This window comes from Shewanella mangrovisoli, from assembly GCF_019457635.1.
GTDB lineage: Bacteria > Pseudomonadota > Gammaproteobacteria > Enterobacterales > Shewanellaceae > Shewanella > Shewanella mangrovisoli.
In genome coordinates this window covers 2,363,566-2,478,908 of record NZ_CP080412.1, presented here as the reverse complement: position 1 = coordinate 2,478,908, position 115,343 = coordinate 2,363,566, and the positions used below count along the sequence as shown (strand labels likewise).

The following is a 115,343-nucleotide window of genomic DNA, read 5'->3' as shown; positions in this document are numbered from 1 at the left end:
CGAGGTAATCTGCATGGTGCGTTTTGATGATGTAATCAAAATTTTTCAACGTAAAAGCACAGTAGCGAGAACGCATTAATTGCTCAGGACTCATCGCCAGTTGTGCGCCAGAATCGAGACCTATATGCAGTGCTTGGCAACAATCTTGATAGATTTTTTGGCTGCCGCAAGGGCAGGTTTTTTCGTGAGTCATAATAATATTGCTTTAAAATATAAACAATTATTGCTTTTTCTTTTGGCTATCAGGTAACGGTGGGAACTGGCGGCCATAGTAAAGATTGGGTACAGGTTTGGCATTCAAATAGAAACTAGGTTCGGCACGGTTGTTCATATCCAGCGTAACGTTCCAGCGCTGCTGAGAGTCCTTTTGAGTGCCAATCACAAATTTGCCTGCAAACTCACTCACAGGTTCACCAGTCTCTTCAGCGGGGTAAAAACGCACTAGATAATAGCCAGTGTCAAACGCACTATTGCCCGATAACTTACGGTTAAGCACCCGAAAATCGATATCGATTCGGGCCTTTTTATTGCGAATTTTATCGAAAAATCGCTGGTAAATAGCAACAATGCTCTCGCGGCCATAATAGATTTCTTTACTTTGACTTTCAGAGAGATAGCTTGCGTCTTTCGAATATATTTCTGCGGTAACTTCGGGGTCAAGCTCGGTAAATGCTTTAGTGAACAGCGGATAATTGGCATTGATCAGCTGATCGGTAGTCGTGGTAGTTTTGGCTTTTGTGGGAGTAGCAAAGCTTGGAAGCGACAATAGGCATATCAGGGCTAGCAGCAAAAATCTCATTACATTATTCTAATCAAGCATTCATGGCGCCACTATAATGGAGGTACCCGCTGAACTAAAGGGTTGAATGTTTACAAAGTGTGTTTCTGTTCTAAAAGTGCACACTGAGCGTTAAGAGTGGAGGAGCTTGCCATGCTAGATGATGAATCGGCACTGTTTTTTGAAGAAATGGCGGGAGTTGTGCCACTTAAGGGCGATGTGAAGGCGGTTAATCTACAACCTAAGGCATTAACGGATGAGCAGCTTCAGCGTCGTGAAGCGCTGCAACGAGAAGCCTATTTGGCCTGTATGCCCTTGGATTTGAGTTTGATCCCGATTATTGCGCCCGATGATATTGCCAGTTTTAAGCGCGAAGGGGTGCAGGGGGCGGTATTTAAGCGTCTAAGGCTGGGGCAATACAGCATTAAGATGGAGTTAGATGTACATGCCTACCGTTCGAGTCAGGCCCGTGATGCCTTACTCAATTATTTGCTAGCGGCGCAGGCCCATGGCGAACGCTGCGTCATGATTATCCATGGCAAGGGGCATAACAGTAAACCCGTGGCCGGCCTGCTGAAATCTGCCGTCTGCCATTGGTTATCTCAGCTTGATATGGTGCTGGCCTATCATTCGGCGAAAACCGAGCAGGGCGGTACGGGCGCCCTGTATGTGATGCTGACTAAATCCGAACAGCTTAAGATTGAGAATAAAGAGGCAAACCGTAAGGGGATGAGTTGGCGTTAATAGGTTTGTGAACACATTGATTTTTCTGATAGTTACTCGCGTTCGTTATTAATGCCGAAACTTAAAAAGAAAATGCCCAACATCGTTGGGCATTTTTATCGGTTTAGTTTAAGGCGTGGATATGACTTGCACCTGAGGCTTAATTACCAACCACATTGACGATTCGCCGCCGTATTTTGCTCATCGAGCCAGGTTTTAAGCGGCGCAAAATAATCGAGTACGGCTTTGGCATCCATCCCCTCAGTACCTGTCACTTCTTTTAAAGCAACTGGCCAAGGCTGGCTTGCACCCAGCTCTAACATTTTGTTGAGTTTTTCCCCAGCGGCTTGATTGCCATAAATACTGCATCTGTGCACAGGTCCTTTATCACCGGCGGTATCACACAGCGCCTTATGGAACTGGAATTGCAAAATATGCGCGAGGAAGTAGCGGGTATAAGGCACGTTACCGGGCACATGGTACTTGGCACCTGGGTCAAAATCGGCTTCAGTGCGGTCTGTCGGCGCCTTAACACCTTGGTATTTCTCCCTTAATTCCCACCAGGCTTGGTTATATTGCGCTGGAGTAATTTCACCGCTAAAGACTTTCCAGCGCCACTGGTCAATCATCAAACCAAAGGGTAGGAAGGCGATTTTATCCAGAGCTTGCTTTAACAATAAGCCAATATCCTTGGAAGCATCGGGCACGTCTTCGAGCAAACCAATCTGTTTTAGATAGCTTGGGGTGATAGATAGCGCGATCGTGTCACCAATGGCTTCATGGAAACCATCATTGGCACTGTTTTTAAACAGGAAAGGCTGCTGTTTATAGGCTCGTTGATAGAAGTTGTGTCCAAGTTCGTGGTGAATAACGGTAAAGTCTTCAGCGGATTTTTGGATACACATCTTGATGCGAATATCGTCAAGGTTGTCTAAATCCCACGCCGAGGCATGACAAACGACATCACGATCCTTAGGTTGTAAGAATAAAGAGCGACTCCAAAAACTGTCTGGCAGCGGCGCAAACCCTAACGAGGTGAAAAAGCTTTCGGCTTGTTTGACCATCTTGCGCTCATCATAGACTTTCTGCTCGAGCAATTCTGTCACATCGTAGCCAGGATCGGCATCGTCTGGGGCGACGAGATCGTACACATTACCCCATTGCTGAGCCCACATATTTCCCAATAAGTGGGCGGGGATCGGGCCGGTTTTCGGCGCAATGGTGTCACCGTATTCGTTATTCAGCTCGCCGCGAACATAACAATGCAGGGATTCGTAGAGAGGCTTAACTTGTCCCCATAAACGGTCTAATTCCTGCGAAAATTCATCGGGTTTCATATCGTATTGGCTGCGCCATAACTCAGAGAGATTAGCGTAACCTAGATCTTTTGCCCCTTCGTTGGCGAGTTCGACTTCACGTTGAAATAATGGGCGCATCGGTTTTGCAATTTCACGCCAGCCTTTCCACGCCTCAAGCAGCTTGGCTGGGTCTCGCGACTCCGCCATCAGGCTCGACAGCTCTGGCTGGGTCATACACTTGCCATCGGCGAAACAGTATTTGCCTTTACCGTAGAGTCCATTGAGCTCAGAGCTTATTTGCGCGAGCTCAGCATTTTTTGCAGGATCAAGCGGCGCGGGTAACACGAGTGCACTGCGCAGAATATTCAGTTTGCGGGCATTGGCCGAATCGAGTTCCACATTGGCGTATTTGGCAGCTTCAGTAGCGAATTTGACCGAAGCGGCACTGACTTTTTCACCCACTGCGGCCGAGAGCGCAGCGGTATCTTCGGTGATGAAGTTACTGTAAATCCATTCGGCGCGGTTGGCTTCGATGGAAAGCTGTGCCATCTGGGCTTCAGCATCTTGAATAAAGGCGATGGCCTGAGCTTTATCGGGCGCGGCCTGAGTTGCAGCCGGCGCTGCTGCAGTAGTTTCGGCCTTGCTTTGGGCATCATTACAGGCGGTTAAACCTAAGGCTAGCGCGATGGTGAGTGCGAGCGTGGTGGGACGATTCAATAGAATAGCCATGTATTGCAGTCCTTTGTTGTTTTTGTGTTAAGCATTCTACCTAAGCACAGTGTTTTTTGCACAGGACTTGATGACTTTTCATGGTTTTTTGCAACGGATGTGAGTGGGCTGTTAATCCATGTCAGCAGGGCGCAGCTTATTTGGCCATTTTTCGTTTGACAACTCCCATACCAATGTTTAATTTAAACGAGTGTTTTAAATTAATTCAAGGTCACGGAATGGCAAGTCGATCCGATACAAAAACTAGAATACTTGATGCCGCAGAAAAGCTATTTGCCGAAAGGGGGTTTTCTGAGACGTCATTGCGACTTATCACGAGCAAGGCGGAGGTTAACTTAGCCTCGGTGAATTATCACTTTGGCTCTAAAAAAGAGTTAATCCGCGCCGTGTTAGCCCGCTATTTAGACGTGTTTATGCCCGCCGCATCGACGGCCATAAAACGTTTGCATACCGCGCCAACACAAGCTTCGTTAGAGGAGATTTTCTCTGCTTTAGTCGATCCATTATTGGATTTGAACGAGCTGCGCACCGAAGGGACGACAATTTTCCTACAATTGCTGGGTCGTGGTTACATTGAAAGCCAAGGCCACCTGCGTTGGTTTATCACCACCCATTATGGGCAGCATTTAGACACCTTTGTAAAAGCTGTTTCGGCCAGTGCACCGCATATTCCTCCTGCTGAAATGTTCTGGCGCTTACACTTTACCCTAGGCACGATTGTTTTCACTATGGCGTCAGCCGATGCACTCAATGATATTGCCGCGGCCGAATTTGGTGAGCATAACGACATCGAAGCCGTGATCCGTAAAGTGATCCCCTACATGGCCGCGGGCGTATCAGTCCCCGTGGCTTCTTAATAAAAGGTCTTGATTATGTTGACGATTATAATTATTGCCCTGATTGCGATTATTGCGCTGTTTGCAGTAAAAAGCCTTCGGATGCAATTTATCACCCAGCCTGTTTTTCACTTCTTTAAAAAAGTATTACCGCCATTATCCGATACCGAGCGCGAAGCGATGGAAGCGGGCGATGTGTGGTGGGAAGGCGAGTTATTCCGCGGTAATCCTAACTGGAATACCCTGCACAGCTACGGTAAACCTACTCTTACGGCTGAAGAGAAAGACTTTATCGATAATCAGGTGATGACCGCCCTGAAGATGATCGATGATTTCGACATTGTGCATAACCGTAAGGATTTGTCACCAGAGCTGTGGGACTACTTTAAGAAGGAAGGCTTCTTTGCGCTGATCATCCCGAAAAAGTTTGGTGGTCGAGCGTTTTCTGCCTACGCCAACTCAACGATTGTGAGTAAATTAGCCAGCCGCAGCGTGAGTGCTGCGGTTACTGTGATGGTGCCAAACTCATTAGGCCCTGGTGAGCTTTTGACTCACTATGGTACTAAAGAGCAAAAGGAGCGCTGGTTACCTGCATTAGCTAAGGGTGATGAGATCCCATGCTTTGCATTAACGGGCCCAGAAGCGGGCAGTGATGCGGGTGCTATCCCCGATGTGGGTATTGTTTGTCGTGGTGAGTTTAATGGCGAAGAAGTTTTAGGCCTTAAATTAACTTGGGACAAGCGTTATATCACCCTTGCACCTGTAGCAACCGTATTAGGTTTAGCCTTCCAGATGCGTGACCCTGATGGTCTGCTTGGCGATAAAAAGAATTTAGGCATTACCTGCGCCTTGATCCCTACCGATCACCCTGGTGTGGTGATTGGCCGTCGTCATAATCCACTCAACATGGCGTTTATGAACGGAACCACTAAGGGCGAAGAAGTCTTTATTCCGCTGGATTGGATCATCGGTGGTCCTGAGTTTGCGGGCAGAGGCTGGCGCATGCTGGTTGAATGTTTATCGGCGGGTCGTGGTATTTCTCTGCCTGCATTGGCTACGGCTTCTGGTCATATGGCGACCAAAACCACCACGGCTTACAGCTATGTGCGCCATCAATTTGGTATGGCGATTGGCAACTTTGAAGGTGTTCAGGAAGCGCTGGCGCGCATTATCGCAAATACCTATCAATTGGAAGCGGCGCGCCGTTTAACTACGACGGGTATCGATCTTAAAGTTAAACCTTCAGTAGTGACGGCGATTGCCAAATTCCACATGACTGAACTGGGCCGCGCGGTGATGAACGATGCGATGGATATTCAGTCGGGTAAGGGCATCCAATTAGGACCTAAAAACTACTTAGGTCACCCTTATATGTCGAATCCTATTTCGATCACTGTTGAAGGGGCGAACATTTTGACTCGTTCCTTGATGATCTTTGGTCAAGGTGCGACCCGTTGCCATCCTTATGTGTTGGCCGAAATGGAAGCCGCGGCGATGGAAAACGAGCACGATGCGCTCGAGCGTTTCGACTCGCTGTTAATGGGCCATATGGGTTACGCCACTCGTAACGCATTCAGTGCCATATTCAATGCTTTAACTGCCAGCCGTTTCGGTAGTGCGCCAGTGAGCGGCGAAACTAAGCAGTACTATAAAGATATGACACGTCTTTCATCGGCATTGGCCTTAATGACGGATATTTCGATGCTGATCATGGGCGGCGATTTGAAGCGTAAGGAAATGTTGTCGGCACGTATGGGTGATGTGTTAAGCCAACTGTACTTAGGGTCTGCCACCTTAAAACTGTTTGAAGACAATGGCCGGCAACAGGACGATTTACCCGCGGTGCGTTATGTGATGGCAAATCGCCTACATTTAGCGGCTAAAGCGCTCGAAGAAGTGATCCGTAACTTCCCGAACCGTCCATTTGCCTGGTTGCTACGTGCGCTGATTTTCCCAATCGGCAACCATTTCAACGCCCCGAGCGATAAAATGGCCACCGAATTGGTCTCTGGCATGCTAAAACCAAGTCCTGCCCGTGAACGCATTACTTTCCTATGCCCTGAGTTTGAAGGCGACGTGGGTGGTATTGCGGAGGTTGAACAGGCCTTTGTGGCGCAATATGCCTGTAAAGAGATTTACAAGAAGCTCAAGAAAGCACAACGCGCCGGTGAGTTACCAGCCAAAGTGCCTAACTTGGTGTTATTTGCTAAAGCGTTGGAGCAGGGCACTGTTACTGAAGATGAGCATCAAAAGCTGTTACATGCCGATAAGCTGCGCTTAGCGGCCATCAATGTGAATGATTTTGAAGCCTTATAATCTGCTTGGCTAGTACTACTGCGATCGTTTCTAGCCGTGACAAGAGATAAAAAAACCACCTCAATTGAGGTGGTTTTTGTTTTTAAGCTTGATGACTCTTAGCCTTTACGTCTAGCTAATGCCAATCAACAAAGATTAAGCAACGATCAATACTTTACAAGTGTTAGTGCCGCCGATAGTTTCCATCGCATCGCCCTTGGTCATTAATACCAAGTCGCCACTCTGTAGATAACCCGCAGTTGCTAATGATTCCAGCGCTTTTTGCGCTAACTCATCGGCAGGATAAATGGTTGAATCGAAGTAAATCGGTAACACACCACGGTACAGTGCCATCTTCGCCAGGGTTGTCTCATGACGTGATAAACCTAGGATTGGTAAAGATGAGCTGATTCGTGACATCAGTTTAGGTGTTGCGCCAGACTCGGTTAAGGCGATAATCGCTTTAACGCCTTCTAAGTGGTTAGCGGCATACATAGTGGAGAGTGCAATCGTTTCTTCAACTGAAGTGAAACGTGCATCTAATCTGTGCTTAGACACTTTCACGCTTGGGTGAGATTCGGCACCGATACACACATTCGCCATCGCCTTCACGGTTTCTTCTGGGAAGTCACCTGCTGCAGTTTCGGCAGACAGCATCACAGCGTCAGTACCATCGAGCACGGCGTTGGCCACGTCCATAACTTCTGCACGTGTTGGCATTGGGCTCGAAATCATTGACTCCATCATTTGAGTCGCAGTGATCACGATTTTATTCAGTTGACGAGAGCGAGCGATTAGCTTCTTCTGCACAGCAACCAGTGCTGCGTCACCAATCTCAACCCCTAAGTCACCACGGGCAACCATGACGACGTCAGAGGCTAAAATCACATCATCCATCGCTTCTTCGCTAGCAACAGCTTCGGCACGTTCTACTTTTGCTACGATCAAAGCATTGCTGCCAGCTTGTTGCGCTAAAGAACGGGCGTATTCCAGATCGGCGCCGCTACGTGGGAAAGACACGGCTAAGTAATCCACTTGGATCATCGCCGCAGTCAGAATGTCTGCCTTGTCTTTTTCAGTCAGAGCCGCTGCAGATAGACCACCACCTTGTTTGTTGATCCCTTTATTGTTTGATAGAGGGCCAGCAACGGTAACAGTCGTGTGCACTTTACGACCTTCAACGCGTTCAACTCGCAGTTGCACACGGCCGTCGTCGAGCATCAGGATATCGCCAACATTCACATCGTCTGGCAATTGCTTGTAGTCGATACCGACTTGATTCTCGTCGCCTTCGCCTTTACCTAACTCGGCATCCAGAATGTAGGCTTGGCCTAAGTTCAGTTGAACTTTCTTGTTGTCTTTAAAGGTTGATACACGGATCTTAGGACCTTGTAAGTCACCTAAAATAGCAACATGGACACCTAATTCTTTTGCAATTTCACGAGCTTGAGTCGCGCGTTTGAGATGATCTTCGGGGGAGCCGTGGGAGAAGTTTAGACGAACAACGTTTGCACCTGCCGCGATAATACGGCGTAAGTTATCGTCACGGTCAGTGGCGGGGCCCAGAGTGGTGACGATTTTGGTTCTGCGGAACATAAGATACTCCGTTAAAGTTAAAAAAATCTTGGGGCTATATTACCATGCAATTCCAAATTATGTAGTAAAGTTACAATCAAATTGATCTAAAGTTATGTTTCAAATTTGTGAGGTATCGCTGAAATTTGCTTTAAAAAAGGCTAGACGGACGATTTGCACTAGCCTTTTTTAAGATAGGAAGTGAATTACAGTATCGGATCTTTATTGATACGAGACTCTTTCAACACTTCTTTCACACGTTTTAAATTGTCACGGAAACGCGGGCCGCGGCGTAGGGTAAAACCAGTCGCCAATACATCTATAGTCACCAATTGCGCTAAACGCGAGGCCATTGGCAAATACATATCGGTATCTTCTGGCACTTCCATCGTCACGGGCAGTGTACATTCCATGGATAACGGTGAGTTACGAGCCGTAATACCAATTACAGCAGCGCCGTTTTCTCTCGCTAAACGCGCTATTTCAATCAATGACTTAGTGCGACCAGTATGGGAAATCAGCACCACAACATCGCCTTCATTGCTGTTAATACAGCTCATGCGTTGCATCAGAACATCGTCAAAACAGATGACAGGCACATTAAAACGGAAAAATTTATTCTGGGCATCATGGGCTACGGAGGCCGACGCGCCTAAACCAAAGAAGGAGATGGTTTTGGCTTGAGTCAGAATATCCACGGCTTTATTGATGGCAGTGACGTCTAAGCTTTGACGTGCTGTATCTAAGGAAGCCATTGAAGATTCGAAAATTTTTGTCGTGTAAGACTCAGGAGAGTCATCTTCTTCCACGTGGCGGCTCACATAAGGTGTACCGTTAGCGAGACTTTGCGCCAGATGTAACTTAAAATCAGGAAAGCCTTTAGTATCTAAGCGGCGACAGAAACGGTTCACAGTAGGTTCACTCACATCTGCCATCTTAGCTAGCGTGGCGATACTGGAATGAATTGCTGTTTGCGGAGAGGCTAAGATCACCTCTGCAACCTTGCGTTCTGACTTACTAAAATGGGTGAGGCTTTTTTGAACCTTTTCTAGGGTATTCATACGCGTACGTCCGCTAAATTGAGAATGTAATTTTATTTATTTTTGTTTAGTGCTGTTGATCTGTTTCAGGATCTCACTAATCGACACTGCTTAAGTAAGTTTTAAGTACATTTTTGAAATAAGAATTTACTATCATCAGTAATTTAAGCACAAAAAGCATATCAGATTTATGCCCTAGGTGCCTAGTTAGCTAGAATGTTAATATTGATAAAAATAGATGCATTTAACAAATTCTGTTGTTATATTACAACAAAAGTGTGGATTTCTTCATTGGCTTGAAGGGACACGACATACAAAGGAGAGCGTAACGCAATGGGCAAAACAACATCAGGCGCCAAAGCTTGTGACTTCGTACTCTTTGGTACTAAAGGCGACTTGGCACGACGCAAGTTGTTACCTTCTTTATACCAGCTAGATAAAGCTGAACTTCTGGATAAAAACACCAAAGTCATTGGGGTTGCCAAAGATGAGTTCAGTCAGGATGAATTTAGAGAACTCGTCATCCTTGCGTTAAAAACCTTCGTAAAAGAAGCCCTCTGTGAAGAGACTGTCCAACGCTTCTTGTCCCGCTGCCATTATGTCGGCACGAATTTCACCGAATCAGCAGGCTACAGCGCCTTCCATGAATTGCTCAAACCAGAAGAGCGCGTCATGGTCAGTTACTTTGCCACCCCTCCTGCGATTTTTGGCGATATCTGCCGCTGTTTACACGAACAAAATCTTATCCATAGCGATTCTCGCGTGGTACTCGAAAAGCCAATTGGCTCCGATCTCGCTTCTTCCCACGTGATTAACGACCAAGTTTCTGCCTACTTCAAAGAAAACCAAGTTTATCGTATCGACCATTACTTAGGTAAAGAGACAGTACAAAACCTGATTGCACTGCGTTTCGCTAACTCATTATTCGCATCTAAGTGGGACAACCGGACCATTGACCATGTCCAGATCACCGTTGCTGAAGAAGTGGGTATCGAAGGCCGTTGGGGTTACTTCGATAAAGCTGGTCAGATGCGCGACATGATCCAAAACCACTTACTGCAAGTGTTGACGCTGGTAGCCATGGATCCACCGGTTAACTTAGATGCCGACAGTATTCGCGATGAAAAAGTGAAAGTACTGAAGTCGCTGCGCCCAATCAATGCCGACAATGTGTATGAAAACACTGTCCGTGGTCAGTACAGTGCGGGCTTCCTCAAGGGCAGTCCAGTGCCAGGCTATTTAGAGGAAGAGGGCGCCAACCTTCAGTCCCACACCGAAACCTTTGTGGCACTGCGTGTCGATATCGACAACTGGCGCTGGGCGGGCGTGCCATTTTATCTGCGTAGCGGTAAACGCATGCCGTTCAAGAGCTCTGAAATTGTGGTGTATTTTAAGAACCCACCCCACAACTTGTATCGCTCAAGCTACCGTAACTTGCCACCTAACAAGTTAACCATCCGTCTGCAACCACACGAAGGGGTTGAGATCCAGATGATGAACAAGGTGCCGGGGCTAGAACAGAAGCAACGTTTACAAACCACCAAACTCGACTTGAGTTTCTCGGATACCTTTAAAAACGAGCGTATTGCCGATGCTTACGAGCGTCTGTTGCTCGAAGCCATGCTCGGTAACCAAGCGCTGTTCGTTCGCCGCGACGAAGTGGAACAAGCTTGGACTTGGGTGGATGGCATTATCCAATCATGGGAACAAAGTAACGAGAAACCGAAACCTTATCCTGCGGGCACCTGGGGACCTGTAGCGTCGGTCGCGCTGATCACCAAAGACGGCCGTTCGTGGGATGAATAGGGGGCTTCGATGATTAAAGAAACCGTATTTAAATCCTTTGATACACCCGCAGCACTTGAGCAACAGTTGGCGAATAAGATCGCCAGCCAGTTGCAAGAGGCCGTGGATGCCCGTGGTAAGGCAAGCTTAGTCGTCTCCGGCGGCTCAACACCACTGAAACTGTTTGAACTCCTCAGCATGAAATCCATCGATTGGAGTGATGTTTATGTCACGCTCGCCGATGAGCGCTGGGTAGATGTGGAAGACAGTGCATCGAACGAGCGTTTAGTGCGTGAACATTTACTGCAAAACCGTGCGGCCAATGCCAAGTTCCGCGGATTGAAGAATATGTTTTCCACCGCCGAAGCGGGCGCCGATATGACCGCCGAGTCGCTGTCTAATTTCCCGCGTCCCTTCGATGTGGTGGTGCTCGGTATGGGCAATGATGGCCACACTTGCTCATGGTTCCCTTGCAGCGCCGAACTAAATGATGCCTTGAGCACTCAAGCCCTGTGTGTGGCAACCAATCCCACCACGGCGCCCCACGGCCGGATCACATTATCTAAGAATGCGATCCTCAATAGCAGACAGATTTATCTGCATTTGGTCGGGGAACAGAAATTATCCGTATATCGTCAAGCCTTAGAAAATGATGATGTTAATGCTATGCCCATCAGAGCCGTGTTAGCGCAGCGTAAAACGCCCGTTGACGTGTTCTGGAGCGCTTAAGGAGTCACTCTCATGCACTCAGTCGTTCAATCTGTTACCGACAGAATTATTGCCCGTAGCAAAGCATCTCGTGAAGCGTATTTAGCCGCGTTAAATGATGCTCGTAACCATGGTGTACACCGTAGCTCGTTAAGCTGCGGTAACTTAGCCCACGGTTTTGCTGCTTGTAATCCAGATGACAAAAATTCATTGCGTCAACTGACTAAAGCCAACATCGGGATTATTACCGCATTCAACGACATGTTGTCTGCGCACCAACCCTATGAAACCTATCCTGATCTGCTGAAAAAAGCCTGTCAGGAAGTGGGTAGCGTTGCACAGGTCGCCGGTGGTGTACCTGCGATGTGTGACGGTGTTACTCAAGGTCAACCCGGGATGGAACTGAGCCTACTGAGTCGTGAAGTGATTGCCATGGCGACGGCGGTGGGCTTATCCCACAATATGTTTGATGGTGCCTTATTACTGGGTATTTGCGACAAAATCGTGCCGGGGCTATTAATTGGCGCCTTAAGTTTTGGCCATTTACCTATGCTGTTTGTGCCCGCCGGCCCAATGAAGTCGGGTATTCCCAACAAGGAAAAAGCCCGTATTCGCCAGCAATTTGCCCAAGGTAAAGTCGATAGAGCGCAGCTGCTTGAGGCCGAAGCGCAGTCTTACCACAGCGCTGGCACTTGTACTTTCTACGGTACGGCGAACTCGAACCAGCTGATGCTCGAAGTCATGGGGCTGCAATTACCGGGTTCATCCTTCGTGAATCCAGACGATCCACTGCGCGAAGCCCTGAATAAAATGGCGGCCAAGCAAGTATGTCGCTTAACCGAACTGGGCACTCAATACAGCCCAATCGGTGAAGTCGTTAACGAAAAATCCGTGGTGAACGGCATAGTGGCGCTGCTGGCAACAGGTGGCTCAACTAACTTGACCATGCACATTGTGGCGGCGGCGCGTGCGGCCGGCATTATTGTGAACTGGGATGATTTTTCTGAATTATCTGACGCGGTTCCTTTGTTGGCCCGTGTTTATCCAAACGGTCATGCCGACATTAACCACTTCCATGCCGCAGGTGGTATGGCTTTCCTTATCAAGGAATTACTCGATGCAGGCTTACTGCACGAGGATGTCAATACAGTTGCCGGTTTTGGTCTACGTCGCTACACCCAAGAGCCAAAATTACTAGATGGCGAGCTGCGTTGGGTCGAAGGTCCAACCGTCAGCTTAGATACCGAAGTGTTAACCTCTGTGGCTACGCCTTTCCAAAACAATGGTGGCTTAAAACTGCTTAAAGGTAACTTGGGCCGCGCTGTGATTAAAGTGTCAGCCGTGCAAGAAAAGCATCGTGTAGTTGAAGCGCCAGCCGTGGTGATTGACGATCAAAATAAACTCGACGCGCTGTTTAAATCCGGCGCGTTAGACCGAGATTGTGTGGTGGTAGTAAAAGGCCAAGGGCCGAAAGCCAACGGTATGCCAGAGCTACACAAGTTAACCCCGCTGTTAGGCTCTTTGCAGGATAAAGGCTTTAAAGTGGCACTGATGACCGACGGTCGTATGTCGGGCGCATCGGGCAAAGTGCCTGCAGCGATTCACTTAACGCCTGAGGCTATCGATGGCGGGCTAATTGCCAAAGTGCAAGATGGCGATCTTATTCGTGTCGACGCGCTAACGGGGGAGCTGAGCTTATTAGTCTCTGATGCCGAACTTGCCGTGAGAACCGCTGCTGAAATCGATTTACGCCACTCACGCTATGGAATGGGCCGTGAGTTGTTTGGGGCACTGCGTTCAAACTTAAGCAGTCCAGAAACCGGTGCGCGCAGTACCAGCGCCATTGACGAACTTTATTAATACAAAGGAAGAATACCGCAATGCTTGAGAATAACTGGTCATTACAACCACAAGATATTTTTAAACGCAGCCCTATTGTTCCTGTTATGGTCATTAACAAGATTGAACATGCGGTGCCGTTAGCAAAAGCCTTAGTCGCTGGCGGGATCAGCGTTTTGGAAGTGACATTACGTACTCCATGCGCCCTTGAAGCTATCACTAAGATCGCACAAGAAGTGCCTGAGGCGCTTGTTGGTGCGGGCACCATTTTAAATGAAGCCCAGCTCGATCAAGCGATTGCCGCCGGTGCGCAATTTATTATCACCCCAGGTGCGACGGTCGAACTGCTTAAAGCCGGTATGCAAGGCCCTGTGCCTTTGATCCCTGGCGTTGCCAGCATCTCCGAAGTGATGACAGGCATGGCGCTTGGTTACACTCACTTTAAATTCTTCCCAGCGGAAGCCTCGGGCGGTGTGGATGCGCTAAAAGCATTCTCAGGCCCATTAGCGGATATCCGTTTCTGCCCAACGGGTGGTATTACGCCAAGCAGCTATAAAGATTATTTAGCGCTGAAGAATGTGGATTGTATCGGCGGCAGCTGGATTGCCCCAACCGATGCGATGGAGCAGGGCGATTGGGCGCGCATCACTCAACTATGTAAAGATGCGATTGGCGGACTCTAAGCCGTTTAAACGCAGAAAACGCACTGATAATAAAAAACCACCTTGCGGTGGTTTTTTATTATCAGTTCAGTATTACATCTCTTTGCTGAGTTCCACGTTCGAGCCGGCCTTGGGGCTAAATAACTGCTGGTACAGTCGTCCGGCAAATTCGTCCGTCATACCAGAAATATAATCCGCCAATACTCTATGGCTGTTTTGGCCTTGCTGCTCGCTGGTGCGCCAACGTTCTTGGGTATTAAGTGGTAATAACCGCTCAGGATCCGAGGCGAACGCTTCGAAGAGTCCCATCACTATCTGTTGGCCCTTGTATTCCAGCATTTGGATCTCGGGTTTACGGATAACGTATTTAAACACTAACTGCTTTAGCACATTGAGCGCATTAGCAAATTCGGGTTCGAGGCTGGCATTAAACCGCAGCAACGGTTCCTCGAAAGCCGGATCGTCGTTGATGATAATGGCGGTGACAAAACCATTCACTAAGGTGCCGATGGCATCTTTTCGTAGATGATGTTCATGGGAGAAGAGTTTAGTGCCAATATCGGCAAGCTCTTGGCGGATCCAAGGATCGCCACTGTGCTTAAGTGTTGGCGCCACATCCTGTTGCCATTGTGAGGCGGTCACTATGCCCATGACAATCGCATCTTCAAGATCGTGCACCGCGTAGGCGATGTCATCTGCCAGCTCCATAATCGAGCAATCGAAGGATTTAAACTGAGTGCGTAGATGGGGATAGTTTGGCTGCTGGCTCGGTTGAACGGAGGTAAAGCGCGCTCTGTCGGCAACGGATAACGGTTCCAGTACCCAATCGAAAATGTCGTTATCATCGTCGAATATGCCTTTAACAGGCGGCCATTGTGACGGTTTAAGCTGTCTGTGATTGGTGATTTCAGGATGTGATCCCGGCACAAACAGCAGTGATTGCGGTGCGGGATATTTTAAAATGCCGAGCATAGTACGGCGGCACAGATTCATCCCAAAGGCCTCTGTATAGGGCTCGAGTTTCGAGAGGATGCGAAAGGTCTGGCCATTGCCTTCAAAGCCGCCGTGGTGGCGCATCATATAGTTGAGCGCGACTTCACCGCCGTGGCCAAAGGGCGGATGACCAATATCATGGGCAAGACAGAGTGATTCGAGTAGGCTCATCGAGCCTAATAAGGGCTTATGCTCGGGATACTTACGGCTCAGCTGTGCCGCGATGCCCGTGCCGATTTGAGACACTTCGAGTGAATGGGTTAAGCGCGTGCGATAGAAATCATTCATGCCCACCCCAAGCACTTGGGTTTTGGCCTGTAGGCGGCGAAAGGCGGCGGAGTGGAGGATCCTTGCCCTGTCCCTTTGGAAAGGGCTTCGATGATCATTACGTCGTTGTTTATCTTCGCCATGGCGGCGTTCTTGCCAAACACTTGAGCTCATATGCATTCCTAGCGAGAGTGATACATCACAACATCTTGTTAATTTCGTCTAAATTCAAGGTGAAACTTGGCACAAAGCAATCCATAAAATATTTCACCGCCGGATCGGGATTGGCCGCCAACATGGCTTCGAGGCGTTTGCGCGCGGTATTAAATTCGGTATTGCCGGCGCGATTTTCCTCTAGACACTTAAGGTAAGCGCACAGGGTATCGGCGGATTTGACTATGGCTTTGTAAATCGGATCGGCGTAATCGCTGATAAATAAGCTGCGATAATCCTCTTTAAACTCATCGGGCACCATATCGAGCATGCGCTGCTCGGCAATGGCCTCAATCTTCTTATACTCGGCTTCGATTTCTTTATTAAAGTACTTTACCGGGGTCGGCAAGTCGCCAGTCAAAATCTCACTGGCATCGTGGAAAATCGCTAAACTCGTCGCCTGATGGGCATCGAGCGAGGTGCCAAATTTCTTATTACTGATAATAACGAGGGCATGGGCCACCATGGCAACTTGCAGTGAATGCTCTTGAACATTTTCGGTGCGCACGTTGTACATTAAGGGCCAGCGCTGGATAAGTTTCATTCGGGCGAGGTGGGCAAATAAATGACTCATAATGCTCCTTTATATGAATGCCGGACCGCACAACAGTAACTCGAGATAAATCGGCGAAATTGCGGCTTAAAAATACGGCTTAAAAAGTACGGCGATGAAACTTTAGCCTAACACAGGCAAGGGGATAAGTGAGTGGCATGATTGAAGAGATTTTACGCACTGCAAAAAATAAAGCGACCCAGAGGATCGCTTTAGTCGATAGTTAACTTAATGCCCGATTCGGCGATGAGCACAATGCACTATTGCTTGTAGGTCTCGAGGAAATTACCAAATTCTGTCAATGCCTTAGTCAAATCTTCCTTATAGGGTAAAAACACCACTCTTAAGTGATCCGGCTCTGGCCAGTTAAAGGCGCTGCCGTGCACCAAGAGGATTTTTTTATCCCTGAGCAAATCGAGTACTAAGCGTTCATCATCCCTGAGATTGAACTTCTTCATGTCCAGTTTGGGGAAGGCATACAGCGCGCCCTTGGGCTTTTTCACGCTGACACCTGGGATTTGGTTCAATAACTCATAGCAGGTATCGCGCTGCACGGTTAAGCGGCCGCTAGGTAAAATCAGCTCATTAATGCTTTGGTAACCTCCGAGCGCCGTTTGAATCGCATGTTGATTCGGCACGTTGGCACACAGACGCATCGAGGAGAGCATCTCTAAACCTTCGATATAGCTCTTGGCGGCTTTTAGATTGCCAGACAACATCATCCAACCGACACGAAAGCCCGCCGCGCGGTACGCTTTTGAGAGACCATTAAAGGTCACGGTTAAGATATCATCTGAGAGGCTCGCGGCCGGAATATGTTTAGCTTCGTCGTATAAAATCTTATCGTAGATTTCGTCGGCAAACAGGATCAGGTTGTGCTCGCGGCAGAGCTCAATCACTTCTAGTAATAATGCTTTACTGTAAACGGCGCCCGTTGGGTTGTTTGGGTTAATCAATACAATACCACGGGTACGGGGCGAAATTTTGCTCTTAATATCATCAAGATCTGGGAACCAATCCGCCTCTTCATCGCAGCGATAATGTACCGCTTTACCGCCGGCTAAATTGGCTGCTGCGGTCCACAGTGGATAATCGGGTGAGGGGATCAGCACTTCATCATCGGTGTTTAATAAGCCCTGCATGGCCATCATAATCAGCTCTGACACGCCATTACCGATATAGATGTCTTCGATATCGACGCCATGAATGCCCTGCGCTTGATAATGCTGCACAATCGCCTTGCGGGCAGAGAATAATCCTTTTGACTCACAGTAGCCTTGGGCACTGGGGAGATTGAGGATCACATCGCGCACAATTTCTTCCGGCGCTTCAAAACCGAAGGGGGCGGGGTTACCAATGTTGAGTTTGAGGATACGGTGTCCCTCGTCCTCTAAACGTCTGGCTTCCTTGTGCACTGGGCCGCGGATGTCGTAGCAAACAGTATCCAACTTGTTGGACTTGATGATAGGGCGCATTTACACCTCGAAACATGCAGTTAATTTAGGCTTAAGTTTGTGCACCATAACGAAATTATCTGGCTTAAGGAAGGGGGCTTGAGCACAAATAACAAGTTTTTTTCATCAAACTCGCTAGTTAAATATGCTTTAACTAAGCTTTAAATAAATTAAAACAAGTTTTAAATGCTGAATATCTTCAAATTATCAAACTAATGGACTGTTGGTTTTGATGGGGTCAGCCTTTGCGACTATCAAGCGGCTTGCTTAAGCTTCTACTCGCTTTTTAGAAACTCGAAAATCGACTCACGGGTTAAATGTTAATAAAATTGTTAATCAGTTTTTGCTTAACCGCTGATCTACTGGCGGTGATTTGAGTTAATGCGGTTTTATCGGGCGTTCAGCGATTTTTTGATATTTAGGCAGATTAACTGAATGCTTATTAAGCATTTAAGGTCAAATAAAGATTTCGTTGTACGTGATTAAAATTTTTTAAAATCAAATATATATATCATGACTTATTTCAGTATTAAAAATTATTTATGGTTAGCATAAATTTATAGTTGACTCGCTATTCGATGCGCTTTATTTTCTGCGCGATGTTTTTGGCAAGGCACCTAAGATAACAAGCTTTTAGCAGGTAATATCGGCGGAGTTAGTCATCATGAAGCAGCAATATTGGCGTCCGTTATCGAGGTGATTTCAGGCGCTGTTCTAAAAACTTTTGCCTTTTAGGCGACTTATTTAGAGGACCTAAGTGCATGTCTGAACCGACAGCGTTAAGTCTTATTCCACCTTTGGTGGTATTGGTGTTGGCCATTTGGTTACGCCGCCCCATTCTTTCTCTGATCATTGGTGCGGTAACTGGGTTTCTGTTACTCGATCCGTCGCAAGTCTTAAATAATTTCGCCAGTACTTCATTAAAAGTCATGGCCGATGAAACCATAGGTTGGTTGATTTTAGTCTGTGGTTGTTTTGGTGCGTTAATTGCCCTGTTAGTGCGTACTGGTGGTGCACTGGCGTTTGGTCGAAATGCGCTGAAATTTGCTAAAGGGCCTAAATCCTCCCTGTTTATGACCTTTATTCTCGGGATTGTGATTTTTATCGATGACTATCTGAACGCGTTAACCGTGGGTGAAACCATGAAGCGTGTGACCGATAAGTTTAAAGTGTCCCGTGAAATGCTGGCCTATGTGGTTGACTCTACCGCAGCTCCAGTGTGCGTGCTCGTGCCATTATCCACCTGGGCGGTATTCTTTGGTGGCTTGCTGGTCGATAACGGTGTAGCGGCAGAAGGTCAGGGCATTAGCGTGTATATGCAGGCGATTCCCTACATGCTTTACGCTTGGTTAGCCGTAGCCATGGTGTTACTGGTGGTGTTAGGTGTTGTGCCTGCCATTGGTCCGATGAAAAAAGCCCAGCTGCGCGCAGCCCAAGGTGAACCAGCAGAAGCACAGGTCGATTTAGACCAAGTGCAAACCTCTGATGAATACGCGATTGCTGCGATTGAAGAAGAGTTTAAGCATGCTGACAATCAGGGCAAACTGCACAACTTCTTAGTGCCTATTCTGCTACTGGTTGCCTTTACCGTTTATTTTGATATCGACGTCTGGAAGGGTTTGTTAGCGACATTAGTTATCACGCTGCCTTACTATGCAGTGCAACGCTTAATGCCACTGTCAGAGATGATGGACCAGATGATCGATGGTTTTAAGAGCATGTTGCCCGCCATTGGTACCGTGATCGCCGCATTCGTGTTTAAAGATGTGTGTGATGCACTGCTGCTGCCACAATATGTGATTGAATCATTGAGCCCCTTTATGACGCCTAAGATGTTGCCAGCTGTGGTATTCCTCTCTATGGCGATCTTGGCCTTTGCGACAGGTTCAAGCTGGGGTATTTTTGCGGTGACAATCCCCATCGTGATGCCACTGGCGCAATCGGTTGGTGCGGATATTCCACTGGTGATTGGGGCGTTGTTATCGGCATCATCATTTGGTAGCCAAGCGTGTTTCTATTCAGATTCGACCGTATTGGCTGCACAAGGCTCTGGGTGTAACTTAGTGAGCCATGCGGTGACTCAGTTACCCTATGCGTTAATTGCCGCTGTGATTGCGTTCTTTGGCTTTATCTTGATTGCCTAAGCCGCGATATCGTAAATATAAAAAAACCAGCTAAGGCTGGTTTTTTTATGGCTCGCGTATATTGCTTACGTTAACTATTGGCACTTGTTGCTCGCGCTGATTGCCGTGCTGTTTGGCACGACGCTGAAACAAACGCTTCGCTGCTTAACCTCGATATCCAATTCCCATGATAACTATCCGCTGCACATCAAATTCGAGGCAATAAAAAAGCCAGTGCAGGCACTGGCTTTTTTATCTGGGACTGAGAAGGGCGATTATACGCGCTTCTTGAATTCACCAGTACGAGTGTCGATTTCAATCTTGTCGCCAACTTTAACGAAGTCAGCCACGCTGATTGTACCGCCGCCAGTGATAGTTGCTGGCTTCATCACTTTACCTGAAGTATCGCCACGAGCAGATGGCTCAGTGTAAGTCACTTCACGTACGATAGTGGTTGGCATTTCAACAGAAATAGCTTTGCCTTCGTAGAAAGTCACTTGGCAAGTTTCTTCCATACCGTCAACGATGTAAGCCGCAGCGTCACCTAAGTTTTCAGCTTCTACGTCGTATTGGTTGTATTCTGCATCCATGAACACGTACATAGGATCAGCAAAGTAAGAATAAGTACAATCCAGACGATCTAAGATGATATCGTCAATCTTATCTTCACCTTTGAAAGTGGTTTCAGTACCAGAGTTAAGCAGTAAGTTTTTCAGCTTTAACTTAACGATGGCAGCGTTACGGCCAGAACGAGTTGTTTCTGTTTTCTGTACAACCCATGGGCTGCCTTCAAACATGATCACGTTACCAGGACGGACTTCATGAGCAGTTTTCATTACACAATTTCCTATATGTCGATTTTCTATTTCAGCGCAGCATCTTAGCTTTTTTTGACGAATTGGACTAGCCGAGTCGCAAGATCTGCAGCATTTATTGCGTCAATTGGCCAATCTTTAGCATGTTGCAAGAGTGGCAAACTGACAGGATTTAGGTTTTGCCAGTGAGTTTTCACGGCAGATTGCTCGCCTTGGTTAAATGCAACATTCAATTTAGACCAAGTGTCGGCAATATCAGGGGGCAGATTATCGCAGTAAAGTTGGATAAAAGCTCCTAATTTTATTAGATGATAATCATCTTCTTGCGGATAAATATGCCAAATAAAGGGTTTAGCGGCCCATTGCGCCCTCAGGAAGCTGTCTTCACCGCGGACAATGTTAAAGTCGCTGCTCCACAACAGGCGATCAAACCCTTGCTGGTCTGTCATCGGCAAGATATGCAGGGTCAAATCACCGAGCTTGATTTGCTGTCCGGGGCTGAGCGCCTCAATCTTGCTGGGCAATAAGTGTTGTAAGCTGTTTAAGCTGCGTCCCTTGGGAATGAGTGCATGGATTTTGGCATCGCTTGTTGCACTGGCTTGCCAGAGCTCACATAACGCCGGTAGAGACTCGGTCTCATAGCTAAATACGCTGTAGACAGTATCTTGCGCCTGAATATCCTTAAGGCCAAGGCGCTCAAATAATTGCAATTTATTGGCGCTATCCCGTTGCCATGCATCACGTTCGGCAAATAGCTCGCGCTCACAGATAAGTCCACCTGTTTTGGACGTAAAGCCAGGGAAAAAGAAATACTTCTTAATGCCGCTTGCCTGCATCGACGGTAACCCATGGCAGCCATCGACCCAGTCTTCGGCACTTAAATATTCTAAATTCAGCCAGACGGGCACCGCTGGCGGTGTTGTGCTGTGCAGCGCGATGAGTTGTTGCTTGACCTCATCAGGCAGTTCACAGGCAAAGGCTTCAATTAACACCGCGCCGGGCACAAATGCCACGGGCAGTGGACTTGTCCAATGATTGATAGTTACACCATTAAACACTTGGCTACTAAGTTTGGGGTCAAGGCTCGGTAAGATATGCGAAAAGCTGTGTAAGTCATCGACCCAGAGTGTAATGGGGAGCTGATATTCATTGACCAGCTGTTTGGCTAAGCGCCAAGTAACGCCGATATCGCCGTAGTTATCGACAACACAGCAAAAGATATCCCAGTGGGCTGCGCGAATGTCTGTCATAAATGGAATGGCTCCGCGTTCACAATGTTAGGGACGAAAATCCCCCATAAAAAAAGCGGCGTTTAGGCCGCTTTTGATCCATCGTTAACGAATTAACGATAGCGCGAATTAGTCTTCAAACTCGGCTAAGCACATTTCTTCGTAGATTTGCTTCACCCAAGCATCGACACGCTCTTCAGTCAGTTCAGGTTGACGGTCTTCGTCAATCCCTAAACCGATGAAGTGGTCATCATCGACTAAGCCTTTTGAAGCTTCGAAGTTGTAAGTCGCTGTTGGCCAGTGACCGATGATGATACCGCCACGGGCTTGAACAATATCGCCCACCATGCCCATAGCATCGAGGAAGTATTCTGCGTAGTCTTCTTGGTCACCACAACCGAAGATAGCAACCAGTTTGTCGGTAAAATCAATCTGTTCTAATTCAGGGAAAAAGTCATCCCAGTCGCACTGTGCTTCACCGTAATACCAGGTTGGGATGCCGAACAGCAGCAGGTCGTATTCTGCGATCTGTTCTTTGGTGCTCTTGGCGATATCTTTCACCTCAACCATTTTCTTACCCAGTTTCTTCTGGATCATCTTGGCGACAGCTTCGGTGTTGCCTGTGTCGCTACCGAAAAAAAGACCTACAGTTGCCATTGTCTATCCTTTATGTCTAGTTCACTTATACGTTAATCTTGCTGCTATCGATTGCTCAGCATTCTATTTTTTGCTGAAGAATTAATTCGATTAACTGGCTTCGGCTGATGTTACTGGCCAATGCCTGCTCATTCAAGGCGTCATATAAATCTTGTGACACCTTTAACTCTATTCGCTTTAATCCTTTGGCTTTATCCCGCTGGATCTGGTTGCGCTTATTGACCTTAAGTTGCTGGCTACGGGACAAAGGATTGCTACGTGGGCGGCCCCGGCGCTTTTCATTGGCAAAAAGGTCAATGGTAGTTCTATCTGTTGCTTCTTTTGCCATGTTCTTATTGTTTAACCGATGCCTGAACCTTCCCAAGACATCTGGATAATACCTTTTGCAATAAACCCGGCGCAGCCGAGAAATAACACTAACCACACAATAAATCGACCAAATTTCGGCACATTACCTTGTTTAAGCACATCGTGGATGGCCATGCCGATAAAGAAAAATATCGCGGCAAAAAACAGGTTCAGGCCGATGGTTTCAATTTGTTCCATGTACTGAGATAACATACTTTCTTAGTCCTCTAGAGTCTTCTAAGGCTAAAAGAGGCGCGAATATATCACATCAGCAGGGTGTCGGCTATATGATTTAGGTCGAGAATCATTGTCATTTACACTGAGTGTTTGTCAATAAATTCAGACACAATACGATTGAACACCGCCGGTTTTTGGGCATGTAGCCAATGGCCACAACCTTCTAATGTTTTGGCCTGCGCCGCTGGAAATTGGCGCATGATCTCATCGCGATGCTCGGCGGTCACATAATTGGAGTCGCCACCCCGGATAAAAAGGCTCGGTCCGTTAAAGACTTGCTGTGTTTCGTACTTTTGATTAGGCCAACCAATGATGTTGGGATAGCAGCTTTTTAAGCCAGTGAGGTTCATCTTCCAACGAAAGCCTGTGTCGGTGCGCTGGAGGTTTTTAAGTAAAAACTGCGCGGTCGGCTCATCGATGCCACCCGCTAATAAATGCGCTAACGCGAAGCGGCGGTCGGTGTGGCCTTCGAGTGGCAAACTTTCGAGTGCGGCAAATACCGCATCATGGCGCGGTTTGTAAGCAACAGGGGCAATATCGGCGGCCACCAGGCTGATGATGCGTTCTGGGTAGGCAAGGGCGGTTGCCATGGCGATTTTACCGCCCATGGAGTGGCCAACAATATGCACGCGCTCAAGCGCCAGTTCATCTAACAATGCCGCCATTGCCTTGGCTAAACTTGGGTAATCCATCGTTTGCCAATGTTCACTCAAACCGTGATTAGGCACATCGACACGAATAACCTGATGATTTGCTTCGAGGACTTGTCCTAGCCCCTTAAGATTATCTAAATTGCCAAAGAGTCCGTGGATAAGGAGGACTGCTTCTCCTTGACCTGTGGATGCAAAATTCATGAAGTCGCCTGTGCTGTGGTACATAAAGTGCTGCGGATTGTGCCCCTAATGGGTTAAGTTTGACAAGTCTTGAGGCGATTTTGAGTCACAGTGCGCCGAACTTGCTGGCTTTTTCAGCGATTAGCGCGCTTGTGCTAATTTGATGTGCGATTTCACGCATTTTTAGATTAATGATGCTTTATCAGATTGATAGAGATAGATACACTGGGGCAACGATCGCACAGATCCTTTGCGAGGATCGCCTGTGGTGCACTTTTTCGGTTAAGCCTATCGAATAACAAAGGATAATAAGGTTATGAAATACATCGAAGTGGATGAAGAGCTCTATCGTCATATTGCCAGCAAAACGGAACGTATTGGTGAGAGCGCCTCTGACATTCTCCGTCGATTACTCGGCCTGTCCGTCGATGCGGTTGAACAAACGCAGCCACAGGCCATTAGCCAACCGAGTTTAGAGGCGGCGACGCCTGAGCCACAGGTCGCGCCTCAGGTCGAAACCTTAGTCTCAGCGACCGATTTCAATCAATTGGTGGATGAGCATAAGTTAGCACAGCAAAAAGGCGCAGTGGGTCGCTTCTTGTTTTTGCTCGAGAGTTTATATCAACAGAGCCAAGCGCAATTCTCGCAAATTTTACAGATCCAAGGTCGCGATCGACTCTATTTTGCGCGCTCACGGGAAGAGTTACTCAAGGCCAGTGCTACCGCAAACCCGAAGGAAATCGGTAACACTGGATTTTGGGTCACGACCAACAATAACACCGCCAAAAAACGGGCGATTTTAGTCGAAGCCTTAGTGCAATTTGGCTGCGATACCGAAATCGCCAACGGCATTGCCGAACGCGTATAACGCCTTTATCGACGCCGCAATGATGCGGCGTTTCCATTTAATTAACCGATTTTCCAGTAGGAGAGGATCAGGTGGCAATACATCAACGGGCAGGACAAACCGCGAGTCAGACGGATCTGGTGAATATTCCAAAGCTGATGAGCCATTATTACAGCATCAAACCTAATGTGGATGCTGCCGAGCAACGTGTGACGTTCGGGACCTCGGGTCACCGCGGAACTGCGTTTCAAGCAAGTTTTAACCAAGACCATATTTGGGCGATTACCCAGGCCGTGGTGGATTATCGCCAATCGGTGAATATCGACGGGCCGCTATTTTTAGGTATCGATACCCACGCCTTATCTTATGCGGCCTACGTGTCGGCGATTGAAGTGTTAGCGGCCAATAAGGTGACTGTTAATATTCAGCAAAATGATGGCTTTACTCCCACGCCTGTGGTGTCCCATGCCATTATTTGCGCCAATCGTGAAGCGGCGCTGAGTGGTGCCGCGTTAAGCGATGGTTTGATTATTACCCCATCCCATAATCCGCCGCAGGATGGTGGCATCAAGTACAATCCTCCCCATGGCGGCCCGGCCGAAGGCAATATCACCGCCTGGATTGAGTCCCGCGCCAATGATTACTTGCGCGCAGGGCTGAAGGGCGTTAATAAGCTGGCTTATGCCGACGCGTTAACCTCGGGCTATGTGCATGCCATCGATTTGATTACCCCCTATGTGGCGGATTTAGTCAATGTGGTTGATATGCACGCTATCGCCAAGGCTAAGCTGAAATTGGGCGTTGACCCATTAGGCGGCTCGGGTATTCATTATTGGGCGCCGATTGCCAAGCATTATGGTATCGATATCACCTTAGTGAACGATAAGGTCGACCCAAGTTTTAGTTTTATGTCGCTGGATAAAGACGGCAAGATCCGCATGGATTGCTCTTCGCCCTATGCGATGGCAGGCCTACTGGCCCACAAAGAATCCTTCGATTTATGTGTCGGTAACGATCCTGACTACGACAGACACGGTATCGTGTGTCCGGGCACGGGGCTGATGGATCCCAACCACTATTTAGCAGTTGCGATTGATTATCTGCTGACCCACAGACCTGAATGGAGCGAGCAGTTAGCCATCGGCAAGACGCTGGTATCGAGTGCGCTTATCGATAAAATCTGTGCCTTTCATGGCAAAAAATTACTCGAAGTCCCCGTTGGCTTTAAGTGGTTCGTCGATGGGTTAGCCGAGGCAACTATTGCCTTTGGTGGTGAGGAGAGTGCGGGCGCCGCGTTCCTGCGCCGTGATGGCACGACTTGGTGTACCGACAAGGACGGTTTTATTCTGGTGCTGCTTGCGGCCGAAATGCTTGCGGTTACTGGCAAGACGCCGGGGCAACGTCATCAAGAATTAGTGGCGCAGTTCGGTCAAAGTTTCTACAAGCGTATCGACAGCCCGATTAGCCTCGAGAACAAAGCCAAATTTGCCAAGCTCAATGCTGAGACCTTAAACGCCACTCTGCTGGCGGGTGAGAAGATTGATGCCGTATTAACCCACGCCCCAGGTAACAATGCCTCGATTGGTGGCATCAAAGTGACTACGGCCAATGGTTGGTTTGCGGCGCGGCCGTCGGGCACTGAGGCGTTATTTAAGATTTACGGTGAGAGCTTTATCAGTGAGCAACATCTTGCCGATATTATTAAGGATGCACAGGCCTTGATTGATAAGGCGCTTAGCGCCTGATCTAACGTTTAAGCATTCTTTACAGATAAAAAAACGCACTCATGGAAATCCTATGAGTGCGTTTTTATTTGCAGCGATGAGCGGCAGAAGCCACTCACTCGGATGCTAACAGGTTATGATCAGTACTCGAGATGGCAACTTGGTAAGTTGTTCTTATCGATATAGTTTTGATGATATTCCTCGGCCACATGGAATTGCTGCAAAGGCACGATTTCAGTCACGATGTGGCGTAATCCCCAACGTCCCGAGCGAGCAAAGGCCAGTTTAGAGGCTTCAGCCGTCGCTTTTTGCTCACGGTCGTGGAAGAAAATGGTACTGCGATACTGAGTGCCAATATCGCCACCTTGCATGTTGAGCGTGGTTGGGTTGTGGTTCTTCCAAAACACATCCAGTAACTCATCGTAGCTGACAATCGCTGGGTCAAATTCCACTTGTACGACTTCGGCATGGCCTGTCTTGCCTTTTTTGACTTCCTCATAGGTGGTCGCTTCGTTATTGCCACCCATATAGCCACAGGTCGCGTTGGTCACGCCGTTGACTTGTCTAAAGAAATACTCCACGCCCCAAAAACAGCCGGCACCGAAAGTTGCTAACGCCATGATAAATCCTGATAGAAGTCTAGATGGCTAAGGATTGTGATAAAACTCATGCCTAAAAGCAAGTGTGTCGACAAAATTAATCCTATGTCGGCCAAATGTGGCTAAGATGCTGTGGTTTTGCCGTGAAATGCGCTTGTTTGACCAGAATGACAGAGTAACGGCCCAAAAACTTGTGTTAGTATGGATGCGCTTTTTAAGGCGGGTAGCGATAAGTGCAATGAAACAGGCAGTTATTGCCATAAATCCAGCCTTTAACACGCTATTATAAGGAGAATTCTGTGTTACAAGCTCTGTTAGATTCGAAGGATTTTCTCGCGCTGACCCTCGCCAATCCGCAAACCCTCGGTGATGAGTTTAGTTTCACCTTAGGGGAACATACTCGAGTCGAAGTGTGGGACACGGGCGTCATCGTTTTTGAGCCAGCACAAGCCCAAGGTAAGGATGTCATTCTCTCCTGCGGTGTCCACGGTAATGAAACCGCCCCCATCGAACTCTGCAATACCTTAATCAAACAGCTTCTCCAACAAAAAATCATCGCCAAACAACGCACGCTGTTTATTATTGGCAACCCTTTAGCGATTAATAATGGCACTCGCATTATCGACGAAAACATGAATCGTCTGTTTAGTGGCGAGCATTCAAATCCACCGGGGTTAGTGAATCCTGAGCGGGTGCGGGCGAAAAAATTAGAAGCCTATGTCGACCGCTTCTTTAACGGCGCAGCCGCAGGGCGCCAGCGAATTCACTACGATTTACACACGGCGATGCGTGCGTCAAAACACGAAAAGTTTGCGATTTATCCTTATCGTCCCGGCCGTGCTTATAGCGCCGAGCAAATCATGTTTTTAGCGGCAAGTGGCGTGGATACTGTGTTATTTCACCATGAGCCGACGACGACCTTCAGTTATTTTTCCTCCGAGCAGTATGGCGCCGATGCCTTTACCATTGAATTAGGTAAGGTGTATCCCATGGGGCAAAACGATATGACGCGTTTTATTGCCGCCCAAGAGATGTTTATGCGCCTTATCACAGACAAACCCTTAGCGCTTGAGCCATTCTCGGCGGATAAGGTGAATCTGTACCAAGTGTGTCGGGTGATTAACAAACATTTTGATGATTTTGAATTTACCTTCGCGACTGATGTCGAAAACTTCCGAGCTTTCCCTAAAGGCTTTGTATTGGCCCGCGAGGGCGGGCAGGAAATTAAAGTCGAACAGGAATTTGAAGCGATTGTCTTCCCCAATGCTAAGGTGCCCATCGGTAATCGCACTGTGATTTGCCTGATCCCTTCAGTCGCGCCAGATGTTCGCTAGTTTTGTAAAGCATTATATACATGCCCACAGGGGATTAGTTGTCGTTTGAACTGTGCCAACGGTTGATAGGTAGTTTACGTTAACGTAATGTTCATCCGGCATATTCGTATAAATTAGGCGTTGTGGATTTTCCATGGCGTAACGAGATAACAAGAGCACAATATGAGCAAAGCAACACTCAACACTGATACAGTGCACCGTGTCGGCTTCTTGGATAAGGCATCGCTTCACATTCCTATCCTTCGAATTCTACAAGCAGACGGCACTACCTATGAAACCGCGGTTTTGCCTGTAATAGATGAAGCCTTAGCCACCAAAATTTACGATACTTGCGTATTCACGCGGGTACTCGACGAACGTATGTTAGGCGCGCAGCGTCAGGGACGGATCAGCTTCTATATGACCTGTACGGGTGAAGAAGCGGCGATCGTCGGCAGTGTCGCGGCGCTTGATTCTGAGGACGTGATCCTCGCGCAATATCGCGAACATGCGGCGCTGCGTTACCGTGGTTTTACCACTGAGCAGTTTATGAACCAAATGTTCAGCAATGAGAAGGACTTAGGTAAAGGTCGCCAAATGCCAATTCACTACGGCTGTGCGGCGTTAAACTACCAAACCATTTCATCACCATTGGCCACGCAAATCCCGCAAGCGACAGGTGTGGGTTATAGCTTGAAAATGCAGGGCAAACGTAATGTTGCCGTCTGTTATTTCGGTGAAGGCGCTGCGTCTGAAGGTGACTTCCACGCCGGCTTGAATATGGCGGCGGTGTTAAAATGCCCCGTGATTTTCTTCTGCCGTAACAATGGTTATGCGATTTCCACTCCAACCGAAGAGCAGTTTGCCGGTAACGGTATTGCTAGCCGCGGTGTGGGTTACGGTATGCACACCATTCGTGTCGATGGTAACGATATGCTGGCGGTGTTAGCGGCGACGCAGCAGGCGCGTGCCTATGCGATTGAGCATAATGCCCCCGTGTTGATTGAGGCCATGACTTATCGTTTGGGCGCCCACTCATCTTCTGACGATCCTTCTGGCTATCGCTCAAAAGAAGAAGAGGCGAAATGGCAACAACATGATCCGGTCAAACGCTTCAAGTTGTGGTTAATCAACAAAGGCTGGTTGGCCGAGGCCGATGATGCCCAGCGTTACGAGAAGTACCGTGAAGAAGTGTTAGCCGCCGTTAAAGTCGCTGAAAAATTACCTATCCCTATGCTGGATGAGATCATTGAAGACGTGTACGACAAGCCAACACCAGCGCTGAAAAAGCAGCTGAGTGAGCTTAAAGAGCACATCAAGAAATATCCGCAATCCTATCCCAAAAGTGCAGGGAGGCTATAAGCCGTGGCAGAAATGAATATGTTACAGGCCGTCAATGAGGCCTTGTCAATCGCCATGCAATCTGATGAGCGCATGGTGGTATTTGGTGAAGACGTTGGCCACTTTGGCGGTGTGTTTCGCGCAACCTCAGGTTTACAGGAAAAGTTTGGTCGCAGCCGCTGCTTTAACACGCCGCTGACTGAACAAGGTATCGCGGGTTTTGCCAACGGTTTAGCCTCTAATGGTATGACTGCCGTAGCGGAAATCCAGTTCGCCGATTACATCTTTCCGGCGTTCGATCAGATAGTGAACGAGTCGGCTAAATTCCGTTACCGCAGTGGCAATGAATTTAACGTGGGAAGCTTAGTGTTCCGTACACCCTATGGTGGCGGTATTGCGGGCGGCCATTACCATTCACAATCGCCAGAAGCTTATTTTACTCAAACGCCAGGCTTAAAAGTGGTTGTGCCACGTAATCCCGAACAGGCCAAGGGCTTATTATTAGCTTCTATTCGCGATAAAAACCCTGTGGTGTTCTTCGAGCCAAAGCGTTTATACCGTGCTTCTGTGGGTGAAGTTCCTGCGGGCGATTATGAAATCGAGCTGGGTAAAGCCGAAGTGGTGCGTGAAGGGAAAGATATCACCTTAGTGGCCTGGGGCGCACAGATGGAAATCATCGAAAAAGCGGCCGACATGGCGGCAAAAGAGGGGATTTCCTGCGAAATTATCGATTTACGTACACTCGCGCCATGGGATGTAGATACAGTTGCCGATTCTGTGAAGAAGACAGGCCGCTTACTCATCAACCACGAAGCGCCATTGACGGGTGGTTTTGCGGGTGAAATCGCCGCGACGATTCAGCAAGAGTGTTTCTTGTATTTAGAATCCCCCATCAGCCGTGTATGTGGTCTAGATACCCCATATCCACTGGTCCACGAAAAAGAATATATGCCCGATGCGCTCAAGACCTTTGAAGCCATTAAGGCATCAGTGAACTTCTAGGAGTCCGGTATGATTAAAGATTTTATTTTGCCGGACATTGGTGAAGGCGTTGTCGAGTGCGAACTCGTCGAGTGGTTGGTGCAAGAGGGCGATACCATTGCTGAAGATCAGCCCATCGCTGATGTGATGACAGACAAAGCCTTAGTGCAAATTCCGGCGCCTTTTGCAGGAGTTGTGACCAAGCTGTATTACGCCAAAGGCGATATCGCTAAGGTGCATGCACCGCTTTATGCCGTGCAGATTGAGGCTGACGAAGCCGCGCCTGTTGCTGCGTCTCAACCTGAAACACACGCAGCGATACAAACATCTGCAAGCCAAGCCAGCGCGTCTGCTACTAGCGTGGAAGAGTTCCTGCTGCCCGATATTGGTGAAGGGATTGTTGAGTGCGAACTGGTCGAATGGTTAGTACAAGAAGGCGATACTGTGGTTGAAGACCAACCCATCGCCGATGTGATGACAGATAAAGCCCTAGTGCAAATTCCCGCCATCAAAGCGGGTAAGATTGTCAAACTGCACTACCGTAAGGGCCAGTTAGCTAAAGTCCATGCGCCATTATTTGCGATTGAGGTTGAAGGTGGTGTTAGTGCACCAGTCAGTCATGTACAAGAAGCCAGCGCCGCCGCTGTGAATACCGCTGCACCAGCAGCTTGCGCGGCGGTGTCCTCGGAGCCTGCTCGCCAAGGTAAAGCCTTAGCCAGCCCAGCTGTGCGCCGTATGGCGCGAGCCTTAGATATCGATTTAAGTCGCGTACCTGGGAGTGGCAAACATGGCCGTGTGTATAAGGAGGACATTACTCGCTTCCAAGCGCAAGGCGGAGCTGTGCCTGCCGTTGCACCAGTGGCGGTAGCGCCAACTGTTGCTCAATCAGCTGTTTCTACCGCAGTGGCAAGCGCTGCTCGGGGTGATATTGTTGAGCCTATCCGTGGCGTGAAAGCCGTGATGGCGAAAATGATGGTGGAATCGGTATCAACCATTCCACACTTCACCTATTGCGAAGAGTTTGATTTAACAGATTTAGTCGCACTGCGTGAAAGCATGAAGGCCAAGTACTCTTCCGACGAAGTTAAGCTGACCATGATGCCATTCTTTATGAAGGCCATGTCGTTAGCCTTAACGCAGTTCCCAGTGCTTAACAGCCAAGTGAATGCTGATTGTACGGAAATCACCTACAAGGCGCGTCATAACATCGGTATGGCGGTCGACTCTAAGGTGGGATTACTGGTACCAAACGTCAAGGATGTGCAAGATAAGAGCATCCTTGAGGTCGCTGCCGAGATTACCCGCTTAACCAATGCTGCGCGTAGCGGCCGTGTGGCGCCGGCGGATCTTAAAGAAGGCACAATTTCGATTTCAAATATTGGCGCCTTAGGTGGCACAGTCGCAACGCCGATTATCAATAAACCGGAAGTCGCAATTGTCGCATTAGGTAAGTTACAAACCTTGCCTCGCTTTAATGCGAAAGGTGAAGTGGAAGCGCGTCAGATCATGCAAGTGAGTTGGTCTGGCGATCACCGTGTAATCGATGGTGGCACTATTGCCCGTTTCTGTAATCTATGGAAACAATATCTTGAGCAACCGCAGGATATGCTATTAGCCATGCGCTAATCGGCTGTCAGCCAATACTTACAGCCAATCCAGCAAAAAAGGACGCAATTTAGCGTCCTTTTTTATTCGTAGGCCACAAATGGGTTAATCTTTTGATCCCAATTACGTATAATTCGCGAACGTTGTTATCCTGATGGATTTGTTATGAGCCCCAGCCCATTTGCCCCAACAATCGAAACTATTGATTATCCGTTTCCGCCTAAGCCAATTCCTCTGTCCGATGCCGAAAAGGCGGACTACAAGGCACGTATCAAGCAGCTGCTGATTGAAAAAGATGCGGTATTGGTTGCCCATTATTATACCGACCCTGAAATTCAAGCGCTGGCCGAAGAGACTGGCGGTTGTGTTTCCGACTCACTCGAAATGGCGCGCTTTGGCCGCGATCATCCCGCCAAGACGTTAATCGTCGCCGGGGTGAAATTTATGGGCGAAACCGCCAAAATCTTAAGCCCAGAAAAAACCATTCTGATGCCGACTCTTGAGGCGACCTGTTCATTGGACTTAGGTTGCCCCATCGATAAATTCAGCGCCTTCTGTGATGCGCATCCTGATCATACCGTGGTCGTTTACGCCAACACCTCGGCGGCGGTAAAAGCCCGTGCCGATTGGGTGGTCACCTCGAGTATTGCCCTTGAAATCGTTGAACACTTAGACAGTGAAGGTAAAAAAATCATTTGGGGCCCAGACCGTCATTTAGGCAGTTATATTGCCAAACAAACCGGCGCCGAGATGTTGATGTGGCAGGGCGACTGTATCGTTCATGATGAATTTAAGGCCAATGCGCTGCGTGATTTAAAGCGGGTTTACCCCGATGCGGCGATTTTAGTGCACCCAGAGTCACCCGCGAGTGTGGTGGCGATGGCCGATGCTGTCGGCTCCACCAGCCAGTTGATTAAAGCTGCACAAACCATGGCTAACGAGCGTTTTATTGTGGCGACCGACCGCGGTATTTTCTACAAAATGCAACAAGCGGCGCCGGGTAAAACACTGATTGAAGCGCCTACCGGTGGTAACGGTGCCACCTGTAAGAGCTGTGCCCACTGTCCTTGGATGGCGATGAACGGCTTAAAGGCGATTGAAGCGTCATTAAGTGACAGCGACAAAACGACCCATGAGATCTTTGTCGATGAAGATTTACGCGTGAAAGCCTTAATCCCGCTGACCCGTATGCTCGATTTCGCTAAGACACTGAATATGAAAGTGAAAGGCAACGCTTAACCAAGCGTCCACAAAACTCACGAAAAATGAAATCCCTGCCACTGGCGGGGATTTTTGTATCAGCGCAAAATGATAAACACTAATGCTGCTAAGTATGTGCTTAGTAAGGTGTGCTAGCTTTAGAAGCCATTCTTCATAGATGCATATATGCTTCAATTTAAAGAAATACACGCTTTTTTACTTACCGGATCGGTGTTGTTGACCTAAATTTGATATAGCAAAGCGTAGGTGAGTTCACTCATTGCGCTGTGTTCATGCAATTTTGTATAAGATAACCATGGAGAAGGGTATGAAAAACATCGTGTTACTGCTTGCTTCAATGTCTGCTGCCAGCGCATTTGCAGACGTGAGTGTGCCAATGAATCTTGTTAACGAAAAGGGCGTGGGTGAAAGTGTCGGTCAAGTGACTGTTTCAGAATCGCAGTATGGAGTGGTATTTACGCCATCACTCAAAGGCTTAATGCCGGGATTACATGGTTTCCATCTACATGAGAACGGCAGCTGTGATCCAAAGGAAAAGGACGGAAAAATCGTCCCTGCTGGTGCGGCAGGTGGACACTATGATCCTGCCGCCACGAAAGCCCACGGTACGCCATGGGGAGAAGGGCATTTAGGCGATCTGCCACCATTGTTTGTCGATGCAGACGGTGCTGCTAGCCAGGCCGTGCTGGCACCGCGTTTAAAAATGAGTGATCTTAAAGGTCATGCGATCATGATCCATGCCGGTGGCGATAACCATTCTGATCACCCCGCGCCTTTAGGTGGCGGCGGTGCGCGTGTGGCCTGCGGTATTATCAATTAATGTATCGCCACAGTCAGTTGTTAGCGGCGAAATACTAGCATTGGTAACGACAGTGCGTTGATAAGCCGTTACATCGACATAAAAAAGCCCCGCAAGAGCGGGGCTTTTTGATAAAGAAGAATGATTACTTCGCGTTCATCAGCGCAACTGCGTTGTCCAACATACGGTTACTGAAGCCCCATTCGTTATCGTACCATGCCATCACTTTGACTAAACGGCCGTTTACGCGGGTTTGAGTCGCATCGAAGTTAGATGAAAACGCATTGTGGTTAAAGTCGATAGACACCAGTGGCTCTTTGTTAACCGCTAACACTTCGCTCAGTGGCGCAACAGCAGCGGCACGTTCGATAATGGCGTTAACTTCTTCAACAGTGGTATCACGTGCAGCAATGAAAGATAAATCCACTAAAGACACGTTAACAGTCGGTACACGTACTGCTAAACCATCGAATTTACCTTGTAATTCAGGCACAACTAAACCTACTGCCGCAGCAGCGCCCGTTTTAGTTGGGATCATAGACAGTGCAGCTGCGCGCGCACGGCGTAAATCTGTGTGGTATACGTCAGATAAACGTTGATCGTTGGTGTACGCGTGGATAGTAGTCATCAGACCCGATTCGATACCAATCTCATCGTTTAACGGCTTAGCGAAAGGCGCTAAACAGTTAGTGGTACATGATGCGTTAGAGATAACTGTCATATCCGCGGTCAGCACATTGTTGTTAACACCGTAAACGACGGTTGCATCAACGTTTTTGCCTGGTGCAGAGATAATGACTTTTTTCGCGCCCGCAGCTAAATGTGGCTGTACAGATTCTTTAGAAGTGAAGATACCTGTACATTCGAACACGACGTCAACTTGTAAGTCGCCCCAAGGTAATTTACCTGGATCGCGCTCTTGGAAGGTGAGGATCTTGTCGCCGTTGACATAAATTGCTTCCGCATCATGCTCAACTTTGGCATTGAAACGACCATGCACAGAATCGTATTTTGTCAGGTGAGCGTTGATTGAAGCGTCGCCTAAATCGTTGATGGCAACAATTTTGATTGGGTAAGCTTTTTCGCTTTCATACAGGGCGCGTAATACGTTTCTACCGATACGGCCATAACCATTTATTGCTACACGGATAGTCATCTCATATCCCTCTGGTGATTATAAAATTCAACTGGTAGTAAAATTACCAAACTGACAGCTATCGTCAAGTGAATTCGGCAATTTTGCCGGGATTCGGTTAACAAATTAGGTGTTTTTTTTACATCGGTCGCGAAAACACCATTTTTAGCTCGGCATTTGGATAAAAAATTACAAGATGGCAAACATTTTGCCGACATTCCTCAAAACGCAAGTTAAGGCGAATTAGGCTTCTCTGGCTCGACAGTTGCTGCCGCAGGCGGTGACGCCTCGGTGGGTTGAGGCGCGAGCCAAAGCGCAACAGGGCTCGTTGAATAGATACCATCTTCTAACGCATCGATTAAGTTTTGGGCGTATTCATCTAATTTGGCCGCCAGCGTTTTGTCGCCACCGATTAAGGCTAGCATCTTATCTTCAGAATACTTCTGCTGCGTAAGTAGTAAATTGGCCTTTGTCAGCATATAAGTTTTTTCAAGCGCTTGGGTTTGGCGATAGGCAGAGGCAAGCCCAAGCAACCAATTGGGGTCAAAGTCAGCGTATTGGATCTCTGCGAACACTTTAAGATAGAGTTGTTGCGCTTTGATGGCATTACGGTTGCTGTAGTAGGTGGCTATCTGCGCCAACAGAAATGGCTCAGTGACTTCGCCAGCATTTTCTTGTGCCAATAACCGGTTTAGCGCACTGGTATCGCCAAAACGTGTCCATTGATAATAAGACATAAAGGGATCTTGGCGCTCACGGGTTTCATCCTGTAGGCGACTGAGGTTTTGTGTGCTCAAGCGAAAGGCTCTTGCGCGGTCAGCCGTGCGATTCGTATGGATGATATGTTGCACCCCAGAGGCTAATTCAATACAACGGCTGTAATCCTCAAGGTAAGTTAACTGTTGGTAAAGTTGCTTACCCGTAGGATTTTTGTTGTCTAATAGGTCGAATCGGTTCTGGATCAGCTTCGTTTTCTCAGTTAAACACCAGCCATCCTTATGCAAATCGGCACAAATTTCAGGATTATTTTTACAAATCGTTTCGATATTTCGGCCATTATCACAACCGAAAAGGCTTATCGCGAGGGTAAATGATGTAATTATTACTAGATTTTGTCTCAAAATACGCTCCAAAATGCAATTTTCTCTAATAAAATTACAGATTTACAGAAAATATCTTACTGGCAAGCTGGGTCAGTTTTCATTACAATGGCGCCGACCAAAACACAGGGTTTCCCCTAAAACCTACATAAGATTATTGGTCTTTTCGTCATGTTACTCAAACCTTTCAATATATTTTATTGAAAAGTGAGATAAAGGATCTGTAAATGAGCGCTGATAAACACCTACAAAGTTGGCAAGAACGTTTTGAAATGGCAGAGGCAATGCAACCTTTGCTGGGCAAGTTGTACCGTAACCAAGGCGTCGAAGTTGTGGTTTATGGTAAGCCATTACTCAATGCTTCTACTATTGAGATTATTAAAGCGCACCGTTTAGTTCGTCGTCATGTCGGCGAGAAATTACGTTTACGCGAGAGTTTCCCATTTGTTCAAGCCTTAAGCAGACTCGCTGTTAAACAATGTAAAGTGGATATTGGTAAACTTGCCGTTAAATACTGGGCTGAACATACCGATACCAACGAAATCGAAAGCTATATGGCACGCGAATTAGCGGCGGCGATTGACCATGCTGATGATATCGCACCGCGTGATGTAGTGTTGTATGGTTTTGGTCGTATCGGTCGCTTATTAGCGCGCTTACTGATCGAACGTACTGGCCGCAGCAACAAGTTAAGACTGCGCGCTATCGTATTACGTGGTGGTAAGAAGGGCGATTTAGAAAAACGCGCTAGCTTATTGCGTCGCGACTCAGTTCATGGTCCATTCAACGGTTCAGTTGAAGTGGATGAAGAGAACAACGCCATCATCGCGAACGGCACCTATATCCAAGTGATTTACGCAAATTCGCCTGATGAAGTGGATTACACCAAATACGGTATTACAGATGCCTTAGTGGTAGACAACACGGGTATTTGGAAAGATGAAGCTGGCCTTGGTTTACATTTGAAGAGCCCAGGTGCAAGCAAAGTGTTACTGACAGCACCAGCAAAAGGCGCCATCAAGAACATCGTTTACGGCGTGAACGAAGGCGACATCACTGCGGAAGACATCATTGTGTCTGCGGCGAGCTGTACCACTAACGCCATCACACCTGTACTGAAAGCGGTAAACGACAAGTACGGTATCGAGAATGGTCACGTTGAGACGATTCACTCATACACGAACGATCAAAACCTGATCGACAACTACCACAGTGCTGACCGTCGTGGTCGCAGTGCACCATTAAACATGGTGATCACTGAAACGGGTGCAGCTAAAGCCGTTGCTAAAGCTCTGCCAGTATTAGCAGGTAAACTGACAGGTAACGCGATTCGCGTGCCAACACCAAACGTGTCTATGGCGATCATCAGCATGAACCTCAATGCTGAGACCAACAAAGACGAATTAAACGAATACCTGAAAGACACGGCGCTGCAATCACCATTGCAAAACCAAATCGATTACACAGACTCAACTGAAATCGTATCAAGCGATTTAGTGGGTTCTCGCTATGCCGGTGTAGTTGATTCGCAAGCGACCATCGCCGAAGGTAAACGTGCCATTCTGTACGTATGGTATGACAACGAGTTTGGTTACAGCTGCCAAGTAGTCGGTGTCATGCAGACCATGTTAGGTCTGACGACTCTGTCTCTGCCGGCATAATCGCTACGCACATAAAAACGTCCAATAAAAAGCGCCCAGTAGGGCGCTTTTTTTATGGAATGATGCGCTTTGTTACGGCGGGATAAAATCACTTCATCCTTTGTCGTTGCAAAGAAAATCATCAAATTGATTATTCCATCGGCAAGTTTTTATCTCTGTGGCTGAATATTGGGCAAACAGTGCTGCTAAGCGCAATATTTCAAATTTGTTGATTGACTCTGAAGGTTAAATCGGTAGAATGCCAATCCGCAGTCAGGGGAAAGCGTAGCAACGTAACTCCTAAGCTTAATGACTCATTAAGCTGTGACATCGATGCGACATTAGCTCAGTTGGTAGAGCGATACCTTGCCAAGGTATAGGTCATCGGTTCGAACCCGATATGTCGCTCCAACTCTTTACGAGTTTGGAAAAATGGCGCGATGGCAGAATGGCTATGCTGCGGATTGCAAATCCGTCGATCTCGGTTCGACTCCGGGTCGCGCCTCCATAGATTAAGGTATTAATGACACGATTCCCGTCGTTAATATAAAGAGTTTGCCCGAGTGGTGGAATCGGTAGACACAAGGGATTTAAAATCCCTCGCTGGTAACAGCGTGCCAGTTCAAGTCTGGCCTCGGGTACCATAACATAGAGAAGGCCTAACAGATGTTAGGCCTTTTTTATTGCCACAAATCCAGTTACAACCCCTACAAATTAATCCTGAAACGAATAGTGATCTGCCTCTTAAAAATCACAATTATCAAAAATTTCAGCTTCAAGACAATTGATCTCTCATTTAGTTGTTATTTATTTTAATCAATCCATAATACGCAAACTATTTCCTTAAGATGCGGCAATAGGCGCTATTCCCCCTCTTAAGACAGTGGTATAAATAAGCCGAATTTCCCCCTACACGTGAACATTTAGGATAAGTAGTCATGATTTTCTCTCAGGTAGTACTCGCACCCGCTGATCCCATCCTTGGTTTAACCGATACCTTCAAGGCCGATCCACGCCAAGATAAAGTGAACCTCGGTGTTGGCATTTATAAGGATGAAGCAGGGCAGACTCCAGTATTACAGTCAGTGAAGAAAGCAGAAGCCCTATTGCTTGAGCAAGAGAAGACCAAGAACTATTTAGGTATTGAAGGGGTACAAACCTATAACCGCGTAGTGCAAGAGCTATTATTTGGCGAGGGTAGTGAGCTTGTGACGTCAGGCCGTGCAGCGACCGCTCAGGCGCCAGGTGGTACTGGTGCACTACGTATTGCCGCCGAGTTTTTACTGCGTAACACGCCATCGCGCGCTGTGTGGGTAAGTAACCCAACTTGGGCGAACCATCAGAATATTTTCGAAACTGCGGGTTTAACGGTTAAAGAATACGGTTACTACAACGCCGCTGCCCACGATATCGATTTCGACGGCATGATGACAGATCTCGCCAATGCACAGGCAGGTGACATTGTTCTACTGCACGGCTGCTGCCATAACCCAACGGGTATTGATTTGACCTTAGCCCAATGGGAATTGGTTGCCAATCTGTGTGCAGAAAAGCAGTTAGTGCCATTGTTTGACTTTGCTTATCAAGGTTTTGGTGCTGGGATTGAAGAAGATGCCGCAGGCCTGCGTTTAGTGGCTGCAAAAGTACCTGAGTTGTTAGTGGCTAACTCTTTCTCTAAAAACTTTGGTCTCTACAACGAGCGTATCGGCGCTGTGACTGTAGTGGCACAAAATGCCGATGAAGCGGTGCGTGCCTTTAGCCAAGTGAAACGTACTATTCGCGCCAATTACTCAAACCCACCCGCACACGGCGCGTTGATCGTTAGCACCATTTTAAGCGATGCGGCATTAAAAGCACTTTGGGTACAAGAGTTGACCGAAATGCGTGAACGTATCGCCGAGATGCGTACTCTGTTCGTCCAAAGCTTAAAGGATGAAGGCGTGACTCAAGACTTTAGCTTTATTTCCCGCCAAAACGGTATGTTTAGCTTCTCTGGCTTAAATAAAGCGCAGGTTGCACGCTTGAAAGACGAGTTTGGTATTTATATCGTTGGTTCGGGCCGCATTAGTGTAGCGGGTATGACCAAAACCAATATGCCTGTGATCTGTAAAGCGATTGCTAAGGTTCTTTAATTTAGGACTCTAATTTAGCCCTCTAAATTAGCTTCTAATATAAGAAGAGGGCTTATTAAAAAGGACAGCTTAGGCTGTCCTTTTTACATTGTGGATGTTGAGAGACGCTTATGTTTGCCATTAATCCGTCGTTATGATGCCAAGGTCTCTAGCGGTAAATCCGACTTAATTCTCAATACTGCACTGAGCGCATCACGCAGCCCAGCCTGATCGTGTAATTGCGGATTGTGGCGATTCCTTAACGGAAAGTAATTCATTAAAGTCCCAAGGCGTACTTGTTCAGAGTGGCGCAGCACCTTAGTGATCACAGGCTTACCAATCACTTGATGGCACCAAGCAATTCGCTGCTCAATACTAAACTGACCTGCTGGCGAAGTTTCTTCATTCAGATTATCGATAAAAACCACAGGCGCAGTGCTCATCGCTAAGGCTTTGGCAAAGCAGGGCAATAATAGCGGTGGCATAATACTGGTCAGGAAGCTCCCAGGGCCTAGGATGATTAGATCCGCGCGGCTGATGGCTTCACAGGCTTCGGCGGTCGCATCGACCTGTGGCTCGAGGCATAGGGCAATGGGCGCCTCATTCATCTTATCGACATTAACCTCACCAAATACCTTACAACCAGAGGCTTGCAATGCCACTAGATGCGTTGGTTGCTCTGACATAGGGATGATATTGGTTTCAATCTTAAGCATATGCCGAATAAGATTGACGGCTTCGAGGGGTCTAACACAAAGCTTATCGAGGGCGAGCAACATCAAATTGCCCAGATTATGGCCGCTAAGTTCGGTTTCGCCCTGAAAGCGATACTCAAATAATTGCGAGCTCACCGATGGGCGATGGGCAAGTTGAGACAGACAATTACGCAGATCGCCCCACGCAATACAGTCCTGCTCGGCCCGTAATCTGCCCGTAGAACCACCATTATCTGTAGTTGCAACAATGCCTGTGAGACGACTTCCCAAAAAATCTAGCGATGAAAGCACGCGGCCTAATCCGTGACCACCGCCAATGGCGACCACGTGTCTGTATTGATTTAAGATTTGATGCTGCATGAGGGTTCCTTCCTGAATACCCATAAAATCCTGTCCTGTTGTTAAGCGGTGCTGCGAAGCCGCGTTTGGGCTCGTTTGCCAACACCTGCGTTAACGGAACCTTAGTATAAAAGCTCAGTCAAAAGCATGCACTAAATATTCACGCTGCAAATGTACCAAAGTGTATGAGTTCAGCGCGGGATCGCATTTTGGCGTAACAAACTCATACCAGCGTTGGGCATGGGCGGTTTTGCCGCCACATTTCGTGAATTTCAAGATATGACATATAATCTGGCGCTTATTTTGCCACTCGTGACTCAATATCAAAGGTGACTTATTGAAAACAGGTAGAATTGGTTCGTTTACACTCGCGTTAGCCCTAGTGATCTTAGCGATTTTTTCGCTGAGAGTCTGGCTCATTCCTACTATCGATGAGCCTGAATCTATCGTTAACCAACTGGAAAACTCCGTTGATCCCGTTACTCAAGTGCCTGACTTTTCTGCCATCAATGATGTAGCGGAAAAAAAGCGTGCCTTTTTTGATTTTCTCAGGCCGATTATTCAACAGCAAAACGCCATTATTGCCACCGAGCGTGACTTTATCACCGACATGTTGGCCTTAGTGGAGAACGACAGCACTCTGTCGGATACGCAGCTAGCGCAGCTCAATCAGTTATTTGATAAATATCAATATGCTGCCCGTAATGTGGATGCAAAATCACTCAACAGTTTACTTAAACGGGTCGATATCATTCCCGAATCTATGGTGCTGATTCAGGCGGCCAATGAATCGGGTTGGGGCAGTTCACGTTTTGCCCGTGAAGGCTTTAATTTTTTCGGCGAATGGTGTTTTAGTAATGGCTGCGGCATAGTGCCTTCCTCTCGAGGTTCAGGCAAAACCCATCAAGTGAAAGTGTTTCCCTCGGTGGACGCTTCAGTGTCTTCCTACATGCGCAATTTGAACTCGAATACGGCATATACACTGTTTCGCTCAATTCGGGCCGATTTACGCGCTCAGGAAGCCGAGTTAAGTGCCGATCAACTGATCTATGGACTAGTGAATTATTCTGAAAGGCAAGAAGCTTATATCGACGAATTACTCGATATGTTACGTCATAATGAAAAATATTTGGTGAAGGCGGATGTATAAAAAATGGTGGTTAGTGGGGCTTTGTCTATGTGCAACCAGCTTGCAGGCAGAAACGATTTCCCTCGAATATAAAGGCTTCTATGACAGATTAAAGCAAGTCAATAAGGGCAATTATCAGTTAGTCGAAATCGCCTTTAGTGTGCCAATGCTGCCTAATTGCCAGATCCAGAGTGGCAGTATTTCAAGTGAATTAAATTCAACGCCACTGATTTATACTGCGGCGCAGCGATTGTTTATTCCCTTTGATGATGCGCTGAAAGACCAACGCGCGTTAGTGAATCTGCAGTTTGAGGGCAAGGCTGAGGGTTGTGGTATTGCTATGCAAGTCAGAGCTAAGCAGACGTTAGCAACATACGACAAGGCGCGACTAGCGCAAATCGCCAGCGAAATGGATGCTTTACTCGGAGCCATGCAAGGCTTCCCAATGCGCTATTTTAAGGAACCCATCGCGGGCTTAAACTTTGAATTTGCTCAAGACCAAGCTGTTAGTGTGACGCTCGATGGGCGTGAGCAACAGGTGGATAGCAGCTTTAAGCTGAGTGTTGAGCAGCTTAATAGTTTGACATCATTGCAATTTAGCCAAGCGCCGACCGTACTGAGCCCTTGGGTTAAGTAACGATAGGATTGAAGCTATAAAAAAGCCCACGAGAGTGGGCTTTTTTATGCGCGCCGCGTTTACACTTCGTAAACGTTGACGATATTGATGCGTTTTGCCGCATCTAAATCGATATGGCCGCTGTTGGCGATATCCAAAAAGTCAAATGCGGGTAAATCGGCTTCGGCCACATCACCCTTCATCGGCGCGTTGGGATCGCGTTTCAAGGACACAAAGTCAAACTGTTCACGGTCAACACCCTGTGAAGGGGCGGTGTTTTGCATGGCGGTGAAAATGGTTTCAATACGGCCAGGGTAGAGTCTATCCCACTGATTGAGCATGTCTTTCACAGCTTGACGCTTGAGGTTTTCCTGCGAGCCACAAAGGTTGCATGGAATGATGGGGAATTTTTTCAATTCCGCATATTCTTCTAAATCCTTTTCACGGCAATAGGCGAGTGGGCGAATAACCACGTTTGCGCCATCGTCTGAAAGCAACTTAGGTGGCATGGCCTTCATCTTGCCGCCGTAGAACATATTGAGGAACATGGTCTCAATAATATCGTCTCTGTGGTGGCCTAGCGCGATTTTGGTCGCACCGATGCGCTGTGCAAAGCCATAGAGGGTACCGCGACGCAGGCGAGAGCACAGCGAGCAAGTGGTTTTGCCTTCAGGAATTTTCTCTTTCACAATCGAGTAAGTGTCTTTCTCGAGGATGTGATAGGGAATATTCAGGCTGTCTAAATAGGCGGGCAGCACGTGCTCAGGGAAACCAGGCTGCTTTTGATCTAAGTTAACGGCAATAATTTCGAACTGTACGGGCGCTCGCTGCTGTAGATTAAGCAAAATATCCAGCATGGCGTAACTGTCTTTACCGCCACTTAAACAGCACATGACTCGGTCGCCATCTTCAATCATATTGTAATCGGCGATGGCACTACCCACTTCACGGCGCAGACGCTTCTGTAACTTATTCAGACGGGTAATTTGTTTTTTTGATAATTCTTCAGGCATTTGACTCGCCGTAACTTCAGACATAGCTTCCAACATAAAAAAAAGCGCCCAGTAACTCAGTTTCAGGGCGCGTATTATTCCAGCTATCGACGGCGGGGTAAAGAGCGGCGTGCGTTACGCCTCTTCAAGCGGTGATTTATAACCATCGGGTTTGATGGCTAATAAGTCACAGTTAATGCTATCAATTACATGCTCTGCGGTATTGCCGATAAGTGCCGCCGAGAATCCAGTTCGACCGACAGTGCCTAAAATGACCAGCTCGGCATCGAGTTGCTCGGCAAGCTCAGGGATCACATCCTCAGGCAAGCCTTCTTTCACATGGCAGTGCAGGGTATCGATACCATAGGCATTGGCAAGGTATTGCACTCGTTGTTCGTGTTGCATGCGAATGGTGTCGTTATAGGTTTGAGCATCGAAATCAGGCAGTTCAATGGCAAGATTCACCGGCGTGCCGGGATAGCCATTGACTAAGTGCACTTCGGCGGCAAATTTTGCGGCTAAATCCTTGGCATGTTCGATAATCTTGCCGTTTAGCATTTGATGATCTGTGTCTTCGGTTGCCACGTTGACCGCGCAAAGGATTTTACCCGCTTCGGGCCAATCATGATCTTTGACCATCAACACAGGCACAGGCGCTTTACGCATCAAATGCCAATCGGTTGGAGTAAAGATCACCGCCTTTAACTTGTCGTGGGCATGGGTGCCTTTGACGATCAAATCATATTGTCCGGCAATCGCATGGTTGATGATGCTTTCAAATGGGCGATTGTGCCAAATCACTTGAGTATCAATATCGAGTTGCAGATGGTTGTAAGCAGTCAGTAGATCTTGGATCCACGCCAGACGCTGATCAATCACGCCTTGGCGCATGGCTTCGCGCTCTTGGCTCGATAGAATCGATGTCATTTCATAGGAGAAGTCAAAAATAGACAGAAACACAGTCACATGGGCGTTACTTTTACTGGCCAAGGTCACCGCTCGGGCGAGTGCAACCTGATGCTCTGTCGTGGGATCGACTACTACCAGTATTTTTTGATAATCCTTCATAACATGTTCCTTTAGTCATAGGCTCATGTTCATCATGAGCCTTTGGCAATTATCTGTATTGTTCTAGATCAAAACTCTTTTCAAAACCAGTGCCTAGCGCATTAATTACAATTATTAAAGCATAAGGGAGGGTGTGACTTATCTGGCGATCCTGGCATTACCCGCCAAGAGATTCAGTTCATTGTGGTCAAGGATGGTGATGTATTTGCCTTTTACTTCAATCAAACCCGACTTTTGGAAACGGCCTAACAATCGGCTGATGGTTTCGACGGTTAAACCTAGGTAGTTACCAATGTCACCACGGGTCATGGTTAAACGGAACTCTTTAGGGGAGAATCCACGGCTGCCAAAACGATTAGCGAGATTACTGATAAACGCGGCGAGGCGTTCTTCGGCGTTTTTCTTGCTGAGCAGTAAAATCATCTCTTGGTCGCTCATGATTTCATTACTCATTAAGCGCATAATTTGCTGACGTAACTTGGGCATGCTGCCTGAAAGCTCATCGAGAATGTTGAAGGGGATTTCACACACCATAGAGGTTTCTAAGGCTTGAGCAAAACTCTGATGGGACTGAGCATGAATACCATCAAAACCAATCACATCGCCAGCTAAATGGAAACCGGTGATCTGCTCATCGCCCTGCTCGGTAATAGTGTAGCTTTTGACTGTACCAGAGCGGATGGCGAACAGAGATTTTAACGGATCGCCTGATTTAAAAATCTGCTCACCTTTTTGAATTGGCTTTTTACGCTCAATGATGTCGTCGAGCTGATCGAGCTCATTGGCATTGAGGGTAAACGGAATACAAAGGGTTCCCATACTGCAATCGTGACAATGAATTGTGCACCCACTCGCGGCGGGACGACGGTTTTTATTCTGCTCTATTGTCATGTCGGTTCTCAAGTTAATCCACTGCAGCCATGTTAAACCAATTCACTCGCTTGGGCTAGTTTAGCTGCGACAGGGCGATATATAAAGTTTGTGCGCCAAAGGCAATTAAAAGTAAGCCACTCAATAATCTAACGGTTTTTTGCTGTACCCAATTGGCTAAGCGTTTGGCCGCCACACCGGCACTTAAGAGCGCAGGGAGTGTTCCTAAGCCAAAGGCGATCATAATCAAGGCGCCTTGGCTAGCAGAGCCAGCCGCCACCGACCAGGTTAAGGTGCTATACACTAGCCCGCAGGGCAGCCAGCCCCAAATCAATCCTGCGGTGATGGCCTGCATTGGTGAGGTGATTGGCACGAGACGTTGAGCTAAGGGTTTAAGGTATCGCCACAACACTTGGCCGAGGCGCTCAATCTGCACTATCCCCACCCAGATTTTGGCTATGTAAAGCCCGGTTGAGATCATCATCACGCCGGCAATTATTCTCAGGATTAACAGGTAACTGTCGAGTTCGAATAAGTGCCCAAGCATGGCCGATGAACCACCCACTAAGGCGCCTGCGAGGGTGTAGCTTAAAATCCGGCCGAGATTATAGCTTAATAAGTAGGTGAGTTGATGGGCTAAGTGATTGCCCTGTTTCGGATTTGGAAGCTGGGAGGAAAAGGCGCCAACCAGGCCGCCACACATGCCAAAACAGTGGGCTGCGCCCATTAAACCAACAAGGAATGCGCCTGTGACGTTATACTCAATCACAGAGCCAATCACAGAGGCATGCCTTTGTCTTGGCTTGTGATTTTCTCTTGATTCGGGTTCGCTGCTTGACTCGGTTTATCGGCATCTTCATCGAAAAGAATCGACACACTTTGACGGTCTAAGTCATCGAATTGTTCGGATTTTACCGCCCAAAAGAACACGGCTACGGCGATCAACACAAAGATCATCGCGATAGGGATTAGTACATAAATGATGCTCATAACCTAAGCCTATTTCATTGTTATAATTTAATTCGTAATAATCTCAAACTGTTACCCACAACAATCAAAGAGCTTGCCGACATACCAAGGGCGGCAATATAAGGCGCAACATGCCCAGTTACCGCCAGCGGTAAAATCAGCGCGTTATAGCCTAAGGCCCAAGCGAGGTTTTGACGAATAATTTGTGTGGTCAGTTTAGCAACCTTGACCGCTTGGGTGAAGCGAGAGAGGTGATCGCCAAGCAGGATGAGATCGGCGCTGTTTTTAGCAATCGCGCTGCCGCTACCCATCGCCACAGATAAATCGGCGCCCGCCAGTACTGGAGCATCATTGATGCCATCGCCGAACATCGCAACAGGTGTCGATTGCTGTAATTTGGTCACCAGTGCCAGTTTATCGGCTGGAGTGAGTCCACTGTGGACATCGCTAATCCCAAGTTCTTTCGCCAATTGATGCACATGCCCTGAGCTATCGCCACTGGCGATACTGACCTGGCAACCTTGTTGCTTCAAAATATCGACGGTTTCTTTGCTATCGACACGGATATTATCTTGGATCTCAATAGTGGCGATGACTTCAAGCTGGCCATTCTGACTGTGGGCGAGCCAAATCAGCTGGTTTGCAAGTTTGGGCTCGGCGGCGGCCCCCGTGAAGCTTGAATTACCAATGCGGTACTCAGTGCCATTAATCAAGCCTTTCACCCCAAAACCCACTTCATGGTGAACTTGCTTTGCAACAACATCGACTTGGGCAAAGCTGGCAAAGGCCGCGGCGATGGGGTGGCGTGAGCCTGATTCTAGCGCCGCTGCAAACGCCAGTACCTGTTCTTTCTCGATATCGCTATGGCATTCAACTTTTGCAATCGATAGGGTGCCGCAGGTGAGGGTGCCTGTTTTATCAAATACCACATGTTTGATTTGTGGCAGTTTTTCAAAGACGCCAGCTTTGCGGGTAATAATCCCAAGGCGGGTAAAAATCGCGGTCGCGCAGGTGACGGCAGTGGGGGTGGCCAGCGCAAGGGCGCAAGGACAGGTGGCCACTAATACCGACAAGGTGACCCAAAAGGCATCTTCGGGGGAGATTTGCAGCCACACCAGATAGGTGATCGTCGCAATCGATAAGATAGTGCCCGAGAAATAACGCGACAGTTTATCGGCTAACATAGCGACGGCAGGTTTAGTGTTTGAGGCTAATTCCTGCAGACGAATAATTTCGGCAACCAATTGATCTTGCCCAAGGGCGGTGACTTTTACCTTGATAGGCTGGTCTAGGTTTATGGTGCCAGCGAACACTTGGCTATCGACAGGCTTTTCAATCGGCATTTGCTCACCAGTGAGCATGGCTTCATTGATGCTAGTATGGCCGTCAACTACGATGCCATCGGCGGCGACCATCTCGCCGGGTTTAATGAGTATAATGTCCCCGAGGCGTAATTTTTTAGCGGGGATCTCTTCTTGCCCCTGGGCCGTGACCAGATGCGCCGTTAACGGCACTAATTTGTGAAGATTGCTGGAGCTAACAGAGGCCTTTTGTCTTGCCTTTTGTTCGAAATAACGCCCAAGCAGCAGGAAGAAGGTAAACATGGAAACCGATTCAAAATAGACTTCTCCCGTGCCATTAACGGTGGCAAAGCAACTGGCAATATAGGCGCCGCCAATGGCGATAGAGACCGACACATCCATATTGAGTTTGCCACTGAGCAGGGTGCGAATGGCGCTGAAATAGAAGGGCTGCGCCGAATACAGCACCACGGGCGTGGCGAAAATCATGCTCACCCAGCGGAAATAATCCCGATATTGCACATCCAAATCGGTAAAGTAACCGGTATAGAGGGCGAGGGCGAACATCATCACTTGCATAGTCGCAAAACCCGCCAAGCCTAAGCGCAGTAAGAATTTGCGGCTATTTTGCTTGGCGGTCAGTTCTTGCTCATCTACTTGATAGGGCGCGGCTTGATAGCCGATACGGCTAATTTGCCCCAGAATATCACTGAGTTTAACTTGCTGTTTATCCCAGCTGATCATCGCCCTTTGGGTGGTGGAGTTGACCATCACTTGGCTTACGCCAGGCAGTTGTTTCACTTTATGTTCGATTAACCAGGCGCAGGCGGCGCAGGTAATGCCGTCGATGGACAGCGACACTGAGTCACTATTTTCCTCTGAGTGGACAAAGTCCTGCTGTACTTCGGGCAAGTCGTAGGCACTAAACTGATTTAATTCATCAGGTACCAGTGCCGTCTGTTTACTGCCAGGTTCGGTTCGAAACTTGTAATAGCTTAATAAGCCTGCATCCACAATGGCTTGTGATACCGCTTGGCAGCCTGGGCAACACATGAGTTCATCGCGATCATTAATGCGGGTGACAAACTGAGTGCCCGTGAGCACGGGCTCATTACAGTGAAAACAACTTGGATGTGTCATAGCAATATTCATTCAACCACAATTAGTTCAACCACAATTGGACGTTGTCTTTGAGTTCGACACGTTGATGAATACGCCATTTGCCATCAAAACCTTCCAGACGGACTTCCCAAGCACCGGTTAATACATCGGGCAGGGTAATGCGATACACATGGTTGGCATCGGCGGTAACTGTGGTCTTAATGTCTTTTTCGGCAATTGTTGGGTGATAAAATTCAACTTTTAATGCGGCTTGGTAAGCTGGACCGCCGTGTTGAGTGAAGAGGAGTTCATGATGATTTTGTTCGAGTTGCCATTGCATGCCAAGCTGCTTGGCATATTTGACCTTACTCAAGTCCATATTGATGGCTTTGCCTTCTTTGTAATAATCCTCGGCGACCAGAGAGTCAGAGTTTGAGAGGGCAATTTTTAGCGTGGTAAAACTTGCGACGACGGCACACAAAGGAAGAATAATTAAAAACCAAGGCCAAAACTGCTTATACCAGGGTTGTTGTTCGCTCATGTTAAATACCCATAATAAAAATTTGCGCCATTTTACCGTTAAAAGGTGGCTTTAGCACTTTAAAAAAAAGGCCTCGACGTTATCGAGGCCTTAGCGTTACTCACATCTAATTACTTGTTTGACAAGCTATAAACATAAGCTGCGATCACGTGGACTTTCTCTTCACCGAGAACGTCTTTCCATGCTGGCATCACGCCTGCACGGCCGTGCTTGATCGTTTCTTCGATCATGCCGCGGCTACCGCCATATAACCAAACATCGTCAGTTAAGTTAGGTGCGCCCATGAGTTTGTTGCCTTTTGCGTCCATACCGTGACACGCAAAACAACCTTTCATGAATGAACCTTGACCTTGAGCTGCGAGTTTCTCGTCGTGCTCACGGCCAGATAACTTAACCACGTACTCGGCCAGACCTGCAATTTCGCTATCGTCGATTGGCAAACCACCTTTTGGCGGCATCATGCCATGACGACCGTTCATGATAGTGGTCTTGATAGTGGCTAAATCGCCACCGTATAACCAATCACTGTCGGTCAGGTTAGGGAAGCCTTTGCTACCACGTGCGTCAGAGCCATGGCACTGTGCGCAGTTTTGTAGGAACAAACGACCACCCACTTTCAACGCTTCTTGGTTTTTCACTAACTCTTCGAGTGGTGTTGCCAAGTAAGCCGCGAAGATTGGGCCATATTTTTCGTTAGCGTGTTTAACTTCTTGGTCGTACTGAACGTACATGCCTTCTTTTGCTGCCAGCTCAATCGCGGCTGCAGAATCGGCTTTAATCCCTTTCTCTGTACCAATGCTTTGGTTAGAGCTAGTCCAGTTCAGTAAACCTTTGTAGTTACCTAAACCTGGGAACAGGGCTAAGTACACTAGGCCAAACACGATAGTGATATAGAACATATAACTCCACCATTTTGGCAGTGGGTTATTGAGTTCTTCGATACCATCGAAACTGTGACCCATGGATTCGCCTTCTTTGACATCCGTGGTGTTCTTTGAACACACACGCAGCAACAGAAAACATCCTGCGATCACAATTAACGAGAGTACGCTAATCCAAATACTCCAGAAGCTACTCATCACTTATTCTCTCCTGAGTCCTTCGATTCCTTGCTGATTTCCTCATCGGAAAACACAAGATTCGCTGCTTCATCAAAGGATTTTTGACGACGCGAGCTATATGCCCAAGCAAATATACCGACGAAGGTCAGCATCACAATGATGGTTAAAATACCTTGTAATGTGCCGTAATCCATATATTGCCTCCTTATTTGAGTGCGTGACCCAAAGACTGAAGATATGCAATCAAGGCTTCCAGCTCTGTCTTACCTTCAACAGCTTTCTGCGCGCCTGCGATTTCTTCATCGGTGTAAAGATCATTACCTTTGTAACCGCCTTTATGCATGTTACGCAGAATAGTCATCTTGTCGCCGGTTAACTTGCCGTCTAACTTGTTTTCGGCAAGCCATGGGAAGCCTGGCATATTCGATTGAGGGACCACAGCACGAGGATCGATTAAGTGAACTTCATGCCATTTATCGCTGTAGCGACCGCCAACACGGGCCAAGTCTGGACCAGTACGCTTAGAACCCCATTGGAATGGGTGATCCCAAACAGACTCACCGGCAACAGAGTAGTGACCGTAACGTTCAGTCTCTGCACGTAAAGGACGGATCATCTGGCTGTGACAGTTGTAGCAACCTTCACGCACATAGATGTCACGGCCTTCAAGTTGCAGGGCTGTGTAAGGTTTCAAACCTTCAACAGGCTCAGTGGTATCTTTTTGGAAAATCAGCGGCGTGATTTCTACCAAGCTACCGAAGCTGATAGCGATAACTGTGAAGATCGCTAACAAACCGATGTTTTTTTCAACTATCTCATGATTAAATTTCATCGAGTTTGCTCCTTAAGCCGCTTTTGCTTCAGCCAGTGCTGGCAATGAATCTTTAGAGGCTTTCACAGTACGGATCACGTTGTATGCCATGATCAGCATACCGGTTAAGAAGAAACAACCGCCGAGGAAACGTACGAAGTAGAAAGGATAAGAAGCTTCCAGACTTTCAACAAAGCTATAAGTCAAAGTACCGTCAGCGTTAACTGCACGCCACATCAGACCCTGCATTACACCCGAAATCCACATAGACACGATGTAAAGAACAGTACCGATAGTCGCTAACCAGAAATGCACGTTAACTAACTTGATGCTGTACATACGGCCATGGCCGAACAGTACTGGGATCAAGTGATACAGAGAACCGATAGACACCATTGCCACCCAGCCTAGCGCGCCTGAGTGAACGTGACCTACAGTCCAGTCTGTGTAGTGAGATAAAGCGTTAACTGTCTTAATGGCCATCATCGGACCTTCGAAGGTCGACATACCGTAGAAAGACAGCGAAACCACTAAGAAACGCAGTACTGGGTCAGTACGCAGTTTGTGCCATGCACCAGATAAGGTCATGATACCGTTGATCATACCACCCCAAGATGGTGCGAACAGGATCAGTGACATCACCATACCTAAAGACTGAGTCCAGTCTGGCAGGGCAGTGTAGTGTAAGTGGTGAGGACCTGCCCAAATGTACAGTGCGATCAGTGCCCAGAAGTGCACGATAGACAGACGATATGAGTAAACAGGACGACCCGCTTGCTTAGGTACGAAGTAGTACATCATACCTAAGAAGCCTGCGGTTAACAGGAAACCTACCGCGTTGTGACCATACCACCATTGCACCATGGCATCGACCGCGCCACTGTACATAGAGTATGACTTGAACAAGCTAACAGGAACGGCCATAGAGTTCACGATGTGAAGCACGGCAACCGTAATGATAAATGCACCAAAGAACCAGTTCGCTACGTAAATATGCGATGTTGTTCGTTTGATAATAGTGCCGAAGAACACTATTGCATAGGAGACCCAAACGATGGTGATAGCGATATCGATTGGCCATTCTAATTCAGCATATTCTTTACCACTGGTGTAACCCATTGGCAGAGTGATTGCTGCTGACAGAATGATGGCTTGCCATCCCCAAAACGTAAATGCAGCTAATTTAGGTGCAAATAGTCGGGTTTGACAGGTGCGTTGTACGACATAATAGGATGTTGCAAAGAGGGCTGATGTTCCGAACGCGAAGATAACCGCATTGGTATGTAATGGTCGCAAGCGACTATACGTAAACCAAGGAGTATCAAAGTTCAGATGTGGCCAGATTAACTGAGCCGCAATTAATACACCGACTGACATACCAACAATACCCCACAAAACTGTGGTTAAGGCAAATTGGCGGACAATGGTGTAATTGTAATCAGCGCCTGTTGGCTGGGAATGGTTCATCATAATGCTTCCACTGCTTATTACTTTTACTTTTAGTAAAGACAAGCTTTACCTGTTATATATGACACAAAGCCCACTTCCCTATTAGGGTTGTGAAGCCATGTCAATGCGTTACCCTACACATTTGTGCTCAAATATGAGGTTTCGCAATGATACTTGAGCCATGTCAAAAAAGATACCAAAGATGGGGTCTGGAAAGTTGATCTAGATCAACCTACGCCATAGAATGTTAACATCTTGCATCACAAGGTTAATTTTTGTGCTTACTCGCAAACTGCTTCCGCTCTCCATCATGCTAGTTATGATGAATCTCACAGCTTGTAATGAAAAAGCAACCCAACAGGTCGAAATAAAGGCTGTAGACCCAACACTTTGTGCTTTTACGCAGGGTGATTGCATTAAAAACGTCGCGGGTGTTGAACTGCGAATTAGCCTGTCACCAGCCCATGCGCCGAGCGAAAAGCCATTAACATTGAAGCTATTAACCTCAGAGCCGATTGACAATCTTCAGATACGTTTAGAGGGTCGAGATATGTTTATGGGGGTTATTCCTGTCAATCTAAATGAACTGAATAAAACTCACTATGAAGGACAGATGATTTACGGTTCTTGCAGCAGCGGATACATGGTGTGGCGAGGATTTATCCGTTTTAACCGAAACGGAGAGGAGCACGCCGTTATTTTTGACTTTCTTGCCGATAATCCTCACTAAGCTGGGAAATTAACGCCCATTAAACCCCTGTTGGTCAATTTAAACGAATAAACGCGTTGATATGACGAATAATGATGAATTCTCTACTGATTTTTAAGTTTATTTTCATTATTCGTCATGATCCTTCCAACTCTCTTTGACCCGCACGAAAATATCGATGTTATTGATAAAGAGTTCGAGCAAATCGGGGTCAAAATGCTTACCCGCACCTTTGCGCATTTCATCTATCACTTCGTCTAATGGCCATGCCGCTTTATAGCAACGGGCGTGAGACAGGGCATCGAACACATCGGCGATGGCAACGATGCGGGCAAAAATGTGAATTTGATCTTGTTGTAAATTGCCTGGATAGCCAGAGCCGTCATATTTTTCATGGTGCTGCAAGGCGATAATCGCCGCCGCTTTAAGGATCGGCCGCTCGGAATTCGCGAGAATTTGATAGCCAATAGTTGGATGTTGGCGCATCACTGACCATTCTTGATCATCTAACTTACCGGGTTTGAGTAACACCGCATCGGGGATCGCGATTTTACCTATATCATGCATAGGTGAAGCGCGGCGCAGCAAGTCGGCTTCGGTTTCGGTTAACCCCGCCAATAACGCAAGCTGGGCGCAATATTCCGCCATGCGTTTCACATGATTGGCGGCCTCTTTAGAACGACTCTCGACCACATCGCCTAAGCGCAGGATCAGCTCTGATTGAGTATCTTCGACTTCCTGATTTAGGAGTAGATTCTCAAAGGCAACCCCGACGTTTATGGCAAAGATATCGACCAGTTTTTTGTCCAAATCATCAATTTTATCAATGCCATCCATATAGAGTAGGTTGATAAGCCCGCTCTTTGTCGGGAAGTAACCCACAAAACAATTTTCTTCGTATAGACAGCGTTTTTGCATTAAGGCGCTACGTAGTAATTTGCTTATATGCTCAGGTAACTCCTTATGTGGAGGGCTATTGGCAAACTGGCCTGTTCCCGCCAGGATTTCGATTTCGGCCGAATCCACATGGCCGCTGATCGCATCCATCGCATTGCAGGTGAGTAATAAGGTTTCAGTATCGAGGTTGAGTAGGGTGGCGACTTGTGTCAGGAGTCCATCGGCAAACTTATGTAGCGTTCGCAGTTCAAACAAGCCCGAGGTAGCCTCAAGCACGCGCTCTAAACCCATTCTGTGATTCATTTGCGCCCGTCTTGCTTGTTCGATTTCCATAATATCGCGGTACGATCGCAACGAAGAGTAGACGCTGGTCATCAGCTTGCGGGAATCGAGCTCAGATTTTGCTTTGTAATCATTAATATCGTAATTGACTATCACATCTTCTTCGGGGGCTTGTCCGGGCTGTCCTGTACGTAGAATGAGTCGAATATTTTTGTTCACTTGCACTTCGCGGATCCATTTGACCAGCTCGAGCCCAGCATGGTCGCTCTCCATCACCACATCGATAAAGGCAACGGCAATGTCTTGCTCCTGTGCGAGTAGTTCTTTGGCCTGTTCACCACTGTAGGCATTAATAAAGGTGAGGGCACGGCCATCGAGTCGAAAACGTGAAAGAGCAAGTTTGGTGACTGTGTGGACATCGGGTTCATCATCAACAACAAGGATCTTCCACGGAGCGGCAGCGGGGGATATTTCTGTGGCTTTCTTCGCGGAGAACAACGGCTTTTTGTTTGTAAGATCAATCACCATCCGATACCTCATCACATAAAGGAGCGTCACACAGTTAGAGTGTAGTAGAAGCCAATCAGATAATTTGAAAAAATTAATAAAGTGGGGGAGTTAGCATTATTGAATCAAGATTATTGATAACTATTCTCATCTTGATATTATCGAGACAGGATTATTAGCAGGGGATTTATATGGCCGAGCGGATCAATTTATCGATTTCTGAGGAGAAACTCGCGCAGCTTATCCGTGAAGGTAAGTTATGTGCGGCGGATTTCTCGTGTCTCGATAGTCAATCTAAACGTAAAGTCTGGCAGCTTTGTCTGATTTGCTGTCAAAAACGCATTAGTTGCCAGCAATGTACGCAAACAAGCTGCTCGCAAATTGAGTTTTTGGTTAATGCCGATAAATAACGTTATCGGCATTTGCGTTTAAGTATTATCATGCAGTAAATATTTAAATTTTAAAGTTAATATGCAGCTTCCTCCAGTTTTACCTCTGTTTGATTCAATTGAATTCATACAATATGGCAACAGTGTGGTGAATCAATACATCACTCAAGTCAGCTTATCTGATGTGCCCGACGCGGGTTTAGTGATGGAACACGCAACTGATTGGTTATTTGAGCAAAAACACAGTGAAAACAACTATAAAGCCTATCGAAGTGAACTGACCACGTTCCTGCATTGGTGCTTTGATGTTGCGAAAATGTCGCCCACACAGGTATTACGTAAGGATATGAGTCGTTATGTGGATTACTGCTTGGCGCCGCCGCTGGAACTGATCGGCTATTTTAATGTGCCGCAATTTAAATTGGACAAATTGCGCGATGAACGGGTACCAAACAGCCTTTGGCGGCCATTTGTGGGCAAGAAACAGTTAGGGCAAATTCAACCCTATGTGTTGAGCGATAATGCGCTAAAAACCAAGATTGCCATTTTATCTTCGTTTTACAGTTACTTAATGAGCGAGGAGTTTTGCGAGCGTAATCCCGCGCAAATTTGGTTGAATCACAGCCGCTTTGCGCAGAACAAGCTGTATCAAAGGCAAACTGATGAAGAAGAAAACAGCTTGGCTTTCACAGAGTTACAGTGGTCCTATGTTATGAGTACAGTCACTCAGTTGGCTACTGAGTTCCCAGAATTGCATCAACGTAGTTTATTCTTGATTTCATTGATTTATTCCTGTTATCTGCGCATTTCGGATGTTTCGGCGCGGGTTGGCTATTCACCGGTTATGGGGCAATTTAGGCAAAATCCACAGACAGGCATTTGGAGTTTTCACATTCCACTCAGTAAAGGCGGCAAAAAACGAAGCGTGGCGATTTCTAAGGCGTTACTCGATGGTTTAGTCAAATATCGGCAATTTTTAGGGCTGTCCGATTTTCCAAGCCAAGGCGAGCATCATCCTTTGTTCGTACGCCATCGCGCTGCCGGTCGTGGCCGTGATGCGGGTCTTGTGAATGCCAATCTTGGGATCCGGCAAATCCGCGAAGATATTCAGACCATTATCAATCTCGCAGCGGATAACGCGCAAATCGATGGCTTTAATCACGATGCCGAGCAAATGCGAAAACTCACCGCGCATAATATCCGGCACACAGGGATCACCCATGACATCAATATCAATCGTCGGCCGTTATCACATGTACAAGCCGATGCAGGCCATGAGAGTATCGACACCACATCGAAATATTTGCATACCACACAAATCGAAAGACACGAAAGCGCCTTCAATAAGCCATTAGACCATCTACAAGGTATTGACTAATTTCGAGTCGGCATCCCAAATCCCTCCCACACAAAACTGCGCACAATGTATATTATGTTAAATTAAGTATTGGTGAATATGGAAAGCTATCATTCCCTATGCGTTTAATTGTCCGCCCAATAAAGGGTTAAGATTGTCATCGTTTAGCGCATACCGTTGATTTTTGTTTAATCAAGGGATAGATACATTTGATGGGTTACTTCTACGCTATTTTCAAGGCGTTCCTACGTGAATATTTGGCAAGATTGCCCCTGCAAGTTTTGCAGATTTCACGTAGCGCACGAATAAGATTTGAATCAGTTAGTTTGATATCACAGTCGATGACCATTCGGTCACACCCTAAGTGTGACCGAATGGAACAGACATTATCAAAAAACCATCCATGGCCCTGTTTATTCATCCTTTTTATTGTTTAGGCCTCATGTGCAAGTAACAGTGGATTTACCGTGGTGGCACCATAGCCCTTTGCATTGAGCTCGGCATCCAATCCCATCGATGCGATATCGTCCGCTGCCGCATCTAACAATGGCAAACGGTTGGTAAACAACATCTTAGTGTATCCCTTGCACGCCTCGCAGCTCTCAATCCGCACGGCTGCCTTATGGTCATCAAAGGACCAAATCGACATCTCCCGGGATTGCTCGCAGCAGGTACAATGCGCGCGCACATAGTGCCACTCGCTTTCACACAGACTGCAATGCAGATAGCGCAGCCCTTCCCGTGGTTCATCGACAATCATGCTGGCGACAGGATGACTACCGCACACCGGGCAAAGGCTAGACTGTTTAACCTTATTCACATCCATTCGTGCAATCACCATGGGAGCCCAGTGTGACCAATACAAGGACAATCCCGCCCAAATAAATAGGCTGTACTGCGCAGGCACGGCACTAAACTCCCCTTGCCTTAGTTGAGTGCCCCACTCTAGCAATTGAGTTGGCGACTGCTGTTGTAACTCCTGTAGAACAGGCACTAAATGCGTGGGCACTTGAGATACCAATTCTGTTAGCAATGCTTGCAATGCTTTTAACCAATCCTGAGCCGTTTGAGTTTGGCTTAGGGACAACGGATATGGCACCTCAGCGTCAATCATTGGTGCTGGGCCCATATCCGTTGCCGCAAGTTTTTGCTGCGTCGACACTAGGATTTGGCAGAGCTTGAGATAATCCGCCAGCGGAGAATCCTGCGCTAATTGGGCTAAACGACGTGCTCTATGTTGGTAAATTTTCTCAGGATTTGCCGCTTTTAGCGGTTTTAATGCTAAGGGGGATTTATCAACAAAACTTAACGGGATATCGCTGGCCATCTTCATCGCTATTTTTCCTCGTGTTCTTCTAACATGGCTGGGTGGTGCTTACGAGCCCAAGCCTTAGAGACTTTGCCGTAGAGCATCCCTGTGATCGAGCCTTCAATCCAGCAGGCCATCCATACGTGTACCACTAGGGATAACAGCATTAATATGCCGCAGGCCGAGTGGACTAAGGTGGCCCAATTGACGGCTTCTGCCGAGAACATGGGGGCAAAATAAGGTTGCCACATCATGATGCCGCTGATCAGAAACGCCAGTACAAAAACCACAAAGGCGCGGAATAACATTTTCTGACCTGGGTTGTAATGGCCCACGGGCGGAATGTTCTCTTCTTTTTGCAGTAACACCCACACCACGGCTTTCATCCAGGGCAAATCGTACTTATTCCACTTATTGTGCTGGTAATAGCGGATCAGCATCACCGCTAGCAGCAGACACATGGCGATCCCGAAGAATGGATGCATCACTTTTGCCAGTTGTGGTGTGCCAACAATGCCACTCAGCCACTGGAACGAAGGGTAAAAAAACGAGAATCCCGTTAAAAAGGTCACTAAACCCACAAAGACTATGGTCCAGTGACACAGACGATCAACGAGCTTATGGCGCACTATCATCTCTTTATGACTCATTGCTTTTCCTCCTCTGTGGCGCTGGCATCAATGTAACCGGGCTGATCTTCCTCGACGATGTTGCGCCCTACCGCAATGCGGTGTATCAGAGCGAATGCCGCCGTTGCGAGCAAGCCTGCGGTGCCCAAAGGTTTGAGCCAATCTTGACGCCATTCGGTGGCGGCGGGGATTTGCGGATCCTTTGGCATGCCATAGGTTTCGGGTTGTGTGATGTCGTGGAGGATCATCATCATATGCGTTCCGCCAACGCCCTCGGGGTTATATAGTCCCGCCTTGCTGAAACCACGTTCCTTTAACTGCTCGATGCGTTTTTCGGCATAGAACAACATGTCTTCGCGGGTACCAAAACGCAGTGCGCCCACGGTGCAGGTTTTAACGCAGGAAGGCTCAAGGCCAACGGCGAGCCTATCCGAGCACAGGGTGCACTTATAGGCTTTGTTATCTTTGGCACTGATCTTCGGCACGTTGAAAGGACAGGCACTGGCGCAATAACCGCAGCCAATACACTTGTTCGAGTCAAAATCCACTGTGCCATTGGCATGTTGCACAATCGCGCCGCTGGTTGAACAAGCTTTTAAGCAGGCTGGATCGGCGCAGTGCATACAGGCAGTGTGAGTAAATTGCCAACGCAACTTATTGTTATCCATCACTTCGTGATACTGCATTATGTTCCAGCTTTCGGGCGACAGTATCATCGGGTTCTGGTAACTGCCTTGGAAAGTACCGACATCTTCACGAAGGTCATTCCATTCGGAGCAGGCAACCTGACAGGCCTTACAGCCGGTACATTTAGTCGCATCAAACAGCTTAGTCACCTGCTGGACCGCACCAATGCGTGCTTGTGACGCAGGGGTGATGTCCGTGGTGCCTGAGATGCGGATAATATCTTGAGAAGCCATAATTAGAAGCCCTCCGCTTTGGCAATATTTACAAGGAATGCTTTATATTCAGGGGTTTGGGTGTTGGCATCACCCACAGATGAAGTCAGCTCGTTGACGATATAACTCTTCTGCGTCAAGGCCTCGTAACTGCCATGGCGTGGAATACCAATGGTGTGGACTTTTTTGCCCTGAACCATCATGGGTTGGAGTCGTTTAGTGACATAGGCCTTAGTGACAATATGCGAGCGCTTGGAGCTCACTTTGACCCAATCACCGTTATTGATGCCCTTTTCCGCCGCCAAGGTTTCATCGATTTCGATAAAGTGTTGTGGCTGGGTAATAGCAGCCAGCTGGCAATGTGTGGTCCAGTTGTTGAAGTGCTCCGTCATCGAGTAAGTAGTGCCGACATAGGGGAATTCTTCATTGGTACCAAAGCTTTCACGCAAGCCTTTGAACATCCGCGCCACCGGATTATTGGTGACTTTAGGATGCAGTGGGTTACTCGCCAGTGGCGATTCGAACGGCTCATAATGCTCTGGGAATGGACCATCTTTTAAGTCACGCAGGGCAAATAAATGGCCAACACCATCGGCTTGCATGATGAAAGGATGTGCCGAATCTTCGGCATTCAACTTGGCATTAAAATCAGGCACATCAATGCCCTGCCACTTGTTGTCCTTGTATTCGAGCAGCACACGGCTCGGATCGCGCGGCTTACCTTGTACGTCGCAGGAGGCGCGGTTGTACAAGATGCGGCGGTTAGCTGGCCAAGCAAATGACCAATTCGGAGTAATGCCTTTACCAGACGGATCGCTATTATCGCGACGCGCCATGAGGTTGCCCGCTTCGGTCCACATGCCTGAGTAAACCCAAATACCACATGAGGTTGAGCCATCGGCTTTTAACTCGGAGAAGCCATTGAGTAGCCTACCGGTCGTGAGATCATAACCATTCATCTCCTGCGCGATTTCCTCGGAGCTGGGTTCATGCTCCATCGCATAATCCCACTTGATAGCTTCGATAGGCTCAGGTAAACGGCCACCCTCTTCACGGTATAAACGCTTTAATTCCAGCATGATGCCAGAAAGAATTGCCGGATCAGATAAGGCTTCGCCAGGTGGATTGGCGCCCTTAAAGTGCCATTGTAACCAACGGCTCGAGTTAGCAATTGAACCACTTTCCTCAGCAAAACAGGTAGTTGGTAAGCGGAATACTTCAGTTTGAATACTGGCGGTATCCACATCATTAAACTGACCCGCATTGCGCCAGAAGCTGGAGGTTTCATTTGCCAGCGCATCAAGCACTACTAAGAACTTCAGATTCGATAAGCCCTTAGACACTTTTTGCTTATCAGGCTGGGAGTTAAGTGCGTTGATACCTTGGATAAAGTAGCCATTAACTTCACCGTGAACCATCATGTCGATTTGCTTATTGATATCGTATTGCTGATCCCACTTTGGCAGCCAGTCATAACCATAATCGTTTTCTGCGGTGGCATGATCACCGAAGAAGGCTTTTAACAACGACACGGTAAAGGCTGGGTAATTGTGCCAATAGTTGGTTTGGTTTGGTCTTAAGGCTTTAGGGGTGTAATGGGCTAAATAGTTTTGTAAATCAACATCTTTATCTTGTGGCAGTTTAAGGTAGCCAGGTAATCCTTGGCACAATAAACCTAAGTCCGTCGCGCCTTGAACGTTTGAGTGACCACGCAGTGCATTCACGCCGCCACCCATGATCCCCATATTGCCTAGCAGCAATTGGATCATCGCCATGGTACGGATGTTTTGTGCGCCGACGCTGTGCTGTGTCCAACCGAGGGCATACAGGAAGGTTGCAGCTTTATGGTCAACATGGGTCGCCCCAATTTGCTGACACACTTCAAGATAGGCGTCTTTCGGCGTACCCGTGATGCTGGATACTGTGTCAGGATCGTAGCGCTCAACGTGTTTTTTCAACAGGTTAATCACGCAGCGAGGATGACTTAAGCTAGGGTCAACCTTAGCGTAGCCCTCTTCATCTAACTCATAGAACCAAGTGGATTGGTCGTATTTATGGTTAGCTTCATCGTAGCCACTGAATAAACCGTCGTTAAATTCATAGTCTTCCCGCACGATAAACGAGGCGTTGGTATAGGCTTTGACATAGTTAAGGTTAATTTGTTGCGTCTCGAGCAGATAGCGGATCATGCCGAGCAGGAAGGCAATATCAGTGCCCGAACGAATAGGCGCATATAAATCGGCGACGGCGGCACTGCGGTTAAAGCGCGGATCGACCACAATCAACTTGGCGTTGTTATGCTCCATCGCTTCTGTCACCCAACCAAAGCCGACGGGGTGCGCTTCAGCAGCATTACCACCCATCACAATGGCCAGATCGGTATTTTTCATATCCGCCCAGTGGTTAGTCATAGCACCGCGGCCAAAGGTGGGCGCCATTGCGGCCGGTGTTGGGGCGTGGCAAACGCGGGCGATGTTATCTATCCCTAGCATACCAATGGCACGGCCAAATTTATGGGTGATGTAGCAGCCTTCGTTTGCTTGGGCCGATGAGGTCATCATGCCTAGGCTGACTAAGCGGTTAACGGTTTGACCTTGGGCATTTTTCTCAACCAGATTGGCATCGCGCTCGTCTTTGATGAGTCTTGCGATACGCTTAAAGGCCTCATGCCAGCTAATGCGCTGCCATTTATCCGAACCGGGTAAACGCACTTCAGGATATTTCAAACGGTGCGGGCTGTTTACATAGTCAACCAAGCCCGCGCCCTTAGGACACAGAGCACCGCGGTTAATCGGATTATCGGCATCACCCTCAATATGAAAAATGCTCTGCTCTGCATTCTTCCCGTTGCTGCTCTGGCTGTACATCAACAAACCACAACCCACAGAGCAGTAGCAACAATTGTTACGCGTCTCTTTTGCGCGCAGCAATTTAAAACCTCTGACGGATGCAAATGCCTTTTCGGACATCAACCCTAGTGCAGAAATAGCAGAAGTCGCGGCTCCCACAGCACAGAGTTTAAAAAACTGTCGTCTATTCATTGTCATTTCACACACTCTCTTTTATGTGCTCACTAAGTTGCAGCGCGTACGCTGCAGGCTTGAGTAGAGAACTTAACCCTACTCATGGTGCGAGTATAAAAAAGTGACTAATAATGACAATTTCTAACAGGTGATCAAAATCACATTAAGCCTTCAAAAGAACATTTGGCCAAAATAAGTTGCTTATATGATGTTTTCCGGAATTAGAATCTATGAAATATACAGTTTGCGATATTAAAGTGGTTTTATTGATGTGGACATTTTGATTGGCCATTTTGTCCACTTTGTACCAAGTTCCATTGGGGGTAAATCTTATTGTTGACGCGCATCACAAAAGTGACGGCGATTGGTCGAAATATGAATGAAAATACCGATTAAGCACTTTTAGAGCAAGATCACAATTTAAGAGAAATGATCGGCAGAAAACAACCGTTTTTCCAATGGATGTTGCTAACAGTGGCCTCTATCAGTGTGGCTAGCAGTGAGTTAAGCGGTATAAACAGCAGCGAATAGTTGCCACTTGAGTGATGAAAACACCATAGAAAATCACTTATCCCCCCTCAGATTTGAGCGTTTTTTAATCAGCAAATCGATTCAATAATGCTATTAACCAAAGTTATAAAGATTGATTTAAAGAATGGTTTTAACGATTGATTCAATAACCGCTGTTAGCGAGTTTTATCACAAACTAACTGTTAAAGCGCGGACTGTCTAAGCCACAAATCCCATTTAATCGGTAGATAAACAGATCGCCGGCTTGCGGCTCTTGCTCTAATTGCGATGGTTCAAGGGAGTGTTTGGCACTGGTGACGATCAACAGATCGCGTCTTTCCCCGCCAAAGGCGATGCTGGTTGGATGGGTAACGGGCAATTTAAGGATAAGGTCGACTTCACCATTGGGACGATAGCGCACCACTTGGCCACCGCCCCACTGGGCATTCCAGAGGTAACCTTCTGCATCGACATCTGAGCCATCAGGGAAAATATGATGGCTGGTGGTCGCAAAAAGGCGCTTACGACTCAATAACCCCGTTTGAATATCAACATCATATTGATGGATTTGATGTGTTGGCGAATCGGCATGGTAGAGCGTTCGTCCATCTGGACTCCAGCATAGACCGTTGGAGATTTCGAGATGCGTTAGGCGTTGGTGGCAATTCCCATTCTCGTCAATGCAATACAGGGCGGCGTGTTGTGCTTCACTATGACGTTGTTCCACCATAGTGCCCACCCAAAAGCGCCCTTGCCTATCGATGCGACCATCGTTAAAGCGATTCCCCTCAATCTGAGCCTCTGGCTGCGCCAGCCATGTCAGGCTTTGATCTTCAATATCATAGAATGCAATACCAATATCGAATGCGACGATAAGTGTTGTAGGCTTTGCCGTGAGGCCAAAAGAGCCGACGCGGTGCGGCATGGTGAAAATATCTAAGGTGCGGGAGGCAAGATGAAAACGATAAATCACAGCGGATAAAATGTCGGTCCACCAAATTGATTGGTGTAACTCATCCCATAACACACCTTCACCAAGGCGGTTGCCAACAGGGATTGTCATCAACAGCTCGCCAACCGTGACCGTTTGCATGATTTACTCAAGACATCCTTTTACCCAGAATGGCCTTATTCTTAAACAAGGCGTTGGATGACGCAAGGGCAAAAGGAAAAGATAAATGTTTCTTTCTATTTAGCTTTTATTTTGTGGTGCAGATTTGCTAAGGACAACCAGTGCAATGCCACCGAGGATGGCACAGGAGGCAACCAATAATCGAAGGCTCAGGGGTTCACCCAGCAATAGCACTCCCCCAACAGCGGCAATTAACGGCACACTCAATTGTACTGTTGCGGCGTAGGTGGATGACAATAAAGGTAATATAGAATACCAAATTGCATAACCTACGCCAGAAGCGATGGCGCCTGACGCCAAGGCATAGATAATTCCCATCTGACTTACCGCTAAGGGATCTCGAACTAATAGCAGTAATAACAGTGCCATCGGCACTGTGCGGATAAAGTTGCCCGCACTAATTGGAATGGGATGCTGGGCCCCCTTGCCCTTAATCGAATAGATCCCCCAAGCGACTCCAGCGCTTATCATCAGTAATGAGCTCAAAAGCGGCGGCGCCGACAGCCCGGGCAACAACAGAAAAATCAAGCCCGCGGCTGCGCAGGCTAACCCAAGCCATTGTTTGGTATTAAAGGGTTCTTTTCGGTACAGTCCATAGCCAATCATGGTGGCTTGAACGGCGCCAAAGAGTAATAAAGCCCCCATTGAGGCTGTCATATTGATATAGGCGTAGGAAAACCCCGCAGCGTAGATGAACAATGCCAAGGCTGAGCTCCAATGGCCCTTGGCCTCCGGTGCAGGTTTTTTTAGGCTTAATAGCCAGAGCATGATGGCCCCAGACAACAAGCGGATCAGGGTAAAGCTGCCTGCATCGATACTGCCATCCTTGAGCGCAAGCCGGCAAAGTATCGAGTTACAGGCAAAGGCCAACATGGTAAGTGTCGTTAGCATAAATAGACGAAAAACAGTCATCAAATTCCTTAGTCACGGATAACCACAATTCTGTTGCCATGTAGCAGACAATAAAAAAGCACCCGAATGGGTGCTTTTAGTATAGACAGCTAATCTCGATTATTGATTAGATTCACCAAATAAATCAGCTACATCTTGTTCAGTAATCGCTTCGTCATAGAACTTGATTTCATCGATTGCCCCTTTGAAAGGCGTATCCCAGAAGTTGACCCCAACCGCAAACTTAGTGGTCGGTACTGAGAAGATGTTCGGGAAGTTCGCGCCGGTAAACTTCAATTCACCATTGATATAGACCTTCACATCGCCGCCATTCACAGTGTACGCCAGGTGCGTCCATTGGGATTTTGGCATCACAAAACCGGTTCTACCGTCGTACCATGCTGTGCCTGACCATAACACCATGCGCTCATAATCATTTTGACCGCCTGGTAAGACGCTGGTCCAGCTAGAATCAGTCGCATAACCAAACAAGGCTGTAGTGTACTTATTCAGCTGCTCAGGGTTGAGCCACATTGACACTGAATAGGTGTAGTCTTTGATAAGGTTATTCGGCAATACAATACCAGAGGCACCATCAAAGACCGCCGCCTTGCCTACCGCGCCATCCACATAGCTGATTTTACCGCCTTCAACGCCAATCAGGTTACCCACCACAGTGCCCGCGCCGAAGTTGGCGGTACTGTCGTTAAGATTGTCTTCGAAGCTGTAGACAGCGACCGGTGTTGGCGGCGCCTTAGACTTAACTGTGGCGGTGAAGACTTTCGTCTGTGTCGCTTGACCGAGTTTTAAGGTCGCCGTTAGGGTCACCACCTTATCGGTATCCTCACGCCCTGGCTGATTGACCGTGCCGCGGGTATCGATAATGGTTGGATCGGAAGAGACCCAAGTAATTGCCGAAGCATAAGGACCGGTGACTGGCAGTTCGATGTTTTCACGCACCGCCGATAAGTCGCCTAGCTCCAGAATGGCCGTTGCTGAGGACAAGAGTTCACTGTCGGCTAACTTGTCAATATCGAGGGCTTTGACTTCTTCAGCCGTTAATGCCGCTTCATATACTTTTAGCTCATCGATAAGGCCGTTGTATGGCAGATCCCAGTAGTTAACACCAAGACCGAAAATACCCTGTGCACCCGTATAGTAGTTGGCAAGGTTACCGCTACTGAAGCGCTCAACCCCGTTGATAAAGACTTTAACTAGCCCTTTATTGACGGAGAACGCCAGATGCGACCAAGTGTTTTCAGCGATGCGCTCACCTGTTACCCCATCAAACCAGGTCTCCAGCACTGAGCTGCCGCTGGTATCGATATTATGGCTCCAGAACATGGTATTACCGTCCCAGCCCTGTGGCAGCAAGCTGACCCAAGTGTTTGAGAACTTACTACCATCTTCAGCGGTTTGCTCGTTAACTGCGCCGAAGAATGCCGTGGTAAATCCTGTGATAACCGCAGGACTTGCCCAGAAAGACACAGTGTACTCGTAGCTGGAGATAATGCCCGATGGCAGTAACACCCCGTGGGCACCATCTAATGATAGGGCTTGTCCTTCAAAGCCTGTAGCGTAGCCAATGGCATCACCTGCTTTGAAGATCCTATCGCCAGTGGGTTGACCATCACCAAATAAGCCTAAGGAATCCTTGAGGTTATTCTCGAAGCTGTACTGAGCAATACGGTTATAGGTTTTACGGGCAAACACGGTGATTTGGAAGGTTTTAGTCACCTTCTTACCATTGACCATAATCGTGGCGGTTAAGGTGACGACCTTATCGCCCTCGCCCACGTTGGGTCGGATAATGGTGCCATCGGCACGGATCACTGACTCATCGCTCGATTGCCACTCGATAGTTGCTCCACGGGTACCTTGTGTCGGTAAGGCGATCTTACCTTCGGTGGCTTCGGTCGGCAGGCTAATGCCGTTTACCGATGCCGTTAAAATTTCCTCAGTGGTTTTATCGGTGAGCTTCACGCCCCAAATACTCACCCCATCATTAGAAATGGCGCTAAATGTCGGCATGAGTTTGTTTTGCTCAGGATCCCATTGCCAGGCGAGTACGCCTTCAAACGTGCCTAAATTGTCTAGCATTAAGGTGATTTGGTTGTCATCGCCCTGTTGGTATGTACCAGTCACATCGCCAGACACACTGCCTTTATTAGTCCAAGTACGGGATAACTTCACATGGACTGATTTGTGTGCCGCGGTATTAATATCTTTTGCGTGATTAATAAATTGATAATCACCGGTGACATCGATTTCATCGACAATGTTAGCGCCGTTGATCGGTGCATAACGCTGTGGTGAGGCAACTAACCAACCATCGCTGTTGAGAAATAGCTCATGTACGCGCACGCTGTGACCTTCGCCGGTATCGGGGAAGCGCGTATGGAATACTAAGAAGTATTTGCCCGTTTGTGCATCATAAAAAGCGGAGTTGTGGCCGGGTGACAGGTAACCGTGATCATGACCCACATCGCCCGGGTGGGCCACAAATTGGAAGCCGCCCATCAGTTTGACACCATAGTCGGCGATATTGCCTGCGGCCGTTGCGCCAATCATGTCGAGACCCGCGGCATCCACATAGGGACCGTTAGGATTTTTAGCGCGAGAGATACGAATGTTGTAACCGTCTTTTTGGGCGAAGCCGCCAAAGGAGGTAAACATATAATAGTATTCGGATTCTGGGCTGTAGATGACGTATGAACCTTCGATGGCACTGTAATTGCCGCCCATGATCTTAGTGCCATAGCCCTGATCCGCTAACGGTTTACCCGTTGCAGGGTCTAACTGCATCACCCAGATCCCGCCGGAATAGGAACCATAGGTCATCCATAGACCGCCATCTTTATCGTAAAACACGGCGGGATCGATAGCGTTAGGGTCGACAAAACCGTTGTAGTTTTGACCATTCACGCCAGGATTTTCGGCCCCAACCTGACCACTCTTTAAGATCAAGCCTTGGTTTACATAGGGACCAAGAATATTGTCCGAGGTGGCCATCCCCAAATAGGAGCGCGATACGCAATCAATCTTATCGGGACCACCACAGAAGTCATAATAGAAATGGTACTTACCGTCGGCAAGCTTTATTACATCCGGTGCCCATGAGCCGACAAAGCCGCCCGTCCATGCGGTGCCTTCCGCGATTTCTGACTCATAGGTATTAAACAGGCTGCTCTCGGCTGCACCATCAGAGGCAATTTGTGTCCAGTTCATTAAGTCGGTAGAACTAGCCACCGCCAAGTGTGAGCCGAAAACATAATAGGTGCCATCGGTATCTTTAATGATGGAAGGATCATGAACCACTGCATTTTTGTAGCTCACCTCACCTGCAATTGTTGGATCTGCCGATGTCACAGGGGCTGGAGGGGTAAAGGTATTTGTGTCGTTCGCACTGTAGCTGCTGTCGTCCCCACCACAGGAGGCTAGTGCCATGATCAAGCTTGCTGACACGAATGAGCGTTTAAGCACCATGAGCGTCGTTCCTTTTATTGTTGTGTTTGATAATTAGGTTAGCGTGTATCAATGTATCAAATGTAAAAGTAATACAATACTACTGTAACACTAAAGTTACATTAGCATTATGGGGATAGAAGTAAATATCTTGTGACAGAGATTTGTGAGATTTTGCAAAACATTTGACGTTAAGGTCAGCTTGCGTGACCTGTTATAGCTATTCAATCATGACGGTGCTTTAGCTACTAAACCCTTATTTATTTCAATTAAATTATTTTATTTCAAATAGATAGATTGGAACCGCCTTATGCGACGCATTTTAGCGAAATGTGATCTTGCTTTCCTATTGCGTCAAACAGTGAGTTGACATGTAAATAGTCATACAATATGATTTTAACAGTTATGATAAATTCTTAACCTCGCCCGTTGAAGCGTAATTGGTTTAACGCGGCGCACTATTCGCTACAAGATAGGCTACAAAATTCTAAATTTTCAGGGACACTGTGGGGATGTCCGTGACTCTGAAGTGGAATAAAAAAGACCGGGACGTCAGATGGTGTCTTAGGCTACCGGGTCAAATAATAAAACTACCGGAGATTAACTAGATGTTTAAACAGACTTATTTGGCAAGTGCTATTCTGCTTGCTCTTGCTAGTCAAGCGACCTATGCGGCAGAAGCTGAAGCGACACAATCGCCTCAGGCGGAAGAAACGGCACAGCCCTCTTCTGGCGGCAAAGCGCAAAATAATAATGAAGAGATGGAGATCATACAGGTTCAGGGGATCCGCGGTAGTTTAAATAAAGCGGTAGAACTTAAACGTCAAAACATTCAAGTTGTCGATGCCATCGTTGCCGAAGATATTGGCAAATTCCCAGATAATAACGTGGTTGAAGCCTTACAACGGGTAACCGGTGTTCAAGTGACCGACCGCGCGTCTGGTGAAGCGAATGTGGTGAGTATTCGTGGTTTAACGGATGTGACGACCACAGTGAACGGGCGCCAAATCTTCACCGCAACGGGCCGCTCAGTTGCTATCGCCGATATTCCCGCAGCGCTGCTCGGCAGTGTTGAAGTCTTTAAAACCCGTTCTTCTTCTCAAGTGGCCAGCGGTATCGCGGGTCAAATTGATATCCGCACCCATAAGCCTTTCGATTTTGAAGACAGTAAAGTTTCAGTTGCTGCTAAAGGTATCTATTCAGACCAACCCGATACTATCGATCCTAACTTCAGTGCATTAGCAAGCAATCGCTGGGATACCAGTATTGGTGAAGTGGGCGCCTTAGTTAACGTGTCTTATATCCGCACTAACTATAAAGATGAAAGTGTGTCACCTGGTGCATCCTTCCCCTACTTTGTTGAAGATGGTACTCGTATTACCAGTGGTTGGAACGTGGGTTCTGCCCATGGTATCGATACCAGCGCTGGCGCCACCATCGATGGCAAAGAATATCTACTGGCTCGCGATGCGATGTTTGGCAACATTCTCGAGGGCGAGCGTGAACGTCCTGCGTTTAATATCTCATTGCAATGGGCGCCAAATGATAGCTCTGAATACACCTTCGAAGCCTTCTACAATGGTTATCGCAATGAAAGCTTTAACTCTATGCTGTTCAGTACCGTCGATTCTGCTGCGAATTGGCAACAAGTGATCCAGGATGGGATTGAAGTGTACGATGGCACCAATGTGGTGAAATCGCGCACCGCATACAATGCTTACAACTTCAGCAGTGGCGATCACTCCAAAGCCAGTACCGATAGTTATGTCTTCGCATTAGGGGGAAAATGGGACATTACCGATGAGTTCCAATTAAAGTCAGAAGTGGTTTACCAACAGAGTACCTTTGAGACTGAATTTGCCGCAATGCGCGGGCAAACAACAGTTTATGGTGTCGCGATTGATGCAAATGCCGACGATGGTATCCCTAGCTGGAACTATTTAGATAATCCCGATACCGTACTTGATGAGTCAGACATGACTAATCCTGCCCTGTGGGAAACGGCCGATTTCTATGACAACGGTAGTAAAGATGAGGGTGATTCCTTGTCTTGGACAATGGATGGCAGTTTGTATGTGGATTATGCCATTTTCACTAAAGTGCAATTTGGCGCACGTTATGAAAAACGTACCGCAACTAACTCGAATCGCACGGCAAGTGGCGCGAAAAATATCGCCTACACAGATCTTGATCCCTCAATGTATATGGTGACTTCGGGCTTCTTTGAAGGCCGCGCTAATGTGCCTGATTCATGGGCGGTGATTAACGGTTACAACCTGTATAAAAATCGCAGTCAATTTGAATCTCTCTGGGGCTTTGAACAAAGCAGCCTAGTCCTGCAAAAAACCTTCGATATCTCAGAACAAGCTTGGGCTGGCTACCTGATGGCTGACTTTGATACTGAAGTCTTTGGTAAGCGTTTAGATGGTCAAGTGGGCGTTCGTTACGAAGGCACTAAAGCGGATATGGACTTCTTTGACAATAAAGCCAAAGATGAAAACGACAATGTCTATACCGCCGTGAGCAGCGATACCACAGATACTTCTAAAGTGTTGCCTAGTTTTGTGATGCGTTATTGGTTAATGGATGATTTTGTTGCGCGTTTCGCCTATACCGAAACCATTCGCCAACCCGCCTTTGCGGATCTGAACTCTTTCACTTACTACACACCGGATTTGACCCAAGTAGGTTTCGGTTCGGCCAGTGGTGGTAACCCTGATTTAGAGCCTGTCACCTCTAAAAACTATGACTTTACCCTCGAATACTATTTTGGTAATGGCAATTCGATTTACGGTACTTACTTCAGCCGTGATATTGAAGGTTTAGTCTACAGTTCATTAACCAGAACCCTGTATGACTACGATGGTGATGGTATCGAGGAAGCCTATATTCTTAACCGTCCTGGTAACACCTCAAACGGTAAGTTAACGGGCTTTGAATTAGGTGCTGTGTACTTCCCTGAAGGTTTACCAAGCTGGTTAGACGGTGTCGGTACTCAGCTTAGTGCGACACTGCTGGATTCCTCGCAGGATATTCCAGAGTTCGATAGCGCTACAGGTGAGCAAATTGGCTTTACGACCCGCGATATGTTTGGGGTATCCGATGAGTCTTACAGTGCTGTGTTGATTTACGATAAGGATTTCTTCAGCGCGCGTATGTCTTATACCTGGCGTAGTGAGTTCTTAAACTCCTATGATGCGGCGTTCTTTGCCATGCCTCGCGGTATCTATCGTAAGCCTGAGCAGTCATTAGACTTCCAGTTAAGCTACAACATCAGCGATGACTTAGTCGTGAGCTTCGATGCGACTAACCTGCTGGACGATGTGTATCAGGAATACTATGAGGATTCGACCCTATTCAACCGTACGAACAATATCTTCACTCGTACCTTTGCTCTGGGCGTTCGTTACTCCTTCTAATTGACCACTGTTGTGTAAACCGAAAAAGCTAATCCTGTGGATTAGCTTTTTTTTACGCATTTAATTTAAATGCATAGCAAAAGCCTTAGACGTGCTTACGTACTTGCTGGCCATCAAACTGCTTTTGTCTCTGGGCAAGCTTTGTTAGTTTAAGGATCCCACTCTCCCTCGAATATTGACTATGCATACCGCTTGGTTCGACTTTACGCTGATCCCTATCGATATCTTTGCCCTGCTGACTATTACTGCGGCGTTTACTTCGTTTTTTACCGCATGCTTCGGGATTGGTGGTGGCGTAATGTTATTAGGCGTGATGGCGCAAGTTCTTCCGCCCCAAGTGATTATTCCCCTCCACGGCGTGGTGCAATTGGGCTCGAATTTGGGTCGCGCACTATTAGGTTGGCAGCATGTGCAGTGGTGGCTTATCAGTCGTTTCTTACCCGGCGCGCTCGTTGGCGCCGCCTTGGGGAGCTTAGTGTTAGTCGCATTGCCGCCGAAAGTCATGTACCTCACCATCGCCCTGTTTATTTTGTACTCCTGCTGGGGACCGAAAATCCCCCGTGTGGTGCAGGGAACCGTCGGAACGATAATAGCTGGTGCTGTCACAACCTTTATTTCGTTATTTGTCGGCGCGACAGGCCCCTTAGTGGCGGCCTTTATCAAACAACTAGAGGTTGACCGTTTTCGCACAGTCGCGACCTTTGCGATGGCGATGTCCCTGCAACATGGCGTCAAAATTATCGTTTTTGAGGGGCTGGATATTCCTATCCTGCCGTGGTGGCCGCTGCTACTTTGCATGATTTTAAGCGGCGCCTTGGGAACCTGGCTTGGCTTTAAGATGTTAGCGCGGGTGACGGATAAGCATTTTGGCGTCGCCTTTAATTGGGTGCTGACACTGCTGGCGATACGTTTATTGTGGCAGGCCTTAGTAGGATAAAAACCATGGGATAAAAGAGCCTGAATAAAAAAGAGCAGCAGTTGCAAGCACAACTACTGCTCTGGTGCCGAGCAAACAAGGCTCAACCAAGATGCCGTTAAGCGACCTCAACTTAAACGACATTACAAGCACGCGTTTAGCCACCGCCGTGGTGATGCTCAGTTATTTAGAGGGAGGAATTATTTCACCTCTCTAAAATAGAACTGTTGTGAAATGGTGTTTTTCCACACGTCTTCCACTATGTTATCGCCATTGGCATAGGAGCCATTGGCCACTTTCATCGACGAACCGCCCTTACGGGACACTAGCCTTAATGAGCCATTAGGCATCAACTCGCTACGGAACTCGCTGTCGATTGCAGTACAAACCCCTAGCTCCAGATTACCTTCGTTGGTCACAAGGCATTGTTGCGCCTTGTTGTTTGAACGTTGGATGGATTGTAGACGGTAAAATCCATCGGTTGTCGGCATGGCTTGCCACTGCTGACAGGCATCGCCGGTGTATTCAAACTGAGCCACATTGGCATTAGGTTTAAGCTGACATTGTTCGGCGCTGACCACTCGGCCGCTATGGGCGTTGACTATGGCAAATGTTGAGACTGGCTCAATCCGCCAATCGGTGCATTCACTGACACGGTTTTCCCCGGCAATCACCTCGGCGCCAGCCTTTTTACTGCAGTTTTTCACCTGCAGATTGCCGGTGGAGCGATCGTTTGCGAAACGGAACCAGCCTTCACGGGTCGAATCCACCGACCAACGCTGACAACGGGAGGCGACCCAAGGCGCAGTATTCAGTGCCGTTGAAGACTCATCTTGGCACTGAGCCTGGGTTAAAAAGGTTCCCTGACCCACATTAGCAAAGCGGTATAGACCATCGTTACTCGGGTCAATTACCCATTGGCTGCTGTCATCTTCGCACTTACCGACACTGACCTGCCCCTTGGCATTGGTCACTAGGCATTGACCCACCTCACGGCTCACGATGCGGTATTTCACGCCTTCCACTTGGGTGGTTATCGGACCAAACTCGCCACTTGGGACAGGCAGTTGTTTTTTATCCGCCATCGGTTCGCCAAATTTAGGCAAGCCTTTGTTATCCCATGTAAAGGGTTGAGCACGTGCCGCACGGGTGCCGCTACAGCCGTCGGAGGCTGAGGAGTTGCCATGGTAAATGAGCCAATCTTCTTTCCCATCGGGAGACTTGAAGAAACCATGGTGGCCAGGGCCATAGACGCCATTGGCTTTGCTAAAGAAAGGTTTGTCGTACTTAGTCCATGCAGCGGGATCCATAGGATCGTCACCGGTGAGTTCAACCACGGCTAAGGAATAATCCTCAGTATTACAAAAGCTTGCCGAGTGAACTAAGAAGGTTCTGCCCTCATGCTGGATGATTTCAGGGCCTTCGTTGACGTTTAAGCCTGATTTTTCCCAGTCGTGAAGGGGCGCTGTGATCACCTTATGTTCGCCCTCGACGGTCCAAGGGTTGCTCATCTTGGCAATCAAGTTAACTTGATCTTGGCCATGCCATTCGGACCAGAGGAAATATAACTGGCCTTTATACTCCAAATAGCTGCCGTCGATATTCCAGTGGTCGGGCATTGGCGTGCCCTTAAACTTGTATGGCCCCATAGGGTCACTGCCTTCACTCTCGAGGATATGGTTACGCTGGCCATCGAAGTTTTCTGCCACGCCCGAGGTGTAAATCACATACCAACGTAATCCCTGCGCAGTTTGCAGAGGGTGGAATTCGAACGCCCAAAAGTTACAGCAGTTGGATTTATCTGTGCCACTCCAAATATTGTGGGCTGGCGCATCGGCAAGCCCTGCAATGGTGGGCGATTTACGCATCACCAGCTCAGAGGTCCACGTGGTGGTGGTGAGATAATAGTTACCATTGTGGTATTCGAGCCAAGGATCGGCTCCATTTCGAAATAACGGATTGGCAAAGGTCGCTGCGGTAATGCGGTTTTCATCCGCGCCCTTCGCACTCTCTGCGGCATGTAGGTTACCTGCCCCCAAGCAGGTCGCACTAAGTCCCATGGCCAGCGCAAGCGTAGCCATTCGTTTGTTGATTGTGTGAGTCATTATTGTTTTGTTCCTTCGGGTGTAACTAATACGCTCTGGTATTGATTGAGCGCCTTAGGATCGACCTCTGGCCAACCTTGGCGCCAGCTGAGTTCCGCCATCTTGAGTTTTTGTAAGCCATTATCGGCGGATTCGTAGGCATGAAAGACTAAGTAATCTTTGCCATCGAAGGCATAAACACTGTTATGGCCCAATCCCGGCCAAGCCTTTGTGCCATGCAGTAAAACCGAACCGCCGCCTTGCGCCATGTCTTTGCCCGCTTTATCGAGGTAAGGCCCGGTCACCGTTTTGGCGCGGCCCACGGCTAAGTGGTAAGTGCTGTCGTCCCCACGACAGCAAAGGCCATAGGAGACAAAAAGATAGTAATAGTCATCTTTTTTATAGATAAAAGGCGCTTCGATTTCAGCAGGACCTGGCTCTGTTTCACCAAGCAGTGCGGGGCGTTCTAACTTGGCTAGCGTGTGCCACTCCTCTGGTTTGGCGATGGAGATAAAGTCTGGATTGAGCTTGACCAGTTTTAATCCTTGCCAGAAGGAACCAAAACTCATCCAAGGCGTACCCTGTTCATCGACAATAATATTGGGATCAATCGCGTTCCATGCATCGCGATTTGGCACAGATTGAATAACGATCCCCTTATCTGTCCACTGATAGTCCTTTGAGTTTTTGTCGAGGGTTTTATTGACTGTCACGCCAATGGCCGAGGTGTTTTTACCAAAGGCCGATACTGAGTAATACAGATAAAACAAGCCGTTATGCTCAATGATATCCGGCGCCCACAAATGGCCGTTAAACTCTGGTGCAACCGCCTTCGCCCAGCTAGGCTCGGTTTCAAATACCCGCCCAGCCAATGCCCAATGGATTTTATCCTTTGAGGAATAATAGGTAATACCGGGACCTGTGCTGAAGAGGTAATACTGTCCGGCCTCTTTTGCCATCACAGGATCGTGAATACTCACCTGTTTGGCACTCACTTGGCCTAGGGTGCCCAATACGCCTAGCAGCGCACAATTAAGCATTTTAAGGTGACGTTTTAGGGCTGTTTTCGGTGTGACTCTCATAGCTGGCATCAATTCTCCTTATGAACCCCATCCCATATAACAAAATAGTTATTATGCTATTGTATGATGAATTAAGTTATCATACTATCAGGACAAGGAAGTAACAATCAAATGCAAAAAAATTAACAGGAGAAAAATGTGTTAACATTGCGGAGGCGTTAAATCGCAAAGTAACACAATAACTCACTGTTTATAATAAATATAATAAGGATTTCTGATGAGTTCTCATAAATTGTCAGTCATTGAAAAGATCGGTTACGGCTCCGGGGACATGGCCGTTAACGTGGTGATTTCGTCAATGATGTTAATTATTACCTTCTTTTATACCGATATTTTTGGGTTAAAACCCGCCGATGTCGGGATATTGTTCCTGCTGGTTCGTCTTATCGATGCCATTACCGATCCTTTAATGGGCATTATTAACGATAAAGTGACGACCCGCTGGGGAAGATATCGCCCCTACTTCCTGTTTATGGCGATTCCCTTTGGTATTTCGGTGTTCTTAACCTTCTCAACCCCGGATTGGGATTACAATGCCAAACTTATCTGGGCCTACTCGACCTATATTCTGGTCACTATCATCTTCACCACTGTGACTATTCCGTATATTTCGATTATCAGCGTGATCACCGACGATCCAAAAGAGCGGTTATCCGCCAACGGTTATCGTTTGTTCTTCGCAAAGATTGCCGCCTTTTTAGTGACCATTATCGTGCCTATGTTGGCGTCTGCCTGGGGCGGAGAGAACATTGCCGCGGGCTATCAAAAAGCCATGGGCGTGATGGCGCTGATGGCTACCTTACTGTTTTTATTCTGTTTTTTCACTACCACAGAGCGCGTGGCCTACAAGGTGGAAACTAAGCCTGTTGGCATGCAACTGCGATTATTGTTCAAAAACGATCAATGGTTAGTGTTAGTCGCGATTTGTGTGATTGGCACCATTGGCTATGTGATCCGCGGCTCGGTAGCAGCCTACTACGCCACCTATTACTTGGGCGGCGATGCCAAAATGCTCTCGGCATTCCTGTCGACCGGCGTGGGCGCTGCCATTCTGGCGATGGTCGCTTCAACTTGGATCACTAAGCGTTACTGCAAACTAAAACTCTTCCGCTACAGCCAAATCGTGGTTGGGATCTTAAGCGCCATCATGTTCTTTGCCGTGCAGCCGGGCGACATAGTGCTGGCCTTCGTACTCTACTTTGCGATTTCATTCGTGGTGGATTTACATGCGCCGGTCTTCTGGTCGGTGATTTCCGAGTCGGTGGATTATGGCACAGTCAAAACGGGCCACAGGGTCTCTGGCCTTGCCTTTGGCGGGATCTCATTCGCCCAAAAAGCGGGTATGGGCGCGGCAGGATTTGTGGTGGGTATGCTGCTGACATACTTCAACTATCAACCCGGTGAAACCCAAAGCGAGTTTGCGTTGACCGGTATTTCGTTAATGCTGACGGTGATCCCTGGCGCATTCCACGCGCTGATGGGCTTACTGATGTTCAAATACAAGATTTCTGATCGCGTTTATGAAGAAATCAAGCAGGCCTTACCCGAACAGGCGCATGTTAGCCAAACAGATGCCAACCTGACGTCTAAGGCTCTTGCCTCTAGCACTGCAACCGCAGAGACAGTAACGCCTAAGACTGCTGCGCCTCAAGTGTCGGCGTAATCTTTCTGCGATAACACCATAAGCCCCTACCCAGGGGCTTTTTTATCACGCTTTAACTGAGTTAATCCAAACGTAAAACTCCAATCCGCATAATAAAGGGAGCCAAGATGAACACTGCCCGATTGTTTGGCCTTTGCCTGTTATTGCCATTAACTTGCCCATTCGTATCCCAGCCAAGCTTTGCTAGCCTTACCCCCATTCCGCTAAACGATGTGCGCCTAACCGCCGGGCCGTTTCTGCATGCCCAGCAGACCGATTTGGCTTACATTATGTCGATGGATCCCGAGCGACTACTGGCCCCTTACCGTAAGGCAGCGGGAATTGCGACTACGGCCGACAACTACCCCAATTGGGAAAATACGGGCCTCGATGGCCATATCGGTGGCCATTATCTATCGGCATTGGCCCTAATGTATGCCGCCACGGGCGATCAGGCGGTGCTTGAGCGACTCAACTACGTGGTGGCCGAGTTGGAAAAGTGCCAACAGGCCCATGGCAATGGTTATGTGGGTGGTGTCCCCCATGGAGACAAACTATGGCAGCAGGTCGCCGCTGGCCATATCGAAGCGGATCTGTTTACGCTCAACCAATCATGGGTGCCTTGGTATAACGTGCATAAGGTATTCGCGGGCCTGCGGGATGCCTATCTTTACACTCAAAATCCCACGGCGAAGAAAATGCTCGTCGGTTTTGCCGATTGGATGCTGGATTTAAGTCGCAATCTAAGTGATGAGCAGCTGCAGCTCATGCTGCGCACCGAATACGGTGGCTTAAATGAAACCTTAGCGGATGTGTACAGCATTACAGGTCAAAACAAATACTTAAATCTTGCGAATCGCTATACGGATCAGAGCCTGTTACAACCGCTGTTGCAGCATCAAGATAAACTGACGGGCCTACATGCCAATACACAAATTCCTAAAATTGTCGGTGTGGCACGTATTGCCGAGCTGAGTCATAACAAGGAATGGTTAGAAAGCGCCGATTATTTTTGGCAGCAAGTGGTTCACCAGCGCACCGTATCCATCGGTGGCAACAGTGTGCGTGAGCATTTTCATCCCAGTGAAGACTTCAGCAGTATGCTCGATTCGGTAGAAGGGCCTGAGACTTGCAATACCTACAACATGTTGAAGCTGTCAAAATTACTGTATGAAAACAAACGTGATTTACGCTATATCGATTACTACGAGCGTGCACTCTACAACCATATCCTCTCGTCCCAGCATCCGCAAACTGGCGGCCTAGTGTATTTTACGCCAATGCGCCCAGACCATTACCGCGTCTATTCCTCGGCGCAGGAAAGTATGTGGTGTTGTGTCGGCTCAGGCATCGAAAACCATGCTAAATACGGCGAGCTCATCTATGCCGAGGAGGACGACAATCTGTTTGTGAACCTGTTTGTTGATTCTGAGGTCCACTGGAAAGCCAAAGGCATCAGCCTTAGCCAAAAAACTCAGTTCCCCGATGACAATACTTCGCAGATGATTATCCATCAGGAGGCGGACTTTACCCTCAATCTGCGCTATCCCACATGGGCTAAGGGTGACGTGACCGTGAGTATTAATGGCGAGCCGCAAAGGTTTAAACCGACTCAAGGGCAATATATTCCCTTAACGCGGCACTGGCGCAAGGGCGATAGCGTGACCATCACCTTACCTATGGACATTAGCCTTGAGCAGCTGCCAGATAAAACCGCCTATTACTCAGTGCTTTATGGGCCAATTGTGTTAGCGACAAAAACGGCGCCTATTGCTAACGAAGCCTTAAACTTTATCGGCGATGCCAGTCGCATGGGGCATATTGCCAGCGGCCCTATGTGCGAACCCAGTCAGGCGCCGATTTTTATCAGCGACGGCACCCGCTTTTTAACCGATATTCGCCGTGAGCCCATGAGTCAGTTGCAATTTACCACGGGGAAAGCCCGTACAAATCAAGCGAGCCCCATCACGCTGATCCCCTTCTTCCGCCTGCATGACAGCCGTTATACCTTGTATTTTGGCCAGAGTGCGCCCGATGAATGGCAACAGAAACAGCAAAAGCTAGCTCAAAAAGCCCAAATGGAAGCCAAGCTGATGGCGCAAACCTTAGATAGTGTGCAGCCAGGTGAGCAGCAACCTGAGTCGGATCATTTCTTTAAGGCATCAAAGAGTGAAGCGGGCCTTAATGGTAATCGCCATTGGCGCCATGCCCAGGATTGGTTTAGCTATCAACTCGATGCTAAAGGTGAACCGCGACCCATATTGCGCTTAACTTACTTTGGCTTGGATGCTGGGCGACGTTTCGACATTTTGATTAACGATAAACGCCTTGCCGAGGTCACTCTGCCTGCCGATAAGGGGCCGATATTTTACAGCGTCGATTACCCTATTCCCGCCGACATGCTGTTGGATAGCACAGTGCCCTTCAGGGTGAAATTTGTGGCAAAACCGGGCTCGATTGCCGGCGGTTTATATGAGGTGCGGCTGCTAAAAAGTGAGCCAACCTCGACTCAGTAAGCGAGCATCCCGAGCGCATGTAGTTACTCGGGCTTAAAACACTGATTCAGATAAGGGAAAGTGAAACGCTTTCCCTTGTTTTTATCCACTTACCCATAGATTCTGCGCTTGGCACTACCTAATGTTTGCTGGTGGCCCTATGCGATTCGCCGTAAATTACAGTCACTAGCCGTCAATATATCAGTCACCATTTCAGTCAATATTGAGTGGGATGTTGTTGGTAATAGACGAAATAAGTCAATTGAGTTGAAAATTTTTGTAGGCAATATCTATCGCCATTGCTGATAAAACTGTGCGACCTTATCTTCATCGTTGCAACTTCGAACAAAATATTCGATATCTTCATCGCTTTGATCGCCAAACCAGACGGTGAACAATATTGCCTGCGGGTTTAGCCCGCGCATGGCTTTAACCTCATTGAGCGCCCTGACTAATATGGCGTACAAGGCTTTAAGGTAAGCATCGAATGCCGCTTCGGATTCGAGCGCCTCAGCGTCTTCGTGCAGCAATTGCAGTTTGTCGTTAATCGCCTCAAAAATATCTTCATTTTCATCGTGATGTGGAGAGTCGCAGGCTGACCAGCGCAGCGTTTGCTTAAGTTGTGTGAGGGATTTATGCCGAAAACTTTTATCGTTTTGATATTTCTGTGCGACGGCCGTCAGGCCTTCCTCGGTGAAAAGGGTGACACCTAAATATTCCACTAAGGGCGAGCTGTATAGGCAAAAACCGTAAACAGTTTCCGCTGGATATTCTGACAGCCACCAATCGTAATATTCCGCAAGCGCCAGAGTGAGTTCCTGAGCAAGCTCTTCCATTCTTGCTTCAATATTCGCACTCAGCCTCTCCTTGTTTATCGCCATATTCCTACTCCTCGATCTTGGCAAAATCATCATCACTGACATTCACTTTCACACGCTGGCAGTACTTCTGCTCTCCATGTGAATGCTCGGGCGGCAATATAGCATCATTAGGCTCAAAGGTTGAATCAGTTAAGTGATTGAAATAGCTACCGGAATAGCTTGTTGTGCGTGCGAGCCTAAACAATAGCGCTTTACCTAAGCAATAACGCTTCAATCGGGCATAAAAAAGCGGGGCTGCTAAAGAATGCCCCGCGATGATCGATATTTCACTGCGACGGCCGTTAGGCCTTCCTCTGTAGAATCATTTGTGGCGGTAAATGAATTAGTAGAGGTTAAACAAGGGTCGCCCGCTCTCATCAAATGACACCGCTAACGTTCGCGCATGGCGATTGGGATCATAGAGTGGATCTTTAATAATTTGCGCTAATGGACGGGTATCTGTCTTTGGCACCACGCTAGGATCGCCCACCGCATGTTCATAATCACGGGCATGGTAAACACAGATGGGCGTTACGCCATCTTCTGCCACGGTGAAACTGTTATGGCCTGGGCCGAAGATTTGCTTGTCGACATCAGTGCACAGCACTGGCTGGCGGGTTTTCTTCCAAGAGTTACGATCGAGCAGATCAGCATGCTCATCGGCCTCCATATAACCCATGCAATAACAAGCACCTGTCGCACTGGCCGAGAAAGTAATGAAGATTTTACCCTGGTGTTTTAGCACTGCAGGCCCTTCGTTAACCCAAAAATCGACGCGCTCCCAATCGTAATCTGGGGTGGTGAGCATAAATTGCGCCGTCTTTAACTTGATGGGCGATGCCATTTCCGCAAGATACAGGTTGGATGCCGCAAATTGTCCACCGGTTTTCTCCGCCCAGCAGAAGTAACGCTTACCGTTGTTTTCGAAAATGGTCGCATCTAAGGAAAAGTCGATAAATGACTTATTATCACCATCGGCCGCCTGCATCATACCAAGTTCAATCCATTCATCATTCAAGGGATCTTGCCCTTGGCACTCAAGCACATAGGGGCGCAGGGCCCAAATATTTTCCTCTTCGCTGGCCGCAAAGTAGATGTACCATTTGCCGTCGAGATAATGGATCTCGGGCGCCCATACGTGGCGGCTCATCGGGCCGCTTGGGTGTTTAAACCAGATGTCGAAGGTTTGGGCGTCTTTCAAGCCATCTAAGGTCTTGGATTTACGCAGTTCGATCCGATCGTAGGTCGGAACAGAGCCCGTAAAGTAGTAATAACCGTCGCTATGTCGGTACACAAAGGGATCGGCGCGTTGCTCGACTAGGGGGCTGTTTGTTGCTCTTATCATGGAAAACCTGTCTATTTCGATTACTTAAGTGTGCTATTTTTCGTGTCTATTAAACGCATTTCGCTTGTTAGCGGGCTTGCGTGTCTTGCCGATGCAGGGTTTGGCTATCGCTCTGCTGATTATCAAATACGGGAAAACCGTCCGCCGACCAGCGAATGGCACGGTAGTAAGTGTGTCTATTACCGTCGGTCAATGGTGTCCCCTGCAGCTCAAGGTAATTACGTGCATGGTAAAACATCAGCTCGGTTTTACCATCCTCTGCCAGCACAAAACTATTATGGCCAGGACCAAAACGATTCAAGCTCGGCTCAGTGGTAAAGACTGGGCTTGCCGATTTATGCCAACTCTTGGGATCGAGTAAATCGGCATTTTCATCGGCCCATAACAGCCCCATGGCATAACGGTCATCCGTGGCGCTGGCAGAATAGGTTACAAAGACTTTACCGTTTTTAACCAACACAGCGGCGCCTTCGTTGACTTTAAAGCCTAAACGTTCCCAATCCAATAAGGGCTCGCTGATAATGGTTTCGTTATCAGAGAGTTGAGTTGGCGATAGCATTTTGGCAATCACTAAGCCGGTGTTGTAACGCTTGGCTTTGTCCTGCTGCGCCCAAATAAAATAACGCTCGCCCTTGAGGCTAAAGCTGGTCGCATCGAGGGAGAAAGCATCCTGCGCCGATTGTAACTTGCCAAGTTCTTGCCATTGGCCCGTCATCGGCGAGTCGCCCTCGAGTCCTAAGACAAACATGCGGTTATGAAAACGCACATCCTTATTGCTGGCCGCAAAATAGATATACCAGCGACCATCGATTTTGTGCAGCTCAGGTGCCCAAATATCGATACTCATGGGGCCGGTTTCATGCTTGTGCCATAGGGTTTTGGGCGTTGCTTGGCGTAAACCGTCGATAGTTTTCGCGTGGCGAAGTTCGATGCGGTCAAACTCTGGCACTGAGGCAATAAAGTAGTAACTGCCGTCATCGTCACGAATAATCCAAGGATCCGCCCTTCTCTCAATAAAGGGCGAATTCGCATCGAGGGTGTGCGCTGGGGCGCTGTGGGGTTGTGCGCGGCTAATTTCGAGCACAGGCACGGCTTGCGCTAATGGCAGCGCCAATGCGGCGAGTAAGCCAGAGACCAAAGGAAAGCGCCTAAAGACAGATACGTTAGATTGACGATTATCCATGTTGTGCTTTGCGTCCATTTAAGAGTTTCTGTAACAGGATGAAGAAGAACAGTAACAGGCCAATGACTATCTTGGTCCACCAACTGCTTAAGCTACCATCGAAGGTGATATAGGTTTGGATCACCCCCATCAAAATCACCCCAAGCACAGTGCCGAGCACAAAACCACTGCCGCCAGTTAACAAGGTGCCGCCAATGACCACGGCCGCAATGGCATCCAGTTCGACGCCAATGGCGCCAAGTGCATAGCCAGAGAAGGTGTAAAAGGTAAAGACAATGCCCGCCAGTGTCGCCAGAAAGCTGCTGATGGCGTAAATACTGATGGTGGTTTTCGCGATGGAAATCCCCATTAGTTCGGCGGAATGTTGATTGCCACCAATGGCATACACATTCGTACCAAAACGGGTGTAATGCATAACCACGGCGATAATCACAAAAAACAGGATAAAGATCAGCGAGCTTAAATCGAGCGCGCCATTGCCTGGTAGTGCAATGCTCATTTCGGCCACCGCATCGTAAAATGGATGGTCAATGGCAATCGACTCTTCGCTGAGCGTCGTCGCTAAGCCCCGCGCTAGGAACATGCCCGCAAGCGTCACGATAAAAGGCTGCAATTTATACACATGGATAATAGTGCCCATGAGTGCGCCAAACAGAGTGCCTAGGGGTAAGATAACCGCAAAGGCCAACAATGGATGCCACTGGTACTCGGTGATCAATAAACTGGTGACGACCCCGCTTAAGGCGATGACGGCGCCAACCGAAAGATCTATCCCCCCAGAGATAATCACTAAGGTCATGCCTAATGCGGTGATCAATAGGAATGCATTGTCACGCAACAGGTTGGTGACTACTCGGCCACTGGCAAAACCGTCAAACTGAAAGGTGCCAACCAGAAACATGGTCAGCAGCAATGAGGCGGTGATCCACAGCGGGATAAAACGTCTTGCTATCATAGTTTTTCTCCTGTTGCTGTACTGGCTTTTGCACTTGTGCCCTTTTCTGCTGGTTTGGCATCCGTTTGGCGCTTGGATGTGAACAGCGCCGACAATTGGCGCCTAAATTTAGCCGATTGCAACAGCAGCACGGTCAGGATAACGATGGCCTTGATCAGCAAGTTAAACTTAGCGGGTAAACCACTGACAATAATCGTGGTCGCTAAGGTCTGGATGATCAGCGCGCCGACGACCGACAGAATTAACGAGAAACGCCCGCCCGTGAGCGCAGCGCCGCCAATGACTACTGCGAGCACGGCATCCAGCTCAAGCCAAAGCCCAGCGTTATTCGCATCTGAACCTTGGATATCGGCGGTGCTGATCATGCCAGCCAACGCCGCGCACAAACCCGCAATGCCATAGGCGAACAGTTTGATGGATTTATCGTTGATCCCAAGGTAACGACTCGCCTTGGCATTACAGCCAACCGCTTCGATAAAAAGCCCTAAAGCGGTTTTACGCAGCAGTAATTGGCTGAAGGTTAGCATCCCAATCACAATCCACACTGGCATCGGCAGGCCTAAAAACTGACCCACCCCAATGGCGGCAAAGCCTGGGTGCTGAAAGGTGATAATTTGTCCTTGGTTGATAAGCTGAGCGACACCGCGCCCTGCCACCATGAGCAGCAAGGTCGCGACAATTGGTTGAATACCTAAGAAGCTCACCAGACCGCCATTAATACAGCCGGCTAAGAGCCCGACGATAAGGCCTGCTGCGATAACGGTGACTAAGCTGATATCCGGCACTAACAGTAGATTCGCGCAAACCGCGCCCGCAATCGCCATCACAGCACCAACCGACAGGTCAATTCCGCCAGTGGCAATCACGAGACTCATACCAATGGAGAGCAGCGCCACGGGTGCACTGCGATTTAGGATATCAATCAAGGAGCCATAGAGCCTGTCGTCTTGATAGCTGATATTGAAGAAATTGCTGTCAATAAACAGATTGGCCAGTAACAGAATACTTAAGGCCAATAGTGGCCAGAGGTATCGACCTATGGAGGTCGACTTACCCGCTTGGTAACGGGCGTTTTTTTCTTGAACCATGGTCTTGTGGCTTTCCTGCATCCGCGGTTGCCGCTCAGATGAGTGCGCCTCAGATTCGTTCATCTGGGGGGATATCAACTCGGCGGACATGCGTGTGGATGATAGGGTTTCGGCTGAGCTTTTCATTTATCCCTCCGCAATCGCTTGCATTACGTGTTGCGAGGTTAATTCCGCTCCTGAAAGTTCACGTACTGCATATCTGTCGCGTAATACCACGACTTTATTTGAAAAGGCCACGAGCTCATCGAGCTCAGACGATGCAACCAGTAGCGACATGCCTTCATCACACAGGGTTCTGATAAGCTTGACGATTTCGGCGTGGGCACCAATATCGATGCCGCGGGTTGGCTCATCCAGCACGAGCAGGATGGGTTCGATGGCTAACCAACGCGCGAGAATTACCTTCTGCTGATTACCGCCACTCAATTGCTCTATGGGTTTATCCGCATCTGGGGTCGCAATCTGTAATTTATCGATAAAGAACTGGGCAATTTCCTGCTGCCGCGTGTTGGATAAATACCGCCACCACCCGATACGCGCCTGCAACGCGAGTATGATGTTTTCACGAATCGATAGAGGGCCGATGATGCCGTCAATCTTGCGATCTTCGGGGCACAGGGCGATCCCGGCGCTGATCGCATCCACGGGTTGTGACAGATTCAGTTTCTGCCCAGCCAAATGGATACTGCCGCTATCGACTAAGTCCAGCCCAAACACGGCGTTGCAGACTTCGCTGCGCCCCGAACCTAGCAGTCCCGCAAGCCCAACCGCCTGCCCCTTTGGCACGGTGAGATTCATCGATTGGATTGAACCTTTCACCGACACATCTTCGAGGGACAAGAGCACGGCCTCAGCGCGGGTGATGGTGCGCTCCTTTTCCTGTTTATCGACCAATTGCTCCTGCAGATACCGGCCGAGCATGGCTTCAATCAACTTAGGTTGTGGCAGTTCTGCCGTCAGATATTCGCCGATAAACTGCCCGTTACGTAACACGGTAATGCGATCGCTTATCTGATAAACCTGATCGAGGAAGTGAGTGATAAACACGATAGCCACGCCCTTGGCTTTGAGCTGGTTTAAGATCCCAAACAGCACTTGCACTTCTTTGGCATCTAAGCTCGCGGTAGGCTCATCGAGCACTAATACCTTGGCCGACATGGCAACACCGCGGGCGATGGCGATCAGTTGCTGCACCGCGATGGAATAATCCGACAGCGGCGCGCTAACATCGATATCCAACTTGAACTGGGTTAACACGGCCCGCGCGTCGGCATACATTTTTTTAAAATGGATCAGCCCAAGGCGGCGCGGTTCGTAACCGAGGAACAGGTTTTGGGCCACGGTCAGGTTAGGTACTAAGTTCACCTCCTGATAAACCGTGCTGATCCCCGCCTTTTGCGCATCCATCGGCGTGTTGAAGTGTTGCGGCTCGCCTAGAAAGAGGATGTCGCCCATGTCTTTCGACTGGGCGCCTGTCATCACTTTCACCAGCGTCGATTTACCCGCACCGTTTTCGCCCAATAGGGCGTGAACTTCCCCTGCAAATAACCGTAAGCTCACATCCTCAAGGGCTTTGACGCCCGGATAATGCTTACTGATCTGCTTGAGTTCTAAAATAAGGCTCATAGCGCTATTCCCCAAGAAAGCGTCAATGGGATTATTGCTGGCGGCGCTTTTCGTACTCTGCGGCAGCGGTTTCTTGGGTAAATACATCACCCGTGGTGCTGATAAGCTTGGCTTGATCCTTATTGCCCTTCAGGTACGCATCGATAGCATCAAACGCTGGGCCGCCTAAGTATGGGCTCAGCTCAACCGTGGCATTGACATCGCCATCGGCCATCGCCTTAAAGTAATCGGGAACGCCGTCCACGGAGACAATCAGAATATCTGTGCCCGGTTTTAAACCCGCTTCTTTAATGGCTTGTACAGCGCCAAGGGCCATTTCATCGTTATGCGACCACACGGCGCACAGTGGCTGACCGTTTTGTGCCTTGAGGAAACCTTCCATCACTTCTTTACCCTTAGCACGGGTAAATTCGCCTGTTTGGCTACGAACAATCTTGGCATTGGGATAATTGGCTATCACTTGGTTAAAACCGGCGGCGCGATCAATCGCTGCGGTTGCACCTACCGTGCCCTGTAACTCGGCGATATCGCAGTTGCCTTGGGTTTTATCCATTAGCCATTGGCCAATCTTGCGGCCTTCTTCGCTAAAGTCGGAGGCGATACGGGTAAGGAATAAGGAGTCATCATCGACCTTGATATTACGGTCGACAATCACGACTGGGATTTTGGCGCGCTTGGCTTCTTTCAGTACGGGTTTCCAGCCTGTTTCTACCACGGGCGCGATAATAATGGCATCCACGCCTTGGGCGATAAAGCTACGCACGGCTTTGATTTGGTTCTCTTGTTTTTGCTGAGCGTCGGCAAATTTTAAATCGATGCCACGCTGTTTAGCTTCGGCCTTGACCGCTTCGCTAAAGCTGGTGCGCCAACCACTCTCGGAGCCAACCTGTGAAAAGCCCACCGTGGTGGCGTAGGCACAAGTTGCACTGACAGCCCATAATCCCAATGCGGTAATGATTTTATTATGTTTCATTATTATTCCCTTTATAATTTTAGGTAACAGAGATCCCCTAGCCTGCTGTTAACAGCAGGCTAACTCGTACAAATAAATGTTATTTCGCCTTGATTGAATTAAATATTCTTAAACTTATGTACCGTAATTTGTTGATATTGAGTATTTGCCTCAAGCATGACACTCGGGAAATGGTCAATGTTTACCGAGTTCGGATAACCGTGGGTTTCTAAACACAGGCCATGGAATTGATTAATGCTATAACCTTCATCATCAATATGGATGCCATCGAGAAAGTTGCCGCTGTAAAATTGCACGCCGACTTCTGTGGTACTAATTTCGAGTTCTCGGCCTGAAAGCGGATCTTTTAACACCGCAATAGTCTGCAAACTGTTTTTATTGTCTGGGTTTCTATCCATCACAAAATAATGATCATAACCATTGGTTAATTGCTTAATATCCGTGGCAATTAGCTTCGGTTGTTTGAAATCGTATGCGCCATCGTCGACTAAGATTAATTCGCCCGTTGGGATCTGTTCATTATCGAGCGCCAGGAAATGACTGGCTTGAATGGAGAGTTCGTGCCCTAAAATGCCTTGCTGTTTGTTGGAGGCAAGATTCCAGTAAGCATGATTGGTTAAACAGACAGGGGTGGTTTGATCGCAAACGGCGTGATAACTCAGGGTTAATTCATTGTTTTCATTGAGGCGGTATTCTAGCTTAATGGCAAGATTACCCGGAAATCCTTGATCGCCATCGGGGCTGATAATGCTGAAAACAGCTGCCACACTGTCACTGTCCTGCAGCGTCTCAACCTGCCAAGTGCAATGGCTTAATCCTTTAGGTCCGCCGTGAAGTTGATTATTGCCTTCATTGGCGACTAATTGAATTGTTTTACCTGCTAAGGAGAATTGTGCTTTACCAATGCGATTGGCGACACGGCCGGCGGTAATACCAAAATAATACGGATTAGTTGCCCAATCTTTAATATCTTGATAGCCAAGACTTAATGAAATAGGTTCTTGCGCTCGGCCATAAAGTTTGACTGACCAAATACTGGCGCCGTAATTTGACAGAACTACTTCAAGCCCGTGGCTATTGGTGAGCGTGACTAATTGTAATTCATCCGCAAATGCGGCGTGTTGTAGGCTTTTTTGAGTAACAGAGAGTTGCATGGTGAGTGCTTTACCTTTTATTTAAAATAAACTCAGCACTCACCTCATTATTCAATGAACTGAAATTTTATTGTGATATTTAAATCCAACCACCATCGACAATAAAATTTTGTGCGGTGCAGAGTTTGCTATCATCTGCTGCTAAAAATAACGCCATAGCAGCAATATCTTCGGGCATCACATATTCTTTAATACATTGGTTATTTTCGATATGTTTTGCCGTATCTTTATCTACCCAGTGTGTAAGTTGACGTTTTGTCATCACCCAACCCGGCGTTAAGGTATTAATCCGAATTTTATCTTTGCCTAAATCGGCAGCTAATCCACGGGTTAAGCCCATGGCGCCGGCCTTAGATGCGGTGTACCCTGCCATGCCTGCCTGCCGATTGTGCCAACTCATTGAACCTAAGTTGATCACTGAGCCTCCACCGAGGCGCTGCATTTGCGGCCTGACCGCTTGTACGGCGAAAAAGTAATGCCGCAAATTGGTGTTTAAGCATTGGTCCCAATATTCTGGGGTCACTTCGTCGATACTATGGCGTTGATCGCACGCGGCATTGTTAATCAATACCGAGATTGGACCTAAATCGTCCTCAACCTGAGCAATCACACGCTTGAGGGCGGCGATATCGACAAGATCGCAGTGATAAAATTTTACGCTGGCCTCTGGTTGAGTCTGCTTAAGATCTGCGACGAGTTGAGTCGACTCCTCAACTAAAATATCGACAAATGCCACCTTAGCGCCCTGCTCTAAAAAAGCGTTAACCAAGCAAGCTCCAATACCCGTTGCGCCACCACTGATAAAAATGGTTTTCCCTTGTAAACTCGGGTATTGATTAGTCAACTTCATAACTCAACCTTTTATTAAAATAATTATCTGGTTTTATTATAAAAGAAAACGAGTTCATATTTAATGGGAATGTGCTGGTATCTCTGCACCTCGGCATCCCACGAGAAAATCAAAATCACAGCCCTCATCCGCCTGGAGTACATGCTCCTTAAAGAGCGAGAGATAGCCACCATTCACAGGAATGGATTTCACCGTCGCCAGTTTGGCAAGACGAGCTTGTAACTCTTGGTCACTGATCTCCAGCTGTAACGTCCCGGCATAGGTATCTAGCGCTATCATGTCACCATTTTGGACGGCGGCTAGAGGCCCAAGGGCTTGTGCTTCTGGGGCAACGTGCAGCACAACTGTGCCAAAGGCGGTGCCACTCATGCGTGCATCAGAAATCCTCACCATGTCCTTAATTCCTTTTTTTAACAACTTCGGTGGCAGTCCCATATTGCCGACCTCAGCCATGCCCGGATATCCCTTCGGGCCACAGTTTTTAAGCACCATAATACTGTTTTCATCGATATCCAATTCAGGATCGCCGATGCGAGCGTTGTAATCGTCGAAGCTTTCAAACACCACGGCTTTACCGCGGTGCTGCATCAGGTGCGCGCTGGCGGCTGAAGTTTTGATCACTGCACCTCGGGGCGCGAGATTGCCGCGCAGTACGCGAATGCCGCCATTTTCGACCAAAGGTTTTTCAAGTGACATGATCACCTCTTGGTTATAACAAGGCGCCTCTTTGACATTGTCCCAGAGGCTAGCGGCATTGACTGTAAGCGTATTTTTGCTCAGTAAATCATGCTCAAACAGTTGCCTTAATACTGCTGGCAGGCCACCTGCGTAGTAAAAGTCTTCCATTAAGTACTGACCCGAAGGCTTGAGATTCACTATGGTCGGTACTGTGTAACCATGGCGCCAGTCATCGAGTGACAGCTCGACCCCTATCCTGCCAGCAATGGCCTTTAGATGGATAACGGCGTTGGTAGAACCCCCAATGGCGGCATTCACTTTGATGGCATTGATAAAAGCATCACGACTTAAAATTTTACTTAAGGTCAAATCCTCTTTGACCATGTCCACAATTCGCATTCCCGACATATGCGCCAATACTTGGCGGCGGGAATCCACCGCAGGAATGGCGGCATTGTGTGGCAAACTCACCCCAAGGGTTTCCACCATACAGGCCATGGTCGATGCCGTGCCCATAGTGTTACAGGTGCCCGTCGAGCGTGACATATCCGCTTCGGCATTCATAAATGCGGAGAGACTGATGTTGCCCGCTTTATATTCTTGATGCAGTTCCCATACGAGTGTGCCCGAACCAACATCCTTGCCCTTATGCTTACCATTGAGCATGGGACCACCGGTAACAACGATTGTCGGTAAATCACAACTAGCCGCGCCCATTAATAAAGCCGGAGTCGTTTTATCGCAGCCCACTAACAGCACAACACCGTCGATGGGGTTGCCTCGAATGGCTTCTTCCGTGTCCATGGCCGCAAGGTTACGGGTGAGCATGGCACTCGGACGCAAGTTGGACTCGCCATTCGAAAACACTGGAAACTCCACTGGAATGCCACCCGCTTCCCGAATGCCATTCTTTACCCTTTGCGCCAATTCCCGTAGATGACCATTACAGGGCGTCAATTCTGACCAGGTATTGCAAATACCAATCACAGGCTTATTTTGAAAGTGATGCTCAGGTATGCCTTGGTTTTTCATCCAACTACGATACATAAAGCCATTTTTGTCATCACTACCAAACCAACTAGCCGAACGAAGTGTTTTCGGTTTTTTATTATTCATATGACACCTTCGTCTTCCAAGGCACATGCCCTGCCCGAACTATTGAGTAACACTCAACATAAAACAAACGGACGAACCTAATGCCCTGAGTTAACAATTTGTACTTTAATATTGCTAGCACGTAAAAGTATTGGTATTACTATAATACCAAAATATCAAAAAACAATAGAGGAAGTATGAAAAAGGCATTTTTGAGTGTGTGTTTGGCATTGAGTACGAGTGTCAGCACTGCAGCGATTGCTGCTAACCCTCTGTTTACGGATGTATTTACCGCCGATCCAGCCGCCATAGTGCACCAAGATACTGTCTATCTTTATACTGGCCATGACGTTGCAAAGGACAATCGCACCTTCTTCGAAATGCATGATTGGCTCGTTTTTAGCTCTAAGGATATGCACAATTGGACGGCCCATGGCAGCAAGTTATCGGTGAAAGATTTCAGCTGGGCTAAAGGAGATGCATGGGCTAGCCATGTGATCGAAAAAGAAGGTAAGTTTTACTGGTATGTAACGGCAAGACACAACAAAATCAATGGCTTTGCCATTGGTGTCGCGGTTGCTGACAGTCCACTTGGCCCCTTCAAGGATGCCCGCGGCAGCGCCCTTATCACCAATGACATGACCACAGATACAGAGATTGATTGGGATGATATCGATCCTGCGGTCTTTATCGATGATGACAAGCAAGCTTATATTTTCTGGGGTAACACTAAACCGCGATATGCAAAACTTAAAGACAATATGATTGAACTTGATGGCCCAATTCATGCCATTGATGTGCCTAACTTTACCGAAGCGCTTTGGGTACATAAAAAAGATAAAACCTATTATCTTTCATATGCTTCAGGCTTCCCTGAAAAAATTGCCTATGCCACCAGTGATAGCATTCTTGGCCCGTGGAAGTACCAAGGCATCTTAAATGAAGTGGCCGGCAACTCACCGACAAACCATCAAGCGATTATTGAATTTAAAGGTAAATCCTACTTTATCTACCATACCGGCGCATCGCAGGATGGCGGCGGTGAGTTTAGACGTTCAGTTGCCATTGACCCGCTGCATTACAATGCCGATGGCACCCTACAACGCATTCATATGACGAGCGAAGGTATCAGCGAGCCGCAGTAACCCTATCCATTTGCTTGCTCCAAAATAAAAGAATAAAAAAGGTGAACCTAAGTTCACCTTTTTTATGGATAGAGTGGCGTCAAAGATATGTAACTCGTTAATTATGCTCTATATTTTGTTATTTACGCTCGATATTTTTATGTACAGTATCTTGAGATGTCGAGAGTAATTTATTCATCTCGGCTTTCGCGCCTTCACTGTCCCCTGCTGCAATCGCAGTATAAATGGCCTTGTGGCCTGGGAGTGATTGGATAAAGTCATCCTGAATTGTGCTACTGAGTCTGAAGATTTCGAGCAGCGCAGATTGAATTGACACGCCGAGGGATACCATAAACTCGTTATTGGTCGCATCTAAAATCGCCATGTGGAAATCGATATCCGAGGTATAGACTTCATCCGTACCTAATTCGGCCGCTTCCATCTTTGCATAGGCTGCCGCAATCACCTCAAGCTGCTCAGGGGTGCGTTTTTTCGCGGCCAGTTCCGCCGATGCGGGTTCAAACACTTCACGGATTTCATAGAGAGAAGTGTAAAACTCGGGTGAAGGCTTAGATTGGGAAAACCAGTCTAAGATCACCGGATCAAACATATTCCAGTGGCGACGCTCACGAATACGGGTGCCCAGCTTAGGGCGAGATTCAATAAGCCCCTTTGCCGTGAGTACCTTAAAGGCTTCCCTTAAGGAGGTGCGTGACACTTCCAGCTCTTCACAGATAGCATTTTCATTAGGGATATATTCACCTGGCGTATAAAAGCCGCCCACAATGCGAGAACCTAATTCGCTTGCCACCCAGTTATGGATATTCTGCGGACGGTTATTTGCCTGATTTGCCATAGTGCCCTCTTTAACTCTCTATCTCTGTGCTCAATCCAATCGGCTGGATAAGGTGCCTAACGCTAATAAACAAATGTTATGATACTACCTTTCCTAATAAAGGTAATAAAAATTTTGTTAACGCTAAGAATTTATGGGAATTTCCTCAAACATACTGTCCCTACCTTACCCCAAACTTTTACATTGTAAAGCCTAATTTTGCGTTTTGACCAGTGATTGGACAATCTCGCAAGGGCTACTGAGTGCTTAGGAAATAGTCATTTTCAATCTGTAATTCGGCATGCACATCGACCACAAACATCCCCGCAGCTTCGGCGGCTTGGATGCCCGTCTTTGCATCTTCAAATACGATACAGCGCTCAGGCGCGATGCCCATCAGTTCGGCGCAGCGTAAAAAGGTATCTGGCGCGGGTTTGGGTGACGCGACCTGATCGGCACCCACCACATAATCGACTAATTCCAACAATCCACACAGAGTTAAGATTTGAATTGCTTCCTCTGTGTAGGCGCCTGTGCCGACCACCATTGGGCGTTTGCCCTGATTCTGCTTGGCAAATTCGGCTAATGCCGTCGGTTTCACATATAAATGCATAGTGTCGCGCACTAGGGCTTCTTTATACTCGTTCATGGCCTCACAACTGGCCGTTGGCGTGACGCCAAAATGGGCGATCAGGATCTCTAAGGTGCCAATGGTGGGCACGCCCGCTAACGAGCGCATCAGTGCAGGCTCTACGGGGATCCCAAAGTGATTCAAGGTTTGTCGCCATGCCTGCTCATGCAACTGACCGCTGTCGACTAAGGTGCCATCCATATCGAAGATAATGCCGTCAAATTCTGTATACATCTGTGTTAACCCTATGAAATGAATGGTGCCAGAAAAATGAAAGCCGCCCGAAGGCGGCTTTATTGCTGCGCGAGGATTATAAACCTCTTGCTAAACCGTAATAAACGGAATTTTGGCGAAGCTCATTCTTAAACTCGCGGATCTTAGTGTCGGCATCGATGATAACCAGTTCAGCACCGGCCATTTCAGCAAAGTCGACAATCTGATCCGTCGTGATGGCTTGGCTGTAAGCCGAGTGGTGAGCACCACCGGCGTGGATCCAAGCTGCGGCGGCAACCGCTAAATTCGGACGAGGCTCCCACAGCGCAGACGCGACAGGCAGATTTGGCAGATCCTGTGGTGGTGTCACTGTATCTAATTCATTAAGAATGATACGGAAACGGTTGCCTAAATCGATAGTCGATACGTTGATTGCTGGGCCTGCTTTACCAGTGAATAACAGACGTGGCACGTCACAACGCACACCAATGGTATGGCGGTGAACTTCTAAACGTGGTTTTGCAGCGGCAATCGATGGGCACACTTCTAACATGTGGGCACCAAGAACTTGGTCAGTCGCACCAAAGTTATAGGTGTAGTCTTCCATAAATGAAGTACCACCGGCACGGCCTTGGCCCATCACTTTCATGATGCGCACCATGGCAGCCGTTTTCCAGTCGCCTTCGCCGCCGTAACCGAAACCGTTCGCCATCAGACGTTGGGTAGCCAGTCCCGGTAATCCTGTCATACCGGTGAGGTTTTCGAAGCAGTTGGTAAAGGCACCAAATCCACCTTGGGTTAAGAATTGGGTTAAGCCGAGTTCAATCTTGGCTTCTTTTCTTAAACGGTCTAATTGGTATTCATCGCCAAATAGCTCGTTACCCACTTGGTATTCGCTGGCGTAACGGTCGAGCTGTGCGGTTACATCGCCTTCGGCAATGGCTGCAATCGCTTCATTGAGTTCACCTAAGCTGTAGGCGTGCACTTCATAACCGAATTGAATTTGTGCGGCAACTTTGTCGCCTTCGGTCACGGCCACTTGACGCATGTTGTCGCCAAAGCGGGCGATACGCAGGTTTTGGCTCTCGTGCCAACCCGCCGCGGCGCGGCACCAATCATCGATTTGTGCTTGTACATCGCTCGATTGCCAGTGACCCACAACCACTTTGCGCTCTTTACGCATACGAGTGCCGATAAAACCAAATTCGCGGCAACCGTGAGCACTTTGGTGGGTGTTCATGTAGTTCATGTTGATTTCGCTCCAAGGGAGCTCGGCATTGAACTGAGTGTGTAAGTGCATGAATGGCTTGCTTAATTCATTAAGGCCAGCAATCCACATCTTGGCAGGAGAGAAAGTGTGCATCCACAGGATCACACCAACACAGTTTTCATCGCTGTTGGCTGCTTGGCATACGGCGTGAATTTCCCGTGGGGATTTTACAGTTGGTTTATACACCACTTCGATGGAAATGGCGGATGATTCATTAAAGCCATGAACAATTTGCTCACTGTTTTTAGCGACTTGCTCTAATACTTTCGGGCCGTATAAATCCTGCGAACCCGTGATAAACCACACTTGTTTTTGTTTGAAGGCTTTCATATTACTCTCTCTAGTTTGAAATGAGACCCGACTGGCAATTACTTGCTTTGGCCGTAATAAGCGTCTTTTCCATGCTTACGCAAATAGTGCTTATCAATAAGCTCTTGTTTTAACTGACTGATACCTGGTGATAATGTTTTGGTGAGATACGCCATCCGAGCGATTTCTTCGAGCAACACGGCGTGATATACGGATTTAGCCGCATTCGCGCCCCAAGTGAACGGTGCATGGCCTGCAACGATTACCATGGGCGACTCGTTGGGATCTCGGTCGGCGAAGCAATCGAGGATCTGCACGCCGGTTTCTTCTTCGTAGTCGCGGCTGATCTGATCGTTGCGCATCACCGCTGTGCATGGGATTTCACCGTACACATAATCGGCCTGTGTCGTGCCTAGGCAGGGAATCGCTATCTGTGCCTGCGCCCAGGCGGTGGCATAGGTTGAATGGGTATGGGTAATGCCACCAATACTCTGCCACTGGCGATACAAATAGGTATGTGTCTTGGTATCGGATGAAGGACGCATGCGCCCTTCTACGATTTGATTCTCAAGGTCCACAATCACAATGTCTTCAACCTTCAAATCTTCATAGGGCACGCCGCTGGGCTTGATACCAATGACGCCGAGTTGGCGGTCAATTTGTGAAACGTTGCCAAAGGTGTAAGTCACCAGTTTGCGCTTCTCAAGTTCCATGTTGGCTTCGTATACTTCGCGTTTTAGCTCTAAAAAAGACATCTTATTTCGCTCCATCAACATAGTGGCCAAGAGCTAAGTACCCTTGGTAAAGCGCTTGATATTTCTCTGCATTTTCAGGATTTGGCTGATAGGTTTTCGCAACGTTTGAGGCCATGGCGGCTTGGGCACTTAGCACATCGGGATAAACCCCGGCTGCGGTTGCGGCATAAATGGCGGCGCCCAGTGCGCAGCTTTGCTCGCTCTCGAGGACGTCTATGTTGCAATTCCACACATCGGCGCAGGTTTGCATAATGAAGTCGGATTTTTTCGAGATCCCACCAATGGTGACCACATGGTCAATGCAAACACCTTCCTGCTTGAAGCGCTCGATAATGGCCCGTGCGCCATAGGCGCTGGCTTCCACTAAAGCTTTGAAGACTTGCGGAGCTTGGCTGCCCATGGTTAAGCCTGTGATCGCCATGGCAACGGATTGATCGGCATCGGGGGTGCGACGTCCGTTAATCCAATCGAGCGCGACAATGCCCGTCTCGCCAACCGGGATTTTCGCGGCCGCATTGCCTAACATTGTCAGGGTTTCAGCTTCGAGTTGCTGAATGAGTTTGGCTTTGGTGTTGTCATCAAATAAGGCTGAAGTGTCAAGCTGTTGCATCGGCCATGCGGTGAGATCCCTAAACCAAGCGTAGAGATCGCCAAAGGCAGACTGACCCGCTTCTAGCCCTATCATGCCGGGCAATACTGAGCCATCGACTTGACCGCAAATGCCTTTGATACAACGCTCACCTATATCTTCATAACTGGCGACCGTGATATCGCAGGTAGAGGTGCCCATCACCTTGGTTAAGACGCCGGGTTTAACATTGGCCCCAACGGCACCTGCGTGGCAGTCGAATGAGCCAAAAGACACGATAACCTCAGTCGATAGCCCTAAATGCTGTGCCCACTCAGGGGTTAGCTGGCCGCAAACCTTGTCAGATGTGCAGGTTTCAAGCGGTAACTTGTCTCTCAAGCCATCGAGTAAGGGGTCGATGCCAACGAAAAAGTCATTCGGCGGATAACCATTCCATGACTCGTGCCACATCACTTTGTGACCAGCAGCGCAGCGCCCGGCTTTAAAGACTTTAGGATGTGTGGTGCCCGTCATTAATGCGGTGATCCAATCACAGTGCTCGACCCAGCTATAGGCCGCTTGTCTGACTTCTGTGTCGTGGCGCAGTACAAATAGCGCTTTCGCCCAAAACCATTCGGAGGAGTAGATTCCCCCTTCATATTTCAGGTAATTTTCGCTTGAATTATTTGCCGCAGCGGTAATTTGCTGAGCTTCGAGAATGGCGCTGTGATCTTTCCAAAGCAAAAACATGGCATTGGGGTTATTCGCAAACTCTGGTTTTAAGGCTAAAGCAACACCCGATTCATCGACCGCAATTGGGGTTGAGCCTGTGGTATCAACACTCAAACCGCAGACTCTTTGCGCGGCGCCACTCGGGGCTTTTGCCCATAGCCCTTGCACTACCTCGATAAGGCTTTCAATGTAATCGAGGGGATGTTGTCTAAATTGATTCTTCGCGGGATCGCAAAAAAGCCCATTCTTCCATCGTGGGTAGTACACCACATTTGTTGCTACTTCTGCGCCCGTTTGGGTATCCACCAATAACGCGCGAACTGAATCAGAGCCGTAATCAAGCCCTAACGCGTAAGCCCCTAAAACATTCGACATTTGCATCCCCGTACATTTTGTCTGCGTCCGATCCGGTTTACGCAGGTAGAGTGAATATTATTTAGTACTACAATATTACTACAGCTCAATAGTAATACAATATGATTTTAGTTGTTAAGTGATAAAATTTTTAACATTAAGGCTGAGCATGTAACGATTCAGGGGATGAGCGTAAGGAAGGTAGAAGCAGTGCTGAGCTTGACTCGAGCATGAAGAAGTCGAATAATGGCGCCAGGTTGCAGAGACGCCTATCCGCAGAAGATGACATCACTCTGACTCATATCTCGATGTACGCATCACATGTATGACACAACAATTGATTAGGTTTGGCTTAGCGGAGATGCCAATAAAACTTAGGAGAATTGTTTGTGATACAACAAATTACCCCAGCACCACGCGCCTTAACCGAAGTTAAAATCCTCGCTAAAAAGCACCTTAAAGCCTGCCAAGCTGGCGATGCAGTGGCGCTAGATAAACTTGCCTCCTTGATGAATAAGCAAGGTTTAACCCAGCTGGATATCCAACTCAAGCATTGCCAAGCCGTCTTGGCCAGAGAGCTCGGTTTTACTGATTTTAATCACTGCCAAAGAGTGTTATCGGGGCAAGCGTTAATTGGTGAAGACTTAGGTACCCTATTCCATAACAGGCGCTGTGATACCTTGCTTAATCACTGGTTCAGCAGTTTTGATGAGGCGCAGGCTTTTTTAAAGCAAGCACCTCAGATGGTGTTGTTGCCCTATAAAAAGCAGTTCTTCGTGGTCAATGGCCCCGACTATCTTGACGCTCTAGGACTTGTATTGAACGATCCCGACGGCATTTATTGCACATGGTTGGGGAGTGAAACGGTTCCTGGCTATGAAGCTTTTGCGCTAACCCTCATTAGGCATAAGCTCACTTAACCTAGCCTTACTTCACCTAAGCTGCTTTGCTATTTGAAAAACTAGGGCTAATGGGAATTAAATCCATTGCGAAAGAAAAAGGCCGCTAAGTCATTAGCGGCCTTTTTATCTGAATTTAGTGGAGGTGCTGTGGTTAGCATGAGGAACCCTAGGTTCAGCTTCCGTAACTCCAAAACAAAATGTCATGATTACTGATGGTTTATTTGTGGAATATTGCGGAGGAGCTGCGCTTAGAATTAGGAACCCTAGGGTTCAAATGGCAAAAAACAAAAAAGCCATCATTGCTGATGGCTTTTCAGTAGAATATGGCGGAGGAGCAGGGATTTGAACCCTGGGTGAGCTATAAACCCACGCCGGTTTTCAAGACCGGTGCATTAAACCACTCTGCCACCCCTCCGAACGATGCGCATAATATAAGTTAGTTTACTGACTGTAAAGCACTAACTGATAATTCTGCGCTAACTGCTCGTATTACATTCAATCTGCTTGATTTTGCTTCGTATCTGCATTGATCCCAAGACGAGCAGGATCCGGCGCAGTAAAGTGTTTAGCAAAATCAGCCCAAGTTTGCTCGGTTTTTAACAGGTAACCCAAGATCACTACTAATGAACAGCTCAGAATGCCCCAACCTATGGCGACTTCTCCAGAACTTGCCCAGAGTGCGACTAAACTCGAGGCGCCAAAGGCGATGGTGATTTGCAAAAAGTTCTGTAATCCTGCCGCCTTAGCCGCATTTTGAGTGAATTGTTGTAAAGCACTGTTCACCACAATAGGATAAATCGCCCCGTTCGCCGCTGCGAGTATCGAGAAGGAAATCAGCAGTGGGAAAATGGTTTCCGCCTTCATTAATAAGGTGAAAAACACAATCGAGATAACGCAGAGTCCAAAAATGGCCAGCAATACGTTGAGTGTACGGTCGGCACCAATGCGTTTTATCAATAACTTACTCGCGTATCCGCCCACAATAAACATGATAGTTTGCGGAATAAAGCTCAGCCCAATCTCAGTTGCCTGATAGCCGTGTTGCTCCATCACAATCGGCCACACAGTAAGGTATGCGAAAAACGCCCCCGAACAGGCACCAAAAATCACCACATTGCCAAGGTAACGGGTATTTTTCAAAATCTTGCCGTAGGAAACCGCGCTTGGCTTAGCATCCTGATGCTCTGCATGGCTCGGCACAAAGTATAAGGTCATCAATAGCAACAAAAAGGCAATCACACACAATGAGATAAAGATTGCACGCCATCCAAAATCGTTCAGAATATAAGCGCCAAGGATGGGGGCTAATGCGGGAGATAATGCCACTAACGGCATAATGTTACTGAAAATCCCCTGCGCTTTTTCGGCATCATATTGCTCGACCACAATCGCTTGCCAGATGACCCCTGCACTACAGGCGCCTACGGCTTGGAAGAAGCGAGCGATGTTCAGCATCAGTATCGAGTCGCTATTGGCGATGGCCACACTGGCGATCGCAAAAATGCCAAGGCCGAGGATCAGAGCATAACGTTTGCCGAGTTTACTCACCAAAGGGCCATAAATCAGCTGCCCTAAGGCTAAACCGGCCAGAAAACAGGTGAGCGACATCGCCACTTGAGACGGTGAAGAATTGAACGAACTTTCAATTGCTTTGAAAGCAGGTAAATACATGTCAGTGGCAATAAAGCCTAGCATGCTTAATAGGGCTAAATAGAATAAGAATATAAAAAACTTCAGATTTACAAAGATATTACTAGACGTTTTCATAAAATAATCGTGTCAAAAGACTTAAGGCGTGCAGTCTAAATACTTGTTAATTTGATTGGAAACGTTTATTTTTGACAGATGCTATCAATTATTTTCATCACAATGGATGTCAGCTATGCTCTCGGAACAAGCGTTAGAACTCATTGATATCGTGGCCCGGGTTGGGAGTTTTACGGCGGCAGCCAATCGACTGCACAAGGTCCCTTCTGCGGTCAGTTATGCCGTTAAACAAATCGAAGAAGAACTTGGCGTAGTATTATTTGAGCGCCACCACCGCAGCGTGACCTTGACCCCGGCGGGAGAGCATTTTGTTAAGCAAGCCAGAAACTTGCTGACTCAAATGGATGAGATGAAACGCGGTACCCAACGTGTTGCCAACGGCTGGCAACCCACATTGTCTATCGCCTTAGATAACATAGTGCGAGCCGACAGAATTAGCGTATTAATCGCCGACTTTTACCGTCATTTCCATGATATTGAGCTTATCATCCGCATTGAGGTCTTTAACGGGGTGTGGGAGGCGCTTGCAACCGGGCGCAGTGATATCGCCATTGGCGCAACAACCGCCATTCCCGTGGGGGGTGTATACCAGTATAAGGACATGGGCGATATCCAATGGGCGTTTTTGGTGAGTAAAAACCATCCCTTAGCCAGTATTGACCGTCCCTTGACCGATGATGAACTGCGTCCCTTCCCCTCCATTTGTTTGGAAGATACCTCGCGGGAAATTCCTAAGCGTATGACCTGGTTATTGGAGAATCAACGCAGACTCGTGGTGCCGGATTGGATCCGCGCGATTAACTGCTTTAGAGAGGGATTAGGCATCGGCTATATGCCAGTACATTTAGCCAGCGTATTTATTAAAGCGGGCGCCTTGGTTGAAAAGCAGCTTGAAAATCCTAAATTAACCAGCCCCTGTTGCTTAGCTTGGAACGCCGACAAGATGTCGCCCGCCCTTGCTTGGGTGCTCGACTACCTAGGGGATACCGATAAATTACACCGTGAATGGCTGGCGTAATATTCCTGCCTTACCGCAGGATTAAGCTTGTTTTAAAGTCTTTGTGTTGCACTGGTGTAACGAAATACGACTGAATCGTTAGGCCGCACAGAAAAATCAGTCATTACAACTTGTTATTTGTGGCGTGAATCCTTTAAGCCCAGCACTGTTTTCGGTAGTATTCACCCAGTTTTACTGGATTTACGATATTAATGGGAACTCTTGTCCCCGTTAAAAATCAAAATGATCAGTTTGGATTTAAAAGCTAATGGAGAAAGATATGACTCAGCAAACCTTGTACTCAGCGAGTGCATCCACCTTAGAAGTGAATAAACTTCTTAAAAATACCTATTTATTGTTGGCCATGACCCTCGCCTTCTCGGCGTTGTGTGCAGGCTTAGCGATGGCACTCAATATCAGCCCCCTGATGTCACTCGGTTTATCTATCGGTGGTTTAGTGCTGCTGTTCGTTACCCTACGCAAAGCCGATTCGGCTGCAGGCATCTTCTGGGTATTTGCCTTTACTGGTATGGAAGGCGCCTCATTAGGTTACATGCTTAACCACTATGCCGGCATGACCAATGGCTCTGAGCTTATCATGCAAGCTTTAGGATTAACCTCGGTTATCTTTATTGCACTCTCGGCCTATGCAGTCACAACGAAGAAAGATTTCTCTTTCCTACGTGGTTTCCTGTTCGCCGGATTGATTGTGGTGATCGCCGCTGCGCTGATCAACATTTTCGTGGGTAACAGTGTGGCCTTTATGGCGATTAACGCGGGTCTTGCGCTGTTAATGACCGGCTTTATCCTGTTCGATACTAGCCGTATCGTGAATGGCGGCGAGACTAACTATATCCGCGCCACTATCTCCTTGTATCTGGACTTTTTAAACCTGTTTATTGCCATTTTGCATTTGCTTGGCATTGGTAACGATGATTAATCCCCTTTTCGGGAAACTTACGCTAAAATGGCCCTACTTTTAGGGCCATTTTTTTTATGATGAGCAAATTTATTATCCAAGTAAACGGGCCAGCTTATGGCACGTCGGCAAGCGTGAATGCCCTACGTTTCACCCAAGCCTCCCTGCAAAGCGGACATGAGATTGTCTGCGTGTTTTTCTATCAGGATGGCGTGTATAACTCGACGGACTTTAACTTACCTGCATCCGATGAATATGATGTGGTTAAAGGCTGGAAACAACTGGCGGCCGAGCATCAAGTCTCCCTCGTGAACTGTGTTTCTGCTGCATTAAGACGCGGCATAGTCTCGCAGCAAGAGGCGCAGGAGAACGGGCTAAACCACTGGAATGTGGAACATTCTTTTATTATGGGCGGACTGGGTGAACTGGTCACGGGAATTGAATCTGCCGATCGTTTGATCTGCTTTTAAGCTTCGGAAATGCTATGAAAAAAATCTGTATATTGTTCCGAAGCGCGCCCCATGGCACTACTAAAGGCCGCGAAGCCTTAGACTTTGCCCTATTAAGCGCCAGTTTTGAGCAAGAAGTGAGTTTAGTGTTTGTCGATGAAGGCGTGTTGCATCTGCTTAAAGACCAACAGCCCGAACTTATCGGCGGTAAAGATTACCTTGCGGCGCTAAAAGCGCTCCCGCTGTACGACATCGAATCAGTGTTCGCCTGCAAACAGTCCTTAGGTGACTACGGTTTAAGCCATAGCTTGTTGTCGATTCCGGTGACTATCTTAAACGATGAAGCCATCTCAGCTCACTTAAAAGCCGTTGATGAGGTCTTAGTATTCTAATGATTTTACATCATATTCAAACCTCGCCCAGCCGAGACAATGCCCTCAAACTTTGCCTGCGTTATGCTTGCAAAGAGGATGCAATTTTACTCTCGAGCGATGGCGTTAACGCATTATTACTGCGCCAATGGGCCATGGCGCTATCGCCCTTTAAGGTGATGGTGCTCAAAGACGATGTCATCGCCCGTGGCTTAACGGAACGTCTTAAAAACATTAGTCAGATTGATTACAGCGAGTTTGTCGCTCAATCTTTGCAGCACGATAAGGTGATCACGTGGTAAATCCGCTTATATTCAATGGCGTCGAAATTGAACGCGACCATCAAGGCTATTTAAAGAATATCGCCGACTGGCAGCCGGATATGGCGCCGCTATTAGCCCAAGAAGAACAGATTGAACTGACCAGTGCGCACTGGGAAGTGGTTAATTTTGTTCGGGACTTTTATCTGGAATATAAAACCAGCCCTGCAATTCGCGTGCTAGTCAAAGCGATTGGTCAAGCCTTAGGGCCGGATAAAGGTAACTCTAAGTACCTCTATACCCTCTTTCCGGTGGGTCCTGCCAAACAGGCGACAAAGATTGCGGGTCTGCCTAAACCTGCCAAGTGTATTTAAGCTTTAATCACTTCAGCTAACAAAAAAGGTATATTCCACAGGAATATACCTTTTTATTTGAGTCGTGCTATTTCACGTTTTCTAACACAACCCAGACGGCTTTACCTAGGGTTGCCAACATCACAGCGCAAAACACGGCGATGACAGCGGTGTAGGAAAGCCAACGAAGATAACGTTGACCTTTATCCATGGTGTTGTGTTACGCCAATTAACCGATCTGAGTCATTCCGCCCATGTATGGGCGCAGTGCTTCAGGAATCGTCACGCTACCATCGGCATTTTGATAGTTCTCTAAAATCGCGACTAAAGTACGACCTACCGCTAGGCCTGAGCCGTTTAAGGTGTGCAGCAATGCAGGCTTGTTATCTGCCTTAACACGGTAACGGGCTTGCATACGACGGGCTTGGAAGTCCTTCATGTTTGAACATGAAGAGATCTCGCGATAAGTGTTTTGGCCTGGTAACCACACTTCGATGTCGTAGGTTTTGCTTGAACCAAAGCCCATGTCACCGGTACACAGGATCACTGTGCGGTATGGCAGACCTAGGCGTTGCAGTACGGTTTCAGCGTGGCCAGTTAGCGCTTCGAGCGCCGCCATTGAGTCTTCAGGCTTAACCAGTTGCACTAATTCCACTTTATCAAATTGGTGCTGACGGATAAGACCACGGGTATCTTTACCGTATGAGCCCGCTTCACTGCGGAAACAGGCAGTATGCGCGGTTAACTTAATCGGCAATTCATCTTCATCGACAATGCTGTCACGCACTAGGTTTGTTAATGGCACTTCTGCGGTTGGGATCAGGCTTAAACCTTGGCCTTCTTCGGTCGCAGGTTTGGTGTGGAATAAATCTTCACCAAACTTAGGCAATTGGCCAGTACCCAGTAAGCTTGCTTCGTTAACCAGTAATGGCACGTAAGCTTCGGTGTAACCGTGCTCAGTGGTATGCAGATCTAACATGAACTGACCTAATGCACGGTTTAAACGGGCGATTTGGCCTTTCATGACGATAAAGCGTGAGCCAGTGATTTTCACTGCGCTCTTAAAATCTAAACCGTTTAGGCCTTCACCTAAATCGATATGGTCTTTAACTGGGAAATCGAAGCTGCGTGGTGTGCCCCAACGACGGATTTCGACGTTCTCAGTCTCATCAGCACCGATAGGCGCAGACTCATCTGGCAGGTTTGGCATCGACATAGCAATCGCGTTCACTTCTTCAAGTACCGCGGCCAGCTCGACTTTCTTCGCATCTAATTGCGCACCTAAATCGCCAACCTGCGCCATGATGGCATCCACATCTTCGCCGCGGGATTTTGCTTGCCCGATGGACTTGGAAATAGCATTACGCGAAGCTTGTAACTCTTCAGTCGCCACTTGCAGTGACTTACGTTTTTCTTCTAATTGAGTGAGATGAGCGACATCTAAAATAAAACCACGGGTAGCTAATCGCTCAGCGGTAACTGCTAATTCGTTGCGCAAAAATTTAGGATCTAACATGTGATATATTCTTAATAGTTAAATGCGAGAAAAAACCAGTTGTTGGCCTAAGTAAACCATAAACAAACATAGACTTAGGTTCAACACCACATTCAAAGCCGCCTTCAACCAATCTCCTTCTTGCATCAGCAATAAAGTTTCGTTTGAGAAAGTTGAAAACGTTGTCAAAGCGCCTAACAGGCCAACGCCGATCAGGGCTTTGAGTTCTGGGCTGATATGACTCATTTGTCCCAGTGCGTAAATGACGCCCATTAAAAATGAACCGAGGACATTGACTAACAGTGTACCAAAAGGAAAACTGCTGCCAAATACTTGGATCATGAATATTGAAATAAGATAGCGAAAAACCGCACCAATGGAACCACCCAAGGCCACAAGTAAGAGATTATTCATACCTTTTTCTTCCACTGGCTTGATCTAATTGCGCTAATTGCGCCAATTTGTCCTTAATCCGCTTTTCAAATCCGCGTTCAGTCGGGAAATAAAATTGCGATGCTTGTAAGGATTCGGGGAAATAATTCTCGCCGCTAGCATAGGCATTGGGTTCATCGTGGGCATAGCGATATTCGGCGCCAAAACCCATTTCCGCCATGAGTTTGGTCGGCGCATTGCGCAGATGATAGGGCACGGCCTCTTGGCCCGTTTCGCGGGCCAGCGCCCTCGCCGCTTTGAAGGCGGTGTAAACGGCATTACTCTTAGGCGCACTGGCTAAATACACAATAGCCTGGGCAATCGCCCGCTCACCTTCGGCAGGCCCAACGCGGTGGAAACAATCCCAGGCATTGAGCGCGACTGTCATGGCATTAGGATCGGCATTGCCCACATCTTCTGAGGCAATGGCTAATAAGCGTCTGGCGACATATAGCGGATCGCCGCCGCCTTCTAAAATACGGCAAAACCAATACAGTGCGGCATCGGGCGCCGAGCCACGAATCGATTTGTGTACTGCCGAAATTAAATCGTAAAACTGATCGCCATTTTTATCGAACCCCGCCACTTGATGGCCGGCGACTTGTACCAGCATTTCAGTGGTAAAACTGCCGCCATCGGCCACCATATCGCTCATCAGCTCAAGCAGGTTTAGCGCTTTGCGCGCATCGCCGTCACAGAGCTGCGCCAGCTTATTGAGCACATCCGTTGGCATGACTAACTGGCGTTGCCCTAACCCACGCTCGGGATCCGTTAAGGCTTGGGTGATGATATGCACTATCTCGTCTTGGCTTAAGCGCTTGATAAGATAGACACGCGCCCGTGACAGCAAGGCGTTATTGATTTCAAATGAAGGGTTTTCAGTGGTCGCCCCAATAAAAATCACAGTGCCATCTTCAATGAAGGGCAAAAAAGCGTCCTGCTGACTCTTATTAAAGCGATGCACTTCATCAACAAACAGCAAGGTGCGTTGGCCACGGGATTGGGCAACGGCTTGGGCCTGCTCGATGGCGGCGCGAATGTCTTTTACACCCGAGGTGACCGCCGAGATGCGTTCAACATGGGCATTGGAATAATGGGCGATAAGTTCGGCAAGTGTCGTTTTACCTGTGCCCGGCGGTCCCCATAACATCATCGAATGGGCACGGCCCGCTTCTAATGCTTGGCGCAGTGGTTGGCCTTCCCCCAACAAATGGGCTTGACCTATATACTCGGCAATCGTCCTTGGCCGCATACGCGCGGCTAAGGGACGAAAATCAGGCGCAAAATTAAACGATAAACTGCTCACGCGTAAACCTATTGGGTTTTAAGACGTTGATCATCCACATCAACGTTTTCTGGTAACACAAACTTAAACAGCGCTTTATCCGCGGCGCTAATGCTGTGTTGATTGCTCAAATCAAACTGGCTTAGGTTGCCTTTATCATCGAGCACATTGAATTTATTCAGTATGCCTTTGTTAAAACAGACATTGACCGAGAAGATCCCGGCATCCGTGGCCTTAGGTTTGATTTCATAACAGTCTTGCTTTTTGGCCACGCTATATTGCGACCAAGTGGCGTCATCGCGGTGAACCAATAAGGCGACGGGCGAAGCATTAATGGCTTCGGCAAAATCCATGATCACCACTTCTTCGGCGAAGGGATTATAGATCCATAAATCTTTACCGTCGGCGACAATCTGGGATTCATCGGGCGCGGTTAAATGCCAATAGAACTGGTTTGGATGGGCCAGTGCGAATACCCCCGCGCCCGTTTGGATAACCTTTTTATTGATATCGGTAACGGTTTGCTTGAAATCAGCCTTGAGTGACTCAGTGCCGCTTAAGGTTTCGCGTAATTGCGTTGCGTCATCGGCCAATACTGCATTGCTGTATAACAATGGTGATAACAACACAGCACACAACAGTTTTTTCATAGGTATCCTTTGGACTAAAAGTTGAACTCGCCGCATTATGGCGAGTTCAAACTGACATCTAGCTTAACATTAATAGTGTTTCGGGGCTGGCGGTGCCAGCACTTCGCGGTTACCATTATGGCCCTGCGCCGAGACCACGCCCTGCATTTCCATTTGTTCGATAATACGTGCTGCGCGGTTATAACCAATCTTAAATTTACGCTGCACGCTCGAAATCGAACCGCGGCGGGTTTCGGTCACGAAAGCGACGGCCTCATCATAAAGCGGATCGTATTCTTCATCGGATTCGGCGGTTTCACCCGGCAAGAGCACTTGTTCGCCCTCACTCACGCCATTGAGGATCTCATCAATGTATTGTGGTTTACCACGGGCGCACCAATCAGCCACCACACGGTGAACCTCATGGTCATCGATAAAGGCACCATGGACACGGTTTGGCACAGCGGTGCCGGGCGGTAAATACAACATGTCACCCATACCCAATAAGGTTTCAGCGCCTTGCTGATCCAAAATTGTACGGGAGTCGATACGGGAAGACACTTGGAACGCCATCCGTGTCGGGATGTTGGCTTTAATTAAACCTGTGATCACATCCACCGATGGACGTTGGGTCGCAAGGATTAAATGGATACCCGCAGCACGGGCCTTTTGGGCGATACGGGCGATCAACTCTTCCACTTTTTTACCGACAATCATCATCATGTCAGCAAATTCGTCGACGACAACCACAATCGATGGCAGTTTATCTAAGGCTGGTGCCTCAGGCTCCATGCTGTCAGATGACTTCCACATAGGGTCTAAAATCACTTCGCCATTGGCTTTCGCTTCGGCAATCTTCGCGTTATATCCCTTGATGTTACGAACGCCCATCATAGACATTAGCTTATAGCGGCGCTCCATCTCACCCACACACCAGCGCAGCGCATTGGCCGCTTCTTTCATGTCGGTAACCACTTCACAGAGTAGATGTGGGATGCCTTCATAAACCGATAATTCCAGCATTTTCGGGTCGATCATGATAAAGCGAACATCTTCAGGGCCAGACTTATACAATAAGCTGGTGATCATCACGTTCACCCCGACAGATTTACCCGAACCCGTGGTACCGGCAACCAGTAAGTGCGGCATTTTGCCTAAATCAACCACCACAGGCTCGCCGGAAATGTCTTGGCCAAGTACCATGGTCAGGTTTGATTTGCTCTCGGTAAAGGCTTCGCAATCGAGTACATCACGCATGTACACGGTTTCGCGGAACTTGTTCGGCAGTTCGAGACCCACATAGGATTTCCCCGGGATCACCTCAACCACACGCACACGCTCGGCCAGCAGTGAACGTGCTAGATCATTGGCGAGGTTTGAAATCTTCGAGGCTTTAATGCCTGGCGCTAAATCCAGCTCAAAACGGGTGATCACAGGACCGGGATAAACCCCCACTACAGTTGCCACAATGTTAAAGTCGGCAAGCTTGGCCTCGACTAAGCGGGCAACTTGCTCTAATTCCTCAGGGCTTATCGGATTCTTTTTACGATTAGGCACATCCAGCAAGCTGATGCTTGGCAGCGGATCCATAGGTTTTGCTGGAACAGGTTTATCTTCTTGTCCCGGTAAAACCACAATACCATCGACAATCTTCGCCTTTGGCGCTTCTTTTTTACGTTGTGCCTGAGTCACCGCGCCCGTTGAGGCTTTAGTATCAAAATCGATGACATCTTCATCGTTGAAACCTAACTCGTCTTCATCCTCATCATCCAGCATGGTTTCACGATGGAATACGGGTTCGTCGTCATCTTCATCTTCGAAAACGTGCGCCTTGAACTCAGTTTCATCCTCTAAATCTAATTCGGCTTCTTTGGGCTTAGCCACCCAAGGCGGCGCCTCAAAATGACCATGTTCAGCCACGGCGCTGGCTTGATCCAATTGTGGCTCAACTCGTTGTTGGCCTTTAGGCTCAGCCTTGGCTTTATTGCTGTTTAAGCTCAAGATTTTTGCGAGAGCTGACAGCTTGCCCTTCCCTGTACTCGCTTCGGTGATGATTTCGTCGCTGACTTCTTCTTCCTTTTCTTCCTTCACTGGGCGAGTGGTAAAGATGCGATTTGGTGCGACGTTTGGCTCGCGCACTCTGGCTTTTTCAAGCTGGTGCTGTGAATCGCGGCGCTGCTTAAACTTATCAACGACCGTCATAAAACCACGGGTATCTTCGGTTTCACGCTCACGTTTTAGTGCCTGTGGCAGACGTTTGAGCTTTCTGAAGCACCAAATGGAGACAAAGCCGACCTTCTCGACCACAGTCAACAAGCTGATCCCGGTTAACAGCGTAAATCCCGAGCCTAAAAAGCACAGTAGCAACAAGGTTGTGCCGAGCTTATTAAAATACGGCAACATGGCTTGGCCGATAACATCCCCTGCCACGCCGCCTGCGGAAAACTCATAGATATTATTGGCATTCATGCTGGCTAATGCTGAAAAACCAAGAATAAGCAGTAGAAAACCTATGATGCGCAGTGCGACTGAAAAGTAGTCAATTTCCAATAAATCATGGGCGCGTTTGAAAAGCAGCCAACCTGTCGAGGCCACAATAATCGGCATGATGTAGGCGGTGACGCCAAAAAAGTACAGCAGAATGTCGGCAATCCACGCCCCTACTGCCCCCGTCCAGTTTTTGATATCGCCTTGAAAATGAGACTGGCTCCAGCCCGGATCCGACGGACTAAAACTGGTTAAGGCAAGCAAAATATAGGTGGCTAAAACACAGCAAATGATGAGTCCGCCTTCGAGCAGACGCTGCAGGCCTGAGAGCGTGCGTACACTATTTCCTTGAGACAAACGACTTAATCCATAAAAATGAAAACAGGTGGGCTAACGATACCAGAATCCCAGTAAATGTGGAGCATCTAAGGGCGTTTTTATCCTAAGAATTACTGGTACAAGGCAAAAAATCGGCGCTAATGACCTAAAGCACAGGTTTTCAGCATTAACTGACTATTATGCAACCAATTTACCAGCTAAACAGAAGATAAAAACCAGATAAAAATTCGCCCTTAAGCTGGCAAACCTAAGGGCTAAGCAAGGTCATTTTTGAGTTCGAAACGGCGAGCGTAGGAATAAATAAGGGGCCTAGGCCCCTTATTGTAAACGTTCAGGGTATTAAATATCGGAGAGCAGATGGTTTATCGCGACACGACTCGTGTGTTTCACTTCTTCCATCACCACGTAAGTACGGGTATCGGACACTGAAGGTAATTTCAGCAGCGTCTCACCGAGTAAACGGCGATAAGCTGACATATCAGAAACACGTGTCTTCAATAAGTAGTCAAAGTCACCAGAAACCAGATGACACTCTTGAATATCATCTAACAGTTGCACAGCGCGATTAAACTTATCAAATACTTCGGGAGTATCACGGCTCAAGGTGATTTCCACGAATACCAGTAGGGATGCACCCAAGAAATGAGGATTTACCAAGGCGGTATAGCCGTTGATATATCCTTGCTTTTCGAGTCGTTTCACTCTTTCTAAACACGGAGTGGGACTTAATCCTACTCTTTTAGACAGTTCCACATTTGAAATGCGTCCATCAATTTGTAATTCATTAAGAATGTTGCGATCGATGCGATCCAAGTCTTTTACAGGACTCTTTTTATTATATGCCATTTATTTAACCTTGCTTTATCACTAAAACAACATTTTATTCTACGTATGTCTAAAGTTCAGCAGCATAAACTGCGTCGCCGATACTATACTAGATATCCCTGAATTAATCACGTTCAGGTCACGATAAAATAACAATTATGCCCATTAAAAGTGGGTTTTTCAGGCAATTGAGGCTCAAAAATGATTATTGGTGTACCAAAGGAAATTAAAAACCACGAGTATCGTGTCGGTATGGTTCCTTCAAGCGTTCGCGAATTGACCATCAAAGGTCATGAAGTGTTTGTCGAAACGAATGCCGGCACGGGAATTGGTTTTTCAGATCAGGATTATGTTGATGCAGGTGCCGAAATATTAGCAACTGCTGCTGAAGTCTTTGCTAAAGCAGAGATGATCGTAAAGGTAAAAGAGCCTCAAGCAGTCGAACGCGCTATGCTACGTCATGACCAGATTTTATTCACTTATCTGCATTTAGCGCCGGATTTACCACAAACTGAAGATTTAATTAAAAGTGGTGCTGTATGTATCGCTTACGAAACAGTAACCGATGACCGTGGTGGCTTACCTCTGTTAGCCCCAATGTCAGAAGTGGCTGGTCGCATGTCTATTCAAGCGGGTGCGATGGCGCTGGAAAAATCTTCTGGTGGCCGTGGCATGCTTTTAGGCGGTGTACCAGGTGTCGAGCCTGCAAAAGTTGTGATCATCGGCGGTGGTATGGTTGGTACCAATGCTGCACAAATGGCTGTGGGCATGGGTGCTGATGTTGTAGTGCTTGACCGTAGCATCGATGCACTGCGTCGCTTAAACGTACAATTTGGTTCTGCAGTTAAGGCTGTTTACTCAACTGCCGATGCGATCGAGCGCCATGTATTAGAAGCTGATCTCGTGATTGGTGGCGTATTAATTCCAGGTGCTGCGGCGCCTAAGCTTGTGACACGTAGCATGATCGCTCGCATGAAGCCAGGCAGTGCTATCGTTGACGTAGCAATCGACCAAGGTGGTTGTGTGGAAACTTCACATGCAACGACTCACCAAGACCCAACTTACATCGTTGATGACGTAGTGCATTACTGTGTCGCGAACATGCCAGGTGCTGTTGCCCGCACTTCAACCTTCGCCCTGAATAACGCGACTCTGCCTTATATCCTTAAGTTAGCTAACTTAGGTTATAAAGCTGCCCTGTTACAAGACAAACACTTACTGAACGGTTTGAACGTGATGCACGGCAAACTGGTTTGTAAAGAAGTGGCGCAAGCATTAAATCTTGAGTACACAGCGCCAGCAAGTTTATTAGCCTAATCATATGAGAGCCTAGGTCCTTCTGACCTACTCTGCTTTGTTCGGCCTCACTCTGTTGAGGCCGATTTTTTATGCTGATCACAAATATCTTCACCCGTGCAGGGTTTAATACCAACCGTATTAAATATCTGTTCATTCAGCGGGAATTCAACGCGCTTTAGACAAGGCGAAGGCTTGAAGGCATAGTGGCGCTCTGTCGAAAGCCTTAAACGCAGTATAAAGCGCGTTGAAACCTGCCCTTTGGGAGCCACACAGGCATCCCACTCCGGTGTTACATTGACTTAAAAGGGAATGACCATTTCTGCGTCAATGCGCCTTGGATTGAAATGCCTGCGAGGCTCTGAACTGATTAGATATTTAATGTAATTGGTTTAAGCCAAAGCCTTAGTAAACTCAGGCTGACAATTTGCCTTAGGATTCGATTAGCATAATCTAAAAGAATCACCAAACAGCGCTTTACCCCTACAGGTAAATTCCCTACAATCCATGCAATTTGCTAAAGGCACGGAGAGAAAAATGAGCCAAGTCAGACACAGTAACCTATTGATTTTAGGTTCAGGTCCCGCAGGATACACGGCCGCAGTTTATGCTGCGCGCGCAAACTTAAAGCCTGTGATGATCACAGGTATGCAGCAAGGTGGTCAGTTAACCACCACGACTGAAGTTGAAAACTGGCCAGGTGATGCAGAAGACTTAACGGGTCCTGCATTGATGGAACGTATGCAAAAGCATGCAGAAAAGTTTGATACTGAAATCCTTTTCGACCATATCAATGAAGTGACGCTGACTGAGCGCCCTTTCCGTCTAAAAGGCGATAACGGGGAATACACTTGTGATGCGCTGATCATTGCGACAGGCGCCTCAGCTCGTTACTTAGGTCTGGAGTCTGAAGAAGCGTTCAAAGGACGCGGC

The 115,343-nt window shown here is 47.8% G+C and carries 100 protein-coding genes and 4 tRNA genes (2 of these 104 only partly in view); 40 read left to right on the top strand and 64 right to left on the bottom strand.

Annotated elements, in window-relative coordinates; all coding sequences use genetic code 11:
• Both K0H60_RS10840 and K0H60_RS10835 read right to left on the bottom strand, forming a co-directional pair.
• Positions 1–193 carry the 5' portion of a YchJ family protein gene (locus tag K0H60_RS10840; protein WP_220055709.1) on the bottom strand. It extends 302 nt beyond the left edge of the window, so 193 of the gene's 495 nt are visible here — the first part of the coding sequence; its start codon is at positions 191–193; its stop codon lies beyond the left edge, outside the window.
• 27 nt (positions 194–220) lie between these two features.
• Positions 221–799, bottom strand: a complete 579-nt coding sequence (locus K0H60_RS10835; protein WP_023267222.1) for a YybH family protein — start codon at positions 797–799, stop codon at positions 221–223.
• A gap of 132 nt (positions 800–931) precedes the next feature.
• Between K0H60_RS10835 and smrA the strand changes: the two genes are divergently transcribed.
• The gene (smrA, locus tag K0H60_RS10830; RefSeq protein ID WP_220055708.1) at positions 932–1,522 is read left to right on the top strand and encodes a DNA endonuclease SmrA; all 591 of its coding nucleotides are present in this window, start codon (positions 932–934) and stop codon (positions 1,520–1,522) included.
• 143 nt (positions 1,523–1,665) lie between these two features.
• On the opposite strand, the gene K0H60_RS10825 is transcribed toward smrA, so the two are convergent.
• Entirely contained in the window at positions 1,666–3,528 is a 1,863-nt protein-coding gene (locus K0H60_RS10825) for a M2 family metallopeptidase (RefSeq protein WP_220055707.1), read from the bottom strand.
• A gap of 218 nt (positions 3,529–3,746) precedes the next feature.
• Here K0H60_RS10825 and psrA point away from each other — a divergent pair, with 218 nt between their 5' ends.
• The gene (gene psrA, locus K0H60_RS10820) at positions 3,747–4,385 is read left to right on the top strand and encodes a TetR family transcriptional repressor PsrA (protein ID WP_011622813.1); all 639 of its coding nucleotides are present in this window, start codon (positions 3,747–3,749) and stop codon (positions 4,383–4,385) included.
• A 15-nt stretch (positions 4,386–4,400) separates the two neighbouring features.
• On the top strand, positions 4,401–6,680 hold the full coding sequence (locus tag K0H60_RS10815) for an acyl-CoA dehydrogenase (RefSeq protein ID WP_220055706.1): 2,280 nt from the start codon (positions 4,401–4,403) through the stop codon (positions 6,678–6,680).
• 135 nt (positions 6,681–6,815) lie between these two features.
• Here K0H60_RS10815 and pyk read toward each other — a convergent pair whose 3' ends face one another.
• Complete coding sequence (pyk, locus tag K0H60_RS10810; protein WP_220055705.1) at positions 6,816–8,255, bottom strand: pyruvate kinase; 1,440 nt, start codon at positions 8,253–8,255, stop codon at positions 6,816–6,818.
• A 185-nt stretch (positions 8,256–8,440) separates the two neighbouring features.
• Positions 8,441–9,295, bottom strand: coding sequence for a MurR/RpiR family transcriptional regulator (locus K0H60_RS10805; RefSeq protein WP_011622810.1), 855 nt, complete (start codon positions 9,293–9,295; stop codon positions 8,441–8,443).
• 312 nt (positions 9,296–9,607) lie between these two features.
• Here K0H60_RS10805 and zwf point away from each other — a divergent pair, with 312 nt between their 5' ends.
• From zwf to K0H60_RS10785, 4 genes are read left to right on the top strand one after another with little or no spacing between them, the layout of a single operon-like run.
• Positions 9,608–11,080, top strand: coding sequence for a glucose-6-phosphate dehydrogenase (gene zwf / locus K0H60_RS10800; protein ID WP_220055704.1), 1,473 nt, complete (start codon positions 9,608–9,610; stop codon positions 11,078–11,080).
• Positions 11,081–11,089: 9 nt separating this feature from the next.
• Positions 11,090–11,788, top strand: coding sequence for a 6-phosphogluconolactonase (gene pgl, locus K0H60_RS10795; protein WP_011622808.1), 699 nt, complete (start codon positions 11,090–11,092; stop codon positions 11,786–11,788).
• A gap of 12 nt (positions 11,789–11,800) precedes the next feature.
• A complete protein-coding gene (gene edd / locus K0H60_RS10790) occupies positions 11,801–13,627 on the top strand; it encodes a phosphogluconate dehydratase (protein ID WP_220055703.1) in 1,827 nt (608 codons plus the stop codon).
• Between the two features lie 20 nt (positions 13,628–13,647).
• On the top strand, positions 13,648–14,289 hold the full coding sequence (locus tag K0H60_RS10785) for a bifunctional 4-hydroxy-2-oxoglutarate aldolase/2-dehydro-3-deoxy-phosphogluconate aldolase (protein ID WP_011622806.1): 642 nt from the start codon (positions 13,648–13,650) through the stop codon (positions 14,287–14,289).
• 72 nt (positions 14,290–14,361) lie between these two features.
• On the opposite strand, the gene K0H60_RS10780 is transcribed toward K0H60_RS10785, so the two are convergent.
• The 3 genes from K0H60_RS10780 to K0H60_RS10770 all read right to left on the bottom strand — a co-directional run bounded on the left by K0H60_RS10780 (position 14,362) and on the right by K0H60_RS10770 (position 17,769).
• The gene (locus K0H60_RS10780; RefSeq protein WP_220055702.1) at positions 14,362–15,702 is read right to left on the bottom strand and encodes an anti-phage deoxyguanosine triphosphatase; all 1,341 of its coding nucleotides are present in this window, start codon (positions 15,700–15,702) and stop codon (positions 14,362–14,364) included.
• Between the two features lie 25 nt (positions 15,703–15,727).
• Positions 15,728–16,315, bottom strand: coding sequence for a 5'-deoxynucleotidase (gene yfbR / locus K0H60_RS10775; protein ID WP_208662477.1), 588 nt, complete (start codon positions 16,313–16,315; stop codon positions 15,728–15,730).
• A 239-nt stretch (positions 16,316–16,554) separates the two neighbouring features.
• A complete protein-coding gene (locus tag K0H60_RS10770) occupies positions 16,555–17,769 on the bottom strand; it encodes a pyridoxal phosphate-dependent aminotransferase (RefSeq protein ID WP_220055701.1) in 1,215 nt (404 codons plus the stop codon).
• Positions 17,770–18,509: 740 nt separating this feature from the next.
• Between K0H60_RS10770 and K0H60_RS10765 the strand changes: the two genes are divergently transcribed.
• The gene (locus K0H60_RS10765) at positions 18,510–19,892 is read left to right on the top strand and encodes a Na+/H+ antiporter NhaC family protein (protein ID WP_011717101.1); all 1,383 of its coding nucleotides are present in this window, start codon (positions 18,510–18,512) and stop codon (positions 19,890–19,892) included.
• Between the two features lie 254 nt (positions 19,893–20,146).
• On the opposite strand, the gene efp is transcribed toward K0H60_RS10765, so the two are convergent.
• From efp to K0H60_RS10735, 6 genes are all read right to left on the bottom strand, one after another.
• Positions 20,147–20,707: an elongation factor P gene (gene efp / locus K0H60_RS10760; RefSeq protein WP_088212346.1), complete on the bottom strand. Its 561-nt coding sequence runs from the start codon at positions 20,705–20,707 to the stop codon at positions 20,147–20,149.
• Positions 20,708–20,751: 44 nt separating this feature from the next.
• Positions 20,752–21,936 (bottom strand): elongation factor P maturation arginine rhamnosyltransferase EarP, encoded by a 1,185-nt coding sequence (gene earP, locus K0H60_RS10755; RefSeq protein WP_220055700.1) that lies wholly within the window; start codon positions 21,934–21,936, stop codon positions 20,752–20,754.
• A 108-nt stretch (positions 21,937–22,044) separates the two neighbouring features.
• A complete protein-coding gene (fldA, locus tag K0H60_RS10750) occupies positions 22,045–22,572 on the bottom strand; it encodes a flavodoxin FldA (protein WP_088212348.1) in 528 nt (175 codons plus the stop codon).
• Positions 22,573–22,627: 55 nt separating this feature from the next.
• Positions 22,628–22,900 (bottom strand): LexA regulated protein, encoded by a 273-nt coding sequence (gene ybfE, locus K0H60_RS10745; protein ID WP_011622798.1) that lies wholly within the window; start codon positions 22,898–22,900, stop codon positions 22,628–22,630.
• Between the two features lie 11 nt (positions 22,901–22,911).
• Positions 22,912–23,133: a DUF2788 domain-containing protein gene (locus K0H60_RS10740; protein WP_007648263.1), complete on the bottom strand. Its 222-nt coding sequence runs from the start codon at positions 23,131–23,133 to the stop codon at positions 22,912–22,914.
• Positions 23,134–23,234: 101 nt separating this feature from the next.
• A complete protein-coding gene (locus K0H60_RS10735) occupies positions 23,235–24,011 on the bottom strand; it encodes an alpha/beta fold hydrolase (protein ID WP_220055699.1) in 777 nt (258 codons plus the stop codon).
• Positions 24,012–24,306: 295 nt separating this feature from the next.
• On the opposite strand from K0H60_RS10735, the gene seqA reads away from it, so the two are divergent.
• Both seqA and pgm read left to right on the top strand, forming a co-directional pair.
• Entirely contained in the window at positions 24,307–24,858 is a 552-nt protein-coding gene (seqA, locus tag K0H60_RS10730; RefSeq protein ID WP_208662636.1) for a replication initiation negative regulator SeqA, read from the top strand.
• A 71-nt stretch (positions 24,859–24,929) separates the two neighbouring features.
• Positions 24,930–26,582 (top strand): phosphoglucomutase (alpha-D-glucose-1,6-bisphosphate-dependent), encoded by a 1,653-nt coding sequence (pgm, locus tag K0H60_RS10725; protein WP_220055698.1) that lies wholly within the window; start codon positions 24,930–24,932, stop codon positions 26,580–26,582.
• 119 nt (positions 26,583–26,701) lie between these two features.
• Here pgm and msrA read toward each other — a convergent pair whose 3' ends face one another.
• Complete coding sequence (msrA, locus tag K0H60_RS10720; protein ID WP_011717096.1) at positions 26,702–27,181, bottom strand: peptide-methionine (S)-S-oxide reductase MsrA; 480 nt, start codon at positions 27,179–27,181, stop codon at positions 26,702–26,704.
• A 278-nt stretch (positions 27,182–27,459) separates the two neighbouring features.
• Between msrA and astE the strand changes: the two genes are divergently transcribed.
• From astE to sodC, 6 genes are all read left to right on the top strand, one after another.
• Complete coding sequence (astE, locus tag K0H60_RS10715; protein WP_220053162.1) at positions 27,460–28,494, top strand: succinylglutamate desuccinylase; 1,035 nt, start codon at positions 27,460–27,462, stop codon at positions 28,492–28,494.
• A 162-nt stretch (positions 28,495–28,656) separates the two neighbouring features.
• Positions 28,657–29,835, top strand: coding sequence for a thiamine pyrophosphate-dependent dehydrogenase E1 component subunit alpha (locus K0H60_RS10710; protein WP_220055697.1), 1,179 nt, complete (start codon positions 28,657–28,659; stop codon positions 29,833–29,835).
• A gap of 3 nt (positions 29,836–29,838) precedes the next feature.
• Positions 29,839–30,816 (top strand): alpha-ketoacid dehydrogenase subunit beta, encoded by a 978-nt coding sequence (locus K0H60_RS10705; RefSeq protein ID WP_011622791.1) that lies wholly within the window; start codon positions 29,839–29,841, stop codon positions 30,814–30,816.
• Between the two features lie 9 nt (positions 30,817–30,825).
• A complete protein-coding gene (locus K0H60_RS10700; protein ID WP_220055696.1) occupies positions 30,826–32,421 on the top strand; it encodes a dihydrolipoyllysine-residue acetyltransferase in 1,596 nt (531 codons plus the stop codon).
• Positions 32,422–32,565: 144 nt separating this feature from the next.
• The gene (gene nadA / locus K0H60_RS10695; RefSeq protein ID WP_011622789.1) at positions 32,566–33,639 is read left to right on the top strand and encodes a quinolinate synthase NadA; all 1,074 of its coding nucleotides are present in this window, start codon (positions 32,566–32,568) and stop codon (positions 33,637–33,639) included.
• A 289-nt stretch (positions 33,640–33,928) separates the two neighbouring features.
• On the top strand, positions 33,929–34,441 hold the full coding sequence (sodC, locus tag K0H60_RS10690; protein WP_088212356.1) for a superoxide dismutase family protein: 513 nt from the start codon (positions 33,929–33,931) through the stop codon (positions 34,439–34,441).
• A gap of 124 nt (positions 34,442–34,565) precedes the next feature.
• Here the strand turns inward: sodC and gap are convergent, their stop codons facing one another.
• Positions 34,566–35,576 carry a type I glyceraldehyde-3-phosphate dehydrogenase gene (gene gap / locus K0H60_RS10685; RefSeq protein ID WP_011622787.1) on the bottom strand — a complete coding sequence of 337 codons (1,011 nt, stop codon included), beginning with the start codon at positions 35,574–35,576 and terminating at the stop codon, positions 34,566–34,568.
• Between the two features lie 212 nt (positions 35,577–35,788).
• A complete protein-coding gene (locus K0H60_RS10680; protein ID WP_220055695.1) occupies positions 35,789–36,676 on the bottom strand; it encodes a DUF2989 domain-containing protein in 888 nt (295 codons plus the stop codon).
• Between the two features lie 206 nt (positions 36,677–36,882).
• On the opposite strand from K0H60_RS10680, the gene K0H60_RS10675 reads away from it, so the two are divergent.
• The 5 genes from K0H60_RS10675 to K0H60_RS10655 all read left to right on the top strand — a co-directional run bounded on the left by K0H60_RS10675 (position 36,883) and on the right by K0H60_RS10655 (position 40,427).
• Positions 36,883–38,316, top strand: a complete 1,434-nt coding sequence (locus K0H60_RS10675) for a glyceraldehyde-3-phosphate dehydrogenase (RefSeq protein ID WP_011622785.1) — start codon at positions 36,883–36,885, stop codon at positions 38,314–38,316.
• 314 nt (positions 38,317–38,630) lie between these two features.
• Positions 38,631–38,706, top strand: a tRNA-Gly gene (locus K0H60_RS10670).
• A 23-nt stretch (positions 38,707–38,729) separates the two neighbouring features.
• Positions 38,730–38,803, top strand: a tRNA-Cys gene (locus K0H60_RS10665).
• Between the two features lie 49 nt (positions 38,804–38,852).
• Positions 38,853–38,939, top strand: a tRNA-Leu gene (locus tag K0H60_RS10660).
• 294 nt (positions 38,940–39,233) lie between these two features.
• The gene (locus K0H60_RS10655; protein WP_220055694.1) at positions 39,234–40,427 is read left to right on the top strand and encodes an amino acid aminotransferase; all 1,194 of its coding nucleotides are present in this window, start codon (positions 39,234–39,236) and stop codon (positions 40,425–40,427) included.
• 131 nt (positions 40,428–40,558) lie between these two features.
• On the opposite strand, the gene K0H60_RS10650 is transcribed toward K0H60_RS10655, so the two are convergent.
• Positions 40,559–41,482, bottom strand: coding sequence for a YvcK family protein (locus K0H60_RS10650; protein WP_220055693.1), 924 nt, complete (start codon positions 41,480–41,482; stop codon positions 40,559–40,561).
• A 316-nt stretch (positions 41,483–41,798) separates the two neighbouring features.
• Here K0H60_RS10650 and K0H60_RS10645 point away from each other — a divergent pair, with 316 nt between their 5' ends.
• Positions 41,799–42,611 carry a glucosaminidase domain-containing protein gene (locus tag K0H60_RS10645; RefSeq protein ID WP_220055692.1) on the top strand — a complete coding sequence of 271 codons (813 nt, stop codon included), beginning with the start codon at positions 41,799–41,801 and terminating at the stop codon, positions 42,609–42,611.
• Positions 42,604–43,227, top strand: coding sequence for a DUF2987 domain-containing protein (locus K0H60_RS10640; RefSeq protein WP_220055691.1), 624 nt, complete (start codon positions 42,604–42,606; stop codon positions 43,225–43,227). The genes K0H60_RS10645 and K0H60_RS10640 overlap by 8 nt, the downstream gene beginning before the upstream one ends.
• Before the next feature lie 59 nt (positions 43,228–43,286).
• Here the strand turns inward: K0H60_RS10640 and ttcA are convergent, their stop codons facing one another.
• The 11 genes from ttcA to ccoN all read right to left on the bottom strand — a co-directional run bounded on the left by ttcA (position 43,287) and on the right by ccoN (position 53,390).
• Entirely contained in the window at positions 43,287–44,255 is a 969-nt protein-coding gene (ttcA, locus tag K0H60_RS10635) for a tRNA 2-thiocytidine(32) synthetase TtcA (protein ID WP_220055690.1), read from the bottom strand.
• A 78-nt stretch (positions 44,256–44,333) separates the two neighbouring features.
• Positions 44,334–45,266, bottom strand: coding sequence for a universal stress protein UspE (uspE, locus tag K0H60_RS10630; protein WP_011622779.1), 933 nt, complete (start codon positions 45,264–45,266; stop codon positions 44,334–44,336).
• Between the two features lie 138 nt (positions 45,267–45,404).
• Positions 45,405–46,157, bottom strand: coding sequence for an FNR family transcription factor (gene etrA, locus K0H60_RS10625; RefSeq protein ID WP_218738453.1), 753 nt, complete (start codon positions 46,155–46,157; stop codon positions 45,405–45,407).
• A 55-nt stretch (positions 46,158–46,212) separates the two neighbouring features.
• Positions 46,213–46,905: a sulfite exporter TauE/SafE family protein gene (locus K0H60_RS10620; protein WP_220058146.1), complete on the bottom strand. Its 693-nt coding sequence runs from the start codon at positions 46,903–46,905 to the stop codon at positions 46,213–46,215.
• Positions 46,906–46,913: 8 nt separating this feature from the next.
• A complete protein-coding gene (ccoS, locus tag K0H60_RS10615) occupies positions 46,914–47,126 on the bottom strand; it encodes a cbb3-type cytochrome oxidase assembly protein CcoS (RefSeq protein WP_023265289.1) in 213 nt (70 codons plus the stop codon).
• A gap of 20 nt (positions 47,127–47,146) precedes the next feature.
• Positions 47,147–49,546: a heavy metal translocating P-type ATPase gene (locus K0H60_RS10610; protein ID WP_220055689.1), complete on the bottom strand. Its 2,400-nt coding sequence runs from the start codon at positions 49,544–49,546 to the stop codon at positions 47,147–47,149.
• 22 nt (positions 49,547–49,568) lie between these two features.
• On the bottom strand, positions 49,569–50,048 hold the full coding sequence (locus tag K0H60_RS10605; protein ID WP_011717084.1) for a FixH family protein: 480 nt from the start codon (positions 50,046–50,048) through the stop codon (positions 49,569–49,571).
• 110 nt (positions 50,049–50,158) lie between these two features.
• Positions 50,159–51,127, bottom strand: a complete 969-nt coding sequence (ccoP, locus tag K0H60_RS10600; protein WP_088212366.1) for a cytochrome-c oxidase, cbb3-type subunit III — start codon at positions 51,125–51,127, stop codon at positions 50,159–50,161.
• Positions 51,127–51,303: a CcoQ/FixQ family Cbb3-type cytochrome c oxidase assembly chaperone gene (locus tag K0H60_RS10595; RefSeq protein ID WP_011072349.1), complete on the bottom strand. Its 177-nt coding sequence runs from the start codon at positions 51,301–51,303 to the stop codon at positions 51,127–51,129. Before K0H60_RS10595 ends, ccoP begins: the two co-directional genes overlap by 1 nt.
• Before the next feature lie 11 nt (positions 51,304–51,314).
• Complete coding sequence (ccoO, locus tag K0H60_RS10590; RefSeq protein WP_011622772.1) at positions 51,315–51,941, bottom strand: cytochrome-c oxidase, cbb3-type subunit II; 627 nt, start codon at positions 51,939–51,941, stop codon at positions 51,315–51,317.
• A 12-nt stretch (positions 51,942–51,953) separates the two neighbouring features.
• Positions 51,954–53,390 (bottom strand): cytochrome-c oxidase, cbb3-type subunit I, encoded by a 1,437-nt coding sequence (gene ccoN / locus K0H60_RS10585; RefSeq protein ID WP_011072351.1) that lies wholly within the window; start codon positions 53,388–53,390, stop codon positions 51,954–51,956.
• A 223-nt stretch (positions 53,391–53,613) separates the two neighbouring features.
• Between ccoN and K0H60_RS10580 the strand changes: the two genes are divergently transcribed.
• Positions 53,614–54,099 (top strand): hypothetical protein, encoded by a 486-nt coding sequence (locus K0H60_RS10580; RefSeq protein WP_220055688.1) that lies wholly within the window; start codon positions 53,614–53,616, stop codon positions 54,097–54,099.
• Between the two features lie 108 nt (positions 54,100–54,207).
• Here K0H60_RS10580 and K0H60_RS10575 read toward each other — a convergent pair whose 3' ends face one another.
• Complete coding sequence (locus tag K0H60_RS10575) at positions 54,208–55,785, bottom strand: DUF3369 domain-containing protein (protein ID WP_220055687.1); 1,578 nt, start codon at positions 55,783–55,785, stop codon at positions 54,208–54,210.
• Positions 55,786–55,955: 170 nt separating this feature from the next.
• Here K0H60_RS10575 and K0H60_RS10570 point away from each other — a divergent pair, with 170 nt between their 5' ends.
• Both K0H60_RS10570 and K0H60_RS10565 read left to right on the top strand, forming a co-directional pair.
• Positions 55,956–56,174, top strand: a complete 219-nt coding sequence (locus K0H60_RS10570) for a hypothetical protein (protein ID WP_088212369.1) — start codon at positions 55,956–55,958, stop codon at positions 56,172–56,174.
• 61 nt (positions 56,175–56,235) lie between these two features.
• Positions 56,236–57,531, top strand: coding sequence for a tyrosine-type recombinase/integrase (locus tag K0H60_RS10565; protein ID WP_220055686.1), 1,296 nt, complete (start codon positions 56,236–56,238; stop codon positions 57,529–57,531).
• A gap of 412 nt (positions 57,532–57,943) precedes the next feature.
• Here the strand turns inward: K0H60_RS10565 and fdhE are convergent, their stop codons facing one another.
• The 7 genes from fdhE to K0H60_RS10530 form a co-directional block, all read right to left on the bottom strand.
• Positions 57,944–58,843: a formate dehydrogenase accessory protein FdhE gene (fdhE, locus tag K0H60_RS10560; protein WP_220055685.1), complete on the bottom strand. Its 900-nt coding sequence runs from the start codon at positions 58,841–58,843 to the stop codon at positions 57,944–57,946.
• Between the two features lie 2 nt (positions 58,844–58,845).
• The gene (locus tag K0H60_RS10555) at positions 58,846–59,469 is read right to left on the bottom strand and encodes a formate dehydrogenase subunit gamma (protein ID WP_023265795.1); all 624 of its coding nucleotides are present in this window, start codon (positions 59,467–59,469) and stop codon (positions 58,846–58,848) included.
• On the bottom strand, positions 59,466–60,368 hold the full coding sequence (fdxH, locus tag K0H60_RS10550) for a formate dehydrogenase subunit beta (protein ID WP_220055684.1): 903 nt from the start codon (positions 60,366–60,368) through the stop codon (positions 59,466–59,468). Before fdxH ends, K0H60_RS10555 begins: the two co-directional genes overlap by 4 nt.
• Positions 60,369–60,370: 2 nt before the next feature.
• Positions 60,371–63,388, bottom strand: a complete 3,018-nt coding sequence (gene fdnG, locus K0H60_RS10545) for a formate dehydrogenase-N subunit alpha (RefSeq protein WP_220055683.1) — start codon at positions 63,386–63,388, stop codon at positions 60,371–60,373.
• A gap of 688 nt (positions 63,389–64,076) precedes the next feature.
• Complete coding sequence (locus tag K0H60_RS10540) at positions 64,077–64,973, bottom strand: SMP-30/gluconolactonase/LRE family protein (protein ID WP_220055682.1); 897 nt, start codon at positions 64,971–64,973, stop codon at positions 64,077–64,079.
• Between the two features lie 99 nt (positions 64,974–65,072).
• Positions 65,073–65,924, bottom strand: coding sequence for a DMT family transporter (locus tag K0H60_RS10535; protein ID WP_220055681.1), 852 nt, complete (start codon positions 65,922–65,924; stop codon positions 65,073–65,075).
• A gap of 99 nt (positions 65,925–66,023) precedes the next feature.
• Positions 66,024–69,389, bottom strand: coding sequence for a LamG-like jellyroll fold domain-containing protein (locus K0H60_RS10530; protein WP_220055680.1), 3,366 nt, complete (start codon positions 69,387–69,389; stop codon positions 66,024–66,026).
• 587 nt (positions 69,390–69,976) lie between these two features.
• Between K0H60_RS10530 and K0H60_RS10525 the strand changes: the two genes are divergently transcribed.
• Positions 69,977–72,787 carry a TonB-dependent receptor gene (locus K0H60_RS10525; protein ID WP_220055679.1) on the top strand — a complete coding sequence of 937 codons (2,811 nt, stop codon included), beginning with the start codon at positions 69,977–69,979 and terminating at the stop codon, positions 72,785–72,787.
• Between the two features lie 181 nt (positions 72,788–72,968).
• Positions 72,969–73,724 (top strand): sulfite exporter TauE/SafE family protein, encoded by a 756-nt coding sequence (locus tag K0H60_RS10520; RefSeq protein WP_220055678.1) that lies wholly within the window; start codon positions 72,969–72,971, stop codon positions 73,722–73,724.
• A gap of 179 nt (positions 73,725–73,903) precedes the next feature.
• Here the strand turns inward: K0H60_RS10520 and K0H60_RS10515 are convergent, their stop codons facing one another.
• Both K0H60_RS10515 and K0H60_RS10510 read right to left on the bottom strand, forming a co-directional pair.
• On the bottom strand, positions 73,904–75,808 hold the full coding sequence (locus K0H60_RS10515; RefSeq protein WP_220055677.1) for a family 43 glycosylhydrolase: 1,905 nt from the start codon (positions 75,806–75,808) through the stop codon (positions 73,904–73,906).
• A complete protein-coding gene (locus K0H60_RS10510) occupies positions 75,808–76,878 on the bottom strand; it encodes an arabinan endo-1,5-alpha-L-arabinosidase (protein WP_220055676.1) in 1,071 nt (356 codons plus the stop codon). The genes K0H60_RS10515 and K0H60_RS10510 overlap by 1 nt, the downstream gene beginning before the upstream one ends.
• Positions 76,879–77,086: 208 nt before the next feature.
• Between K0H60_RS10510 and K0H60_RS10505 the strand changes: the two genes are divergently transcribed.
• The gene (locus K0H60_RS10505) at positions 77,087–78,532 is read left to right on the top strand and encodes an MFS transporter (RefSeq protein WP_220055675.1); all 1,446 of its coding nucleotides are present in this window, start codon (positions 77,087–77,089) and stop codon (positions 78,530–78,532) included.
• A 107-nt stretch (positions 78,533–78,639) separates the two neighbouring features.
• Positions 78,640–81,027: a glycoside hydrolase family 127 protein gene (locus K0H60_RS10500; protein WP_220055674.1), complete on the top strand. Its 2,388-nt coding sequence runs from the start codon at positions 78,640–78,642 to the stop codon at positions 81,025–81,027.
• 269 nt (positions 81,028–81,296) lie between these two features.
• Here K0H60_RS10500 and K0H60_RS10495 read toward each other — a convergent pair whose 3' ends face one another.
• From K0H60_RS10495 to K0H60_RS10450, 10 genes are all read right to left on the bottom strand, one after another.
• Complete coding sequence (locus tag K0H60_RS10495; RefSeq protein ID WP_220055673.1) at positions 81,297–81,887, bottom strand: DUF4303 domain-containing protein; 591 nt, start codon at positions 81,885–81,887, stop codon at positions 81,297–81,299.
• 322 nt (positions 81,888–82,209) lie between these two features.
• The gene (locus K0H60_RS10490; protein WP_220055672.1) at positions 82,210–83,211 is read right to left on the bottom strand and encodes a family 43 glycosylhydrolase; all 1,002 of its coding nucleotides are present in this window, start codon (positions 83,209–83,211) and stop codon (positions 82,210–82,212) included.
• A gap of 67 nt (positions 83,212–83,278) precedes the next feature.
• Entirely contained in the window at positions 83,279–84,412 is a 1,134-nt protein-coding gene (locus K0H60_RS10485) for a glycoside hydrolase family 43 protein (RefSeq protein WP_220055671.1), read from the bottom strand.
• Complete coding sequence (yjfF, locus tag K0H60_RS10480; RefSeq protein WP_220055670.1) at positions 84,387–85,349, bottom strand: galactofuranose ABC transporter, permease protein YjfF; 963 nt, start codon at positions 85,347–85,349, stop codon at positions 84,387–84,389. The genes K0H60_RS10485 and yjfF overlap by 26 nt, the downstream gene beginning before the upstream one ends.
• A complete protein-coding gene (locus K0H60_RS10475) occupies positions 85,346–86,563 on the bottom strand; it encodes an ABC transporter permease (protein WP_220055669.1) in 1,218 nt (405 codons plus the stop codon). The genes yjfF and K0H60_RS10475 overlap by 4 nt, the downstream gene beginning before the upstream one ends.
• The gene (locus K0H60_RS10470; protein ID WP_220055668.1) at positions 86,564–88,063 is read right to left on the bottom strand and encodes a sugar ABC transporter ATP-binding protein; all 1,500 of its coding nucleotides are present in this window, start codon (positions 88,061–88,063) and stop codon (positions 86,564–86,566) included. It lies immediately after the preceding gene.
• 31 nt (positions 88,064–88,094) lie between these two features.
• Positions 88,095–89,036, bottom strand: a complete 942-nt coding sequence (locus tag K0H60_RS10465; RefSeq protein WP_220055667.1) for an ABC transporter substrate-binding protein — start codon at positions 89,034–89,036, stop codon at positions 88,095–88,097.
• 98 nt (positions 89,037–89,134) lie between these two features.
• Entirely contained in the window at positions 89,135–90,190 is a 1,056-nt protein-coding gene (locus K0H60_RS10460; protein ID WP_220055666.1) for an aldose epimerase family protein, read from the bottom strand.
• A 79-nt stretch (positions 90,191–90,269) separates the two neighbouring features.
• On the bottom strand, positions 90,270–91,040 hold the full coding sequence (locus tag K0H60_RS10455) for an SDR family NAD(P)-dependent oxidoreductase (protein WP_109286045.1): 771 nt from the start codon (positions 91,038–91,040) through the stop codon (positions 90,270–90,272).
• Between the two features lie 60 nt (positions 91,041–91,100).
• The gene (locus K0H60_RS10450; protein WP_220055665.1) at positions 91,101–92,834 is read right to left on the bottom strand and encodes an IlvD/Edd family dehydratase; all 1,734 of its coding nucleotides are present in this window, start codon (positions 92,832–92,834) and stop codon (positions 91,101–91,103) included.
• A 176-nt stretch (positions 92,835–93,010) separates the two neighbouring features.
• Here K0H60_RS10450 and K0H60_RS10445 point away from each other — a divergent pair, with 176 nt between their 5' ends.
• Positions 93,011–93,958 (top strand): glycoside hydrolase family 43 protein, encoded by a 948-nt coding sequence (locus tag K0H60_RS10445; protein ID WP_220055664.1) that lies wholly within the window; start codon positions 93,011–93,013, stop codon positions 93,956–93,958.
• Positions 93,959–94,076: 118 nt separating this feature from the next.
• On the opposite strand, the gene K0H60_RS10440 is transcribed toward K0H60_RS10445, so the two are convergent.
• The 5 genes from K0H60_RS10440 to K0H60_RS10420 all read right to left on the bottom strand — a co-directional run bounded on the left by K0H60_RS10440 (position 94,077) and on the right by K0H60_RS10420 (position 99,625).
• On the bottom strand, positions 94,077–94,793 hold the full coding sequence (locus K0H60_RS10440; RefSeq protein ID WP_220055663.1) for a FadR/GntR family transcriptional regulator: 717 nt from the start codon (positions 94,791–94,793) through the stop codon (positions 94,077–94,079).
• A 235-nt stretch (positions 94,794–95,028) separates the two neighbouring features.
• Positions 95,029–95,637, bottom strand: a complete 609-nt coding sequence (locus tag K0H60_RS10435) for an HAD family hydrolase (protein WP_220055662.1) — start codon at positions 95,635–95,637, stop codon at positions 95,029–95,031.
• Positions 95,638–95,713: 76 nt separating this feature from the next.
• Positions 95,714–97,216 carry an L-arabinose isomerase gene (gene araA / locus K0H60_RS10430; RefSeq protein ID WP_011626172.1) on the bottom strand — a complete coding sequence of 501 codons (1,503 nt, stop codon included), beginning with the start codon at positions 97,214–97,216 and terminating at the stop codon, positions 95,714–95,716.
• 38 nt (positions 97,217–97,254) lie between these two features.
• The gene (locus tag K0H60_RS10425; protein ID WP_011626173.1) at positions 97,255–97,950 is read right to left on the bottom strand and encodes an L-ribulose-5-phosphate 4-epimerase; all 696 of its coding nucleotides are present in this window, start codon (positions 97,948–97,950) and stop codon (positions 97,255–97,257) included.
• Between the two features lies 1 nt (position 97,951).
• Complete coding sequence (locus K0H60_RS10420) at positions 97,952–99,625, bottom strand: ribulokinase (RefSeq protein WP_220055661.1); 1,674 nt, start codon at positions 99,623–99,625, stop codon at positions 97,952–97,954.
• Positions 99,626–99,993: 368 nt separating this feature from the next.
• Between K0H60_RS10420 and K0H60_RS10415 the strand changes: the two genes are divergently transcribed.
• Positions 99,994–100,524: a hypothetical protein gene (locus K0H60_RS10415; RefSeq protein ID WP_220055660.1), complete on the top strand. Its 531-nt coding sequence runs from the start codon at positions 99,994–99,996 to the stop codon at positions 100,522–100,524.
• A gap of 306 nt (positions 100,525–100,830) precedes the next feature.
• Here K0H60_RS10415 and K0H60_RS10410 read toward each other — a convergent pair.
• A tRNA-Ser gene (locus K0H60_RS10410) sits at positions 100,831–100,921 on the bottom strand.
• 80 nt (positions 100,922–101,001) lie between these two features.
• Positions 101,002–102,273, bottom strand: coding sequence for a purine nucleoside transporter PunC (punC, locus tag K0H60_RS10405; RefSeq protein WP_220055659.1), 1,272 nt, complete (start codon positions 102,271–102,273; stop codon positions 101,002–101,004).
• A gap of 115 nt (positions 102,274–102,388) precedes the next feature.
• On the opposite strand from punC, the gene punR reads away from it, so the two are divergent.
• The 6 genes from punR to K0H60_RS10375 all read left to right on the top strand — a co-directional run bounded on the left by punR (position 102,389) and on the right by K0H60_RS10375 (position 105,643).
• A complete protein-coding gene (punR, locus tag K0H60_RS10400; RefSeq protein ID WP_039977075.1) occupies positions 102,389–103,291 on the top strand; it encodes a DNA-binding transcriptional activator PunR in 903 nt (300 codons plus the stop codon).
• 259 nt (positions 103,292–103,550) lie between these two features.
• The gene (locus K0H60_RS10395) at positions 103,551–104,210 is read left to right on the top strand and encodes a Bax inhibitor-1/YccA family protein (protein WP_011717039.1); all 660 of its coding nucleotides are present in this window, start codon (positions 103,551–103,553) and stop codon (positions 104,208–104,210) included.
• A gap of 59 nt (positions 104,211–104,269) precedes the next feature.
• Positions 104,270–104,659 (top strand): sulfurtransferase complex subunit TusD, encoded by a 390-nt coding sequence (gene tusD, locus K0H60_RS10390; RefSeq protein WP_220055592.1) that lies wholly within the window; start codon positions 104,270–104,272, stop codon positions 104,657–104,659.
• Positions 104,660–104,673: 14 nt separating this feature from the next.
• Positions 104,674–105,030: a sulfurtransferase complex subunit TusC gene (tusC, locus tag K0H60_RS10385; protein WP_086904827.1), complete on the top strand. Its 357-nt coding sequence runs from the start codon at positions 104,674–104,676 to the stop codon at positions 105,028–105,030.
• The gene (tusB, locus tag K0H60_RS10380; RefSeq protein ID WP_023265495.1) at positions 105,030–105,311 is read left to right on the top strand and encodes a sulfurtransferase complex subunit TusB; all 282 of its coding nucleotides are present in this window, start codon (positions 105,030–105,032) and stop codon (positions 105,309–105,311) included. The genes tusC and tusB overlap by 1 nt, the downstream gene beginning before the upstream one ends.
• Positions 105,305–105,643 (top strand): TusE/DsrC/DsvC family sulfur relay protein, encoded by a 339-nt coding sequence (locus tag K0H60_RS10375; RefSeq protein ID WP_011717035.1) that lies wholly within the window; start codon positions 105,305–105,307, stop codon positions 105,641–105,643. The genes tusB and K0H60_RS10375 overlap by 7 nt, the downstream gene beginning before the upstream one ends.
• A 67-nt stretch (positions 105,644–105,710) precedes the next feature.
• On the opposite strand, the gene K0H60_RS20555 is transcribed toward K0H60_RS10375, so the two are convergent.
• The 7 genes from K0H60_RS20555 to lrp all read right to left on the bottom strand — a co-directional run bounded on the left by K0H60_RS20555 (position 105,711) and on the right by lrp (position 113,135).
• Positions 105,711–105,833 carry a hypothetical protein gene (locus K0H60_RS20555; protein ID WP_011622734.1) on the bottom strand — a complete coding sequence of 41 codons (123 nt, stop codon included), beginning with the start codon at positions 105,831–105,833 and terminating at the stop codon, positions 105,711–105,713.
• Positions 105,834–105,851: 18 nt separating this feature from the next.
• Complete coding sequence (gene serS / locus K0H60_RS10370; RefSeq protein ID WP_220055658.1) at positions 105,852–107,138, bottom strand: serine--tRNA ligase; 1,287 nt, start codon at positions 107,136–107,138, stop codon at positions 105,852–105,854.
• Positions 107,139–107,156: 18 nt separating this feature from the next.
• Positions 107,157–107,531 carry a fluoride efflux transporter CrcB gene (crcB, locus tag K0H60_RS10365; protein WP_011622732.1) on the bottom strand — a complete coding sequence of 125 codons (375 nt, stop codon included), beginning with the start codon at positions 107,529–107,531 and terminating at the stop codon, positions 107,157–107,159.
• On the bottom strand, positions 107,524–108,855 hold the full coding sequence (locus tag K0H60_RS10360; protein WP_039976868.1) for a replication-associated recombination protein A: 1,332 nt from the start codon (positions 108,853–108,855) through the stop codon (positions 107,524–107,526). Before K0H60_RS10360 ends, crcB begins: the two co-directional genes overlap by 8 nt.
• Positions 108,856–108,863: 8 nt before the next feature.
• Positions 108,864–109,484: an outer membrane lipoprotein periplasmic chaperone LolA gene (gene lolA / locus K0H60_RS10355; RefSeq protein WP_220055657.1), complete on the bottom strand. Its 621-nt coding sequence runs from the start codon at positions 109,482–109,484 to the stop codon at positions 108,864–108,866.
• Positions 109,485–109,553: 69 nt separating this feature from the next.
• Positions 109,554–112,307 carry a DNA translocase FtsK gene (locus K0H60_RS10350; protein WP_220055656.1) on the bottom strand — a complete coding sequence of 918 codons (2,754 nt, stop codon included), beginning with the start codon at positions 112,305–112,307 and terminating at the stop codon, positions 109,554–109,556.
• 321 nt (positions 112,308–112,628) lie between these two features.
• Positions 112,629–113,135, bottom strand: coding sequence for a leucine-responsive transcriptional regulator Lrp (lrp, locus tag K0H60_RS10345; protein ID WP_007647640.1), 507 nt, complete (start codon positions 113,133–113,135; stop codon positions 112,629–112,631).
• Positions 113,136–113,315: 180 nt separating this feature from the next.
• On the opposite strand from lrp, the gene ald reads away from it, so the two are divergent.
• Entirely contained in the window at positions 113,316–114,431 is a 1,116-nt protein-coding gene (ald, locus tag K0H60_RS10340) for an alanine dehydrogenase (protein WP_011717031.1), read from the top strand.
• A 47-nt stretch (positions 114,432–114,478) separates the two neighbouring features.
• Here the strand turns inward: ald and K0H60_RS20550 are convergent, their stop codons facing one another.
• A complete protein-coding gene (locus K0H60_RS20550; RefSeq protein WP_258405732.1) occupies positions 114,479–114,682 on the bottom strand; it encodes a hypothetical protein in 204 nt (67 codons plus the stop codon).
• 265 nt (positions 114,683–114,947) lie between these two features.
• Here K0H60_RS20550 and trxB point away from each other — a divergent pair, with 265 nt between their 5' ends.
• A protein-coding gene (trxB, locus tag K0H60_RS10335) for a thioredoxin-disulfide reductase (protein WP_220055655.1) crosses the window boundary here: on the top strand, positions 114,948–115,343 show its start. The gene runs 558 nt beyond the window's last position; the window shows 396 of its 954 coding nt (coding positions 1–396); the start codon lies at positions 114,948–114,950; its stop codon lies beyond the right edge, outside the window.

Bases quoted from the DNA above. Each gene is read 5' to 3' on its own strand.
- K0H60_RS10835 (WP_023267222.1), bottom strand. From the start codon at position 799: ATGAGATTTTTGCTGCTAGCCCTGATATGCCTATTGTCGCTTCCAAGC.
- smrA (WP_220055708.1), top strand. From the start codon at position 932: ATGCTAGATGATGAATCGGCACTGTTTTTTGAAGAAATGGCGGGAGTT.
- K0H60_RS10825 (WP_220055707.1), bottom strand. From the start codon at position 3,528: ATGGCTATTCTATTGAATCGTCCCACCACGCTCGCACTCACCATCGCG.
- psrA (WP_011622813.1), top strand. From the start codon at position 3,747: ATGGCAAGTCGATCCGATACAAAAACTAGAATACTTGATGCCGCAGAA.
- K0H60_RS10815 (WP_220055706.1), top strand. From the start codon at position 4,401: ATGTTGACGATTATAATTATTGCCCTGATTGCGATTATTGCGCTGTTT.
- pyk (WP_220055705.1), bottom strand. From the start codon at position 8,255: ATGTTCCGCAGAACCAAAATCGTCACCACTCTGGGCCCCGCCACTGAC.
- K0H60_RS10805 (WP_011622810.1), bottom strand. From the start codon at position 9,295: ATGAATACCCTAGAAAAGGTTCAAAAAAGCCTCACCCATTTTAGTAAG.
- zwf (WP_220055704.1), top strand. From the start codon at position 9,608: ATGGGCAAAACAACATCAGGCGCCAAAGCTTGTGACTTCGTACTCTTT.
- pgl (WP_011622808.1), top strand. From the start codon at position 11,090: ATGATTAAAGAAACCGTATTTAAATCCTTTGATACACCCGCAGCACTT.
- edd (WP_220055703.1), top strand. From the start codon at position 11,801: ATGCACTCAGTCGTTCAATCTGTTACCGACAGAATTATTGCCCGTAGC.
- K0H60_RS10785 (WP_011622806.1), top strand. From the start codon at position 13,648: ATGCTTGAGAATAACTGGTCATTACAACCACAAGATATTTTTAAACGC.
- K0H60_RS10780 (WP_220055702.1), bottom strand. From the start codon at position 15,702: ATGAGCTCAAGTGTTTGGCAAGAACGCCGCCATGGCGAAGATAAACAA.
- yfbR (WP_208662477.1), bottom strand. From the start codon at position 16,315: ATGAGTCATTTATTTGCCCACCTCGCCCGAATGAAACTTATCCAGCGC.
- K0H60_RS10770 (WP_220055701.1), bottom strand. From the start codon at position 17,769: ATGCGCCCTATCATCAAGTCCAACAAGTTGGATACTGTTTGCTACGAC.
- K0H60_RS10765 (WP_011717101.1), top strand. From the start codon at position 18,510: ATGTCTGAACCGACAGCGTTAAGTCTTATTCCACCTTTGGTGGTATTG.
- efp (WP_088212346.1), bottom strand. From the start codon at position 20,707: ATGAAAACTGCTCATGAAGTCCGTCCTGGTAACGTGATCATGTTTGAA.
- earP (WP_220055700.1), bottom strand. From the start codon at position 21,936: ATGACAGACATTCGCGCAGCCCACTGGGATATCTTTTGCTGTGTTGTC.
- fldA (WP_088212348.1), bottom strand. From the start codon at position 22,572: ATGGCAACTGTAGGTCTTTTTTTCGGTAGCGACACAGGCAACACCGAA.
- ybfE (WP_011622798.1), bottom strand. From the start codon at position 22,900: ATGGCAAAAGAAGCAACAGATAGAACTACCATTGACCTTTTTGCCAAT.
- K0H60_RS10740 (WP_007648263.1), bottom strand. From the start codon at position 23,133: ATGTTATCTCAGTACATGGAACAAATTGAAACCATCGGCCTGAACCTG.
- K0H60_RS10735 (WP_220055699.1), bottom strand. From the start codon at position 24,011: ATGAATTTTGCATCCACAGGTCAAGGAGAAGCAGTCCTCCTTATCCAC.
- seqA (WP_208662636.1), top strand. From the start codon at position 24,307: ATGAAATACATCGAAGTGGATGAAGAGCTCTATCGTCATATTGCCAGC.
- msrA (WP_011717096.1), bottom strand. From the start codon at position 27,181: ATGGCGTTAGCAACTTTCGGTGCCGGCTGTTTTTGGGGCGTGGAGTAT.
- K0H60_RS10710 (WP_220055697.1), top strand. From the start codon at position 28,657: ATGAGCAAAGCAACACTCAACACTGATACAGTGCACCGTGTCGGCTTC.
- K0H60_RS10700 (WP_220055696.1), top strand. From the start codon at position 30,826: ATGATTAAAGATTTTATTTTGCCGGACATTGGTGAAGGCGTTGTCGAG.
- nadA (WP_011622789.1), top strand. From the start codon at position 32,566: ATGAGCCCCAGCCCATTTGCCCCAACAATCGAAACTATTGATTATCCG.
- sodC (WP_088212356.1), top strand. From the start codon at position 33,929: ATGAAAAACATCGTGTTACTGCTTGCTTCAATGTCTGCTGCCAGCGCA.
- gap (WP_011622787.1), bottom strand. From the start codon at position 35,576: ATGACTATCCGTGTAGCAATAAATGGTTATGGCCGTATCGGTAGAAAC.
- K0H60_RS10675 (WP_011622785.1), top strand. From the start codon at position 36,883: ATGAGCGCTGATAAACACCTACAAAGTTGGCAAGAACGTTTTGAAATG.
- K0H60_RS10655 (WP_220055694.1), top strand. From the start codon at position 39,234: ATGATTTTCTCTCAGGTAGTACTCGCACCCGCTGATCCCATCCTTGGT.
- K0H60_RS10650 (WP_220055693.1), bottom strand. From the start codon at position 41,482: ATGCAGCATCAAATCTTAAATCAATACAGACACGTGGTCGCCATTGGC.
- K0H60_RS10640 (WP_220055691.1), top strand. From the start codon at position 42,604: ATGTATAAAAAATGGTGGTTAGTGGGGCTTTGTCTATGTGCAACCAGC.
- ttcA (WP_220055690.1), bottom strand. From the start codon at position 44,255: ATGTTGGAAGCTATGTCTGAAGTTACGGCGAGTCAAATGCCTGAAGAA.
- uspE (WP_011622779.1), bottom strand. From the start codon at position 45,266: ATGAAGGATTATCAAAAAATACTGGTAGTAGTCGATCCCACGACAGAG.
- etrA (WP_218738453.1), bottom strand. From the start codon at position 46,157: ATGACAATAGAGCAGAATAAAAACCGTCGTCCCGCCGCGAGTGGGTGC.
- ccoS (WP_023265289.1), bottom strand. From the start codon at position 47,126: ATGAGCATCATTTATGTACTAATCCCTATCGCGATGATCTTTGTGTTG.
- K0H60_RS10610 (WP_220055689.1), bottom strand. From the start codon at position 49,546: ATGACACATCCAAGTTGTTTTCACTGTAATGAGCCCGTGCTCACGGGC.
- K0H60_RS10605 (WP_011717084.1), bottom strand. From the start codon at position 50,048: ATGAGCGAACAACAACCCTGGTATAAGCAGTTTTGGCCTTGGTTTTTA.
- ccoP (WP_088212366.1), bottom strand. From the start codon at position 51,127: ATGAGTAGCTTCTGGAGTATTTGGATTAGCGTACTCTCGTTAATTGTG.
- K0H60_RS10595 (WP_011072349.1), bottom strand. From the start codon at position 51,303: ATGGATTACGGCACATTACAAGGTATTTTAACCATCATTGTGATGCTG.
- ccoO (WP_011622772.1), bottom strand. From the start codon at position 51,941: ATGAAATTTAATCATGAGATAGTTGAAAAAAACATCGGTTTGTTAGCG.
- ccoN (WP_011072351.1), bottom strand. From the start codon at position 53,390: ATGATGAACCATTCCCAGCCAACAGGCGCTGATTACAATTACACCATT.
- K0H60_RS10580 (WP_220055688.1), top strand. From the start codon at position 53,614: ATGTTAACATCTTGCATCACAAGGTTAATTTTTGTGCTTACTCGCAAA.
- K0H60_RS10575 (WP_220055687.1), bottom strand. From the start codon at position 55,785: ATGGTGATTGATCTTACAAACAAAAAGCCGTTGTTCTCCGCGAAGAAA.
- K0H60_RS10570 (WP_088212369.1), top strand. From the start codon at position 55,956: ATGGCCGAGCGGATCAATTTATCGATTTCTGAGGAGAAACTCGCGCAG.
- K0H60_RS10565 (WP_220055686.1), top strand. From the start codon at position 56,236: ATGCAGCTTCCTCCAGTTTTACCTCTGTTTGATTCAATTGAATTCATA.
- fdhE (WP_220055685.1), bottom strand. From the start codon at position 58,843: ATGAAGATGGCCAGCGATATCCCGTTAAGTTTTGTTGATAAATCCCCC.
- K0H60_RS10555 (WP_023265795.1), bottom strand. From the start codon at position 59,469: ATGAGTCATAAAGAGATGATAGTGCGCCATAAGCTCGTTGATCGTCTG.
- fdxH (WP_220055684.1), bottom strand. From the start codon at position 60,368: ATGGCTTCTCAAGATATTATCCGCATCTCAGGCACCACGGACATCACC.
- fdnG (WP_220055683.1), bottom strand. From the start codon at position 63,388: ATGAATAGACGACAGTTTTTTAAACTCTGTGCTGTGGGAGCCGCGACT.
- K0H60_RS10540 (WP_220055682.1), bottom strand. From the start codon at position 64,973: ATGCAAACGGTCACGGTTGGCGAGCTGTTGATGACAATCCCTGTTGGC.
- K0H60_RS10535 (WP_220055681.1), bottom strand. From the start codon at position 65,924: ATGACTGTTTTTCGTCTATTTATGCTAACGACACTTACCATGTTGGCC.
- K0H60_RS10530 (WP_220055680.1), bottom strand. From the start codon at position 69,389: ATGGTGCTTAAACGCTCATTCGTGTCAGCAAGCTTGATCATGGCACTA.
- K0H60_RS10525 (WP_220055679.1), top strand. From the start codon at position 69,977: ATGTTTAAACAGACTTATTTGGCAAGTGCTATTCTGCTTGCTCTTGCT.
- K0H60_RS10520 (WP_220055678.1), top strand. From the start codon at position 72,969: ATGCATACCGCTTGGTTCGACTTTACGCTGATCCCTATCGATATCTTT.
- K0H60_RS10515 (WP_220055677.1), bottom strand. From the start codon at position 75,808: ATGACTCACACAATCAACAAACGAATGGCTACGCTTGCGCTGGCCATG.
- K0H60_RS10510 (WP_220055676.1), bottom strand. From the start codon at position 76,878: ATGCCAGCTATGAGAGTCACACCGAAAACAGCCCTAAAACGTCACCTT.
- K0H60_RS10505 (WP_220055675.1), top strand. From the start codon at position 77,087: ATGAGTTCTCATAAATTGTCAGTCATTGAAAAGATCGGTTACGGCTCC.
- K0H60_RS10500 (WP_220055674.1), top strand. From the start codon at position 78,640: ATGAACACTGCCCGATTGTTTGGCCTTTGCCTGTTATTGCCATTAACT.
- K0H60_RS10495 (WP_220055673.1), bottom strand. From the start codon at position 81,887: ATGGCGATAAACAAGGAGAGGCTGAGTGCGAATATTGAAGCAAGAATG.
- K0H60_RS10490 (WP_220055672.1), bottom strand. From the start codon at position 83,211: ATGATAAGAGCAACAAACAGCCCCCTAGTCGAGCAACGCGCCGATCCC.
- K0H60_RS10485 (WP_220055671.1), bottom strand. From the start codon at position 84,412: ATGGACGCAAAGCACAACATGGATAATCGTCAATCTAACGTATCTGTC.
- yjfF (WP_220055670.1), bottom strand. From the start codon at position 85,349: ATGATAGCAAGACGTTTTATCCCGCTGTGGATCACCGCCTCATTGCTG.
- K0H60_RS10475 (WP_220055669.1), bottom strand. From the start codon at position 86,563: ATGAAAAGCTCAGCCGAAACCCTATCATCCACACGCATGTCCGCCGAG.
- K0H60_RS10470 (WP_220055668.1), bottom strand. From the start codon at position 88,063: ATGAGCCTTATTTTAGAACTCAAGCAGATCAGTAAGCATTATCCGGGC.
- K0H60_RS10465 (WP_220055667.1), bottom strand. From the start codon at position 89,036: ATGAAACATAATAAAATCATTACCGCATTGGGATTATGGGCTGTCAGT.
- K0H60_RS10460 (WP_220055666.1), bottom strand. From the start codon at position 90,190: ATGCAACTCTCTGTTACTCAAAAAAGCCTACAACACGCCGCATTTGCG.
- K0H60_RS10455 (WP_109286045.1), bottom strand. From the start codon at position 91,040: ATGAAGTTGACTAATCAATACCCGAGTTTACAAGGGAAAACCATTTTT.
- K0H60_RS10450 (WP_220055665.1), bottom strand. From the start codon at position 92,834: ATGAATAATAAAAAACCGAAAACACTTCGTTCGGCTAGTTGGTTTGGT.
- K0H60_RS10445 (WP_220055664.1), top strand. From the start codon at position 93,011: ATGAAAAAGGCATTTTTGAGTGTGTGTTTGGCATTGAGTACGAGTGTC.
- K0H60_RS10440 (WP_220055663.1), bottom strand. From the start codon at position 94,793: ATGGCAAATCAGGCAAATAACCGTCCGCAGAATATCCATAACTGGGTG.
- K0H60_RS10435 (WP_220055662.1), bottom strand. From the start codon at position 95,637: ATGTATACAGAATTTGACGGCATTATCTTCGATATGGATGGCACCTTA.
- araA (WP_011626172.1), bottom strand. From the start codon at position 97,216: ATGAAAGCCTTCAAACAAAAACAAGTGTGGTTTATCACGGGTTCGCAG.
- K0H60_RS10425 (WP_011626173.1), bottom strand. From the start codon at position 97,950: ATGTCTTTTTTAGAGCTAAAACGCGAAGTATACGAAGCCAACATGGAA.
- K0H60_RS10420 (WP_220055661.1), bottom strand. From the start codon at position 99,625: ATGTCGAATGTTTTAGGGGCTTACGCGTTAGGGCTTGATTACGGCTCT.
- punC (WP_220055659.1), bottom strand. From the start codon at position 102,273: ATGAAAACGTCTAGTAATATCTTTGTAAATCTGAAGTTTTTTATATTC.
- punR (WP_039977075.1), top strand. From the start codon at position 102,389: ATGCTCTCGGAACAAGCGTTAGAACTCATTGATATCGTGGCCCGGGTT.
- K0H60_RS10395 (WP_011717039.1), top strand. From the start codon at position 103,551: ATGACTCAGCAAACCTTGTACTCAGCGAGTGCATCCACCTTAGAAGTG.
- tusD (WP_220055592.1), top strand. From the start codon at position 104,270: ATGAGCAAATTTATTATCCAAGTAAACGGGCCAGCTTATGGCACGTCG.
- tusC (WP_086904827.1), top strand. From the start codon at position 104,674: ATGAAAAAAATCTGTATATTGTTCCGAAGCGCGCCCCATGGCACTACT.
- tusB (WP_023265495.1), top strand. From the start codon at position 105,030: ATGATTTTACATCATATTCAAACCTCGCCCAGCCGAGACAATGCCCTC.
- K0H60_RS20555 (WP_011622734.1), bottom strand. From the start codon at position 105,833: ATGGATAAAGGTCAACGTTATCTTCGTTGGCTTTCCTACACCGCTGTC.
- serS (WP_220055658.1), bottom strand. From the start codon at position 107,138: ATGTTAGATCCTAAATTTTTGCGCAACGAATTAGCAGTTACCGCTGAG.
- crcB (WP_011622732.1), bottom strand. From the start codon at position 107,531: ATGAATAATCTCTTACTTGTGGCCTTGGGTGGTTCCATTGGTGCGGTT.
- lolA (WP_220055657.1), bottom strand. From the start codon at position 109,484: ATGAAAAAACTGTTGTGTGCTGTGTTGTTATCACCATTGTTATACAGC.
- lrp (WP_007647640.1), bottom strand. From the start codon at position 113,135: ATGGCATATAATAAAAAGAGTCCTGTAAAAGACTTGGATCGCATCGAT.
- ald (WP_011717031.1), top strand. From the start codon at position 113,316: ATGATTATTGGTGTACCAAAGGAAATTAAAAACCACGAGTATCGTGTC.